97 protein-coding genes, 6 tRNA genes and 1 other RNA gene (1 of these 104 running past the window's edge) are annotated in these 115,343 nt (G+C 55.5%); 56 read left to right on the forward strand and 48 right to left on the reverse strand.

Annotated elements, in window-relative coordinates:
• Positions 1 to 101, forward strand: the final stretch of a protein-coding gene (gene sseB, locus F153LOC_RS00290; RefSeq protein WP_100779313.1) for an enhanced serine sensitivity protein SseB. The gene continues 676 nt to the left of window position 1, outside the view; 101 of the gene's 777 nt are visible here — the last part of the coding sequence; its start codon lies beyond the left edge, outside the window; the stop codon is at positions 99 to 101.
• 18 nt (positions 102 to 119) lie between these two features.
• Here the strand turns inward: sseB and F153LOC_RS00295 are convergent, their stop codons facing one another.
• From F153LOC_RS00295 to F153LOC_RS00310, 4 genes are all read right to left on the reverse strand, one after another.
• Positions 120 to 890: a MurR/RpiR family transcriptional regulator gene (locus F153LOC_RS00295; RefSeq protein ID WP_102104981.1), complete on the reverse strand. Its 771-nt coding sequence runs from the start codon at positions 888 to 890 to the stop codon at positions 120 to 122.
• The gene (gene sseA, locus F153LOC_RS00300; RefSeq protein ID WP_102104980.1) at positions 890 to 1,735 is read right to left on the reverse strand and encodes a 3-mercaptopyruvate sulfurtransferase; all 846 of its coding nucleotides are present in this window, start codon (positions 1,733 to 1,735) and stop codon (positions 890 to 892) included. The genes F153LOC_RS00295 and sseA overlap by 1 nt, the downstream gene beginning before the upstream one ends.
• Positions 1,736 to 1,824: 89 nt before the next feature.
• Positions 1,825 to 3,192 carry a 6-phospho-alpha-glucosidase gene (locus tag F153LOC_RS00305; protein ID WP_102104979.1) on the reverse strand — a complete coding sequence of 456 codons (1,368 nt, stop codon included), beginning with the start codon at positions 3,190 to 3,192 and terminating at the stop codon, positions 1,825 to 1,827.
• A gap of 11 nt (positions 3,193 to 3,203) precedes the next feature.
• Positions 3,204 to 4,748 (reverse strand): PTS transporter subunit EIIC, encoded by a 1,545-nt coding sequence (locus F153LOC_RS00310; protein ID WP_102104978.1) that lies wholly within the window; start codon positions 4,746 to 4,748, stop codon positions 3,204 to 3,206.
• A 292-nt stretch (positions 4,749 to 5,040) separates the two neighbouring features.
• On the opposite strand from F153LOC_RS00310, the gene F153LOC_RS00315 reads away from it, so the two are divergent.
• The 12 genes from F153LOC_RS00315 to F153LOC_RS00375 all read left to right on the forward strand — a co-directional run bounded on the left by F153LOC_RS00315 (position 5,041) and on the right by F153LOC_RS00375 (position 22,876).
• The gene (locus tag F153LOC_RS00315) at positions 5,041 to 9,990 is read left to right on the forward strand and encodes an alpha-2-macroglobulin (RefSeq protein WP_102104977.1); all 4,950 of its coding nucleotides are present in this window, start codon (positions 5,041 to 5,043) and stop codon (positions 9,988 to 9,990) included.
• A gap of 1 nt (position 9,991) precedes the next feature.
• The gene (pbpC, locus tag F153LOC_RS00320) at positions 9,992 to 12,316 is read left to right on the forward strand and encodes a peptidoglycan glycosyltransferase PbpC (RefSeq protein ID WP_102105010.1); all 2,325 of its coding nucleotides are present in this window, start codon (positions 9,992 to 9,994) and stop codon (positions 12,314 to 12,316) included.
• 156 nt (positions 12,317 to 12,472) lie between these two features.
• Positions 12,473 to 12,904, forward strand: coding sequence for a nucleoside-diphosphate kinase (ndk, locus tag F153LOC_RS00325; protein ID WP_095282894.1), 432 nt, complete (start codon positions 12,473 to 12,475; stop codon positions 12,902 to 12,904).
• A 165-nt stretch (positions 12,905 to 13,069) separates the two neighbouring features.
• Positions 13,070 to 14,236 carry a bifunctional tRNA (adenosine(37)-C2)-methyltransferase TrmG/ribosomal RNA large subunit methyltransferase RlmN gene (locus F153LOC_RS00330; RefSeq protein ID WP_100779320.1) on the forward strand — a complete coding sequence of 389 codons (1,167 nt, stop codon included), beginning with the start codon at positions 13,070 to 13,072 and terminating at the stop codon, positions 14,234 to 14,236.
• Between the two features lie 298 nt (positions 14,237 to 14,534).
• Positions 14,535 to 15,545, forward strand: a complete 1,011-nt coding sequence (gene rodZ / locus F153LOC_RS00340) for a cytoskeleton protein RodZ (RefSeq protein ID WP_102104976.1) — start codon at positions 14,535 to 14,537, stop codon at positions 15,543 to 15,545.
• 26 nt (positions 15,546 to 15,571) lie between these two features.
• Complete coding sequence (gene ispG, locus F153LOC_RS00345; RefSeq protein ID WP_100779322.1) at positions 15,572 to 16,690, forward strand: flavodoxin-dependent (E)-4-hydroxy-3-methylbut-2-enyl-diphosphate synthase; 1,119 nt, start codon at positions 15,572 to 15,574, stop codon at positions 16,688 to 16,690.
• Between the two features lie 80 nt (positions 16,691 to 16,770).
• The gene (gene hisS / locus F153LOC_RS00350; protein WP_102104975.1) at positions 16,771 to 18,045 is read left to right on the forward strand and encodes a histidine--tRNA ligase; all 1,275 of its coding nucleotides are present in this window, start codon (positions 16,771 to 16,773) and stop codon (positions 18,043 to 18,045) included.
• A gap of 13 nt (positions 18,046 to 18,058) precedes the next feature.
• Positions 18,059 to 18,679, forward strand: a complete 621-nt coding sequence (locus tag F153LOC_RS00355) for a YfgM family protein (protein WP_100779324.1) — start codon at positions 18,059 to 18,061, stop codon at positions 18,677 to 18,679.
• A gap of 10 nt (positions 18,680 to 18,689) precedes the next feature.
• The gene (gene bamB, locus F153LOC_RS00360; RefSeq protein WP_100779325.1) at positions 18,690 to 19,868 is read left to right on the forward strand and encodes an outer membrane protein assembly factor BamB; all 1,179 of its coding nucleotides are present in this window, start codon (positions 18,690 to 18,692) and stop codon (positions 19,866 to 19,868) included.
• A gap of 109 nt (positions 19,869 to 19,977) precedes the next feature.
• Positions 19,978 to 21,453: a ribosome biogenesis GTPase Der gene (gene der / locus F153LOC_RS00365; RefSeq protein WP_100780837.1), complete on the forward strand. Its 1,476-nt coding sequence runs from the start codon at positions 19,978 to 19,980 to the stop codon at positions 21,451 to 21,453.
• Between the two features lie 71 nt (positions 21,454 to 21,524).
• Positions 21,525 to 22,616, forward strand: coding sequence for a Gfo/Idh/MocA family oxidoreductase (locus tag F153LOC_RS00370; protein ID WP_102104974.1), 1,092 nt, complete (start codon positions 21,525 to 21,527; stop codon positions 22,614 to 22,616).
• A gap of 44 nt (positions 22,617 to 22,660) precedes the next feature.
• Entirely contained in the window at positions 22,661 to 22,876 is a 216-nt protein-coding gene (locus F153LOC_RS00375; protein ID WP_100779327.1) for a zinc ribbon domain-containing protein, read from the forward strand.
• Here the strand turns inward: F153LOC_RS00375 and xseA are convergent.
• Entirely contained in the window at positions 22,873 to 24,246 is a 1,374-nt protein-coding gene (gene xseA / locus F153LOC_RS00380; protein ID WP_102104973.1) for an exodeoxyribonuclease VII large subunit, read from the reverse strand. The two genes, F153LOC_RS00375 and xseA, sit on opposite strands and share 4 nt — an antisense overlap.
• A 159-nt stretch (positions 24,247 to 24,405) precedes the next feature.
• Between xseA and guaB the strand changes: the two genes are divergently transcribed.
• Entirely contained in the window at positions 24,406 to 25,872 is a 1,467-nt protein-coding gene (gene guaB / locus F153LOC_RS00385) for an IMP dehydrogenase (RefSeq protein WP_100779329.1), read from the forward strand.
• 62 nt (positions 25,873 to 25,934) lie between these two features.
• On the forward strand, positions 25,935 to 27,512 hold the full coding sequence (gene guaA, locus F153LOC_RS00390) for a glutamine-hydrolyzing GMP synthase (RefSeq protein ID WP_100779330.1): 1,578 nt from the start codon (positions 25,935 to 25,937) through the stop codon (positions 27,510 to 27,512).
• A 14-nt stretch (positions 27,513 to 27,526) separates the two neighbouring features.
• On the opposite strand, the gene F153LOC_RS00395 is transcribed toward guaA, so the two are convergent.
• Complete coding sequence (locus F153LOC_RS00395; protein WP_102104972.1) at positions 27,527 to 28,717, reverse strand: MFS transporter; 1,191 nt, start codon at positions 28,715 to 28,717, stop codon at positions 27,527 to 27,529.
• A 98-nt stretch (positions 28,718 to 28,815) separates the two neighbouring features.
• Between F153LOC_RS00395 and F153LOC_RS00400 the strand changes: the two genes are divergently transcribed.
• The gene (locus F153LOC_RS00400) at positions 28,816 to 29,706 is read left to right on the forward strand and encodes a LysR family transcriptional regulator (RefSeq protein WP_102104971.1); all 891 of its coding nucleotides are present in this window, start codon (positions 28,816 to 28,818) and stop codon (positions 29,704 to 29,706) included.
• On the opposite strand, the gene F153LOC_RS00405 is transcribed toward F153LOC_RS00400, so the two are convergent.
• Entirely contained in the window at positions 29,696 to 29,866 is a 171-nt protein-coding gene (locus tag F153LOC_RS00405) for a YfgG family protein (RefSeq protein WP_100780838.1), read from the reverse strand. The two genes, F153LOC_RS00400 and F153LOC_RS00405, sit on opposite strands and share 11 nt — an antisense overlap.
• 365 nt (positions 29,867 to 30,231) lie before the next feature.
• On the opposite strand from F153LOC_RS00405, the gene F153LOC_RS00410 reads away from it, so the two are divergent.
• Positions 30,232 to 32,472: an EAL domain-containing protein gene (locus F153LOC_RS00410; protein ID WP_102104970.1), complete on the forward strand. Its 2,241-nt coding sequence runs from the start codon at positions 30,232 to 30,234 to the stop codon at positions 32,470 to 32,472.
• Between the two features lie 10 nt (positions 32,473 to 32,482).
• On the opposite strand, the gene ppx is transcribed toward F153LOC_RS00410, so the two are convergent.
• From ppx to purM, 4 genes are all read right to left on the reverse strand, one after another.
• Positions 32,483 to 34,024, reverse strand: a complete 1,542-nt coding sequence (gene ppx / locus F153LOC_RS00415) for an exopolyphosphatase (RefSeq protein ID WP_102104969.1) — start codon at positions 34,022 to 34,024, stop codon at positions 32,483 to 32,485.
• A 3-nt stretch (positions 34,025 to 34,027) separates the two neighbouring features.
• A complete protein-coding gene (ppk1, locus tag F153LOC_RS00420; protein ID WP_100779335.1) occupies positions 34,028 to 36,088 on the reverse strand; it encodes a polyphosphate kinase 1 in 2,061 nt (686 codons plus the stop codon).
• A 229-nt stretch (positions 36,089 to 36,317) separates the two neighbouring features.
• Positions 36,318 to 36,959, reverse strand: coding sequence for a phosphoribosylglycinamide formyltransferase (purN, locus tag F153LOC_RS00425; protein ID WP_100779336.1), 642 nt, complete (start codon positions 36,957 to 36,959; stop codon positions 36,318 to 36,320).
• The gene (gene purM, locus F153LOC_RS00430) at positions 36,956 to 37,993 is read right to left on the reverse strand and encodes a phosphoribosylformylglycinamidine cyclo-ligase (RefSeq protein WP_102104968.1); all 1,038 of its coding nucleotides are present in this window, start codon (positions 37,991 to 37,993) and stop codon (positions 36,956 to 36,958) included. Before purM ends, purN begins: the two co-directional genes overlap by 4 nt.
• 276 nt (positions 37,994 to 38,269) lie before the next feature.
• Between purM and F153LOC_RS00435 the strand changes: the two genes are divergently transcribed.
• The 4 genes from F153LOC_RS00435 (at position 38,270) to F153LOC_RS00450 (ending at position 42,699) form a co-directional block, all read left to right on the forward strand.
• Positions 38,270 to 39,700, forward strand: coding sequence for a 6-phospho-beta-glucosidase (locus tag F153LOC_RS00435; RefSeq protein WP_102104967.1), 1,431 nt, complete (start codon positions 38,270 to 38,272; stop codon positions 39,698 to 39,700).
• A 197-nt stretch (positions 39,701 to 39,897) separates the two neighbouring features.
• Positions 39,898 to 40,524 (forward strand): uracil phosphoribosyltransferase, encoded by a 627-nt coding sequence (upp, locus tag F153LOC_RS00440; protein ID WP_023308769.1) that lies wholly within the window; start codon positions 39,898 to 39,900, stop codon positions 40,522 to 40,524.
• A gap of 87 nt (positions 40,525 to 40,611) precedes the next feature.
• Positions 40,612 to 41,901 carry a uracil permease gene (gene uraA / locus F153LOC_RS00445; RefSeq protein ID WP_100779339.1) on the forward strand — a complete coding sequence of 430 codons (1,290 nt, stop codon included), beginning with the start codon at positions 40,612 to 40,614 and terminating at the stop codon, positions 41,899 to 41,901.
• A 96-nt stretch (positions 41,902 to 41,997) separates the two neighbouring features.
• On the forward strand, positions 41,998 to 42,699 hold the full coding sequence (locus F153LOC_RS00450; protein ID WP_213015986.1) for a DnaA inactivator Hda: 702 nt from the start codon (positions 41,998 to 42,000) through the stop codon (positions 42,697 to 42,699).
• A gap of 46 nt (positions 42,700 to 42,745) precedes the next feature.
• Here the strand turns inward: F153LOC_RS00450 and F153LOC_RS00455 are convergent, their stop codons facing one another.
• The 3 genes from F153LOC_RS00455 to celB are packed head-to-tail and all read right to left on the reverse strand — an operon-like array spanning position 42,746 to position 46,452.
• Positions 42,746 to 44,173: a M17 family metallopeptidase gene (locus F153LOC_RS00455; RefSeq protein WP_102104966.1), complete on the reverse strand. Its 1,428-nt coding sequence runs from the start codon at positions 44,171 to 44,173 to the stop codon at positions 42,746 to 42,748.
• Positions 44,170 to 45,129, reverse strand: coding sequence for a N(4)-(beta-N-acetylglucosaminyl)-L-asparaginase (locus F153LOC_RS00460; protein WP_102104965.1), 960 nt, complete (start codon positions 45,127 to 45,129; stop codon positions 44,170 to 44,172). Before F153LOC_RS00460 ends, F153LOC_RS00455 begins: the two co-directional genes overlap by 4 nt.
• 3 nt (positions 45,130 to 45,132) lie before the next feature.
• A complete protein-coding gene (gene celB, locus F153LOC_RS00465; protein WP_102104964.1) occupies positions 45,133 to 46,452 on the reverse strand; it encodes a PTS cellobiose transporter subunit IIC in 1,320 nt (439 codons plus the stop codon).
• Positions 46,453 to 46,610: 158 nt separating this feature from the next.
• Here celB and F153LOC_RS00470 point away from each other — a divergent pair, with 158 nt between their 5' ends.
• Positions 46,611 to 47,435, forward strand: a complete 825-nt coding sequence (locus F153LOC_RS00470; protein ID WP_102104963.1) for a hypothetical protein — start codon at positions 46,611 to 46,613, stop codon at positions 47,433 to 47,435.
• Here F153LOC_RS00470 and arsC read toward each other — a convergent pair.
• Together arsC and bepA are read right to left on the reverse strand one after the other, a co-directional pair.
• Positions 47,432 to 47,791, reverse strand: coding sequence for an arsenate reductase (glutaredoxin) (gene arsC / locus F153LOC_RS00475; protein WP_102104962.1), 360 nt, complete (start codon positions 47,789 to 47,791; stop codon positions 47,432 to 47,434). The two genes, F153LOC_RS00470 and arsC, sit on opposite strands and share 4 nt — an antisense overlap.
• 12 nt (positions 47,792 to 47,803) lie before the next feature.
• Positions 47,804 to 49,267, reverse strand: a complete 1,464-nt coding sequence (gene bepA / locus F153LOC_RS00480) for a beta-barrel assembly-enhancing protease (RefSeq protein WP_100779345.1) — start codon at positions 49,265 to 49,267, stop codon at positions 47,804 to 47,806.
• A gap of 221 nt (positions 49,268 to 49,488) precedes the next feature.
• Here bepA and F153LOC_RS00485 point away from each other — a divergent pair, with 221 nt between their 5' ends.
• A complete protein-coding gene (locus F153LOC_RS00485; RefSeq protein ID WP_100779346.1) occupies positions 49,489 to 50,550 on the forward strand; it encodes an AI-2E family transporter in 1,062 nt (353 codons plus the stop codon).
• Positions 50,551 to 50,589: 39 nt separating this feature from the next.
• Here the strand turns inward: F153LOC_RS00485 and bcp are convergent, their stop codons facing one another.
• Both bcp and F153LOC_RS00495 read right to left on the reverse strand, forming a co-directional pair.
• Positions 50,590 to 51,060, reverse strand: coding sequence for a thioredoxin-dependent thiol peroxidase (bcp, locus tag F153LOC_RS00490; RefSeq protein WP_102104961.1), 471 nt, complete (start codon positions 51,058 to 51,060; stop codon positions 50,590 to 50,592).
• Positions 51,060 to 51,620 carry a glycine cleavage system transcriptional repressor gene (locus F153LOC_RS00495; protein ID WP_100779348.1) on the reverse strand — a complete coding sequence of 187 codons (561 nt, stop codon included), beginning with the start codon at positions 51,618 to 51,620 and terminating at the stop codon, positions 51,060 to 51,062. Before F153LOC_RS00495 ends, bcp begins: the two co-directional genes overlap by 1 nt.
• A gap of 145 nt (positions 51,621 to 51,765) precedes the next feature.
• Here F153LOC_RS00495 and dapA point away from each other — a divergent pair, with 145 nt between their 5' ends.
• The 6 genes from dapA to ypfH all read left to right on the forward strand — a co-directional run bounded on the left by dapA (position 51,766) and on the right by ypfH (position 58,304).
• Positions 51,766 to 52,644, forward strand: a complete 879-nt coding sequence (gene dapA, locus F153LOC_RS00500; protein WP_100779349.1) for a 4-hydroxy-tetrahydrodipicolinate synthase — start codon at positions 51,766 to 51,768, stop codon at positions 52,642 to 52,644.
• Between the two features lie 16 nt (positions 52,645 to 52,660).
• On the forward strand, positions 52,661 to 53,695 hold the full coding sequence (gene bamC / locus F153LOC_RS00505; RefSeq protein ID WP_100779350.1) for an outer membrane protein assembly factor BamC: 1,035 nt from the start codon (positions 52,661 to 52,663) through the stop codon (positions 53,693 to 53,695).
• Between the two features lie 109 nt (positions 53,696 to 53,804).
• Positions 53,805 to 54,518 carry a phosphoribosylaminoimidazolesuccinocarboxamide synthase gene (gene purC, locus F153LOC_RS00510; RefSeq protein ID WP_095282862.1) on the forward strand — a complete coding sequence of 238 codons (714 nt, stop codon included), beginning with the start codon at positions 53,805 to 53,807 and terminating at the stop codon, positions 54,516 to 54,518.
• Between the two features lie 120 nt (positions 54,519 to 54,638).
• Complete coding sequence (locus F153LOC_RS00515) at positions 54,639 to 55,508, forward strand: neutral zinc metallopeptidase (RefSeq protein ID WP_100779351.1); 870 nt, start codon at positions 54,639 to 54,641, stop codon at positions 55,506 to 55,508.
• Positions 55,508 to 57,535 (forward strand): tRNA(Met) cytidine acetyltransferase TmcA, encoded by a 2,028-nt coding sequence (locus F153LOC_RS00520; RefSeq protein WP_102104960.1) that lies wholly within the window; start codon positions 55,508 to 55,510, stop codon positions 57,533 to 57,535. Before F153LOC_RS00515 ends, F153LOC_RS00520 begins: the two co-directional genes overlap by 1 nt.
• Positions 57,536 to 57,608: 73 nt before the next feature.
• A complete protein-coding gene (gene ypfH, locus F153LOC_RS00525; protein ID WP_102104959.1) occupies positions 57,609 to 58,304 on the forward strand; it encodes an esterase in 696 nt (231 codons plus the stop codon).
• A gap of 38 nt (positions 58,305 to 58,342) precedes the next feature.
• Here ypfH and F153LOC_RS00530 read toward each other — a convergent pair whose 3' ends face one another.
• Genes F153LOC_RS00530 through F153LOC_RS00540 form a run of 3 tightly spaced genes read right to left on the reverse strand, consistent with a single transcriptional unit; the run spans position 58,343 to position 60,051 of the window.
• Positions 58,343 to 58,540, reverse strand: coding sequence for a YpfN family protein (locus F153LOC_RS00530; RefSeq protein ID WP_059179411.1), 198 nt, complete (start codon positions 58,538 to 58,540; stop codon positions 58,343 to 58,345).
• Between the two features lie 25 nt (positions 58,541 to 58,565).
• Positions 58,566 to 59,693 carry a succinyl-diaminopimelate desuccinylase gene (dapE, locus tag F153LOC_RS00535; protein WP_102104958.1) on the reverse strand — a complete coding sequence of 376 codons (1,128 nt, stop codon included), beginning with the start codon at positions 59,691 to 59,693 and terminating at the stop codon, positions 58,566 to 58,568.
• A gap of 10 nt (positions 59,694 to 59,703) precedes the next feature.
• The gene (locus F153LOC_RS00540) at positions 59,704 to 60,051 is read right to left on the reverse strand and encodes an ArsC family reductase (RefSeq protein ID WP_102104957.1); all 348 of its coding nucleotides are present in this window, start codon (positions 60,049 to 60,051) and stop codon (positions 59,704 to 59,706) included.
• A gap of 389 nt (positions 60,052 to 60,440) precedes the next feature.
• On the opposite strand from F153LOC_RS00540, the gene ypfM reads away from it, so the two are divergent.
• A complete protein-coding gene (ypfM, locus tag F153LOC_RS00545; RefSeq protein ID WP_100780840.1) occupies positions 60,441 to 60,500 on the forward strand; it encodes a protein YpfM in 60 nt (19 codons plus the stop codon).
• A 114-nt stretch (positions 60,501 to 60,614) separates the two neighbouring features.
• Here the strand turns inward: ypfM and acrD are convergent, their stop codons facing one another.
• Positions 60,615 to 63,728: a multidrug efflux RND transporter permease AcrD gene (acrD, locus tag F153LOC_RS00550; protein WP_100779356.1), complete on the reverse strand. Its 3,114-nt coding sequence runs from the start codon at positions 63,726 to 63,728 to the stop codon at positions 60,615 to 60,617.
• A gap of 199 nt (positions 63,729 to 63,927) precedes the next feature.
• On the reverse strand, positions 63,928 to 65,619 hold the full coding sequence (narQ, locus tag F153LOC_RS00555; RefSeq protein WP_102104956.1) for a nitrate/nitrite two-component system sensor histidine kinase NarQ: 1,692 nt from the start codon (positions 65,617 to 65,619) through the stop codon (positions 63,928 to 63,930).
• Positions 65,620 to 65,797: 178 nt separating this feature from the next.
• Between narQ and aegA the strand changes: the two genes are divergently transcribed.
• The 3 genes from aegA (at position 65,798) to F153LOC_RS00570 (ending at position 69,580) form a co-directional block, all read left to right on the forward strand.
• Positions 65,798 to 67,774 carry a formate-dependent uric acid utilization protein AegA gene (gene aegA, locus F153LOC_RS00560; protein ID WP_102104955.1) on the forward strand — a complete coding sequence of 659 codons (1,977 nt, stop codon included), beginning with the start codon at positions 65,798 to 65,800 and terminating at the stop codon, positions 67,772 to 67,774.
• A 65-nt stretch (positions 67,775 to 67,839) separates the two neighbouring features.
• Positions 67,840 to 68,412, forward strand: coding sequence for a GDP-mannose pyrophosphatase NudK (gene nudK / locus F153LOC_RS00565; protein WP_102104954.1), 573 nt, complete (start codon positions 67,840 to 67,842; stop codon positions 68,410 to 68,412).
• A 124-nt stretch (positions 68,413 to 68,536) separates the two neighbouring features.
• A complete protein-coding gene (locus tag F153LOC_RS00570; RefSeq protein ID WP_102104953.1) occupies positions 68,537 to 69,580 on the forward strand; it encodes a DUF1176 domain-containing protein in 1,044 nt (347 codons plus the stop codon).
• 33 nt (positions 69,581 to 69,613) lie between these two features.
• On the opposite strand, the gene tkt is transcribed toward F153LOC_RS00570, so the two are convergent.
• A complete protein-coding gene (gene tkt, locus F153LOC_RS00575; protein ID WP_102104952.1) occupies positions 69,614 to 71,602 on the reverse strand; it encodes a transketolase in 1,989 nt (662 codons plus the stop codon).
• A gap of 19 nt (positions 71,603 to 71,621) precedes the next feature.
• Positions 71,622 to 72,572, reverse strand: a complete 951-nt coding sequence (tal, locus tag F153LOC_RS00580) for a transaldolase (RefSeq protein ID WP_100779362.1) — start codon at positions 72,570 to 72,572, stop codon at positions 71,622 to 71,624.
• 292 nt (positions 72,573 to 72,864) lie between these two features.
• On the opposite strand from tal, the gene maeB reads away from it, so the two are divergent.
• On the forward strand, positions 72,865 to 75,144 hold the full coding sequence (maeB, locus tag F153LOC_RS00590; RefSeq protein ID WP_102104951.1) for an NADP-dependent oxaloacetate-decarboxylating malate dehydrogenase: 2,280 nt from the start codon (positions 72,865 to 72,867) through the stop codon (positions 75,142 to 75,144).
• A 27-nt stretch (positions 75,145 to 75,171) separates the two neighbouring features.
• On the opposite strand, the gene hemF is transcribed toward maeB, so the two are convergent.
• Together hemF and amiA are read right to left on the reverse strand one after the other, a co-directional pair.
• Positions 75,172 to 76,071 (reverse strand): oxygen-dependent coproporphyrinogen oxidase, encoded by a 900-nt coding sequence (hemF, locus tag F153LOC_RS00595; RefSeq protein ID WP_102104950.1) that lies wholly within the window; start codon positions 76,069 to 76,071, stop codon positions 75,172 to 75,174.
• On the reverse strand, positions 76,068 to 76,943 hold the full coding sequence (amiA, locus tag F153LOC_RS00600) for an N-acetylmuramoyl-L-alanine amidase AmiA (RefSeq protein WP_102104949.1): 876 nt from the start codon (positions 76,941 to 76,943) through the stop codon (positions 76,068 to 76,070). Before amiA ends, hemF begins: the two co-directional genes overlap by 4 nt.
• 214 nt (positions 76,944 to 77,157) lie before the next feature.
• On the opposite strand from amiA, the gene F153LOC_RS00605 reads away from it, so the two are divergent.
• The 10 genes from F153LOC_RS00605 (at position 77,158) to pdxK (ending at position 85,644) form a co-directional block, all read left to right on the forward strand.
• Positions 77,158 to 77,583 (forward strand): GNAT family acetyltransferase, encoded by a 426-nt coding sequence (locus F153LOC_RS00605; protein ID WP_047624910.1) that lies wholly within the window; start codon positions 77,158 to 77,160, stop codon positions 77,581 to 77,583.
• Complete coding sequence (locus F153LOC_RS00610; RefSeq protein ID WP_102104948.1) at positions 77,570 to 78,019, forward strand: DUF2919 domain-containing protein; 450 nt, start codon at positions 77,570 to 77,572, stop codon at positions 78,017 to 78,019. The genes F153LOC_RS00605 and F153LOC_RS00610 overlap by 14 nt, the downstream gene beginning before the upstream one ends.
• A 61-nt stretch (positions 78,020 to 78,080) precedes the next feature.
• Positions 78,081 to 78,665 (forward strand): RpoE-regulated lipoprotein, encoded by a 585-nt coding sequence (locus tag F153LOC_RS00615; RefSeq protein ID WP_102104947.1) that lies wholly within the window; start codon positions 78,081 to 78,083, stop codon positions 78,663 to 78,665.
• A 93-nt stretch (positions 78,666 to 78,758) separates the two neighbouring features.
• Positions 78,759 to 79,658, forward strand: coding sequence for a Dyp-type peroxidase (locus tag F153LOC_RS00620; RefSeq protein WP_102104946.1), 900 nt, complete (start codon positions 78,759 to 78,761; stop codon positions 79,656 to 79,658).
• A gap of 308 nt (positions 79,659 to 79,966) precedes the next feature.
• Positions 79,967 to 80,983 (forward strand): sulfate ABC transporter substrate-binding protein, encoded by a 1,017-nt coding sequence (locus F153LOC_RS00625; protein ID WP_100779370.1) that lies wholly within the window; start codon positions 79,967 to 79,969, stop codon positions 80,981 to 80,983.
• Positions 80,983 to 81,816, forward strand: coding sequence for a sulfate/thiosulfate ABC transporter permease CysT (gene cysT, locus F153LOC_RS00630; protein ID WP_100779371.1), 834 nt, complete (start codon positions 80,983 to 80,985; stop codon positions 81,814 to 81,816). Before F153LOC_RS00625 ends, cysT begins: the two co-directional genes overlap by 1 nt.
• Positions 81,816 to 82,691 carry a sulfate/thiosulfate ABC transporter permease CysW gene (cysW, locus tag F153LOC_RS00635; RefSeq protein WP_102104945.1) on the forward strand — a complete coding sequence of 292 codons (876 nt, stop codon included), beginning with the start codon at positions 81,816 to 81,818 and terminating at the stop codon, positions 82,689 to 82,691. The genes cysT and cysW overlap by 1 nt, the downstream gene beginning before the upstream one ends.
• Positions 82,681 to 83,775 carry a sulfate/thiosulfate ABC transporter ATP-binding protein CysA gene (gene cysA, locus F153LOC_RS00640; protein ID WP_100779373.1) on the forward strand — a complete coding sequence of 365 codons (1,095 nt, stop codon included), beginning with the start codon at positions 82,681 to 82,683 and terminating at the stop codon, positions 83,773 to 83,775. Before cysW ends, cysA begins: the two co-directional genes overlap by 11 nt.
• Before the next feature lie 115 nt (positions 83,776 to 83,890).
• A complete protein-coding gene (cysM, locus tag F153LOC_RS00645) occupies positions 83,891 to 84,802 on the forward strand; it encodes a cysteine synthase CysM (protein WP_102104944.1) in 912 nt (303 codons plus the stop codon).
• Between the two features lie 5 nt (positions 84,803 to 84,807).
• On the forward strand, positions 84,808 to 85,644 hold the full coding sequence (gene pdxK, locus F153LOC_RS00650; protein WP_102104943.1) for a pyridoxine/pyridoxal/pyridoxamine kinase: 837 nt from the start codon (positions 84,808 to 84,810) through the stop codon (positions 85,642 to 85,644).
• Between the two features lie 44 nt (positions 85,645 to 85,688).
• On the opposite strand, the gene crr is transcribed toward pdxK, so the two are convergent.
• The 5 genes from crr to cysZ form a co-directional block, all read right to left on the reverse strand.
• Positions 85,689 to 86,198, reverse strand: a complete 510-nt coding sequence (gene crr / locus F153LOC_RS00655) for a PTS glucose transporter subunit IIA (RefSeq protein WP_049841435.1) — start codon at positions 86,196 to 86,198, stop codon at positions 85,689 to 85,691.
• Between the two features lie 40 nt (positions 86,199 to 86,238).
• Positions 86,239 to 87,966: a phosphoenolpyruvate-protein phosphotransferase PtsI gene (gene ptsI / locus F153LOC_RS00660; protein WP_102104942.1), complete on the reverse strand. Its 1,728-nt coding sequence runs from the start codon at positions 87,964 to 87,966 to the stop codon at positions 86,239 to 86,241.
• A 43-nt stretch (positions 87,967 to 88,009) separates the two neighbouring features.
• The gene (gene ptsH, locus F153LOC_RS00665; protein WP_000487600.1) at positions 88,010 to 88,267 is read right to left on the reverse strand and encodes a phosphocarrier protein Hpr; all 258 of its coding nucleotides are present in this window, start codon (positions 88,265 to 88,267) and stop codon (positions 88,010 to 88,012) included.
• A 317-nt stretch (positions 88,268 to 88,584) separates the two neighbouring features.
• Positions 88,585 to 89,556: a cysteine synthase A gene (gene cysK, locus F153LOC_RS00670; RefSeq protein ID WP_102104941.1), complete on the reverse strand. Its 972-nt coding sequence runs from the start codon at positions 89,554 to 89,556 to the stop codon at positions 88,585 to 88,587.
• Between the two features lie 162 nt (positions 89,557 to 89,718).
• Positions 89,719 to 90,480, reverse strand: a complete 762-nt coding sequence (gene cysZ / locus F153LOC_RS00675) for a sulfate transporter CysZ (RefSeq protein WP_100779378.1) — start codon at positions 90,478 to 90,480, stop codon at positions 89,719 to 89,721.
• Positions 90,481 to 90,710: 230 nt separating this feature from the next.
• Between cysZ and zipA the strand changes: the two genes are divergently transcribed.
• From zipA to F153LOC_RS00690, 3 genes are all read left to right on the forward strand, one after another.
• The gene (zipA, locus tag F153LOC_RS00680; protein WP_102104940.1) at positions 90,711 to 91,706 is read left to right on the forward strand and encodes a cell division protein ZipA; all 996 of its coding nucleotides are present in this window, start codon (positions 90,711 to 90,713) and stop codon (positions 91,704 to 91,706) included.
• A 68-nt stretch (positions 91,707 to 91,774) separates the two neighbouring features.
• The gene (gene ligA, locus F153LOC_RS00685) at positions 91,775 to 93,790 is read left to right on the forward strand and encodes an NAD-dependent DNA ligase LigA (RefSeq protein WP_102104939.1); all 2,016 of its coding nucleotides are present in this window, start codon (positions 91,775 to 91,777) and stop codon (positions 93,788 to 93,790) included.
• A 1-nt stretch (position 93,791) separates the two neighbouring features.
• Positions 93,792 to 94,007, forward strand: coding sequence for a DUF3820 family protein (locus F153LOC_RS00690; RefSeq protein ID WP_100779381.1), 216 nt, complete (start codon positions 93,792 to 93,794; stop codon positions 94,005 to 94,007).
• Here F153LOC_RS00690 and F153LOC_RS00695 read toward each other — a convergent pair.
• Positions 94,004 to 94,999: a bile acid:sodium symporter family protein gene (locus F153LOC_RS00695; RefSeq protein ID WP_100779382.1), complete on the reverse strand. Its 996-nt coding sequence runs from the start codon at positions 94,997 to 94,999 to the stop codon at positions 94,004 to 94,006. The two genes, F153LOC_RS00690 and F153LOC_RS00695, sit on opposite strands and share 4 nt — an antisense overlap.
• Positions 95,000 to 95,088: 89 nt before the next feature.
• On the opposite strand from F153LOC_RS00695, the gene F153LOC_RS00700 reads away from it, so the two are divergent.
• Positions 95,089 to 96,024 (forward strand): LysR family transcriptional regulator, encoded by a 936-nt coding sequence (locus F153LOC_RS00700; RefSeq protein WP_102104938.1) that lies wholly within the window; start codon positions 95,089 to 95,091, stop codon positions 96,022 to 96,024.
• Here the strand turns inward: F153LOC_RS00700 and F153LOC_RS00705 are convergent.
• From F153LOC_RS00705 to F153LOC_RS00730, 6 genes are all read right to left on the reverse strand, one after another.
• Positions 96,021 to 96,368 carry a FlxA-like family protein gene (locus F153LOC_RS00705; RefSeq protein ID WP_158238464.1) on the reverse strand — a complete coding sequence of 116 codons (348 nt, stop codon included), beginning with the start codon at positions 96,366 to 96,368 and terminating at the stop codon, positions 96,021 to 96,023. The genes F153LOC_RS00700 and F153LOC_RS00705 overlap by 4 nt on opposite strands.
• Before the next feature lie 137 nt (positions 96,369 to 96,505).
• Positions 96,506 to 96,627, reverse strand: a non-coding RNA gene (locus F153LOC_RS00710) — RtT sRNA.
• A gap of 31 nt (positions 96,628 to 96,658) precedes the next feature.
• Positions 96,659 to 96,734 (reverse strand) — tRNA-Lys (locus F153LOC_RS00715).
• 3 nt (positions 96,735 to 96,737) lie between these two features.
• Positions 96,738 to 96,813 (reverse strand) — tRNA-Val (locus tag F153LOC_RS00720).
• A 31-nt stretch (positions 96,814 to 96,844) separates the two neighbouring features.
• Positions 96,845 to 96,920: transfer RNA gene (locus F153LOC_RS00725), tRNA-Val, on the reverse strand.
• Between the two features lie 44 nt (positions 96,921 to 96,964).
• Positions 96,965 to 97,040 (reverse strand) — tRNA-Val (locus F153LOC_RS00730).
• 258 nt (positions 97,041 to 97,298) lie between these two features.
• Between F153LOC_RS00730 and gltX the strand changes: the two genes are divergently transcribed.
• Positions 97,299 to 98,714 (forward strand): glutamate--tRNA ligase, encoded by a 1,416-nt coding sequence (gene gltX, locus F153LOC_RS00735; protein WP_102104936.1) that lies wholly within the window; start codon positions 97,299 to 97,301, stop codon positions 98,712 to 98,714.
• A 50-nt stretch (positions 98,715 to 98,764) separates the two neighbouring features.
• On the opposite strand, the gene F153LOC_RS00740 is transcribed toward gltX, so the two are convergent.
• Together F153LOC_RS00740 and F153LOC_RS00745 are read right to left on the reverse strand one after the other, a co-directional pair.
• Positions 98,765 to 99,160, reverse strand: coding sequence for a YfeC-like transcriptional regulator (locus F153LOC_RS00740; protein WP_100779386.1), 396 nt, complete (start codon positions 99,158 to 99,160; stop codon positions 98,765 to 98,767).
• A gap of 1 nt (position 99,161) precedes the next feature.
• Positions 99,162 to 99,524: a YfeC-like transcriptional regulator gene (locus F153LOC_RS00745; RefSeq protein ID WP_100779387.1), complete on the reverse strand. Its 363-nt coding sequence runs from the start codon at positions 99,522 to 99,524 to the stop codon at positions 99,162 to 99,164.
• A gap of 217 nt (positions 99,525 to 99,741) precedes the next feature.
• Here F153LOC_RS00745 and F153LOC_RS00750 point away from each other — a divergent pair.
• From F153LOC_RS00750 to F153LOC_RS00760, 3 genes are all read left to right on the forward strand, one after another.
• Positions 99,742 to 99,817, forward strand: a tRNA-Ala gene (locus F153LOC_RS00750).
• A 38-nt stretch (positions 99,818 to 99,855) separates the two neighbouring features.
• A tRNA-Ala gene (locus F153LOC_RS00755) sits at positions 99,856 to 99,931 on the forward strand.
• Positions 99,932 to 100,143: 212 nt separating this feature from the next.
• Positions 100,144 to 102,339, forward strand: coding sequence for an EAL domain-containing protein (locus F153LOC_RS00760; protein WP_199174672.1), 2,196 nt, complete (start codon positions 100,144 to 100,146; stop codon positions 102,337 to 102,339).
• Positions 102,340 to 102,379: 40 nt separating this feature from the next.
• Here the strand turns inward: F153LOC_RS00760 and nupC are convergent, their stop codons facing one another.
• Complete coding sequence (gene nupC / locus F153LOC_RS00765; protein ID WP_100779389.1) at positions 102,380 to 103,567, reverse strand: nucleoside permease NupC; 1,188 nt, start codon at positions 103,565 to 103,567, stop codon at positions 102,380 to 102,382.
• A gap of 351 nt (positions 103,568 to 103,918) precedes the next feature.
• On the opposite strand from nupC, the gene F153LOC_RS00770 reads away from it, so the two are divergent.
• A complete protein-coding gene (locus tag F153LOC_RS00770) occupies positions 103,919 to 105,157 on the forward strand; it encodes an Nramp family divalent metal transporter (protein ID WP_102104934.1) in 1,239 nt (412 codons plus the stop codon).
• Positions 105,158 to 105,215: 58 nt separating this feature from the next.
• Here F153LOC_RS00770 and ypeC read toward each other — a convergent pair whose 3' ends face one another.
• Together ypeC and mgrA are read right to left on the reverse strand one after the other, a co-directional pair.
• Entirely contained in the window at positions 105,216 to 105,560 is a 345-nt protein-coding gene (gene ypeC / locus F153LOC_RS00775) for a DUF2502 domain-containing protein YpeC (protein ID WP_100779391.1), read from the reverse strand.
• A gap of 125 nt (positions 105,561 to 105,685) precedes the next feature.
• On the reverse strand, positions 105,686 to 106,684 hold the full coding sequence (gene mgrA, locus F153LOC_RS00785; protein ID WP_100779393.1) for an L-glyceraldehyde 3-phosphate reductase: 999 nt from the start codon (positions 106,682 to 106,684) through the stop codon (positions 105,686 to 105,688).
• Between the two features lie 183 nt (positions 106,685 to 106,867).
• On the opposite strand from mgrA, the gene ipdC reads away from it, so the two are divergent.
• The gene (gene ipdC, locus F153LOC_RS00790) at positions 106,868 to 108,526 is read left to right on the forward strand and encodes an indolepyruvate decarboxylase (RefSeq protein ID WP_102104933.1); all 1,659 of its coding nucleotides are present in this window, start codon (positions 106,868 to 106,870) and stop codon (positions 108,524 to 108,526) included.
• Here the strand turns inward: ipdC and F153LOC_RS00795 are convergent, their stop codons facing one another.
• Positions 108,527 to 109,762 (reverse strand): ion channel protein, encoded by a 1,236-nt coding sequence (locus F153LOC_RS00795; RefSeq protein WP_100779395.1) that lies wholly within the window; start codon positions 109,760 to 109,762, stop codon positions 108,527 to 108,529.
• A 205-nt stretch (positions 109,763 to 109,967) separates the two neighbouring features.
• Here F153LOC_RS00795 and glk point away from each other — a divergent pair, with 205 nt between their 5' ends.
• Positions 109,968 to 110,933: a glucokinase gene (glk, locus tag F153LOC_RS00800; RefSeq protein WP_100779396.1), complete on the forward strand. Its 966-nt coding sequence runs from the start codon at positions 109,968 to 109,970 to the stop codon at positions 110,931 to 110,933.
• A gap of 36 nt (positions 110,934 to 110,969) precedes the next feature.
• Here glk and F153LOC_RS00805 read toward each other — a convergent pair whose 3' ends face one another.
• Both F153LOC_RS00805 and F153LOC_RS00810 read right to left on the reverse strand, forming a co-directional pair.
• Complete coding sequence (locus F153LOC_RS00805; protein ID WP_100779397.1) at positions 110,970 to 111,707, reverse strand: LytTR family DNA-binding domain-containing protein; 738 nt, start codon at positions 111,705 to 111,707, stop codon at positions 110,970 to 110,972.
• A 12-nt stretch (positions 111,708 to 111,719) separates the two neighbouring features.
• Positions 111,720 to 113,417 (reverse strand): sensor histidine kinase, encoded by a 1,698-nt coding sequence (locus F153LOC_RS00810; RefSeq protein WP_102104932.1) that lies wholly within the window; start codon positions 113,415 to 113,417, stop codon positions 111,720 to 111,722.
• 386 nt (positions 113,418 to 113,803) lie between these two features.
• Between F153LOC_RS00810 and alaC the strand changes: the two genes are divergently transcribed.
• Positions 113,804 to 115,039, forward strand: coding sequence for an alanine transaminase (gene alaC, locus F153LOC_RS00815; RefSeq protein ID WP_102104931.1), 1,236 nt, complete (start codon positions 113,804 to 113,806; stop codon positions 115,037 to 115,039).
• Positions 115,040 to 115,101: 62 nt separating this feature from the next.
• Here the strand turns inward: alaC and ypdK are convergent, their stop codons facing one another.
• Complete coding sequence (ypdK, locus tag F153LOC_RS00820; protein ID WP_099458937.1) at positions 115,102 to 115,173, reverse strand: membrane protein YpdK; 72 nt, start codon at positions 115,171 to 115,173, stop codon at positions 115,102 to 115,104.
• Positions 115,174 to 115,343 lie beyond the last annotated feature (170 nt).

Genomic DNA, 115,343 nt, shown 5'->3' on the forward strand with positions numbered 1-115,343 from the left:
AGAAGGGCATTAGCCACTTTATTACCGAGCACATCACGCCGTTCTATGAACGTCGCTGGGGCGGATTCCTGCGCGATCTGAAAACCACCCGCATTATTTAATATTCTCGGGGTGAGCACTCACCCCGTTGCTTCCAGCAGTAACAAATCCATCAGCAAAACCAGATTCGATTCAAATGACGTCACGCCTGCGGCCTCGGCGGCATAATGCACGGCTTCGTCATACAATGCGAAATGCAAATCCGCCATTCCGGCAAGCGTATTCGCTGACGCACGGGTAAAGGCAATCACCGTCATGCCGACGTTTTTGGCGATCCGCGCTTTATCCAGCACCTGCTCTGTTTCACCGCTGCGCGACACCGCGATAAACACCTGGTAACGCGTGGCGTTGCTCAGAAAAATATTCCGGCTGTCGCCCGGCCCGGAGATAAAGGCCGTTTTGCCCAGCACCTGCAGCTTTTTCGTCAGGTACTCCGCGAACAAATAGGAAAACCCGGCACCGTAGAGAAAGAAACTCTCTTTCTCGCGTAGCAGCGTGGCAAACTGACGGCGCTTCTCTTCCGTGACCCACTGAAACGTCTGCTGATAGTTGGCGATAAACTGGCTGAACAGGGCGGGCAGGTGAGGCAAATCCTGCGCCTGCACCGCAATGTGCGGTGTGTCGGTCAGCAGCTGTTTGCAGTGCCAGATAAACTCGCTAAAACCGCTAAACCCCAGCTTCTGACACAAGCGCATAATGGTGGCCGTCGAGACAAAGGTCGCCTGCGCCAGCTCGCGTACCGTGATATTGCCCACCAGCAGCGGATGCTCCGTGAGGTGGGCCAGGACGCGATATTCCGCGCGGGTCAGGGACTCCCCGCGCGTGAGCAGTGTTGCCAGTCGGTTATCCATTACTGAGCAGGTTCAATCGGCAGATCGTCCCTGGCACCCCATTCGCTCCACGCACCGTCGTACAGCGTCACATCGGTCACGCCGAGCGTTGCCAGCGCAAGAATCACCACGCAGGCGGTCACGCCGGAGCCACAGCTGGCAACCACAGGCTTATGCAAATCCACCCCCTGGCGGGCAAAAATCTCGCTCAGTTCATCGGTGGTTTTCAGCTCGCCTTCAAACACCAGATCGCCCCACGGTACGTTGAGCGCGCCGGGAATGTGTCCGCGTTTCAGGCCTGGGCGGGGTTCGTCAGCCTGGGCTGCAAAGCGTGGCGCCGGTCGGGCATCGACAATTTGCGCCGTTTTCTCGTGGCTCACCAGCAGAACGTCGGTGAGACGTTTCACGGCGTTTGGGTCCAGCGTCGCGTCAAAGTCGCCTTCCGGCAGAGCGACATCCCCTTGCTGAAGTGGCAGTTCATTGCGCTGCCAGCCTGCCAGGCCACCGGCCAGAATAGACACATTCTCTACGCCGAAGGTTTTCAGCATCCACCATGCGCGCGGAGCGGAGAACAGATTGCCCTCATCGTAAACCACCAGATGTTTATCGTGGCTCACGCCCAGCTCACGCATGGCCACGGCAAAAGCTTCCGGGCGCGGCATCATATGGGGCAGGGGAGAGGTGTGATCGGAGAGGGCTTCGATATCAAAAAAGACCGCGCCCGGAAGATGTCCGGCGCGGTATTCAGCGGGAACGTCGCGATGCTCCTGCCCTGGCGGGGCCATGCGCGCGTCGAGGATTTGCACTTCCGGGTCGTCGCTATGTTCGAGAAGCCAGTCGGCTGCGACAAAATATGAGGTGGACATGGGTGCCTCCATTTTTTTCCTTAAAAAAGGATTGTCGGTGTTTTATCTGACACCGACAAGCAAACCACGTTCAACTCGCGAGCAACCCCCTATTTTTTCACCGCTTCGCCGTCCTGCCAGGCTTTTTGCAGCGCGGGCCAGTAGTCGCGGTTAGCCTCGATCATCTCATCGAGAATGGCTTTTGCATGTTCCATCGTCGGCACGGTACGGTTCAGGGTGAATGCCTGCAGTGCCTTTTCGTAGCTGCCTTCGATGGTCGCTTCTACCAGCAGTTGCTCAGAGGCGAGCTGTTGTTGCAGCAACGTCTGGTGGAACAGTGGCACCTGGCCCACGCGGATCGGCTCAGGCCCTTCGGAGGTAATATAGGCCGGGACTTCCACTACCGCGTCGTACGGCAGGTTAGTGATCGCCCCCCGGTTTTCGACCATCACCAGATGGCGCTGACGCAGGTTGAACGCCAGCGAACGGGCCACATCGACAATAAACTCGCCGTGCACGCCGACGTGGAAGGCATCGGACAAAATCCCGGTACGCTTATACTCTTCGGCGGCTGCAAACAGCTTTTTCTCGCGCCCGTTCATCACTTCGTTGGCACGGGTATAATCCGGGTTTTGATGCTCAACAATCTGATTTGGCATCAGGTAATACTGCAGATACGGGTTCGGCAGATATTCCGGGAAGTTATCCATGATCGGCTTGATGTTGCGCCAGGTTTTCACCCATGAGGGATCTGAGTGCTGCGGGTCGGTTTTGGCTGCATCTTCCGTCAGCAGACCATATTTTGCGATGTGGCGGCGCAGCTCAGGCAATCTGTCCACGCCATCGACCAGCACGCGAGTAAACCAACCGAAGTGGTTCAGGCCGAAATAGTCCACTTCCAGCTTGTGACGATCAACGCCCAGAATCGCGCCCATATTACGCATCGCTGCCACCGGCATATCGCAGATGTTCAGCACGCGGGCGTTAGGACGCAGGCGGCGTACGCCTTCAGCCACAATTGCCGCCGGGTTGGAGTAGTTCACGATCCACGCTTTCTCGTGTGCGTATCGCTCTACCAGATCGATCAGTTCGACCATCGGCAGAATTGTGCGTAGCCCGTATGCCAGTCCGCCAGGGCCGCAGGTTTCCTGACCGACGACGCCGTGGCGCAGGGGGATCTTCTCGTCCTGCTCGCGCATTTTATACTGACCGACACGCATCTGGGCGAACACAAAATGGGCACCGCTGAAGGCCACTTCCGGGTCATGCGTCACGCTGAATTTAATGCTCTGGCTGTGGTCGCGAATCACTTTCTCGACCACGGGTGCGATGGTGTCCTGGCGCGCGGCGTCGATGTCGTAGAGGCGGATTTCTGCCAGCGGGAAATCCTGCAGCTGGACCATGAGGCTTTTCACAATGCCGGGTGTGTAAGTGCTGCCACCACCGGCAATGGAGAGAATAAAGGGAGGTTTAAACATGTTTGGCTCCTTCAGAGAAACGTCTCAACGGCTTCTCGCATTTTTTTGACGTGCAGCCCGTAGACCACCTGAACGTTGTTACCTTGTTTGATAATTCCTTTTGCACCCGTCGACTTGAGCCGCGGCTCATCGATGATGTCGACATCTTTCACGGTGACGCGCAGTCGGGTGTAGCAGTTATCCACCACTTCAATATTTTCTCGCCCGCCGAGACCGACCACGATGGACTCGCCCAGCCCGTCGTTGCTGCCTTTCGCCTGATACTCCTGCTTGCTGTACAGACGGGTTTCCTGTTCGTCGTCCTCACGGCCCGGCGTTTTCATGTTGAAACGCAGGATCAGGAAGCGGAACACGATAAAATAGAGCGCGAACATAATCAGCCCGACGACGATATACATCGGCCAGTTGGACTTCTCCGTGCCCAGCGGCAGGTTGTAGAGAATGAAATCGATAATGCCGTTGGCGCCGATGGCATGAACGCCAAACAGATAGAACAGCATCATGCCAATCCCGGTCAGCACCGCGTGCACCACAAACAGCAGCGGGGCGACAAACAGGAAGGAGAATTCGAGCGGTTCGGTTACGCCGACCAGCAGCGAGGTTAGCGCCGCTGGGATCAGGATGGCTTTCGCCAGCGCTTTGCGCTCCGGTCGGGCAGTCATATACATCGCCAGCGCCGCGGCAGGCAGGCCGAACATTTTGCTTATTCCGCGTGCATCCCACACAACCGTGCTGCTGAGCTGTTTCACTTCCGGGCAGGCCATTTCGGCGAAGTAGATGTTCCGTGCGCCTTGATAAACAGTGCCGCACACCTCCTGCGTCCCGCCCAGTTCGGTGTACAGGAACGGCGTATAGACCAGGTGATGCAGGCCGGTTGGCACCAGGATGCGCTCAAGGAAACCGTAAATCGCCACGCCAAACGGACCAGAACCTTTAATGGCTAACGCCATGGCGCTAATTCCGTGCTGGGCAAAGGGCCACAGTTCGCTCATCACCACGCCAAGCAGCATCGACACGGGCAGCATGATAATCGCCACGAAACAGTGCCCGGAGTAGATCGCCATAGCGCCGTTAAACTGTACGCCGGAGTATTTGTTGTACAGATATCCCGACAGGGCACCGGTCAGAATACCGGCGAAAACGCCCATCTCCAGAACCTGCACGCCTAATACCATGCTCTGTCCGGCGGCTTTCATCTGATCGGCGGGGGCGAGATGCCCTTGTAGCTGGAGCGTCACATTCATGGCGTTGATAAACACCACAAAAGTCACCAGACCGATAAGCGCCGCGTAACCTTTATCCCGCGTGGCGAGGCCAACAGGAATGCCCACTGCAAAGACCAGCGCCAGATTGACCAGCACCGAGACCGCCGATTTAGCAATCAGCTGGCCAATGTGTTGAATCAGAGGATGGCCGAGAAACGGCACATACTCGGCAAGATTACCGTTACCCAGCACGTTGCCGAGGGCGATAAACAGCCCGACAATCGGTAAGATAAGTACCGGTCCGTAAAGTGATTTTCCGAAATTTTGTAGGGCGTTCACGGCTCGTTTCATGGCTATCTCTCTTAGTGAACCGCGCACTCAGCGTGCGTCTAAGATGTAAATTAGCAGGTGATCTGTCTGGATATCTAGCTATCTTATTGTTTTAAAAACAAATGACGCTAAAGGTCACATGTAACCTTTAGCACTGTGATCTGAACGATGATCGGTATCGCAGCCGCAGGAGAGTCGGGAGCAATCTGCGAGCCGCTTTCCAGATTCTAAGATTGGACTTTTGTATTCGTGAAACTTGCGGATAATACTTATTCGGATGACGACTAACAGGTTCCACGAACAGGGATAAAGGATGACACCGTTTCGCTTAGCTGCGCTCTCGCTCGCGCTTCTCACCACGTTTACGCTCGTTGGTTGCGATAACAACGACGATAAACCTCAGGCGGCCGCACCCGCGGCTTCCACCACCACATCAGAAGCGCCCGCCAAACCGGATGCGGATAAGCTCGCGAAACTCGCCGCGCAGAGTGAGGGCAAAGCGCTCACGCTGCTCGATGCCTCGGAAGTTCAGCTCGATGGCGCATCCACTCTGGTTCTGACGTTTTCGGTTCCGCTCAACCCCGATCAGGATTTTGCCCGCACGGTTCACGTCGTCGATAAAAAGAGCGGCAAAGTGGACGGTGCCTGGGAGCTCGCGCCAAATCTGAAAGAGCTGCGCCTGCGCCATCTGGAGCCGAATCGCAATCTGGTGGTCACCGTGGAGCGCGATTTGCAGGCGTTGAACAAAGCGACCTTTGGCATCGACTACGAAAAAGCGATCACCACTCGGGATATTGAACCGACTGTCGGCTTTGCCAGCAGGGGCTCGCTCCTGCCGGGGAAAGTGGTCGAAGGCCTGCCGGTGATGGCGCTGAACGTCAACAACGTGGATGTAAACTTTTACCGCGTGAAGCCGGAATCGCTGGCGTCATTTGTGAGCCAGTGGGAGTACCGTAACTCCCTGAGCAACTGGGAATCGGATAATCTGCTTAAGATGGCCGAGCTGGTCTATACCGGGCGTTTCGATCTCAATCCGGCGCGCAATACCCGCGAAAAACTGCTGCTGCCGCTGCGCGATATCAAACCGTTGCAGCAGTCCGGCGTCTATATCGCGGTGATGAATCAGGCGGGGCATTACAACTACAGCAATGCTGCCACGCTCTTCACCCTCAGTGACGTGGGCTTGTCTGCGCACCGCTATCACAATCGTCTCGATATCTTCACTCAGAGCTTAGAGAACGGCGCGGCACAGTCCGGTGTTGAAGTCCTGCTGCTGAATGACAAAGGCCAGACGCTGGCGCAGGGCACCAGCGATGGCGACGGCCATGCAAAACTCGAAACGGACAAAGAGGCGGCGCTGATTCTGGCCCGTAAAGACGGCCAGACGACGCTACTGGATCTTAAACTCCCGGCGCTGGACCTGGCGGAATTTGATATCGCAGGCGGGCCTGGTTATAGCAAGCAGTTCTTTATGTTTGGCCCGCGCGATCTCTATCGTCCCGGGGAGACCGTGATCCTCAACGGTCTGCTGCGCGACAGCGACGGCAAACCGCTGGCCGATCAGCCTGTGAAGCTGGAAGTGCTGCGCCCGGATGGGCAGGTGGCGAGAACCGTCGTCAGCCAGCCTGAAAATGGTCTTTATCGCTTCAACTATCCGCTGGAGAGTGGCGCGCAGACCGGCATGTGGCATGTGCGCGCGAATACGGGCGACAATCAGCAGCGTCTGTGGGATTTCCACGTCGAAGATTTCATGCCCGAACGTATGGCACTGAATCTGACCGGGCAGAAAACGCCGGTTTCGGTACAGGATGAGGTCAATTTCGACGTTGTCGGCTACTACCTGTATGGCGCACCGGCTAACGGCAACAGTCTGCAGGGACAGCTTTTCCTGCGTCCGCTGCGTGAAGCGGTCAGCGCGTTGCCGGGATTCCAGTTCGGTGATATTGCGGAAGAGAATCTCAGCCGCAGCCTCGATGAAGTGCAATTGACGCTGAATGAGCAGGGGCGCGGTCAGGTTGCCACGGAAAGCCAGTGGAAGGAGGTGCACTCTCCGCTGCAGCTGATTCTGCAGGCCAGCCTGCTGGAGTCTGGCGGTAGGCCGATCACGCGCCGTGCAGAACAGGCCATCTGGCCTGCTGCCGCGCTGCCGGGTATCCGCCCTCAGTTCGCCAGCAAAGCGGTGTATGACTATCGCACGGACACCACGGTGAACCAGCCGATTGTCGATGAAAACGGTAACGCCAGTTTTGACATTGTTTATGCCGACGCCAGCGGCGCGAAAAAAGCCGTATCGGATCTTCAGGTGCGCCTGATCCGCGAGCGCCGCGACTACTACTGGAACTGGTCTGAAAGCGACGGCTGGTTGTCTCAGTTCGATCAGAAAGATCTGGTGGAGGGCGAGCAGGCACTGACGCTCAAGGCCGACGAAACGGGCAAAGTGACCTTCCCTGTTGAGTGGGGCTCTTACCGTCTGGAAGTCAAAGCCCCTGACGATATGGTCAGCAGCGTGCGTTTCTGGGCCGGTTACAGCTGGCAGGATAACAGTGACGGCACCGGGGCCGCGCGCCCTGACCGCGTCATGCTGAAACTCGACAAACCCGCTTATCAGCCAGGCGACACCATTAAACTGCATGTGGCAGCACCGGCAGCGGGTAAAGGCTATGCGATGATCGAATCCAGCGAAGGTCCGCTGTGGTGGAAAGAGATCGATGTCCCGGCGAACGGGCTGGATCTCTCCATTCCGGTCGATAAAGCCTGGAAGCGTCACGATCTTTACCTCAGCACGCTGGTGGTGCGTCCGGGAGATAAATCTAAATCCGCCACGCCGAAACGCGCGGTGGGCATTCTGCATCTGCCGATGGGTGATGAAAATCGTCGACTGACGCTGGCCCTGGATACACCGCAGAAAATTCGCCCGAATCAGTCGCTGTCAGTGAAGGTCAAAGCCAGCGTGAAAGACGGCAGCGTGCCACAGAAAGTGAACGTGCTGGTGTCCGCTGTCGATAGTGGCGTACTGAACATTACCGATTATGTCACGCCCGATCCGTGGGAAGCGTTCTTTGGCCAGAAGCGTTACGGCGCGGATATCTACGACATTTACGGTCAGGTGATTGAAGGGCAGGGAAGGATGGCGGCACTGCGCTTTGGTGGTGACGGCGATGAGCTGAAACGCGGCGGTAAACCGCCGGTGAATCATGTCACCATAATTGCCCAGCAGGCGCAGCCTGTGGCGCTGGATGACAATGGCGAAGGGACGATTACTCTGCCGATTGGCGACTTCAACGGCGAGCTGCGCGTCATGGCGCAGGCCTGGACGGCGGATGATTTTGGTAGCAGCGAGGGCAAAGTGATTGTTGCCGCGCCGGTGATTACCGAACTCAACACGCCACGCTTCCTGGCCAGTGGTGACGCAACAAGGCTGACGCTGGATCTGACTAACCTCACCGACAAACCGCAGACGCTGAACGTCGCGTTGAGCGCATCGGGATTGATGGAGCTTGAAGGTGCACAACCGCAGCCCGTTCAGCTTGAACCAGGCACGCGAACCACGCTGTTTGTTCCGGTGAGAGCCCTGGACGGTTACGGTGACGGTGAAATCACCGCGCAGGTGACTGGCCTTCAGTTGCCAGGAGAAACTTTCGCACCGCAGAACAAGAGCTGGAAAATTGGCGTGCGTCCGGCGTTCCCGGCACAGACGGTGAATACGGGAACCATGCTAAACCCAGGCGAAAGCTGGACGGCACCGGCTCAGCACATCACGGGATTCTCACCGGCTACCCTGCAAGGTCAACTGCTGCTCAGCGGTAAACCACCGCTGAACCTGGCGCGTTATATCCGCGAATTGCAGGCCTATCCATACGGTTGCCTGGAACAAACCGCAAGCGGCCTGTTCCCGTCGCTCTATACCAACGCGGCGCAGCTGACTGCGCTCGGCATCAAAGGCGATACGGATGACAAACGCCGTGCGGCGATTGATATCGGCATCTCCCGTTTGCTGCAAATGCAGCGTGATGACGGCGGTTTTGCCCTCTGGGATAAAAATGGCCCGGAAGAGTATTGGCTGACGGCCTACGTCACCGATTTCCTGGTCCGTGCGGGTGAGCAGGGTTACAGCGTTCCGGCCGAGGCGGTGAACAATGCCAACAACCGTCTTCTGCGCTATCTGCAGGATCCTGGCATGATGTCTATTCGCTACAGCGATGATACGCAGGCGAGTAAATTTGCAGTTCAGGCCTATGCGGCACTGGTGCTGGCTCGCCAGCAAAAAGCCCCGCTGGGTGCACTGCGTGAAATCTGGGAGCGTCGTGCGCAGACCGGTTCGGGTCTGCCGTTGATGCAGCTGGGGATGGCGTTGAAACTGATGGGGGATGCGCCACGCAGCCAGCAGGCGCTGGATCTAGCCTTGAAAACTTCGCGCAGTGACAGCAAAAACTGGATGGCGGATTACGGCAGCCAACTGCGTGACAACGCCCTGATGCTCTCCCTGCTGGAAGAGTACAAACTGCTGCCGGATGCGCAGAACACGCTGCTGAATACGTTGTCTCAGCAGGCGTTCAGCCAGCGCTGGCTCTCAACACAGGAAAGCAACGCGCTGTTCCTGGCCGGTCGTCTATTGCCGACACTTTCAGGCGCCTGGCAGGCAACCACCAGCCTCTCGGATAAAGCGCTGAGCGGCGATAAGGCTCAGACACAAAATGTGAGTGGCGATCAGTTGGGCGCATTGCAGGTCACCAACAGTGGCACCACGCCGCTGTGGGTCCGTCTCGACAGCACGGGCTATCCGGATTATGCCCCACAGCCATCGTCCAACGTTCTGCAAATCGAGCGTCATATTCTCGCAACTGATGGCAGCAGCAAATCGCTCTCTTCTCTGAAGAGCGGTGAACTGGTGCTGGTGTGGCTGGAAGTGAAGGCAAATCAGAATGTCCCGGATGCGCTGGTGGTCGATTTACTTCCGGCAGGGCTTGAGCTGGAAAACCAGAACCTGGCCAGCAGCAGCGCCAGCCTTCAGGATAGCGGCAGCGAAGTGCAGAATCTGCTCAATCAGATGCAACAGGCGGACATTCAGCATATGGAGTTCCGCGACGATCGCTTTGTTGCTGCGGTGCCCGTGAACGAAGGGCAGCCTGTGACGCTGGTGTATCTGGCTCGTGCCGTTACTCCGGGAACGTATCAGGTTCCGGTACCGATGGTTGAATCCATGTATGTACCGCAATGGCGGGCAACGGGCGCAGCAAGCGGCCCGCTGATTGTTGTTCCGTAAGGTGACGTTATCTCGACTCATTCGCTCCCGTTGGCTTTGGCTGGCGGGAGCGATTCTTATTGTATGGGCGTTGATTGTTGTCGCCGATCGCCTGTGGCCGTTGCCTTTAAAAGAGGTCAATCCTGCACGGGTGGTGGTCGATGAGAAAGGTACACCCCTCTGGCGTTTTGCCGATAGCGATGGGATCTGGCGCTATCCGGTCACCATTGAAGATGTCTCTCCGCGCTACCTCGAAGCCCTGATCCAGTATGAAGATCGCTGGTTCTGGGATCATCCCGGCGTCAATCCCTTCTCCGTTTTGCGTGCAGCCTGGCAGGATCTGAGTTCCGGTAAAGTGGTTTCGGGCGGCAGTACCCTTACCATGCAGGTGGCACGACTGCTTGATCCGCATCCACGTACTTTTGGCGGTAAAGTGCGTCAGTTATGGCGCGCGATGCAGCTCGAATGGCACCTGTCAAAACGCGAGATCCTCACGCTCTATCTCAACCGTGCGCCCTTTGGGGGGACGTTACAGGGCGTCGGTGCGGCCAGTTGGGCCTATCTCGGGAAATCACCGGCGAAGTTAAGCTACTCAGAGGCTGCGTTGCTGGCGGTTCTTCCCCAGGCACCGAGCCGTCTGCGTCCGGATCGCTGGCCAGAGCGCGCGGAGGCCGCGCGTAATAAAGTGCTCGAGCGCATGGTGACGCAGGGCGTCTGGAGTGCGCAGCAGGTTAAAGAGTCGCGTGAAGAGCCGGTCTGGCTTGCCCCCCGGCAAATGCCGCAGCTGGCTCCGCTATTTTCCCGCATGATGCTGAGTAAAAGTCGCGACAACAAAATTGTCACTACGCTGGATGCTTCGCTGCAACGTCAGATGGAAGAGCTGGCGATGAACTGGAAATCCCGGCTTCCGCCGCGTAGCTCACTGGCGATGATCGTTGTTGATCACACTACGATGAAAGTACGCGGTTGGGTTGGCTCAGTGGATATCAATGATGACAGTCGTTTTAGTCATGTCGATATGGTGAGCGCGATCCGATCGCCGGGATCGGTGCTAAAACCCTTTGTCTACGGAATGGCACTCGATGAAGGCCTGATCCATCCCGCCTCTTTGTTACAGGATGTTCCGCGGCGCACGGGAGATTATCGACCGGGTAACTTCGACAGCGGTTTTCACGGCCCGATCAGCATGAGCGAGGCGCTGGTGCGCTCGCTGAACCTTCCCGCCGTGCAAGTGCTGGAGGCTTATGGCCCAAAACGTTTCACCGGAATGCTGAGCAATGTCGGTTTACGCCTGATCCTTCCGCCTGGCGCGCAGCCTAATTTATCGCTGATCCTGGGCGGTGCGGGGGCGCGGCTCTCAGACATTACCGCCGCTTACAGCGCCTTTGCCCGTCAGGGGAAGGCGGGGCGGTTACGCCTGCAGCCGGGCGATCCGTTGATTGAGCGTCCGCTGCTCTCGCCTGGCTCGGCGTGGATCATTCGCCGAATTTTAGGCAACGAAGCGCAGCCGCTGCCGGATAGCGCACTGCCGCAGGTTGCACCGCTGGCGTGGAAAACCGGTACCAGCTATGGCTATCGTGATGCCTGGGCCATTGGCCTGAACGCGCGCTACATCATTGGGATCTGGACCGGACGCCCGGACGGGACACCCGTTGCCGGGCAGTTTGGATTCGCCAGCGCCGTGCCAGTGCTGAACCAGGTCAATAATATGCTGCAGTCGAGTTCAACGGTGGATGAAGGGCGCTTGCCGCGCGATCCGCGCCCGGCGTCGGTCAGTCGCGGTGTGATCTGCTGGCCCGGCGGGCAATCCCTGCCTGAAGGGAGTGAGAACTGCCGTCGCAGGCTCGCGACCTGGTTGCTTGACGGCAGTCAGCCGCCCACGCTGTTATTGCCGGAGCAAGAGGGGATTCGCGGGATTCGCTTCCCGGTCTGGCTGGATAAGCAGGGTAAACGCGTTGCGGCTGATTGCCCCGGCGCGCAGGAGAAAATCCTCGACGTCTGGCCGTTACCGCTTGAACCCTGGCTTCCTGCTTCTGAACGCCGGGCGGTACGCGTTCCGGCGCCGTCAACCATCTGTCCTCCGCTGGCGCAAGATTCCCCTGCGCCGTTGATGCTCTCCGGTGTGCGTGAGGGGGCATTGATTAAACGCCTGCCCGGTGAGTCACGCGTATCGCTGCCGCTACAGGCAATTGGCAGCGACAGTGAGCGCTGGTGGTTCCTGAATGGCGAACCGCTGAATGTGAAAGGGCGCGCTTACACTTTACAGCTTGATAAAGCAGGGGATTATCAGTTACTGGTAATGGATGAGACGGGGCAAGTCGCTACGGTGAATTTCACCCTGCAGTAGCGAAAAACCCATCCGGGATGTGAGCTGTTGCTAAAACTCGTCTTATTTTAAAAAAATGTTACGTTGAACCATAGGCAATGGCGTTTTTGCTCTCTATAATCCGCGCCATCTTATACAGATGTATGCAAAACAACAGAACATAACACAGAGGTTATCATGGCTATTGAACGTACTTTTTCCATCATCAAACCAAACGCGGTGGCAAAAAACGTTATTGGCAGCATCTTTGCTCGCTTTGAATCTGCAGGGTTCAAAATCGTTGGCACCAAAATGCTGCATCTGACCGTTGAACAGGCTCGCGGTTTCTACGCTGAGCACGACGGCAAACCTTTCTTCGACGGCCTGGTTGAGTTCATGACCTCCGGTCCAATCGTGGTTTCCGTACTGGAAAGCGAAAACGCAGTACAGCGTCACCGCGATCTGCTGGGTGCAACTAACCCGGCTAACGCACTGGCTGGCACCCTGCGTGCAGATTACGCGGACAGCTTCACCGAGAATGGCACCCACGGTTCCGACTCTGTAGAATCTGCTGCGCGCGAAATCGCTTACTTCTTCGCCGAAGGCGAAGTGTGCGCTCGTACCCGCTAATTCCTCAGGGAAGGGTATAAATTTGGTAAAAGTCGCGTGCAAACGTGGCATCCCTGCGCCAGACTTTGTACAATGCAACGCCCCGGAAGAGCAAAGCGCTCACCGGGGCGTTTCTTTTCAACCCTCCACGGGCCATAACGTGTAACAACGAGGCCGGAAAATATTATGTCTGAACTAGTTAACACCTCTGAAGTCGCCATTGCCGCGGTTCCTAATAAAAATGGAAAAATTAACCTGCTGGATCTGAACCGTCAGCAGATGCGCGAGTTTTTCAAAGAGATGGGCGAGAAGCCGTTTCGTGCCGATCAGGTCATGAAATGGATGTACCACTATTGCAGCGACAACTTTGATGACATGACTGACATCAACAAAGTGCTGCGTAACAAACTCAAAGAAGTCGCTGAAATCCGCGCACCGGAAGTGGTGGAAGAGCAGCGTTCTTCTGACGGCACCATCAAATGGGCGATTGCAGTTGGCGATCAGCGCGTTGAAACCGTGTACATCCCGGAAGAAGATCGCGCGACTCTGTGCGTCTCTTCTCAGGTTGGTTGTGCACTGGAGTGCAAATTCTGCTCGACGGCGCAGCAGGGCTTTAACCGTAACCTGCGCGTGTCTGAAATTATCGGCCAGGTATGGCGCGCGGCGAAAATCGTCGGCGCGGCAAAAGTGACCGGCACACGTCCTATCACCAACGTGGTGATGATGGGCATGGGTGAGCCACTGTTGAACCTGACCAACGTCGTTCCGGCGATGGAAATCATGCTGGATGACTTCGGCTTTGGTTTGTCCAAGCGTCGCGTGACCCTCTCCACCTCTGGGGTTGTGCCTGCGCTGGATAAACTGGGCGACATGATTGACGTGGCGCTGGCGATCTCCCTGCATGCACCGAACGATGAAATTCGTGACGAAATTGTGCCGATCAACAAAAAGTACAATATCGAAACCTTCCTCGCGGGCGTGCGCCGCTACCTCGAAAAGTCCAACGCCAACCAGGGCCGCGTGACCATCGAATATGTGATGCTGGACCATGTGAATGACGAAACCGATCATGCGCATCAGTTGGCTGAATTGCTGAAAGACACGCCGTGCAAGATTAACCTGATCCCATGGAACCCGTTCCCGGGGGCGCCGTATGGCCGTAGCTCTAACAGCCGTATCGATCGTTTCTCCAAGGTGCTCATGGAGTACGGCTTCACCACCATCGTGCGTAAAACCCGTGGTGATGATATCGATGCCGCCTGCGGCCAGCTGGCCGGTGATGTAATCGACCGTACTAAGCGTACGCTGCGTAAGCGCATGCAGGGTGAGGCGATTGAGGTCAAAGCTGTGTGATTAGTATGCGTCGCGGTGCAGGTTTGTACCGTGACGCATTAGCTTACTGAATATTCAGCCACGTAGATTGTGATTGCTGAATAATTACGGTGCGTTTCAGACGACTTTAAGGCAGTATGTAACGTCGCAACAACAGTTTAGCCTCATGAGTAGCGCTGCACTGTCAACTAAAGCCGGACAGTCTTATACTAACTGTCTGTCTAAGGTTAAATGACCAGAAGTTTCGCGGTGCGGGTGGCATTGTGACTCACCGGCGCCTGAACCCTAATTTACACGTACCAGTAAGTAGTTGTAGCGAATGAATACTGAAGCCACTCACGACCAAAATGAAGCACTCTCCACGGGCGTTCGTCTTCGCAATGCCCGTGAACAACTCGGACTCAGCCAGCAAGCTGTTGCAGAACGCTTGTGCCTGAAGGTTTCCACGGTTCGCGATATTGAAGAAGACAAGGCTCCGGCCGATCTTGCTTCAACGTTTCTGCGTGGTTACATCCGCTCTTATGCAAAACTGGTGCATATCCCTGAAGAAGAACTGTTGCCAATGATGGAAAAACAGGCACCGGTACGTGCGGCGAAAGTCGCGCCGATGCAGACCTTCTCTCTGGGCAAACGTCGCAAAAAACGTGATGGCTGGCTGATGAGCTTTACCTGGCTGGTACTGTTTGTGGTGATTGGTCTGACGGGCGCATGGTGGTGGCAAAACCACAAAGCGCAGCAGGAAGAGATCACCACGATGGCTGACCAGTCCTCTGCCGAGCTAAACAATTCCGGTAACGACGGCGCGCAAAGCGTGCCGTTAAACACCGACAGCAGCGCCACTTCCGGCGAACCGCAAACTGCTGCTACCGATTCTCAGGCTGTTGAACCTGCCCAAACGCCAGCGCCGGCCACCACACCGGACCAGACGACAGCGCAAAATGCTGTTGTGGCACCGTCTCAGGCGAATGTGGATAACGCTCCAGCGGCGACAACACCTGCCGCTACGGCGAACACCACACAGCCGCTGCCAACGGACCAGGCTGGCGTCGCAGGGGCAACCACTGCCGATCCTAACGCGCTGGTGATGAACTTCTCTGCCGACTGCTGGCTGGAAGTGACGGATGCAACAGGTAAAAAACTGTTCAGTGGCCTGCAGCGTAAAGATGGCACATTAAATCTAACCGGTCAGGCTCCGTATAAGCTTAAAATCGGTGCTCCGGCTGCGGTGCAGATCCAGTATCAAGGAAAACCTGTCGATCTGAGCCGTTTTATCAGAACTAACCAGGTTGCGCGTCTTACCGTTAATGCCGAACAATCAGCAGCACAGTAACAGGCGAGTAACGCGGGAGACTTTTCATGCATAATCAGGCTCCGATTCAACGTAGAAAATCTAAGCGGATTTACGTTGGGAATGTGCCGATTGGTGATGGTGCACCCATCGCCGTTCAGTCGATGACCAACACCCGTACCACGGATGTTGAGGCGACGGTCAATCAAATCAAAGCATTAGAGCGCGTAGGTGCGGATATTGTCCGCGTCTCCGTGCCGACCATGGATGCCGCCGAGGCATTTAAACTCATCAAGCAGCAGGTCAATGTTCCGCTGGTTGCCGATATCCACTTCGATTACCGAATCGCGCTGAAAGTCGCGGAATATGGTGTGGATTGTCTACGTATCAACCCAGGTAACATCGGCAGCGAAGAGCGTATTCGTTCGGTCGTTGACTGCGCCCGCGATAAAAATATTCCTATCCGCATCGGCGTTAACGCCGGATCGCTGGAAAAAGATCTGCAGGAAAAATACGGCGAACCGACGCCGCAGGCGCTGCTGGAATCAGCCATGCGCCATGTGGATCATCTCGATCGCCTCAACTTCGATCAGTTCAAAGTCAGTGTGAAAGCGTCTGACGTTTTCCTGGCCGTTGAATCCTATCGCCTGCTGGCGAAGCAAATCGATCAGCCGTTGCATCTTGGGATCACCGAAGCCGGTGGCTTACGCAGTGGTTCTGTGAAATCCGCGATCGGCCTTGGGCTGCTGCTTTCCGAAGGGATCGGCGACACGCTGCGTGTATCGCTGGCGGCCGATCCGGTGGAAGAGATCAAAGTCGGTTTCGACATTCTGAAATCTCTGCGCATTCGTGCTCGCGGGATCAACTTCATTGCGTGCCCAACCTGTTCGCGTCAGGAATTTGACGTTATCGGTACGGTCAACGCGCTGGAGCAGCGTCTGGAAGATCTGATCACGCCGATGGATGTCTCTATTATCGGCTGCGTGGTGAACGGTCCTGGTGAAGCGCTGGTGTCAACGCTTGGCGTGACCGGCGGCAACAAGAAAAGCGGCCTCTATGAAGATGGGATTCGTAAAGACCGTCTGGACAACAACGACATGATCGATCAGCTGGAAGCTCGCATTCGCGCAAAAGCGACGATGCTGGACGAAGCCCAGCGCATCAGCATTCAGCAAGTTGAAAAATAACGTGATGGGAAGCGTTAGGCTTCCCATGTATGATTGAACCCATTCTTTGGGTTTTTTTTGTATATAGAAAGAGAATAAACGTGGCAAAAAACATTCAAGCCATCCGCGGCATGAACGATTATCTGCCTGGCGAAACCGCCATCTGGCAGCGCATTGAAGGCACTCTGAAACAGGTGCTCGGCAGCTACGGTTACAGCGAAATCCGTTTGCCGATTGTAGAGCAGACCCCGTTATTTAAACGCGCGATCGGCGAAGTGACCGACGTCGTTGAAAAAGAGATGTATACCTTTGAAGACCGCAACGGCGATAGCCTGACGCTGCGTCCGGAAGGTACGGCAGGTTGTGTACGCGCCGGCATCGAACATGGTCTCCTGTACAATCAGGAGCAGCGTCTGTGGTATATCGGCCCGATGTTCCGCCACGAACGCCCGCAAAAAGGCCGTTATCGCCAGTTTAATCAGCTGGGTGTGGAAGTCTTTGGCCTGCAAGGTCCGGATATCGACGCTGAGCTGATCATGCTGACGGCGCGCTGGTGGCGTGAGCTGGGGATTTCTCAGCATGTTGCGCTGGAGCTGAACTCCATTGGCTCCCTGGAAGCGCGCGCGAACTACCGTGATGCGTTAGTTGCATTCCTGGAACAGCACAAAGATAAGCTGGATGAAGACTGCCAGCGTCGCATGTACAGCAATCCGCTGCGCGTTCTGGATTCCAAGAACCCGGAAGTGCAGGCGCTGCTGAACGATGCCCCGGCGCTGGGTGACTATCTGGACGACGATTCTCGCGAGCATTTCGCTGGCCTGTGCAAACTGCTGGAAGCGGCAGGTATTGCTTACACCGTGAACCAGCGTCTGGTGCGCGGTCTGGATTACTATAATCGCACGGTATTTGAGTGGGTCACCACCAGCCTGGGTTCTCAGGGTACCGTGTGTGCAGGCGGTCGTTATGACGGTCTGGTGGAACAGTTGGGTGGCCGTGCTGCACCTGCAGTAGGTTTCGCAATGGGTCTTGAACGACTTGTTTTGCTGGTTCAGGCAGTTAATCCGGAATTTAAAGCAGATTCCGTTGTCGATATATACCTGGTGGCCTCAGGTGCGGATACGCAGTCTGCGGCAATGCAGTTTGCCGAACGTCTGCGCGATGCGCTGCCGGGCGTTAAGCTGATGACTAACCATGGTGGTGGCAACTTCAAAAAGCAGTTTGCCCGTGCCGATAAATGGGGCGCAAGTATCGCACTGGTGCTGGGCGAGTCCGAAGTGGCTGCTGGCGAAGTGGTGGTAAAAGACCTGCGCTCTGGTGAGCAAACAACCGTAACGCAGGATAGCGTTGCCGCGCACTTGCGCACTTTACTGGGCTAAGGGGAAGAACAGCGTGGAAATGTACGAGAACGAAAACGACCAGGTTGATGCGATTAAACGCTTCTTTGCCGAAAATGGCAAAGCCCTGGCCGTTGGGGTGATTTTGGGTGTGGGCGCGCTGATGGGTTGGCGTTACTGGAATAGCCATCAGGCTGATTCCGCGCGTGATGCTTCCCTGTCCTATGAAAATACCGTGAGCGCAATTCGTGCCGATCAGCCGCAAACGTTGGCTGCTGCGGAGAAATTTGCTGCTGACAACAAAAATACTTACGGTGCACTGGCATCGCTCGAAGTGGCTCAGCAGTTCGTTGATAAAAATGAACTGGATAAAGCCGCCGCGCAGCTGACTCAGGGTCTAGCGGCAGCCAGCGATGACAATCTGAAAGCGGTGATTAATCTGCGCCTGGCGCGTATTCAGGTACAGCAGAACAAAGCCGACGACGCGCTGAAAACCCTCGACACTGTCAAAGGTGAAGGTTTTGCAGCCATCGTTGCTGACCTGCGTGGTGAAGCTCTGCTGAGCAAAGGCGACAAACAAGGCGCGCGCAGCGCGTGGGAAGCGGGCGTGAAAAGTAACGCCTCACCTGCGCTGAGCGAAATGATGCAGATGAAAATAAATAATTTGTCCGTCTGAGAGGGACCCGATGCAATTGCGTAAATTACTTCTGCCAGGACTGCTTTCTGTTACGTTATTGAGTGGCTGTTCACTGTTCAGTGGCGAAGAAGATGTTGTAAAAATGTCCCCGCTGCCGACTGTTGAAAATCAGTTTACCCCGTCAACCGCGTGGAGCTCTTCCGTGGGTGATGGAATCGGTGATTTCTATTCCAACCTGCATCCGGCGTATGCCGATAGCGTTGTCTATGCGGCTGATCGCAAAGGCACCGTGCGCGCGTTCAACGCCGATGACGGGAAAGAAGTCTGGTCGGTCAATCTGGCCGAAAAAGACGGTTGGTTCTCCCGTACGCCGGCACTGCTCTCGGGCGGCGTGACCGTTTCCGGCGGTCATGTCTATATCGGTAGCGAAAAAGCGCAGGTCTATGCGCTGAACGCCAGCGACGGTTCTATTGCATGGCAAACTCGCGTAGCGGGTGAAGCCCTGTCTCGTCCGGTTGTGAGCGACGGTCTGGTGCTGATTCATACCAGCAACGGCCAGCTGCAGGCGCTGAACGAAGCTGACGGTGCCGTGAAATGGACTGTGAACCTGGACATGCCAGCCCTGTCTCTGCGCGGCGAATCTGCCCCTGCTACCGCGTTTGGTGCGGCTATCGTGGGCGGTGATAACGGTCGCGTCAGCGCCGTGCTGATGCAGCAGGGTCAGATGATTTGGCAGCAGCGTATCTCCCAGGCAACCGGTCCGACTGAAATTGACCGTCTGAGCGACGTCGATACCACGCCAGTTATCGTTGATAACGTGGTTTATGCGCTGGCTTATAACGGTAACCTGACGGCGCTGGATCTGCGCAGCGGCCAGGTTATGTGGAAACGTGAGCTGGGTTCAGTGAACGATTTCGTGGTCGAGGGCAACCGCATCTACCTGGTGGATCAGAACGACCGTCTGCTGGCGCTGAACACCGACGGTGGTGTCACGCTGTGGACGCAGAGCGATCTGCTGCACCGTCTGCTGACCGCACCTGCGCTGTACAATGGCAGCCTGGTCGTGGGCGATAGCGAAGGTTATATGCACTGGATTGATCCGGAAACGGGTCGCTTCGTGGCGCAGGAAAAAGTCGACAGCTCTGGTTTCCTGACCGATCCGGTTGTGGCTGACGGCAAACTGCTGATCCAGGCAAAAGACGGTACGCTCTACGCGATCACGCGTTAATCGTCTCGTTTGTAGTATAATAAACGGCTCCTGTTAACTCAGGGGCCGTTTTGACTTTTATAAAAACGCCGCAACTGCGACGTTTATTTGAATTTATGAGGCTTCAAACATGGTACCTGTGGTCGCGCTTGTCGGGCGCCCGAACGTTGGAAAATCCACTCTTTTTAACCGTTTAACACGCACCCGTGATGCGCTGGTGGCGGATTTCCCGGGGCTGACTCGTGACCGTAAGTACGGTCGTGCTGAAGTGGAAGGTCGCGAGTTTATCTGTATCGATACGGGGGGTATCGACGGTACAGAAGACGGTGTGGAAACGCGCATGGCAGAGCAATCTCTGCTGGCGATTGAAGAGGCGGACATTGTTCTGTTCATGGTAGACGCACGTGCGGGCCTGATGCCTGCCGATACGGCTATCGCCAAACACCTGCGCTCTCGCGAAAAGCCAACGTTCCTGGTGGCGAACAAAACTGACGGTATTGATGCCGATCAGGCGGTAGCGGATTTCTGGGCCCTGGGCCTTGGTGAAATCTACCCGATTGCCGCGTCTCATGGCCGCGGTGTCACCAGCCTGCTCGAAACCGTTCTGCTGCCGTGGGTTGACGAAGTAAACCCGCCGGAAGAAGTGGACGAAGACGCTGAATACTGGGCGCAGTTCGAAGCCGATCAAGAGGGCGCAGAAGAAGAACCTGAAGATGATTTTAATCCGCAGGATCTGCCGATCAAACTCGCTATTGTCGGTCGTCCGAACGTAGGTAAGTCCACACTGACCAACCGTATTCTCGGCGAAGACCGCGTGGTGGTCTACGACATGCCGGGCACCACGCGTGACAGTATTTACATCCCGATGGAACGTGACGAGCGCGAATATGTGCTCATCGACACGGCGGGCGTGCGTAAGCGCGGTAAAATCACCGATGTAGTGGAAAAATTCTCCGTTATCAAAACGCTGCAGGCGATTGAAGATGCCAACGTGGTGATGCTGGTCATCGACGCGCGTGAAGGCATCTCCGATCAGGACCTGTCGCTGCTGGGCTTTATCCTCAATAGTGGGCGCTCACTTGTTATCGTCGTCAACAAATGGGATGGCCTGAGCAACGAAGTGCGTGAGCAAGTCAAAGAGATGCTGGACTTCCGTCTGGGCTTCATCGACTTTGCCCGTGTGCACTTCATCTCTGCGCTGCACGGCAGCGGCGTGGGCAACCTGTTCGAATCCGTTCGCGAAGCCTACGACAGTTCCACCCGTCGTGTAAGCACCGCCATGCTGACGCGCATCATGACCATGGCAGCAGAAGACCATCAGCCGCCGTTGGTGCGAGGCCGTCGCGTGAAGCTGAAATACGCCCACGCCGGTGGTTACAACCCGCCAATCGTGGTGATTCACGGTAATCAGGTGAAAGATCTGCCGGATTCCTACAAGCGTTATCTGATGAACTACTTCCGTAAATCGCTGGATGTGATGGGTACGCCTATCCGTATTCAGTTCAAGGAAGGGGATAACCCGTTTGCGAACAAACGCAACACGCTAACGCCGAACCAGATGCGTAAGCGTAAGCGCTTGATTAAACACATCAAGAAAGGCAAATAATTGCACACTAAAAACCCGACTGAGTCGGGTTTTTTGCCTTTTGTCCTCCACAACTCATGACGGAGTGGAACATGCAGTTAGGGTTTATTGGGCTTGGTGCCGTGGTTGAGACGGCCTATTTACCGGCGTTGCGACAGATTTTCGATACTCCTTTGCATTGCGTTGGTTTCGATCTTCGCCCCGAGCGCGAGCTTGCAGGCGTGGTGCGCTGCCCGTCCCTGCAGCAACTGCTGACCAGTCCGATAGACACCCTGTTTGTCACCACCTCTTCATTGCATCACCTCGATGCGCTTGAGCTGGCCTTATCCTCAGCGATTCCGCGTATCGTGGTGGAAAAACCGGTTGTCGCGACGCTTTCACAAATCGAAAGACTCAAAACGCTGCTCGCAAAACCTGAAGCCGCTGCTCGCGTGCTGGCGCTCGATCACTGGATGGCGCGAAGCGGTGCCATGCAACTGGCGTTGGGCATTCTGAACCCGGCCTGGCAGCCGGAACGGGAAAATCAGACGGCAGGCCGGGTGGTCAATTCACTTGATGAGATCGTCAAAATCGAAGGATTTCTTCAGGAGCCTAGCGGCTTCAACGCTGCGGGAGAACCTGTCGCGCTGAATTTTGCCACCGGTGAGCCTGATACCCGCCAGCTTCGCCACCCGGACGGTGTCATCATTGATATCGGTACCCATGTGCTGGCGATGATGCGAGAAACCGTGCGCGCGCTCGGCGGAAATCACGCACTGTCTTTGCAGGTGATAACCGCGACAGATCGTCTCGGCCGCCCGATTGCCACAGGCGATCTGCTCACCGCCGAAGGCGAAGCTCATCTTCAGGGCCATGTGAGCGGTATTCCGGTGGATATCTGGCTGAACAAATATGCCGGGCCTGCGGGTGGGCAAAAAGGGCTTCGGCTGCATCTACGTGACGGGCGCATTATCAGCCACGACCGACGCGGCACCGAGGATGTTCTCGAACTGATTGACGGCGAAAACGTGCAGCGCTGGACGCTTCCGGGGGCCATCTACGCGCACTGTCTGGCAGAGCATATTTTGGGGGAAAAGAGCCTGTACGAGAGGGCTCCAGGAGAGGTGGCATTCACCACGCAGCGGCGGCTGGAAGAGGTCGAACTCCTGCTGAAATTACAGCAACAGCTGCGTGGCTCACACTGATCGCGGCGTGGTAAAATACCTCAAAACCTTTTTAAGGAGTCACGATGTCTATCATCTGTCCGGATTGCCATGCAGAGCTGGAACCCGTAAACGGAATGGCGCACTGCGAGAGTTGCGATAAAGATATCGCGCTGGAAGCGCTATGCCCTGATTGCCATCAGCCGCTTCAGGTGTTGAAAGCCTGCGGTGCGGTCGATTATTTTTGCCAGAACGGGCACGGCCTGATTTCGAAGAAACGCGTTGAATTCAAGCCGGTTTAAACCGGCTTTTTCTTGCGTGTCTTTTTCGCGGGAGTGATACCTTTCACTTCACTTTCTACCCAGCCGTCGGCCAGGCGGGTTGTCAGCACGTCACCGGCTTTCACCTGTTTGGTCTGCTTCAGCACCGTGCCGTCTGTCGCCGTGGTCACGCTGTAGCCGCGCGCCAGCGTTGAAAGCGGACTAACGGCTTCCAGATGCGTCACCGCATTACCAAAACGCTCACGGGTACTGCTCAGGCGTGCGCGGATGTTCTCACCCAGACGATATTCAAGCTGCTGCATACGTGTCTGCGCGCGATAGATGCGCGGCTGCGGGTTTTGCTGATTCAGGCGCTGGGTTATCCGCTGCTGGCGCGAAACCGCGCGCTTGAGTTGATTATCCAGAGCAAAATTCATCCGCTGGCGCAGACGCTCAAGCACCGTTTGCTGACGTGCCAGACGCAGCTGCGGGTGCTGCTGCTGTAGCCGATGCTGCAACTGGATAAAACGACGATTACGGTTGGCGAGGAAATAGTCCATCGCCATTTCCAGACGCTGCTGGCCGTTCTGCAACTGGCGCAATAGTTCCAGCTGATTACGGCTCACGATTTCGGCGGCGGCAGATGGCGTCGGCGCGCGCATGTCCGCGACAAAATCAGCGATCGTGACGTCAGTTTCATGCCCGACCGCGCTGACAATGGGAATAACGCTGTCGAAAATCGCCCGCGCCACGCGCTCGTCGTTGAAACTCCACAGATCTTCCAGAGAACCACCGCCGCGCCCGACGATTAACACGTCACACTCCTGGCGCGCGTTTGCCAGCGCAATGGCACGCACAATCTGGCCCGGCGCATCGTCGCCCTGCACGGCAGTCGGGTAAATCACAACGGGCAGCGACGGATCGCGACGCTTCAGCACGTGTAAAATATCGTGCAGCGCCGCACCGGTTTTAGAGGTTATCACCCCCACGCAATGGGCGGGAGAGGGCAGGGATTTCTTGAACTGCTGATCGAACAGGCCTTCCGCTGACAGTTTTGCTTTTAGCTGCTCGTATTTTTGCTGCAGTAAGCCTTCACCCGCCGGCTGCATGCTCTCGACGATGATCTGATAATCACCGCGCGGTTCATACAGCGTGATATTGGCGCGAACCAAAACCTGCTGGCCGTGCTGAGGGCGGAACGTCACCCGACGATTGCTGTTGCGGAACATGGCACAGCGCACCTGAGCGGTGTCGTCTTTCAGCGTAAAGTACCAGTGGCCGGATGACGGCTGCGTGAAATTAGAGATCTCTCCGCTGATCCAGACCTGTCCCATTTCCTGCTCGAGCAGCAAACGAACCGATTGATTGAGGCGGCTAACGGTAAAAATTGAGGGGCTTTGGGAGGATAACATGTGAGCGGGATCAAATTCTAAATCAGCAAGTTATTCAGTCGATAGTAACCTGCCCGGAGGCAATCGCAAGCATTTTTTATAAAAAAGTGTGGATGCAATCGGTTACGCTCTGTATAATGCCACGGCAATATTTAACCACCCAGGTCAGAGATATTGCCCATGCTACGTATCGCTAAAGAAGCACTGACGTTTGACGACGTCCTCCTCGTTCCCGCTCATTCCACCGTTCTGCCGAATACTGCCGATCTCAGCACGCAGTTGACTAAAACCATTCGCCTGAACATTCCTATGCTCTCTGCGGCTATGGACACCGTGACTGAAGCGCGCCTGGCAATTGCCCTGGCACAGGAAGGTGGCATCGGCTTTATTCACAAAAACATGTCTATCGAGCGTCAGGCGGATGAAGTTCGCCGCGTGAAAAAACATGAATCCGGTATTGTTTCCGATCCCCAGACCGTTCTGCCAACCACTACCCTGCACGAAGTGAAAGCGCTGACCGAGCGTAATGGCTTTGCGGGCTACCCGGTCGTGACTGAAGACAACGAACTGGTGGGTATCATTACTGGCCGTGACGTGCGCTTCGTGACCGACTTGAACCAGCCTGTCAGCGTCTACATGACGCCGAAAGAGCGTCTGGTGACCGTGCGTGAAGGCGAAACCCGTGAAGTCGTGCTGGCTAAAATGCACGAAAAACGCGTTGAAAAAGCGCTGGTTGTGGATAACAGCTTCCACCTGCGTGGCATGATCACCGTAAAAGATTTCCAGAAAGCAGAACGTAAACCCAACGCCTGTAAAGACGAGCGTGGCCGTCTGCGCGTAGGCGCTGCGGTGGGTGCAGGCGCTGGCAACGAAGAGCGCGTTGATGCGCTGGTCGCTGCGGGCGTTGACATTCTGCTGATCGACTCCTCTCACGGTCATTCCGAAGGCGTTCTGCAACGTATTCGCGATACCCGTGCAAAATACCCTGATCTGCAGATCATCGGCGGTAACGTCGCAACCGGCGCAGGTGCCCGTGCTCTGGCTGATGCCGGTTGTAGCGCTGTGAAAGTGGGTATCGGCCCTGGCTCCATCTGTACGACGCGTATCGTAACCGGCGTGGGCGTTCCGCAGATCACCGCCGTTTCTGACGCGGTAGAAGCGCTGGAAGGCACCGGTATTCCGGTTATCGCCGACGGCGGTATCCGCTTCTCTGGTGATATCGCGAAAGCCATCGCGGCAGGTGCAGCGGCGGTGATGGTTGGCTCTATGCTGGCCGGTACCGAAGAGTCTCCGGGCGAAATTGAACTGTTCCAGGGCCGTTCTTATAAATCTTACCGTGGTATGGGTTCTCTGGGCGCGATGTCCAAAGGTTCTTCAGACCGTTACTTCCAGACGGATAACGCAGCCGACAAACTGGTACCGGAAGGTATCGAAGGTCGCGTGGCGTACAAAGGCCGTCTGAAAGAGATTATCCACCAGCAGATGGGCGGCCTGCGTTCCTGTATGGGTCTGACCGGCTGTGGTACTATCGACCTGCTGCGTACTAAAGCGGAATTTGTACGTATCAGCGGTGCGGGTATCCAGGAAAGCCACGTTCACGACGTGACAATCACCAAAGAGTCCCCGAACTACCGTCTGGGCTCCTGATAAGTTTCCGCGCCCGGCTCAATGCCGGGCGCTTTGTTTCACTTGCCTCGGAATTAGCGTCAATGACGGAAAACATTCATAAACATCGCATTCTTATCCTGGATTTCGGTTCTCAGTACACTCAGCTGGTGGCACGTCGCGTGCGTGAACTTGGCGTTTACTGTGAGCTGTGGGCGTGGGATGTCACGGAAGCACAAATCCGTGAATTCAATCCAAGCGGCATCATCCTTTCCGGCGGCCCGGAAAGCACCACCGAACATAACAGCCCGCGCGCCCCGCAATACGTCTTTGAAGCCGGTGTTCCTGTCTTCGGCGTCTGCTACGGCATGCAGACCATGGCAATGCAGCTGGGCGGCCACGTTGAATCCTCTAACGAACGTGAGTTTGGCTACGCGCAGGTCGAAGTGCTGACCGACAGCGCCCTGGTTCGCGGTATCGAAGATTCCCTGACCGCTGAAGGCAAACCGCTGCTCGACGTCTGGATGAGCCACGGCGATAAAGTGACCGCGATTCCTTCCGATTTCGTCACCGTTGCCAGCACCGAAAGCTGCCCGTTTGCCATTATGGCGAACGAAGAAAAACGCTTCTACGGCGTTCAGTTCCACCCAGAAGTGACCCACACCCGTCAGGGTATGCGTATGCTGGACCGCTTCGTTCGCGATATCTGCCAGTGTGAAGCGCTCTGGACCCCTGCGAAAATCATCGACGACGCCGTTGAGCGTATCCGCAAACAGGTTGGCGACGATAAAGTGATCCTCGGCCTGTCCGGTGGCGTTGACTCCTCCGTGACCGCGATGCTGCTGCACCGTGCTATTGGCAAAAACCTGACCTGCGTCTTCGTGGACAATGGTCTGCTGCGCCTGAACGAAGCCCAGCAGGTGATGGACATGTTCGGCGACCATTTCGGTCTGAACATTGTTCACGTTGAAGGCGAAGAGCGCTTCCTGTCCGCATTGGCGGGCGAAAACGATCCGGAAGCCAAACGTAAAATCATTGGCCGCGTGTTTGTTGAAGTGTTCGACGAACAGGCGCTGCGCCTGGAAGACGTGAAATGGCTGGCGCAAGGCACCATCTACCCGGACGTGATCGAATCCGCTGCTTCCGCAACGGGTAAAGCACACGTCATCAAATCTCACCACAACGTGGGCGGCCTGCCGAAAGAGATGAAGATGGGTCTGGTTGAACCGCTGCGTGAGCTGTTCAAAGATGAAGTACGTAAAATTGGTCTGGAGCTGGGCCTGCCGTACGACATGCTTTACCGTCACCCGTTCCCGGGTCCAGGTCTGGGCGTGCGCGTGCTGGGCGAAGTGAAGAAAGAGTACTGCGACCTGCTGCGTCGTGCGGATGCAATTTTCATTGAAGAGCTGCATAAAGCCGACCTGTACAACAAAGTGAGCCAGGCGTTCACTGTGTTCCTGCCAGTACGCTCCGTCGGCGTCATGGGTGATGGCCGTAAGTACGACTGGGTTGTCTCCCTGCGTGCCGTCGAAACCATCGACTTCATGACCGCTCACTGGGCACACCTGCCGTATGACTTCCTTGGCCGCGTATCAAACCGCATCATCAACGAAGTTAACGGGATTTCCCGTGTCGTTTATGACATCAGCGGTAAGCCACCGGCGACGATTGAGTGGGAATAATTTTCCCCCTCTAGTCACACAAAACCCTCTGCCTCGCCAGAGGGTTTTTTATTGTGGCGCTGCACAACCACCATCCCTACAGCCAGCCCCCCAATTATCACCGTCAATCCACATGACACCCACATTGCACCGAACACACCCAGTTCCCGGTTCAGCCATGCGTAAGCAAAGGGCGATACCGCTGCCATGACCTGCGCCGGAATGAGCAAGACGCCTGTGCGTCGCGCGTAATCCTCAGCAGGAAAAAGCTGTAACGGCAGCGTGGCTTTTACGATAGTCACCAGCCCGTTGATGGCACCATAGCCCAGCACAAATCCGGCAGCCGCCCAGATAAAGGTGCTGGCGCTGAGTCCGGTCAAAAAACAGAGGGGCATAGCGAGGGCAGTGATGAGCGTCAGTCGCAGCGGCGAGAGATGCGCCCCGGCAACCACCTCCGTAAATCGTGCTCCCGTCTGGCCAATGCCCCAGAGCATCCCCAAGGACGCCGGAAGCCCTACGCTTGCGATAAATTCCGGTAAGTGCGTGGATGTGCCGTTCGAAACAAAGGTAATGAGCGCAATGAAGGCGGCGTAGAGCAGGCCGTTGCGGCGATCCTGATGATTGGCATGCGCTGTCGCTTTCCGCATTGTGCCGACCGGCACCCTGTGGCCTGGAAGTGCGCGGATAAGCGCCGCACTCAGCAGACCGGCCAGGGCATAAACCAGCAGTGCTTCACGCCAGCTCATAAATGTAAGCAGTTTCGCGCCCAGCGGCCAGAACACGGCAGAGGCCAGCCCGCCCGCCAGCGTGACGTGTGAAATCGTCCGTCGGGCACTCTGGCCGTAGAGATTCACCAGCGAGGCGAACAGGGCATCGTACAGAGACAGGCGCATGCCGACCCCTGCCAGCAGCCACGCCGCGTACCAGCCAGGCAACGCGTGCACGCAGGCCATGACGGCACAACTCACGGCGATCATCAGCGTGCCGCTCATCACCACGAGCTGCCCGCCAAATCGGGCCAGCAGCCTGGCGACAAAAGGCGACACCGTCGCCATCACCAGCATGGCGAGGGTCAGGCCAAGGTAGATCTGTGGTGACGACCAGCGCATGTCTGCGGCGATTGCGTGGGCAAAGGTCCCTGGCATGTAAAAGGTAATTCCCCAGTTGATCAACTGATTGCCTCCGGCAGCAACAGGAAGCAGGCGGGGGAGGGCAGGTGTTTTCATTATTTTTCATTCCGTCAGGCAGTTGTGATCACCATACTGCGCACGGTAAGGTGCTGGCAGGCCTCTGTGTTTATGACTCCTATAAGAGAAACTTTGCGATGACGACGCTGAATCTGGGCAATCTGGCGACCTTCCGGCTGGTGATCCAGCGCGGCAGCTTTTCGGCTGCGGCGGATATATTGGGCCTTTCTCAACCAGCGGTGAGCCTGCAGGTGCGCCAGCTTGAGCAATTTCTGCGAACGCGTCTGGTCGAACGTACCGGGCGTGGCATCAAAGCCACCGCTGCGGGGCTGGCGCTACTTGAGCATGGCAATCGTATTGAGCAGGTAGTGGAAGAGGCGATCCGGTCGGTCAGCGAGTTTAGTCATGAGATCAGTGGCACTATTACGCTGGGTACGGGGGCCACGGCCTGTATTCACCTTTTGCCGCCGTTGCTACAGCAGCTGCGTGAGGAGCATCCGCTATTACGCGTCGGCGTAACGACGGGAAACACGCTGGATGTGGTGCGCGCCGTGGAGGAGAACCGTCTGGATATCGGACTGGTCACACTCCCGGCAAGCGGTCGGGCGCTGGAGGTGATGCCCCTACTCGATGAAGAGTTTGTCCTGATAATTTCCCAGGTGCAGGACGAGGAGATAGCGCTGTTTACCCCGCAAATATTGCACGCACTTCCCCTGATAGCCTTCGAATCGGGGAGTGGCACGCGGGATTTAATCGATGGCTGGTTTAATGCATGCGATCTGGAGGTCTGCCCTGTGATGCAGCTGGGCAGTATCGAAGCCATTAAGCGCATGGTTCGCGCAGGATTGGGATACAGCATTGTCCCGCGTATGGCGGTCGAAAACGCAGTGGATCGCGAAGGGCTGTGCGTGCGGTCGCTGAACCCCGTTCTGCATCGTCAGTTAGGTATCGTCATGCGGCAAGACAAAATTCTCAGTAAGGGAATTTCCGAAGTGATTCGTTTATTGCGCGAGAAGGTTAATGGTTAACGGAGTCCAGCGGCTGGCTGACTTGCTGAGACTGGATTTTATCTTGATGGTGATACCAGGCGCCAATGGAGGAGTACACGAAGCGGCCGAAGAAAAACAGGAAGCTGATAAGCAAGATAATGCGGGTCATTCGAGTGTTAAATCGATGTCGTTTCTGCATACGCGTTGCCTGGCTCACTGTGTTTTCCTGGGTATACCCTTTTGGGCGATGGGACTATTAAGTCACAGCGGGAAGCAAGGGTCAATTCGGAGTGTGTAAAAAATCGTCAATGTAATGATTCGTTGATGTTATCGATATTAATTCAATAATTTACCAGGCTGATAGAAAACAGAAAACGACCCGAGAAAATTGTAATAATTGGTTTTTTGAATTCATATTCTTGCGTTAGGTCAATTCTTGCGCGGCATTGATCACTAAAATCCTCCCTCCACGGTGTTTTCTCATGAAAATACTGTGCGTCAAAATGTCAGGTTGGATGCCTGTCTGAAATTACCCTATGGATGAAGGGGCTTAACCAGGCGCCTATGAACATTCTCTCTTTTTTACAGCAAAACAAAGATCGCTGGTGGGCGCTCCCCCTTCTTTTGCCTGTTATTTTTCTGCCCCTGCTGAACGTTGCGAGCACTTATACCCAGTTAAACGGCGGAAGCATCGTACTCTATTACATGCCGTTGTCGTTTCTGCTCTCCGCAATGCTGTTTTTCGGGCTCGCAGCACTGCCTGGCATCATTCTGGCGCTGTTTTTACGTTACTACGACACGGTCAGCCTCTATGAGACCGTGGCGCTCATCTGCCATTTTATCGTTCCGCTCACCCTGAGCTGGGGCGGATATCGGGTGTTTGCTCCCCGGCGAAATATGGTGGCATACGGCAATACAAAGCTGATGGCACAACGTATCTTCTGGCAGGTTTTATGCCCGTCGACGCTATTTTTAGTGCTGTTCCAGTTTGCCGTTTACCTCGGCGTCTATGAAACCCGACAGAGCGTGGCCGGGCTAAATCCGCTGACCATTCGCACCCTGATCAATTTTCAGGGGCTGCTGGTCGGCGGATTGACGGGAGTGCCGTTCAGCTATCTGGTGATTCGCGTGTTCCGCCATCCGCGTTATCTCAAAGCGCTCATATCACAGATCCGAACGCAGATTGATAAGAAAGTTACTGCGGCGGAGTTTGTTCTCTGGCTTGCCGCGCTGGCAGGCCTGCTTTCACTGCTGCTGGTGCCCACGAGCGACAGCAGCTCAATTTTTAGCACTAACTACACGCTGTCGCTGATGATGCCGGTGATGCTGTGGGGCTCAATGCGGTTTGGCTATAAGCTGATGTCGATCATCTGGACGCCGGTGCTGATGGTCTCAATTCACTATTTTTACCACTATATTCCGCTCGGCCAGGGCTACGACATTCACCTGGCGATCACGTCGTCGAGCTATCTGGTCTTCTCTTTTGTGGTGATTTACATGGCGATGCTGGCTACGCGCCAGCGGGTGATCACGCGCCATGCCAGACGCCTGGCTTTTCTCGATCCGGTTGTGCACATGCCGAATCTGCGGGCGTTATCGCGTGCGTTGTCTAAATCACCCTGGTCAACGCTCTGTATGCTGCGCGTACCGGAACTTGAAGTTCTGAGCCGCAACTACGGCGTGCTGCTTCGAATTCAGTACAAACAGAAGCTAGCGGAGTGGCTCAAGAGTTTCCTGCAGCCCAATGAGTGCGTGTATCAGCTGTCCGGATGCGATCTGGCGATACGGCTGAACACTGAGTCACACGTGGCACGCATTGAAGCGCTCGACGAACTCATTAAACAGTTCCGTTTTATCTGGGACGGGGTGCCGCTGCAACCGCAGGTGGGTATCAGCTATTGTTGTGTCCGTTCGCCGGTGACCCATCTCTATTTGCTGCTGGGCGAGCTGAGCATCATTGCGGATTTCTCGCTCTTCACCAACCATCCTGAGAACCTAAAACAGCGCGGCGCGGCTAATCTACAGCGTAGCCTGCGGGATAAAGTGGCGATGATGAACCGACTGCAGCGGGCGCTTGAGCACAATGAATTCCAGCTCATGGCGCAACGGGTGCAGGGCGTTCGCGGCGATCACTACCACGAAATCCTTTTACGCATGACCGATGAAAATGGCGTACTCATTACGCCGGATAAATTCCTGCCCGTGGCGCAGGAGTTTGGCTTGTCATCGCGCGTCGATCTCTGGGTGCTGGAAAGTACGCTGAAGTTTATGTCGGCGCATCGCGGCAGGCTGCCCGGCAAGCGATTTGCTATTAATCTCATGTCCTCAACCATCTGCCGATCGCAATTCCCCATTGAGGTTCACCGTTTGCTGGAGAAATACGGCATCGAAGCCTGGCAACTGATCTTTGAAATTACCGAGTGCAGCGGCTTTGGCAATGCGGATCTGGCGGATCAGATGGTCAAACAGCTGCAGAAGTTAGGGTGTCTGATTGCCATCGACGATTTTGGAACGGGCTACGCCAGCTATGCACGGTTGAAAAGCGTTGATGCCGATATCCTGAAAATAGACGGCAGCTTTATTCGTAACATTGCTGACAACAGCCTGGACTATCAGATTGTGGCGTCGATTTGCCATCTGGCGCGGATGAAGAAAATGCTGGTGGTGGCCGAATATGTGGAAAGTGAAGCGATTCGCAGCGCACTTAGCGCGCTAGGGATAGATTTTCTGCAGGGATATTTAATCGGTAAACCTGAGCCGCTGGAACAGCTGCTCGATTCTCAGGCGTCACCACTGGACGCCTGAGAACACAGGGTTACGCCGCCACGTCTGGCGACTGCTCTTCTTCGATTTTAAGCAACCAGCCGGTCACTCCTTCCCAGTACTGCTGCTCTTTTTCAAGATCTAAAAGCACCAGCGCATTCTGGCTAAACCAGTCGTGCGGGAAACTCAGCGTCCAGTGATGGTCGTCGGTTTTCAAGGTAAGCGTTGGCGGCGTCGTCGTCGCCTGACGCTGGTTATTAAGCAAAACGCCTAAACGCAAAAGCTGAATGAGCGGCAGGAACTGCTTTTTCTTGAACAGCGTAAAGCGCGGCAGATCGTCCAGTTTGATTGCCTTACGGTGATAGCGCACCAGTGTCGCCATCATCGTTTGTTGCTCCTGATTGAAGCCCGGCAGATCGCTGTTTTGCAGAATATAGGCCGAGTGGCGATGCATGCCGCTGTGGTTAATATTCAGGCCCACTTCGTGCAGCATCGTCGCCCACTTCAGCAGGGCAGCCAGCTGCGGATGCGCCAGCTTCGGGTTCTGCGCTTCCCACTGTTCGTAAATGTGGGTGGTGGTTTCCAGAACGCGCTTCGCCTGTTCACGGTCGATATTGTACTGATTCGCCAGGCTTTGCGCGGTACGGCTGCGAATATCCTGATGACGGAAGCGACCTTCCATTTCGTAAAGCACGCCTTCACGCAACGCCCCGTCGGACAGGCGCAGCTCGCGGATCGCCAGCGCATCGAAGACACCGCACAGAATCGCCAGCCCAGGGACGAAGACCGCCTTACGTTCGTCGGACAAGCCCGGCAGGCTCAGGGAGTCAAAACTTTTGTGTTTGAGCACTTCTTCCCGGAGTTTCTCCAGCCTTTCCGGAGTGATAATCCCGTCTTTTTCACCCATCGCCAGCAGCACTTCGTGTGCCGCTTTAATGCTACCGGACGCGCCGAGGGCTACATTCCAGCCCTGAATACGATACTGCCAGGCAAGCGATTCAAGTTTCTGAACGGCCGCCATGCGCGCGCGCTGGAAATTTTCACGGGTAATGGTGCCGCCAGGGAAGTACATCTGCGCAAAGCTGACGCAGCCCATACGGCGGCTTTCAACCAGTTTGGGTTCGAAGTCTTCGCCGATGACCAGCTCAGTCGACCCGCCGCCGATATCGATTACCAGTTTGCGGCCTTTTTCCGGCTGGGTATGTTCCACGCCCATAAAAATCAGACGCGCTTCTTCGTTACCCGAAATGATTTCAATCGGGTAGGGGATCACTTTTTCCGCGCGTTTGAGAAACTCTGGCGCATTCAATGCCTGACGCAGCGTGTGTGTTCCGACAATACACACGCTTGATGCGGAGAACCCTTGCAGGCGTTCGGCGAACAGCGACAGGCAGGCTAAACCGCGCTCCATCGCCTCTTCGCTGAGCATGTTTTTGTCGTCAAGACCATCGGCGAGATGAACGCGCTGCTTAAGGCGCCCGATGATCTGCATGGCGCCGTCGACCTCGCGGGCGATGACCATATGAAAGCTGTTAGAACCTAAATCGACCGCAGCAAATTCCTGCGGGCGTGGGGTCTTATCATTTATCGGCATAGGTTAATCAGGTTGCTCGAGTGATTTGATATAGTCGTAAATCGCCAGCTGTGAGCGCACTTTACGGCGATTGCCGCGCTGCACGTAGCGGTTACTCAGTTCTTTATCGATATAGCGAGCCTTAACGGTGTCACTCAGTTGCAGCTCAATAATATCGAGGATCCGCTGCTTCAGACGTGGGTCCAGCAGCGGCGTCGCGACTTCAATTCGGTAATCAATATTACGCGTCATCCAGTCCGCGGAAGAGAGATACACCTGTTTGTCGCCACCATTTTCAAAAATATAGATGCGATCGTGTTCCAGATAACGGTCAACGATGCTGGTCACGCGAATATTTTCGCTGATGCCTTCCAGTTCTGGAATCAGCGAGCACATGCCGCGAATCAGTAGATTCACCGGTACACCTGTGCTGGAGGCCGCATAAAGTCGATCCACCAGGCCTTTGTCGACCAGGTTATTGAGTTTGAGGGTAATGCCCGACGGCTCGCCTTTTTGCGCGGCGGCAATCTCTTTGTCGATCATCGCGTAGAGCAGGCGGCGCGAGTTCTGCGGGGAGACCAGCAGATAGTCGAAGCTCACCGGACGATACGGGTTCTCGATAAAGTTAAACACCCGGCGCACTTCGTTGGTGATGCGCGCGTCGGCGGTCAGCAGCGAGTAGTCCGTATACAGTCGCGCGGTTTTCTCGTTGAAGTTACCGGTCCCGATGTGGGCGTAGCGCACTACGTCATCACCTTCTTTACGGGAGATCAGGAACAGTTTGGCGTGAATTTTCAGCCCCGGCGCCGAGAAGATAACGTGCACACCGGCTTCCGTCAGACGACGCGCCCAGTGAATGTTTGCCTCTTCGTCGAAACGCGCCTGCAGCTCAACCACCACCGTCACTTTTTTACCGTTGTGCGCGGCGTGAATCATCGCATCGATAATGCGCGAGTCTTTTGCCACACGGTAGATGTTGATTTTAATCGCCAGCACGTTCGGATCGAACGACGCCTGTCGCAGCAGCTCCAGTACGTGTTCAAAGGTGTGGTACGGATAGTAAAGCAGCACGTCGCGCTCGCGAATGGCGTCGAATCCGTTACGGAACTTATCGAACCAGAGATGGCGCAGGCGCGGCAGCGGTTTGTTGACCAGATTGGCTTTGCCGACGTTCGGGAAGCTAATAAAGTCTTTAAAGTTGTGATAGCGTCCGCCCGGTACGATGGAGTCGTAGCGGGAGATAGTCAGCTTGTCGCGCAGCATTTCCACCATGGCGTCCGGCATATCGCGCTGATAAACAAAGCGCACCGGCTCGGCCGTCAAACGTTGCTTCAGACTGGAGGACATCAGCTCCATGAGGCTGGCTTCCATCTCGTGCACCAGATCGTACTCGGCGTCACGGGTCATTTTCATGGAATAGGCGTTCAGCGCATCGTAATCGAAGAAGCCTTTGAAAATGTCGTCGAGGCAGTAGCGCAGGATGTTATCCAGCAGGATCATCGGCTTGCGTCTGCGCGGAGTTTCCGGCGGCAGGTTCACAAAGCGTGGCACTTTATCCGAGGGGATCTCCAGCAGCGCGTAGCGAATGGAGTCGCCGCGAATAATCTCAACCGCCAGATAGGTGTAATCATCCTTCAGGAACTGCACCAGATCCGTTTCGCGATTGATAAGAATAGGGGTGATGTGCTGGCGCAGATAATGTTTGAAGTAGTGGCGCAGCCAGGTCTGTTGGTTGGCGGAGAGCTGACGTTCGTTAATCAGGAAGATTTGGTTACGCGCCATCTCCAGCAGCAGCTCGTTATACAAGCCGTCAAATTCCTGGTCGGCTTTCAGAACACGAGCCTGGATTTTACCCAGCAGATGGCGTGAATGGGAGTTCAGGCCTTGCTCTTCGCTGATGATGATCCGCCGCTTCAGTTCGGCAAAACGGACCTTATAAAATTCATCCAGGTTATTGGAATAAATACCCAGAAAACGCATCCGCTCAATCAGCGGATTACTTTTATCAGCCGCTTCCTGAAGCACGCGTTCGTTGAATGCTAACCAGCTTAGCTCTTTTTCGATGTATAACTTTTCCTGACCCATTACAACTTACACTCCGTTTCAATCACGGGACGCAGCAAATCCGTCTCGATTCTATTATGGCGAGCTTTGACACGAGATGTCCAACTGTGCCAGAAAAGTATGACAGTTAATTTTTTTTCTGGGGGATTTTAATGGGTTGGTGCGGATGAAGATGTGTTGGGCGGCGCGGCGCGTACCCGACTGGCAAAAACGTCGGCCCTGCAAGCGCAGCGCCGCCGGGAAAAACAGATTACTCGTCGGCCGCATAGCCCTGAGCGGGCAGCTTAACGCCATCCAGCCAGGCGGCGTTGTCGCGCATCTCAAGACGACCATCGACAAACCAGCTCACCACTAACGGGTAAATGGCGTGCTCCTGCGACTGAACGCGTTCGGTGATGTCGTCTTCATCGTCGCCGTCAAACACCGGGATTTTTGCCTGCAGAATGACCGGCCCGCCGTCCAGCTCGTCGGTGACGAAATGCACGGAAGTCCCATGCTCCTCATCGCCATTTTCCAGCACCTGACGGTGGGTATGCAGGCCTGGATATTTCGGCAGAAGAGAAGGGTGGATGTTCAGCAGACGGCCAGAGTAGTGGGAAACAAACCCCGGGCTGAGGATACGCATATAGCCGGCCAGCACCACGACATCCGGCGCGTAAGCGTCGATCTCCTGCACCAGCTCCCGGTCGAAGGCTTCTCGACTGGCAAACTGAGAGGCTTCCAGCGCGTGCGCCGGGATATGGGCATCCCGCGCACGCTCAAGGCCGAACGCATCGGCCTTGTTGCTGAATACTGCGCGAATGGTGCCATTGATCTGTTTCTGTTTGCAGGCGTCGATAATGGCCTGCAAATTGCTTCCGTTACCGGAAATGAGCACCACAATATTTTTCATTCAATGACCACGCGCTGTTCGGAATCAGAAGCTTTGATGATACCGATTTTCCACGCGTTTTCACCTTTCGCCTTCATCAGCTCAATGGCGTTGTCTGCTTCGCTGGCTGGCAGAGCAATCAGCATGCCGACGCCGCAGTTGAAGGTGCGATACATTTCGTGCTGGCTGACGTTACCTGCGGTTTGCAGCCAGTTGAACACCGCTGGCCACTGCCAGGAGGACGCGTCGATCACCGCCTGAGTATTGTCAGGCAGAACGCGCGGGATGTTTTCCCAGAAGCCGCCGCCGGTCAGGTGCGCAATGGCGTGCACGTCAACGTTCTCAATCAGCTCAAGAATGTTTTTCACGTAGATGCGGGTCGGTGCCAGCAGGTGATCGGCCAGCGGTTTGCCGTCGAGTTCCGTGGTTTCTGGATCGCAGCCGCTCACTTCGAGGATCTTACGCACCAGGGAATAACCGTTGGAGTGCGGGCCGCTGGAGCCGAGTGCAATCAGCACATCGCCATCGGTCACTTTGCTGCCGTCGATAATTTCTGATTTTTCTACCACGCCGACGCAGAAGCCTGCGACGTCGTAATCTTCACCGTGATACATCCCAGGCATTTCTGCCGTTTCGCCGCCGACCAGCGCACAGCCGGACTGCAGACAGCCTTCAGCGATACCGGTAATCACGCTGGATGCAGTATCCACGTCCAGTTTGCCGGTCGCGTAATAGTCGAGGAAGAAGAGGGGTTCAGCACCCTGCACCACAAGGTCGTTCACGCACATGGCCACCAGGTCGATGCCGATGGTGTCGTGGCGTTTGAGATCCATCGCCAGACGCAGTTTTGTTCCCACGCCGTCAGTGCCAGAAACCAGAACAGGCTCACGATATTTTTGCGGCAGTGCGCACAGTGCGCCAAATCCACCCAGACCACCCATCACTTCAGGGCGGCGAGTCTTTTTGACCACACCTTTGATTCGGTCAACCAGCGCATTACCTGCGTCAATATCAACACCGGCATCTTTATAGCTGAGAGAAGTTTTGTTGGTCACGGCTTAAGTCCCCACGCGATTGCATTGCATAGTAAGAAAAATCGGCGCAATTCTAACAGTCCAGGCAAACGTTTGCGAGCCTATTCTGCGGTCATAAAAAGTCGCTGAAAATTTACACATTTATACATCGGGCGGCGACAAACTTGATACCGTTCACGAAAATGAAACCGGTTTCGGTAATGTGCTTGCAACGGTCAGGAGCATTGCACATGATTTCACTGAAACCGGTTTCTGTAATTGTTTTTGCAGAAAATAACGCAGAATGAGGGAAAAGGCATGCCAGGATTCAAAGAAGGTTTTCTGTGGGGCGGCGCGGTGGCGGCGCATCAGCTGGAAGGTGGCTGGAAAGAGGGCGGTAAAGGAATCAGCGTTGCGGACGTAATGACGGTTGGCGCGCACGGCGTCCCGCGTGAAATCACCCAGGGCGTGATTCAGGGTAAAAACTATCCGAACCACGAAGCCATCGACTTCTACCATCGCTACAAAGAAGACATCAAACTTTTCGCTGAACTGGGCTTTAAATGCTTCCGCACATCGATTGCCTGGACGCGTATTTTCCCCAAAGGCGATGAGCTGGAGCCGAACGAAGCCGGTCTGAAATTCTACGACGACCTGTTCGACGAGTGCCTGAAATATGGCATTGAGCCGGTGATTACTCTTTCGCACTTCGAAATGCCTTTCCATCTGGTGACCGAATACGGTGGCTGGCGCAATCGCAAGCTGATCGACATGTTTGTGCGTTTCGCGACCGTGGTATTCAAGCGTTACCAGCACAAAGTGAAGTACTGGATGACCTTCAACGAGATCAACAACCAGGCTAACTTCCACGAAGATTTTGCGCCATTTACCAACTCCGGCCTGAAGTACGAGCCGGGCGAAGATCGCGAGCCGGTGATGTTCCAGGCTGCGCACTATGAGCTGGTGGCCAGCGCTCTGGCGGTGAAAGCCGGGCGTGAGATCAATCCGTCTCTGCAAATTGGCTGCATGATTGCCATGTGCCCAATCTATCCGCTGAGCTGCGCGCCAAACGACATCATGATGGCGATGAACGCCATGCATCGCCGCTACTGGTTCACCGACGTGCACGTGCGCGGGAAATATCCGCAGCACTTGCTTAACTACTTTGAGCGTCGCGGTTTTGGGCTGGATATTACCGAAGAAGATATTGCGGCACTGAAGCAGGGCTGTGTTGATTACATCGGTTTCAGCTACTACATGTCTTTCGCCACCAAAGCAACGCCGGACAACCCGCAGCTGGATTATGACGAAAGTAAAAGCCTGGTCTCCAACCCGTACGTTCAGAAATCCGACTGGGGCTGGCAGATTGACCCGGTGGGCCTGCGCTACTCCCTGAACTGGTTCTGGGATCACTATCAACTGCCACTGTTTATCGTCGAGAACGGCTTTGGCGCCATCGACGTGCAGGAGAGCGACGGCACGGTGAACGACCAGTACCGCATCGATTATCTCGACGCGCACATCCGAGAGATGAAAAAAGCGGTCGTTGAAGATGGCGTGGATCTGATGGGCTATACCCCGTGGGGCTGTATCGATCTGGTGTCGGCGGGCACGGGCGAAATGAAAAAACGCTACGGGTTTATCTTTGTCGATAAAGATAACGAAGGTAATGGCACCCTGAACCGCAGCAAGAAAAAATCATTCGACTGGTATCAGAAGGTTATCGCCACTAACGGCGCAGACCTGTAAGCGCAGCACAGCACGGTAACTATCCCCCGAAAAAGCCGGACTTTCCCTCCGGCTTTTTTTTCCTGTTTTATACTCTCTAACGCTCCCTAATCCACTTTGATTGATCAACGTCAAGCAAGATGGGTATGGCGAACCTGGAAAAAAGCGGTATAATCCGGCGATTTTTTTTGCGGTAGCCACCTCAGAGGAGAATGAGAATGAAGATTGTGGAAGTGAAACACCCACTCGTTAAACACAAGCTGGGCCTGATGCGTGAGCATGACATCAGCACGAAGCGTTTTCGCGAACTGGCCTCTGAAGTTGGAAGCTTACTGACTTACGAAGCAACGTCTGACCTGGAAACTGAAAAAGTGACCATCGAAGGCTGGAACGGCCCGGTCCAGGTTGAGCAGATCAAAGGCAAAAAAATTACCGTGGTGCCAATCCTGCGCGCAGGTCTGGGCATGATGGAAGGCGTGCTGGAGCACGTACCGAGCGCGCGTATTAGCGTTGTCGGTATCTACCGTAATGAAGAGACTCTCGAGCCGGTTCCGTATTTCCAGAAGCTGGTTTCCAATATCGACGAGCGTATGGCGCTGGTCGTTGACCCGATGCTCGCCACCGGCGGCTCAATGATCGCCACTATCGACCTGCTGAAAAACGCCGGCTGCAACAGCATTAAAGTGCTGGTGCTGGTTGCGGCACCGGAAGGTATCGCGGCGCTGGAAAAAGCGCATCCGGACGTAGAGCTGTATACCGCATCCATCGACCAGGGGCTGAACGAGCACGGGTACATCATCCCGGGGCTGGGCGATGCCGGCGATAAGATTTTTGGTACGAAATAATCGAATAACGAAAAAGAAGCCGACTTTGATAGTCGGCTTTTTTTTGAATAAAACACAAACAACTCACAATACTTAGAGGAAAACACTATGACGCGCCGTACTATCGGGGTGAGTGAAAGACCGCCGCTTTTGCAGACGATCCCGCTTAGTTTGCAGCATCTGTTTGCCATGTTTGGTGCGACCGTGCTGGTGCCAATCCTGTTTCACATTAACCCGGCTACCGTGCTGCTGTTCAACGGTGTCGGCACGCTGCTTTACCTTTTCATCTGTAAAGGCAAAATCCCGGCGTATCTGGGTTCCAGCTTTGCGTTTATCTCCCCGGTCCTGTTGCTGCTGCCATTAGGCTACGAAGTGGCGCTGGGCGGCTTTATCATGTGCGGTGCGCTGTTCTGCCTGGTAGCCTTCATTGTGAAGAAAGCCGGGACAGGCTGGCTGGATGTGATGTTCCCGCCTGCGGCGATGGGCGCAATCGTTGCCGTCATCGGTCTGGAGCTGGCGGGCGTGGCGGCCAATATGGCCGGGCTGCTGCCTGCGGACGGGCAATCACCTGAGTCTAAAACCATTATTATTTCGCTGGTGACCCTGGGCGTGACGGTGTTCGGCTCGGTGCTGTTCCGTGGTTTCCTGGCGATTATCCCGATTCTGATCGGGGTGCTGGCGGGCTATGCGCTCTCCTTTGCGATGGGAGTAGTGGACACCACTCCGATTGCCCAGGCGCATTGGTTTGCACTGCCAACCTTCTACACGCCGCGCTTTGAGTGGTTTGCGATCTTCACCATTTTGCCAGCGGCGCTGGTGGTGATTGCCGAGCACGTTGGGCACCTGGTGGTGACGGCGAATATCGTCAAAAAAGATCTGATCCGCGACCCCGGTCTGCACCGTTCGATGTTTGCTAACGGCCTGTCGACCATGATTTCCGGCTTCTTCGGCTCCACGCCAAACACCACTTACGGCGAGAACATCGGCGTAATGGCGATCACACGCGTCTACAGCACCTGGGTGATCGGCGGGGCGGCGATCTTTGCGATTCTGCTCTCCTGCGTCGGAAAACTGGCAGCGGCGATCCAGATTATCCCGGTCCCGGTCATCGGCGGTGTCTCACTGCTGCTCTACGGCGTGATCGGCGCATCCGGTATTCGCGTGCTGATTGAATCCAAAGTGGATTACAACAAAACGCAGAACCTGATCCTGACCTCGGTGATCCTGATTATCGGCGTGAGCGGCGCGAAAGTGCACATCGGTGCCGCTGAGCTGAAAGGCATGGCGTTGGCCACCATCGTCGGCGTAGGCCTGAGCCTGATCTTCAAACTGATCTCTGTGCTGCGCCCGGAAGAAGAAGTTCTCGACGCCGCTGACAGCGAAAAAGCATCACATTGATCGTTAAACCGGGCGGACGATCCGCCCGGTTCTCTCATTGCAGGTTCCGTGATAAACTCCCTCCCGATTTTATGTGAGACCTTGATCGAGGTATTTCTGAACGGACCGGCACAGCTCTCTCTGCCACTTTATCTTCCTGACGACGAAACTTTCGCGAGTTTCTGGCCGGGCGATAACCCCTCTTTACTGGCTGCACTGCAAAACGTGTTGCGCCAGGAGCACAGCGGATACATTTATATCTGGTCACGCGAAGGCGCGGGACGCAGCCATCTGCTGCACGCCGCCTGTGCGGAGCTTTCCCAGCGCGGTGACGCGGTAGGCTACGTGCCGCTGGATAAACGCACCTGGTTTGTCCCGGAAGTGCTCGACGGTATGGAACATCTTTCACTGGTTTGCATCGACAATATTGAATGCATTGCCGGAGATGAGCCGTGGGAAATGGCGATGTTTAATCTCTACAACCGCATTCTGGAATCGGGGAAAACCCGGTTGCTGATCACCGGCGATCGTCCTCCGCGCCAGCTGAATCTGGGGTTGCCGGATCTGGCGTCTCGTCTCGACTGGGGACAAATCTACAAGCTGCAACCCTTGTCTGATGAAGACAAACTTCAGGCGCTGCAGTTACGCTCGCGGCTACGTGGGTTTGAGCTGCCGGAAGACGTGGGTCGTTTCCTGTTAAAGCGACTGGATCGGGAAATGCGCACTCTGTTTGATACGCTGGATCAGCTCGATCACGCGTCCATTACGGCCCAGCGCAAACTGACCATTCCGTTTGTGAAAGAGACGCTGAAGCTCTAATTCGCCACCAGGCCTGCTGGCCCGGCGGCGCGGCGCGTGTACGGGCTTACAGTTCTGTATCTGCTAATAAATGCTCCACCAATAACGGAATCGGTCTTCCCGACGCCACGCTTCTTCCGCCTTCACGCCATAACGCCGTTCCGCTGATATCCAGATGCGCCCACGGAATCGTTGGCGGGCAAAAATGGTGTAATAGCCATGCGGCTGACGCACTGATCGCCGCGTTATTAGTCGGCGTATTGCACAGATCGGCAATCGTACTTTCGGTCTGTTTTTTCAGCCGCGCATCCAGCGGCAGAGACCACACCTCATCGCCACTCCTGATCCCGGCGCGGGTCAGCTGCTCCCGCAGCGTTTCGTTTTGCGTCATCAATCCGCTCAGTTCGTACCCCAGCGCTTTTACCACCGCACCCGTCAGCGTCGCCATATCGATAATGTAATGCACCTGCGAATGGCGCTGACTCGCCCAGGCGATAGCGTCGGCCAGCACCAGTCGTCCTTCGGCGTCGGTATTATTGATCTCCACCGTCAGGCCGTTACAGGCCCGCGCTACCGTCCCCGGCTGCATTGCGTCCGGGCCGATGGCGTTTTCCGCCAGCGCCAGCACGCCCATGATCCGCACGGGCAAATTCAGCTCCGCTACCGTCAGCATCAGGCCCAGCACGTTTGCCGCGCCGCACATGTCGTACTTCATGGTGTACATGCCCGCGCCTTCCTTCAGCCACAGACCGCCCGTGTCAAAGGTAATGCCTTTGCCCACATAGCAGCGAACCGGACCGTCGCTGACGCCGTCGTAATGAATCGCCAGCAGGCGCGGCGGGCAGGTGGCGCCTTTACCTACGGCATGGAGCAGCCCAAGACCTTGCCCGACGATCTGTTGTTCATCAAGCACCTCGCAGCGCAGGGCAGGGAAGGCGGCACACAGGGTCTGCGCCTCGTCGACCACGTACTGTGGCGTGGAGCGGTCGGATGGCGTGTCTGCCAGACGCCGTGCAGCAATCATCCCGTTGGCAACCGCCTGCTGTTGTTCGATGATGCTGGCTAACCGCTCTCGTTGCTCGGGCAGGCACAGGGCGGCAATGTGGCGAATCCGCACGGCGGAGCCGTCCGTTTTCTTGAGCTGCAAATCACTGAGGTTATGCGCCTGATTGAACAGGAAACGCAGCAACTGGCCCAGAACGGTGTCGTGAATATCGCAGAGATCAATCACCAGGCTTTCGCTGACGGGCGCGGCAAAAAGCGGGCGTAGCGCGGTCACTAAACCGTCGGTCAGAGAATCCTGCCACAGCGCTTCTGGCAGCAGAGTGATACGGGCAAAAGGGGCACAGCCGAAGCGTGTGTCCGCTACGCCTGTCTGTGCACGCATCTCATTGATCAGCGCCGTCTCCGGCAGCTGCGCGCAGGCGTGGCGCGCCAGAAGATGGCTGTGTGGGCGGGCTTCGGCAAGAGAGGTAATCAGCTGGCAGGTAATCATGGTTGTTCCTCAATCGGCGCGCGAATGCGGGTGGCATAAGCCTGCATCCAGTCGTCATCCACGGCCTGATAGTGGGTTTTCTCACGCAGGCGTTCGGTGCGAAAAACGGTCAGGGGCTGCCGGGCGGTGGCGACCACAAAGGAGAACGTTTTGATGTTGGTCGCCGCGCCAAATTCGCCTCGGTTATTCATGCACACCACGGAAAGATCGCCCACGCGGCCAAAGCGTGACATTAGCTTGTCTTCGAGTTCAAAGACGACGGAATCTGCCGCCTGCTGGGGCGTCATGCCCTGCGCCATGCGGCGCACGATTTCGTAGCTGGTGCAGCCTTTCATCAGATCCTCCCCCACGCCCGTGGCGGTGGCGGCCCCCGTTTCGCTGTCGCAATAAAAACCGGAACCGATAATCGGCGAATCCCCGATGCGCCCGCGTTTTTTCATAAACAGGCCGCTGGTGGAAGTCGCGACGCTCATGGAGCCTTGCTTATCCAGCCCGATAATGCCGACAGTATCGTGACCGTCGTACGGGCTGAGCCCCTTATCCAGCGTTTCACGACAGCGCTTGCGGTAGTGTTGCATTGCCCGGTCAGTGAGCATGGTTTTGTCAGTAAAGCCCTGGCTTAACGCCCACTCGCGCGCTCCCTGGCCCACCAGCAGGCTGTTATAGCGCTGACGGCTCAAGGCCTGAGCCACCCGCACCGGGTTGGCGATATCCACCAGATTGCCCACTGCGCCAAAGGCCAGGCTATCGCCGTCCATATAGGCGGCGTCGAGTTCCACTTCGCCATTCTCCGTGGGCAGCCCGCCGTAGCCGACGGACTTGTAATACGGAAAGTCTTCAACGGCGGCAACGGCATCCACGACTGCCGATGCGACAGGCTTCCCCGCAGCTAGCGCAGACGCAGACTCCGTCACACCTTCCAGCGCCATTCGCCAGGTTGCGATAATTCCCCACATGGTTTACTCCTGTTTTGCCAGCGTGGTTTCGGTTGGCGTCGCGGTAGCGATTTCCGCAGCGCGGTACTGTTTGTCCAGAATGCGCATAAACGGCAGATAGAGCATCGCGCCGATCAGCAGGTTGAGCAGCTGCATCACGCTGCCGCTAAGATGCCCGGTGACGATAAAGCCGCTGATGACCGGCGGCAGCGTCCAGGGAATAAACACCCCGGTGGTCACGGCGACCGCGCCGATTTTCATGGCCGCGTACTGCACGGTGACTAACACCAGCGGCACCAGGTTGAAGGGAATCAGCATGATCGGGTTCATGATCACCGGCAGTCCGAACAGAATCGGTTCGTTGATGTTGAACACCGATGCGCCCGCGCCGAGCCGCGCCACTTCCCGCATATTTTTACTGCGTGCAAAAATCAGCATCGCGATGACCAGCGACAGCGTGGCACCCGCGCCGCCCATCCAGATCATGTCGAAAAACTGCTCGGTAATAATGTGCGGCGGCGTCACACCCGCCTGAATGGCGGCGATATTGTCGGTCTGATTCTCCATCCACAGCGGACGGATAATGCCGTTAATCATCGAACCGGAGTTAATGCCCACTGACCACAAAATGGTGATACTGAACACCGTCATCAGTGCGCCGAAATAGGAGGTGCCGTAGTGACGCACCGGCGTTGCGACCACGTCATAGATGAACTGATGAATGGTGTGATAGTGCGTGTTTTCAAACGCAATGCGGATCACCAGCACCAGAATCATCCCCACCAGGGCGGGGATCAGCGCGGCGAACGACTCCTGCACTGCAGGCGGAACGCCCTCCGGCATTTTGATCACCAGATTTTTACGCTTCAGCCAGCAGAACAGCTCCGTCCACAGCAGCGAACCAATCATCGCCACGAACAGCCCTTTACTGCCAATCCACTCCACCGGCATCACGGTAATTCCGCCGTTTTCCGCTACTTTGATAAACGGCGTGAGGATCAGGAAGCTGACCAGCGCCAGGATCCCACACGAGATGCGGTCCTCGTCGTAGTGCTCCGCCAGACGGAAGGCGACCAGGAAGCTGATAAACAGAGACATCGTCGAGAAAACAGCGTTAAACGGGATTTCGATAATCGCGCTCCAGCTTTCGCCAAAGGCCGACGACATAAACTGCTGATAGGTTTGATTCGGGAACGAGGAGATAACCAGCAGGATCGAGCCGACGATAATAAACGGCATGAATGAAACGTATGCACCACGAATGGCACCCAGATGACGCTGCTGAGCCGTTTTGGCTGCCAGCGGCATCAATTTTGCTTCCATAAATCCCAGAACATTGTTCATTGTGAACTCCGTACAAGATCGTGTGACGTTGTTTATGTTATGTCTGAGGATTATCAGTGAAGCGTTGCGACCGAAAGGTGAATCAGGTCACAATGTAATCGCTTTGTTAATATAAATCTCACAAGATTGGTTATAAGAAATTTGCCTGAGGCCTCGCGATGGAAATCAAACTGCACGCCAATGCCACCACGACACCGCGCACCCGTCGCTATCTTCAGCAGTCGGATAAGAGCGACAGAGAGCTAGCCCTCGAGCTGGGAATTTCAGTCACCACCGTCCGGCGCTGGCGCAATCGTGAGCAGATATCCGACAACCACACGACGCCAAAGGTGATACACAAAGCAATGAGACAAGAGCAAGTTTCATTGATTAACGCCCTGCGTGACGCCACCGGTGCGCCGCTGGACGAACTGTTGCTGCTGGTGAATGAAGGGCTGGGGATTAGCGTTTCGCGGGCGACGCTGAATCGCTATCTGAAACCTGCTGCATCCTCGCGTCAGGGCGCGCCACTGCAGGGCAAAAAAGCGCTGAAAGCCGGTCTCTTACCGCAGCGGCTTGAACTGCATCATCTGCCGCTCTCATTGCATATGGATGACGGCGGAGAACAGCATCTGCTGTGGGCGCGGGAGCCGGTCAGCGGCTGGTGTTTTGCCAGGCTTTACGCGGGGATTTCACCGCAGCTGGTGGCAAACTGGGCAAGGGAGCTGCTGGAAGCCTGTACGGCTGATATTCAATCTGTTGAGACTTTTGGCTTCGCCACATCGTTGAGCCTGGAGGAGATAGTGATAAAACACAGCCCGGCACAGCACAGCGCCGTACAGGTGGCGACCCCGCTGGGTGAAATCATTCCCCGAGTGAATGTGGAACCGGCAGGGGAGTTATTGATGCGAATCTGTGAATTCTATAATCAGGGCAAAGCGCAGAAAAAACTGGGGGACAGTACGCCGCAGGCCTTTCTTGAAGCGCTGCGGCGCACCCTTTAGTTGAGGATTTCGAGCACATCTTCCGGTGGGCGGCCAATGCGCGCTTCACCGTTAGCGACCACAATCGGGCGCTCAATCAGCTTTGGATTTTCAACCATCGCCTGAATCAGCGCATCTTCCGTGAGGTGGCTGTTGTCCAGGTTTAAGGATTTATAGAGATCTTCTTTCCGGCGCATCAGCTCACGTGCGCTCGCCATGCCCAGCATGCTCAGAAGCTGGCGAAGAGTGGCGGCGTCCGGCGGCGTCTCCAGATAGAGCACCACGTCGGGATCAATGCCGTTCGCTTTCAGCAGGCTCAGGGTGTCGCGACTCTTGGAGCAGCGAGGGTTGTGATAAATTTTAACCTTGTCTGACATGACTTCTCCTTATTACATCTTTTCGTACGGCTTGAACCGTTGCTGCAGCGCGCGCAGCTGATCGATTCGGGCGTCGTAGCGCGCCTGCTGCAGGCTGCCGAGTTTCACCTGCGAACTGGCGCTGCTTAACAGGGAAATCGACTGGTCCAGGCGCCCAACCAGAGCAAAGCCCTCGGCGCGCGCGGCTAACTCCTGGTCGCGGTTGCCAAGCTGTCCTTCGGTTTGCGCCAGTAAATCCCAGCCGTTTTGATCGTCTTTATGGTCAAAGGTATAGCGATTCAGAATCGTTGCCGCCTCTTTCGGCTGACCGCCCTGTAAGTAAGCATTCGCCAGGTTGAGCTGCAACACCGGATTGGTGCGCAAATCTTTGGCGTTTTTCAGGCGATTAATCGCATCGGCGGTTTTCTTCTGGCCCAAATCGATGTCGGTTGAGAGATCCAGGTACCACGCATTGTTAGGATCGGCCGCCAGCAGCGGCTGGAGCGCTTTGCGCGCCTCATCGTATTTGCTGGCTTCCATCGCCTGCAGCGCACGACCGTACTGGGCTGCATTCTGCTCACGCACATTGCCTTTCGTCAGCGTATCGAGCAGGTCGCTCGTCAGCTGGTTGCGGCCAGAATTATACATGCCGAGGGTTCTGACCTTCGCCATGTAGAAATCCTGCGACGACTGAACGACGACCGGACGCATCTGATTGGCACGGTTACGCGCATCGGAAAGACGGCTTTCTGGCAGGGGGTGGGTCAGCAGAATTTCCGGTGGGCGAGTGGAGTAGCGCGCCTGATCGAGCAATTTTTCGAGGAAGGTCGGCATCGCCTGCGGATCAAAACCAGAGCGCTGGAGCACCTGAATGCCGATGCGGTCTGCTTCCTGTTCGTTCTGCTGGGTAAAGCTGATCATCCCCTGACGCGTCCCGGCGAGCGTCCCGGTCAGGGCGGCCATGCCGGCCTGCGGGCTGGCCATCGCCAGCAGGATCGAACCTAACGCGCCGACCCAGGTCAGCGGTGCATTTTTTTTCTGATCTTCCATGGCACGCGCCAGATGGCGCTGAGTGACGTGGGAGATTTCGTGCGCCATTACCGACGCAAGCTGGCTTTCGTTGTCGGAATAACGGAATAACGCCGAATGCAGCACCACGTTACCGCCGAAGAAGGCGAAGGCGTTGATTTCGTCGTTATTAATTAAATAGAAGTGGAAGGGGGTTTTGACGGAGTCGGCGTGGGCCACAAGGCGCATGCCGAGACCGTTGATATATTGCACCAGCAGCGGGTCATTAATCAGCGGCGCGCTGCCGCGAAGCTGACGCACGTAGTAATCACCCATCTGCATTTCTTGTCCGATGGAGAGCGTGCTTCCTGCTGAGGTACCCATATCCGGCAATGTATCGGATGTGTCAGCGAAAGCTGGCACCATTTGACCGACAGTCAGCGCGGCAATAAGCGTTGCAACCAGAGTTTTTTTCAACTGCCTGAACATAACCTCTGCCCTGTATTTTGGATGTACCCATTTGACCGAAGAACGTGCATATCGTTCACCTTCTGCTGCTCTGCGAGTGTAGCCGTGTTACGGCCTGAAGAAAATCCCAAACGCCCGCCTTTTGCGTTTCGTGACGCAGCGTCAAAAATGGAAAGTCTTTTGTGTGACAGTTAGATACAATTCGCCTCTCGCTCCAGCCATCAGATTCAGGGAAGGGTTGTATGCTCGAAATGTTAATGCAGTGGTATCGGCGCCGTTTCAGCGACCCCGAAGCTATTGCTTTGCTGGTTATTCTGGTCGCCGGGTTCGGTATTTTGTTCTTCTTCAGCGGGCTGCTGGCGCCGCTGCTCGTTGCCCTGGTACTGGCCTATCTTCTCGAATGGCCGACAGTGCGCCTTGAAAAAATCGGCTGCTCCCGCCGCTGGGCAACCAGCATTGTGCTGATCCTGTTCGTCGGCATTCTGTTGCTGATGTCGTTTGTGGTGATGCCGGTTGCCTGGCAGCAGGGGATCTACCTGATCCGCGATATGCCGGGGATGCTCAATAAACTTTCCGATTTTGCCGCCACGCTGCCACGCCGTTATCCGGCGCTGATGGATGCGGGCATTATTGATGCGATGGCGGAAAATATGCGCGCCCGCATCATGACGATGGGCGATTCGGTGGTGAAATATTCCCTCGCCTCGCTGGTGGGCCTGCTGACGCTGGCGGTCTATCTGGTGCTGGTGCCGCTCATGGTCTTCTTCCTCGTGAAGGACAAAGAGCAGATGCTCAACGCCGTGCGCCGTATTTTGCCGCGCAATCGCGGGCTGGCGGGTCAGGTGTGGAAAGAGATGAACCAGCAGATCACCAACTACATTCGCGGCAAAGTGCTGGAGATGATTGTGGTCGGCGTTGCGACCTGGATTGGGTTTGTGATCTTTGGTTTGAATTATTCGCTGCTGCTGGCGGTGCTGGTGGGCTTCTCGGTGCTGATTCCCTATATCGGCGCATTCGTGGTGACGATTCCGGTGGTCGGTGTGGCCCTGTTCCAGTTTGGTCTGGGTACAGAATTCTGGAGCTGTTTCGCAGTCTACCTGATTATTCAGGGGCTGGACGGCAACCTGCTGGTACCGGTGCTGTTCTCGGAGGCGGTGAACCTTCACCCGCTGGTGATCATCCTGTCGGTGGTGATTTTTGGGGGGCTGTGGGGCTTCTGGGGGGTGTTCTTTGCCATCCCGCTGGCGACGCTGATTAAAGCGGTCGTGCATGCGTGGCCGGATGTGCCTGCGGTGGAAGAATAAAAAAAATCCCGGTTCATTGAACCGGGATTTTTCGTTTAATCAGGCGTTCGCTTTCAGCCAGTCGAGCACCACGTCGTGGTGGTTGCTGGTTTTGAAATCATTAAACACATGTTCAACTTTGCCATCGGCATCAATCAGGAAGCTGATGCGATGAATGCCGTCGTAGGTTTTGCCCATAAAGGTCTTCTCACCCCAGACGCCAAATTGCTCGCAAACCTGATGGTCTTCATCGGAGAGCAGCGTAAAGTTCAGCAGCTCTTTTTCAGCGAAGCGTGACAGTTTTTCTGACTTATCGGTGCTGATTCCCAGCACGTCTACGCCGGCCTTTTTCAAATCATCCATGTTATCGCGTAAACCGCACGCCTGTACGGTACACCCTGGCGTCATGGCTTTCGGGTAGAAATAGACCAGAACACGCTGTCCCTGGAAGTCGGTCAAATTTACTTGCTCGCCGTCTTGATCGGGCAGGCTAAATTTCGGTGCGATGTCACCGGCTTTCAGTGGATTCATTACTCAACTCCATCCTGTTCGTGCTGCGAATAATTGACGACGTTTATACTGCCTTGTGCATTGAGTTCTGTACAGAGTGCTTTGAACGCTTGCTCAATATTTGACGCATCGTGCGAGGCAGGGCTGTGTGCCGTGATCTGAATAAATAATTTTGGCAGCGGTCCGGGCTGTGTGCGGGACACAAGCTCAGCGATGTTCATCTGGTGGCTGTCAAACAGTGCGGTGAAACGTTCGATTAAATGCGGGGAATCGGTGACTTCAACCTGCACCCAGACGGTGGCCGGCATGGCCGGGCGCGGGCGCGCAGTTGTGCGTTTCATCACGATCAGCAAATCCAGCTCCGCGCCTTTCAGCGGCAACGTGGATTCAATGAGCGTAATCGCGTTCCATGTCCCGGACAGCAGCATGATAAACGTGAACTCGTCACCCAGCATTGCAAGGCGGCTGTCTTCAATATTACAGCCGCAACTGCTGACGTGGCGGGTGATGGTGTTCACAATACCGGCTCTGTCGGCACCCAGCGCAGTGATAACCAGGTAATGTTGTGATGAGGTTGTCAAACCTGTTCTTCCTTTGCGTGGTTAAGTCATCCTAAGGAAAGCATAAAAAAAACATGCATACAACAGCCTGGACGCCTTACGTCGCTTGCTTTTATTACAGTTCCAAACGTACCATTGAGAATCTTGTTTGCACAGAGGATGGCCCATGTTCACGGGAAGTATTGTTGCGCTTGTTACGCCGATGGATGAGAAAGGTAATGTCTGCCGGTCAAGCCTGAAAAAACTGATTGATTACCATGTCGCCAACGGGACGTCGGCGATCGTTTCCGTAGGGACTACCGGTGAATCTGCCACCCTGAGCCATGAAGAACACGGCGATGTGGTGATGATGACCGTCGAACTGGCTGACGGGCGTATCCCGGTTATCGCCGGAACGGGTGCAAATGCAACCGCCGAGGCCATCAGCCTGACCCAGCGTTTTAACAACAGCGGCATTGTCGGCTGCCTGACGGTGACCCCGTACTACAACCGCCCAACGCAGGAAGGTCTGTTCCAGCATTTCAAAGCCATCGCTGAACATACTGACTTGCCACAAATTCTGTATAATGTGCCGTCGCGTACTGGCTGCGATATGCTGCCGGAAACCGTAGGCCGTCTCTCGAAAGTTAAAAATATTATCGCAATTAAAGAGGCGACCGGGAACTTAAGCCGCGTTCACCAGATCAAAGAGCTGGTTTCAGACGACTTTATCCTGCTCAGTGGTGATGACGCGACCGCGCTGGACTTCATGCAGCTCGGTGGTCATGGCGTGATTTCCGTGACGTCTAACGTAGCCGCGCGCGATATGGCCGAAATGTGCAAACTGGCTGCGGCGGGTCATTTCGACGAAGCTCGCTTGATTAACCAGCGTCTGATGCCGCTGCACACAAAATTATTTGTCGAACCCAATCCGATCCCAGTGAAATGGGCATGTAAGGAGTTGGGACTTGTAGCGACCGACACGCTGCGTCTGCCGATGACCCCCATTACCGACCACGGTCGCGAAGTGGTCACCGGGGCGCTGAAGCATGCCGGTTTGCTGTAGAGTTTAGGGAGATTTGATGGCTTACTCAGTACAGAAGTCGCGCCTGGCGAAGGTTGCGGGTGTTTCGCTTGTTATGCTCCTCGCAGCCTGTAGTTCAGACTCGCGCTACAAGCGCCAGGTGAGCGGTGATGAATCCTATCTGGATGCAACGCCGCTTGCTGAACTTCATGCGCCAGCGGGTATGATCCTGCCGATTCAAAACGGCGATTACAACATTCCTGTCACTAACAGCAGTGGCGCAGTAGGCAAAGCGCTGGACATTCGTCCACCGGCACAGCCACTGGCGCTGGTGAGCGGTGCCCGCACCCAGTTTACGGGTGACACGGCTACGCTTCTGGTCGAAAACGGTCGTGGCAACACCCTGTGGCCGCAGGTGGTCAGCGTGATTCAGTCGAAGAACTACGCGATTGATAAGCGTGACGACGCCAGTCAGAGTCTGACGACCGACTGGATCGAATGGAACCGTCTGGATGAAGATCAGCAGTACCGTGGTCGTTATCAAGTCTCTGTCAAACCGCAGGGTTATCAGCAGGCCGTCACGGTCAAACTGCTGAACCTGGAGCAGGCTGGCAAGCCAGTGGCGGATGCGGCCTCGCTGCAGCGCTACAGCACTGAAATGCTGAACGTGATTGCTTCTGGTCTCGATAAAAACGCGACCGATGCAGCGAACTCCGCGCAGAGCCGCAATGGCGTGACCTTCGATGTGCAGAGCGCAGCGGATGACACCGGTCTGCCAATGCTGGTAGTGCGTGCACCGTTCCAGCAAACCTGGCAGCGTCTGCCAGCCGTGCTTGAAAAAGCCGGTATGAAAGTGACCGACAGCACCCGTTCAACGGGCAGCATCACGGCCACCTACAAACCGCTTTCCGATAGCGCATGGCAGGAACTGGGGGCCAGCGATCCAGGCCTCGCGTCCGGCGATTACAAAATTCAGGTCGGTGACCTCGATAACCGCAGCAGCTTGCAGTTCATCGATCCGAAAGGTCACACGCTGACCCAGTCGCAGAACGATGCGCTGGTCGCGGTCTTCCAGGCTGCATTCAGCAAATAAAAAACAGGGCTGGTTAATCCAGCCCTTTTTATTTTCGTGCTACGCAAACGTGTGCGTGGCATAATATCCCGAGATTTTTGTACATATCATCACACCAGGAGTAATGAAGATGCAGAAGCAAGCTGAGTTGTATCGTGGCAAAGCGAAGACCGTATACAGCACCGAAAACCCGGATCTGTTGGTGCTCGAGTTCCGCAATGATACGTCAGCAGGGGACGGCGCACGCATTGAGCAGTTCGATCGTAAGGGCATGGTAAACAACAAGTTCAACCATTTCATTATGAGCAAACTCGCCGAAGCCGGTATCCCGACTCAGATGGAAGCGTTGCTGTCCGATACGGAGTGTCTGGTGAAAAAACTGGATATGGTCCCGGTCGAATGCGTGGTGCGTAACCGCGCGGCAGGCTCCCTGGTGAAACGTCTGGGTATTGAAGAAGGCATCGAACTGAACCCGCCATTGTTCGACCTGTTCCTGAAAAATGACGAAATGCACGATCCCATGGTCAACGAATCCTACTGCGAAACCTTCGGTTGGGTAAGCAAAGAGAACCTGGCGCGCATGCAGGAGCTGACCTACAAAGCCAACGACGTGCTGAAAAAGCTGTTTGATGACGCGGGCCTGATCCTGGTCGACTTCAAACTGGAGTTCGGTCTGTATAAAGGTGAAGTGGTGCTGGGTGATGAGTTCTCCCCGGACGGCAGCCGTCTGTGGGACAAAGAGACCCTGGATAAAATGGACAAAGACCGTTTCCGTCAGAGCCTGGGTGGCCTGATTGAAGCGTACGAAGCCGTCGCGCATCGTCTGGGCGTTAAACTCGATTAATTCCCTTGCGGGCCAAAGGGTGGAAACATCCTTTGGCTTGTTACCATTGTTTCCTATGGTAATCCGTCCGTTAACCGCCTACGATCACTCTATTCATATTGAGAAAGTTTCGAGGTGGTTATGCGCTGGCAAGGGCGTCGTGAAAGTGACAATGTAGAAGACAGGCGCAGCAGTGGCGGCATGGGGCCGTCGATGGGCGGTGGCGGGATGCGACTTCCCGGCGGTAAAGGCGGCATTGTTCTGCTGATTATCGTGCTGGTGGCGGGCTACTACGGTGTCGATCTGACCGGTTTAATGACCGGAGAACCGGTTCCACAACAACAGCAATCTCAGCGCTCCATCAGTCCGAACGAAGATGAAGCCGCAAAATTCACCTCTGTCATTCTGGCGACCACGGAAGATACCTGGAGCCAGCAGTTTGAAAAAATGGGCCGCACCTACCAGCAGCCAAAACTGGTGATGTACCGTGGCGCGACGCGCACGGGATGTGGCACAGGACAGTCTGTAATGGGGCCGTTCTATTGCCCGGCAGACAGCACCGTCTATATCGATCTCTCCTTCTATGACGACATGAAACGCAAACTTGGCGCTGACGGCGATTTTGCCCAGGGCTACGTGATTGCGCATGAAGTCGGTCACCACGTACAAAAACTGCTCGGCATCGAACCGAAAGTGCGTCAGCTGCAGCAAAACGCCTCGCAGACTGAAATCAACCGCTTGTCCGTGCGTATGGAACTGCAGGCCGACTGCTTCGCAGGCGTCTGGGGCCATAGCATGCAGCAGCAAGGCGTACTGGAGTCGGGCGATCTGGAAGAGGCGCTCAACGCCGCACAGGCTATCGGCGACGACCGTCTGCAACAGCAAAGCCAGGGGCGCGTGGTGCCAGACAGCTTCACCCACGGCACTTCCGAAGAACGCTACACCTGGTTTAAACGTGGTTTTGCGAGTGGCGATCCGGCTCAGTGCAATACCTTTGGTAAAGCCATGTGATGTCGCGCGTCAGGGAAGAGGCGGTCACCTGGTTTGAACCACTGGCCGCACAGCTACAGCAGGAAGGTCATCGCCGGTTGCTGGTGCTCAGCGGTAGCGACACGTGGTCGCAGAGGCAGGCTTTGACGCTTCGCGACGCGCTCTCCGGCGACTGGCTGTGGGTCGGAAACGACGCGCCCATTGAGCCGCACTGCGCGCCGCAGGCGCTAAAAAATCTGCTCGGGCGCGAGTATCGTCACGCGATTTTCGATGCCCGTTGCGGTTTTGATGTCGCAGCCTTTGCGGCGCTGAGCGGCACACTACGCGCGGGCAGCCTGCTGGTATTACTCACGCCTCCTTTTGCCGTCTGGCCCGGTCAAACCGACAGTGATTCGCTTCGCTGGAGCGACAGCGATACTCCCATCGCAACGCCGCATTTTGTTCACCATTTTTGTCGGGTGGTGAGCGCCGATCCCGATGCGTTGATCTGGCATGAACACCAGCCCTTACCTGATTTTCCCTTGCCTTCGGCACCCGACTGGCAGCCTGCCAGCGGCGAGCCGCAGCGCGAACAGGCTGACGTTCTGGCGGCACTAACCGGGATGGAAACCGGCGTAGCGGTGGTGACGGCACCGCGCGGGCGGGGGAAATCCGCGCTCGCAGGGATGCTGTTACGCCGCATTTCGGGGCGAGCTATCGTCACTGCGCCTGCGAAAGGGGCAACAGACGTCATCGCCCGCTTCGCGGAAAATCACTATCACTTTATGGCCCCGGATGCGTTGCTTGCCTCGGACCAGCAGGCCGACTGGCTGGTGGTTGATGAAGCCGCCGCCATTCCCGGGCCGCTGCTGGAACAGCTGGTGTCGCGTTTTCCGCGCGTATTACTCACGACGACCGTGCAGGGCTACGAAGGCACCGGGCGCGGCTTTTTACTCAAATTCTGCGCGCGTTTTAGCGGCCTGCACTCGTTCTCGCTCTCGGCCCCCATTCGCTGGGCGGCGGGTTGCCCCCTTGAGCGCGTGATAGCGGATGCGTTGTTATTTGATGACGACGTCGTGGACGCGATACCCGGCGGCACACCCGAGATCATCTCCCTTGAACAAAACGCCTGGGAGAGCCAGCCGCAGCTTGCCGCTGATATCTACCGGCTCTTGTGCTCAGCGCACTACCGCACCTCACCTCTGGATTTACGCCGGATGATGGACGCGCCGGGCCAGCATTTTGCCGTGGCTCGCGCCGGGAAAGCGCTGGCAGGGGCGCTGTGGCTGGTAGACGAGGGCGGGTTAACGCCGGCGTTGAGCCAGGCCGTGTGGGCAGGCTACCGACGTCCGCGCGGAAATCTGGTAGCGCAATCTCTTGCCGCACACGGCGGATCACCGCTTGCGGCGACGCTTGTCGGGCGGCGCGTCACCCGCGTAGCGGTGCATCCTGCGCGTCAGCGCGAGGGCATCGGCCAGGCGCTGACGGGCAGCGCAGGTGCGCACCGACAGCAGGATTATCACTCCGTCAGCTTTGGCTATACCGAGGAGCTGTGGCGCTTCTGGCAGCGCTGCGGCTTTGTGCTGGTGCGTATGGGCAGTCATCGCGAGGCCAGCAGCGGCTGCTACACGGCGATGGCGCTGCGGCCCATCAGCGAGGCGGGGCAGGCGCTGTGTGCACAGGAACATCAGCGCCTGTGCCGCGATGCGCGGATCATTGAACGCTGGAACGGCGAAAAGATCCCGGTAGACGATCGCTGGGAGACTACCCTTAATGATGATGACTGGCTGGAGTTAAGCGGTTTCGCCTTTGCCCATCGTCCTCTCTCGACGTCTGCAGCAGCGCTCACGCGCCTCCTGCTGGCGGTACCTTTACCGCTGGAGGCCCTGCGCGGCAGGCTGGAAGAGGGCAAAGAGGAAGCGCAACTGTGCACCGAGCTGACACTTCACGGACGTAAGACGTTACTCATACGACAGCGCCAGGAGGCCGCGCAGGCCCTTGAATCGCTTGATCGCTGCCGCTGCGAGCGGCTCAAAAGTGACGTTTTGCAATGGCAATTTTTTCAATGACTTCTTCAATGAAGTGGCATGGTCATTACCCCGCAGAGGCGTAAAATCCTGACTATCAATTAAGGAGACTGCCATGAAACATGACCATTTTGTTGTCCAAAGCCCTTCTGCCCCAGCGCAACAACTGCTGCTGCTGTTTCATGGCGTCGGTGATAATGCAGTGAATATGGGGCAAATCGGCAGCTGGTTTGCGCCGATTTTTCCCGACGCACTCATCGTCAGCATTGGCGGCGTAGAGCCTTGTGGCCCACAGGGGCGTCAGTGGTTTTCCGTGCAGGGCGTGACGGAAGAGAATCGTCAGGCACGCATCGACGCCATCATGCCGACCTTTATCGACAACGTACGCTACTGGCAACAGCAGAGCGGTGTAAGTGCCGGAGCAACCGCGCTGATTGGGTTCTCGCAGGGGGCGATTATGTCGCTGGAGAGCGTGAAAGCACAGCCGGGGCTGGCCTCGCGTGTGATTGCCTTTAACGGCCGCTTTGCGACGTTGCCACAGAGTGCCACGACAGCAACCACCATCCACCTGATTCACGGCGGTGAAGACCGCGTGATTGAGTTATCCCATGCGGTGGCCGCTCAGGAAGCGCTGATTCGTGAAGGGGGAGATGTGACGCTGGATATTGTTGATGAACTGGGTCACGCCATTGACGATCGCAGCATGCAGTTCGCGCTGGATCACCTGCGCTTTACCGTGCCGAAGCACTATTTCGACGAAGCGTTAAGCGGCAGCAAGCCAAACGACGACGATATTGTCGAGTTTATGTAAGTTCAAACCCCTCTCCCGTGGGAGAGGGGTTTTTGAAACTATTTCTTCTGGTCTTTCTTCGGCCAGTTGTCGTCATCGTCCCACTTATCGTTAAAATCACGATGCGGGGGAAGCTCTGGTTTGTTGGCGAGGAACTTCTTATGGTCCACGCGCTTCAGATCTTTGATCACGTTCAGCAGCACGCCTACCAGAAACACCAACACCAGAATCCACCAATATTTAGCCAGCCAGTCCATTCGCTATTCCTTCTCAGAGCAGTCGTCAGGCGACGAGTTGCTCCATAATACGTTGATACATACGAGCCAGTAGCTGCAAATCAGCCGCGTTCACGCATTCATTGATTTTATGAATGGTGGCGTTTACTGGGCCCAGTTCGACAACCTGCGCACCCATGCGGGCGATAAAGCGTCCGTCTGATGTGCCACCGGTCGTCAGGAGCTGCGGTTTGATCTCATTATAGTGCGCGATAGCGTTTACCACCGCATCCACCAGCTTGCCGCGCTGGGTCAGGAACGGTTGGCCGGAAAGCCACCAGTCCAGGGTGTAGCGCAGTTCGTATTTATCCAGCAGAGCCATCACGCGGGATTTGATCATCTCGTCGGTCAGTTCCGTACTAAAGCGGAAGTTGAACTGCACGAAAAGATCGCCCGGAATAACGTTGTTGCTGCCGGTGCCCGCCTGAACGTTGGCGATCTGCATGCTGGTCGGCGGGAAGAATTCATTGCCTTTATCCCACTCGATCCCCACCAGCTCGCTCAGCATTGGCGCCGCGCGATGTACCGGGTTATCAGCGAGATGCGGATAGGCCACGTGGCCCTGCACGCCGTGGATGGTCAGGTTACAGGTCAGTGAGCCGCGACGGCCATTTTTCACCACGTCACCGACCACTTCCGTGCTCGACGGCTCGCCCACCAGGCAATAATCCAGGCGTTCGCGGCGTTCCATCAGCGCTTCGACCACTTTCACCGTGCCATTTTTGGCGCTGGCTTCTTCGTCGGAGGTGATCAGAAAAGCGAGACGATTTTTGTGGTTAGGGTGCTGGGCGACAAAGCGTTCGGCGGCCACCACCATCGCAGCCAGCGAGCCTTTCATGTCAGCAGCGCCACGGCCAAACAGCATGCCATCGCGGATGGTGGGTTCGAAAGGAGGATTGATCCAGCGATCGGCGTCACCCGCAGGGACGATATCGGTGTGTCCGGCAAAAGCCAGCGTTTCGCCCTGGCCGCGCCATGCCCAGAAGTTCTGGGTGTCGCCAAAATCCATACGCTCAACGGTAAAACCAATGGCGCGCAGGCGCTCAATCATTAATGCCTGACAACCTGCATCGTCCGGGCTAAGGGAGGGACGGCGAATAAGCTGCTGAGTCAGCTCAATGACCGGGCATGACATAGACTACACCTCAAATATAAGTCTGATAACTGGATTCACTAAAACCCAGCAGCATAGGCTGCCCAGGCGCACAGAGCAATGGGCGTTTGATGATCGCAGGCATTTCGAGCATTAATTTCGCTGCGCTGTCGGCGTCAGTGATGGTATTGCGTACTGATTCATCGAGTTTTCGCCAGGTGGTCCCGCGGGTATTCAGCAGCACTTCCCAGCCCAGTTCTGCGATGGCGCTATGCAGAAATTCCGCATCCAGGCCATCTGCGCGATAGTCATGAAAGCGATAATCAACGTGATTTGCCTCAAGGAAGCGGCGTGCTTTTTTGATGGTGTCGCAATTTTTAATGCCGTACATCACAATCATCGTGAATCCTTTTGTCTTTATTAATAACAAACGTTCAATTTTTTCGACTTTAAATTGTTCAGAGAAATATAACACATTCAGCTTATCGTTAATTCTTCTATGCCGATTAATTCAACGTACAACTGTTCGCTGAATAGTGTTTCATTTTTTACGCATAAAAGTCCAGCCGCGTAAAATTTCTTTTAAAGTCAGGCCAGAATAAGATTATCACCCGCTCGTATGGTTGTTTCTAAATATTGCTATTGGTCACATAAAATTAAAGGTAATAGCGCCATATTTGTCTCAGGGCCAGCACAGGAGCGGGGGACACAATCGTAACCATTGATTAAATTATCTTCACAATGACGATATATTCTCATAGAATACGCATAATAATAAGAGAGGTTGTTATGATTGAACGTGAACTGGGGAACTGGAAAGATTTTATCGAAGACATGCTTCGTAAATGATCTTCAGGAAGAACTGCAAGAGCACTTAATTTAGTTATAAAAATGATGTGATAGGTATCAAACAAATCACACGTTAAAAAGGCGGCTATCAAAGCCGCCTTTTTTATTGCCTGATTACTCCGGCTTTTCTTTTAACGGGAAGCGCTGGCGCACCAGCACAAAGAACAGCGGTACGAAGTAAATGGCGAGAATGGTCGCGGAGATCATGCCCCCCATCACGCCGGTCCCGACCGCGTGCTGGCTGCTCGAACCTGCGCCAGAACTGGTGGCCATCGGCAGGACGCCAAACACGAACGCCAGCGAGGTCATCAGGATTGGGCGCAGACGCTGACGGCACGCGTGCAGCGTGGACGACAGCAGATCGTGGCCCTTCGAATTCATCTCATTGGCAAACTCAACGATCAGAATGGCGTTCTTCGCCGACAACCCGATCACCGTCAACAGCCCCACCTGGAAGTAGACATCGTTCTCAAGCCCTCGCATCCAGGTGGCGAGCAGCGCGCCAATCACACCCAGCGGTACCACCAGCATCACCGAGAACGGCACCGACCAGCTCTCATATAGAGCGGCCAGGCACAGGAAGACGACCAGCAGGGAGACGGCATACAGGGCAGGGGCCTGTGCGCCAGACAGCCGTTCCTGATAGGACATGGCCGTCCACTCCAGGCCAAAACCAGCCGGTAGCTGCTGCACCAGTTTTTCCATGGTGTCCATCGCGGTACCGGTACTGACGCCCGGCGCGGCTTCGCCGACGATTTCCAGCGCCGAATAGCCGTTGTAACGCTCCAGTCGCGGGGAGCCGCTCTCCCAGTGAGAGGTGGCAAAGGCGGAGAACGGCACCATGCCGCCGGAATTGTTACGCACGTACCAGAGATTAATGTCGTCCGGCAGCATACGATACGGCGCGGCGGCCTGAACGTAGACCTTCTTCACGCGGCCCCGGTCCATAAAGTCGTTCACATAGCTGGAGCCCCACGCGGTTTGCAGCGTGTCGTTGATATCATCAATAGACACGCCCAGCGCCTGCGCCTTGCGCTGATCGATATCAATCTGCAGCTGCGGGCTGTCATCCAGACCGTTGTGACGCACGCGGGTAAGCGATTTATCTTTCCCCGCCAGTTCGAGCAGCTGGTCGCGTGCGGCCATCAGCGCATCGTGTCCGACACCGGCATGATCCTGTAATTCCATATCAAAGCCAGCCGAACTGCCGAGGCCGCTGATCGCCGCCGGGCTGCTGGCGAAAACGCGCGCCTCTTTGATGTGGCTAAAGGCTTTGGTGGCACGCTCGATAATGGCGAAAGAGGAGCCGGTCGTGCTATCGCGCTCGTCCCAGTTTTTCAGGCGCACGAACATACGGGCGACGTTCTGCCCGTTCCCGCCAGGACCGGAACCGACCGTGGAGAACACCGACACAATATTGTCTTTCTCTTTGGTGAAGAAATAGGATTCGACGTTCTCAACCACCTTCAGCGTCTGCTGCTGGGTGGCCCCGCTCGGGAGCTGCACGGAGGTGATAAACATTCCCCGATCTTCCAGCGGCAGGAACGAGGTTGGCAGGCGCAGGAATAAGAAGACCATCCCGCCGAGCAGCAGAACGTAAATCAGCATCCAGCGCAGGCTGCGGTGCAGGATTTTCCCCACGCCCGCTTCGTATCGCGCTGCATTGCGGTTGAACATCCGGTTAAACCAGCCGAAGAACCCTTTTTGCCCGTGCTGTTCCCCCTTGTGCAACGGCTTGAGCAAGGTTGCGCAGAGGGCAGGGGTCAGGATCATCGCCACCAGCACCGACAGCACCATCGCCGAGACGATTGTTATCGAGAACTGGCGGTAAATCGCGCCAGTGGTGCCGCCAAAGAAGGCCATCGGCACAAACACAGCGGAGAGCACCATCGCGATGCCGACCAGTGCCCCCTGAATTTGTCCCATCGATTTGCGCGTCGCTTCCCGCGGCGACAGACCCTCTTCGCTCATGATGCGCTCGACGTTCTCCACCACCACGATGGCATCGTCCACCAGCAGGCCGATCGCCAGCACCATCGCAAACATGGTCAGGGTGTTGATGCTGTAGCCAAAGGCATAGAGCACGGCAAAGGTGCCGAGCAGCACGACGGGAACGGCGATGGTCGGGATGAGCGTAGCGCGGAAGTTTTGCAGGAACAGGTACATCACGAGGAAGACCAGCGCGATAGCTTCGAGCAGCGTTTTCACCACGTCCTCAATCGAGGCTTTTACGAAAGAGGTGGTTTCATAGGCAACTTTGTATTCCAGCCCATGCGGGAAATACTGGGACAGCTCATCCAGGCGGTCGATGACCAGCTTCGCGGTCGCCATTTCGTTCGCGCCGGAGGCCAGTTTCACCCCGATACCCGACGCCTGATTGCCGTTAAACCGGCTCAGGTAGTCGTATTTTTCGGCACCCATCTCGACGGTGGCGACGTCGCCGAGCCGCACTTCGGAACCGTCCTGATTCACGCGTAGGGTGATATCGCGGAACTGCTGCGGCGTCTGGAGCAGGGATTGCGAGTTGATGGTGGCGTTCAACGCCTGTTTATCCACCGACGGCGTACCGCCCAGTTGCCCGACGGCGATTTGCGCGTTCTGGGATTTGATGGCGTTAGTCACATCGGTGGCGGTCATCTGCACGCTGTTCAGCTTCGCCGGGTCCAGCCAGATGCGCATGGAATACTGTGAGCCATAGGCGTCGATATCGCCCACGCCGTTGATACGGCTTAAGGGGTCCTGAATATTACTGGCAACGTAGTCCGAGATATCCTGCTTATCCATCGAGCCGTCGGTCGACACGAAGGCGATGGTCAGGATGTTGGAATCCCCGGTTTTACGCACCGTCACGCCCTGGTTCTGCACCGCCTGCGGCAGCTTACGCATCGCCGACTGCAGCTGGTTTTGCACCTGCTGCACCGCTTCATCGGGATCGGAACCGGCGGTAAAGCTTAACGTCACCGTCGCCTGGCCAGTCGCGCTGCTCTGGGACGACATGTACATCAGGTTATCCAGCCCGGTCATATTCTGTTCAATCACCTGAGTGACCGTATTTTCCAGCGTTTGCGCCGATGCGCCCGGGTAGTTCGCGGTAATACGCACGTTCGGCGGAGCCAGGTCGGGGTATTGCTCCACAGGTAAAGACAAAATAGCGAGAGTGCCCGTCAGACATAAAATAATTGCCAGCACCCAGGCAAAAATGGGGCGATCAATGAAAAAATTCGCCATTAAAGTAGGACCTCGTAAGCTTGCATCGTTATTGTTTATTGCCCGCTTAACTCTAGCGGCAAGGCGGATGCCAAACGTGGAGAAAAAAAGGAGATAGTGTAAATTATCATGCGCATTTACAGCGCCTTGTTAACTTTCCGCCCTGTCGATTATTACCTGGTGGCGTCGCATCGGCATGACGGTTTCCGGCAATTTACCGTTATTTACCCGCTTCAGGTTCCGGCGTGCGAAAACGAATACACACCTGCGTCCCGCCATTTTGCGGCTGCGAAAAGCCGAGCGTGCCGCCCAGTCGCTCCGCACGTTCGCGCATAATGTTCAGGCCGTAGTGTCCTGGCGGTTCGCTGGCGTCGCCGATCCCAATGCCATTATCCCGAATATAGACCGTGTGCTCGCCATCCGGTGCGGTCACGCAACTGACCGTAATCACCGTCGCGTCGGCGTGTTTGATGGCGTTCAGCACCGCTTCACGCACGATCTGCAACAGATGAACCTGCTTTTGCGCATCCAGCGCCAGGGACGAGAGGCGACAGTCCAGTTCCAGTTTCGCACTGGTCTGGCTTTGTAGCCCTTCGAGTGCCTCCTGCAAAGCCGCGGGAAGATTGGAGTGGTTCAGCGTCAGGCGGAAAGTGGTCAACAGCTCGCGGAGCTGGCGCCAGGCGTTGTTCAGCTCGCGCGAGAAATCGGTGATGATGGTCTGCGCCGGGACGTTATCGTCCGGCACCGCACGCTTGAGCAGCGCCAGCTGAATGCGCAGGTAGGAGAGCACCTGCGCCAGTGAGTCGTGCAATTCGCGGGCAATGGTGGCGCGCTCTTCCATCAGCAGCAACTGCTGGAAATGCTTTTGCGCCTGATTGAAATAGAGCCCGCGCCCAAGCATCGTCGCCACGTTTTTCATCAGCGGCTCCGGCACAATGTTTTCGCTCTGCCAGCGCAGCTCACCGAAGCGCGTCTCCTGCATAACCACCGGCAGGGTGAAGGTCTGCTGTTCCGCTTTTTTCACCCCTTCACACAGCTGCCAGTTGTCGCTGGCCTGCAGTTCCAGATAGCTCATTCCCGTATATTCCTGAACCATCTGAATGATATGGCGGAAACTATGGGGGTCTATCTGGCTGGTATTCAGCGCCTGAGAGCACTTGAACAGCATTTCGAGCTGCTGGTGGGCTTCGTTCAGGTGACGGGTCTTCTCTTCGACCGTAATTTCCAGCGAGCGATAGTGTTTATGTAGCTCAGCGGACATATGGTTGAAGGTGCGCGAGAGCAGCCCCAGCTCGTTGGGCAGGTGCGTGTCCTCGGCCTGAATGTCGAAATTCCCCTGTTCCATTTTCTGGCTGGCGAACACCAGATGATTGAGCGGTGCGACCACCTCCCGGCGGATCCCGCGCAGGGTCATAACCACCAGCAGCAAAATCCCCACGCCGCCCGCCAGGGAAATGGCGACCACCAGCTGCATTTTATGTTCTGCATAGTGCTGAAGAGCCAGCACGAAGGTGTCTATACGCTCCACATATTGCTGAATATGGTCCTGATACCAGGTTTTATCTCCCGCTTCGAGATGGTCGTCCATCTCAGCCCACGCCAGCTGCAGCTGCTGATATCCCGTTTTCACCGACGCCGGTACATACCAGCGATCGAGTTCTTGCAGGACGGGCAAGTTCAGGGTGTTTTGCCAGTGGAGGCGGTGGGCGGAAAAATCAGCGCTGTTGCGCTCCAGATCGTAGCCGAGCCGGTAACTCTGCATGCGTAAAGAGCCTGCAATATTAATGGCTTCGGCATCGCGCAGACTGCTGGCAAGCGTCATCAACGCAATGCCGCTGGTCAGAACGGAGAGCAAAATAATGGAGATGAAAGCCCGGGCCAGGCTTCCTGATACAGGACGTTTAACGATCACAACTCGGCTTCCTGAATGTAACTGAAACGCAATTTCACCTGCGATGAAATAAATTGATCTGCCGCAGGGATGTCGTCATTAGTCCCATAACTTGGGCAAATGACCATTGCCTGGGACTATCGGGGTCGTCAATATTCTTATAAAAAATAGGGTTAATGCTACCAGAACAGGTGCCTTTATGAATCGTTTTATTATGGCCGATAACCTGCAATGTATTGGCTGTCACGCCTGCGAAGTCGCCTGCGTGATGGCGCACAATCATGAACAACATGTTTTAAGCCAGCGCCAGTTTATCCCGCGCATTACGGTGCTGAAAGAGGGTAAACGGCGCAGCGCGGTCACTTGTCATCACTGCGAAAACGCCCCCTGCGCGCAAAGCTGCCCCAATGGGGCGATTGCTAAAAGCCACGACAGCGTACAGGTGAATCAGCAAAAATGCATTGGTTGCAAAGCCTGTGTGGTCGCCTGTCCGTTTGGCACGATGGAGATCGTAGTGACGCCCGTGTCCGATGGACAGGTTAAAGCCACGGCGCACAAATGCGATTTGTGCCACGACAGGCCGCAGGGGCCGGCATGCGTGGAGAATTGTCCGGCAGATGCCCTGACGATGGTGACGCCAGACGTGCTGCATCGTCTGGCGAAAGCCCGCCGTTTGCGCGCTGCCTGCCAGGAAGCTCAGCCGTGGCACAGCGAGGCAACGCCGGTTGCGTCACCGCACACCAAAATCCAGCAAATGCAGGCCCTCACGGCGCGCGGCGAGCCGGATAAGCTCAGCCCGCAGGCGCGTGCAGACAATTTCGATGAAATCTATCTGCCGTTTCGTGCAGAGCAGGCGCGCCGCGAGGCGGCACGCTGCCTGAAATGCGGAGAGCACTCCATCTGCGAATGGACCTGTCCGCTGCACAACCACATTCCTCAGTGGATCGAGCGTCTAAAAGCCGGGGATATCGACGCGGCGGTGGAACTGTCCCATCAGACCAACTGTTTGCCAGAAATCACCGGGCGCGTCTGTCCGCAGGACCGGTTGTGCGAAGGGGCCTGCACGGTACGCGATGAATCCGGCGCGGTAACCATTGGCAATATCGAACGCTACATCTCTGACCAGGCGCTGGCGGCAGGCTGGCGGCCCGATTTGACCGGCGTCGCGTCCGTCGATAAGCGTATTGCGATTGTTGGCGCAGGCCCGGCGGGGCTGGCCTGTGCCGACGTGCTGGTCCGCCACGGCGTGAGCGTCACGGTTTACGACAGGCACCCAGAGATCGGCGGATTACTCACCTTTGGCATTCCGGCGTTCAAACTGGATAAATCCCTGCTGGCACGGCGACGGGAGATTTTCACCGCCATGGGAATAAAGTTCGAACTCAACTGTGAAGTGGGTAAAGACCTGCCGATGTCTCAGCTGCTCGGCGAATACGACGCGGTGTTTATCGGTGTGGGAACCTATCGCTCGATGAAAGCGGGCATTCCGCACGAAGATGCGCCGGGGGTGTACGACGCTTTACCTTTCCTGGTGGCGAATACCCGCCATTTGATGGGGCTGGCGGCCTCAGCGTCCGAACCCTTTATCGATGTCGCCGGATTAAACGTGGTGGTACTCGGCGGCGGGGATACGGCGATGGACTGCGTGCGCACCGCGCTGCGCCATCAGGCGGCAAAAGTAACCTGCGCCTATCGTCGGGATGAGGCCAACATGCCTGGCTCGAAAAAAGAGGTCAAGAACGCCAAAGAGGAGGGGGCGCACTTTGAATTCAACGTGCAGCCCGTCGAACTGGTTCTGGATGCGTCGGGCAAGGTGAACGGCATTCGCCTGCTGCGCACCCGGCTTGGTGAACCGGATGCGCAGGGGCGGCGGCGTCCGGTGCCTGTCGAGGGGAGCGAGTTTGTGATGCCTGCTGATGCGGTGATCATGGCGTTTGGCTTTAACCCGCACTCGATGCCGTGGCTACAGGCGCAGGGGGTGAACGTCGACGACTGGGGGCGTATCGTGGCGAGCGTGGACAGTCCCTATCGCTACCAGACCAGCCATCCACAGATTTTTGCCGGCGGTGACGCGGTACGCGGTGCTGATCTGGTGGTTACGGCGATGGCCGAAGGGCGTCACGCCGCACAAGGGATGATGGACTGGCTGCAAATCAAACGGCCAAATTCCCACTAATCAGCGGGGCGACAAAGCGGGCTTCTCGGCGTACTATGAATCACTCATTACGTCCTGGAGCCCGTATGAGCCTGAAAATTGAGATCATCAAAGATAAAATCCTCTCAGAAAATTATTTTGTCCTGCGCAACATTACCTACGATTTAACTCACCACGGTGAAGTGGTCCGCCACAAGCGCGAAGTCTACGATCGCGGCAACGGTGCCACCATCCTGTTATACAGTCGTGAAAAGCAAACTGTCGTGCTGATCCGCCAGTTCCGCATCGCGACCTGGGTGAACGGCAACCCGGATGGACGTCTTATCGAAACCTGCGCCGGGCTGCTGGATAACGACGAACCCGAAGTCTGTATCCGCAAGGAAGCCATCGAAGAGACGGGCTTTGAAGTGGGAGAAGTCACGAAGCTGTTTGAGCTGTACATGTCCCCCGGCGGCGTGACGGAGCTTATCCACTTCTTTATCGCCGAATACACCGACGCACAGCGCAGCAACGCGGGCGGCGGCGTTGAGGACGAAGCCATCGACGTGCTGGAAATTCCTTATACGCAGGCGCTGGAAATGGTAAAAAACGGTGAAATTCGCGATGGTAAGGCGTTGATACTGCTCCAGTATTTACAGCTGTCTGGCCTAATGTCTTGATTAATAAACTATCGCTAAATCATAATCCAGATAAATCTATCCGATAAATCCGATTGAGCAACCCCGGACAGAACACGAAGATACAGCCAGTTTTCGAGTTTCTGCTTCCGGGATTGTGCCTTCCATGCGTCACAGCATTCTTCTTTTTTTACTCCTCAGCATACTGCCTCTGCCACTGGTTTGGGCGGCGCCTGCACAGCAGTCGTTTTCTGACTGGCAGGTCACCTGCAACAACCAGAACTTTTGCGTCGCGCGCAATACCGGTGAGCATCAAGGGCTGGTGATGACGCTAAGCCGCAGCGCGGGGGCCAAAACGGATGCCAATTTGCGGATTGATCTGGGTGGGCTGGAAACGTCGCCGGTGAAAGAGGCGCCCATCGCGCCGCGCCTGCTGCTGGACGGTGCGCCGTTGTCGCTGGATGCGCAGCGCTGGAAGCTGTCGCCGTGGCATCTGGTGACCGATGATACTGCGACTATCGCCGCGTTTCTGAAAACCATTCAGGAGGGGGAGGCGCTGACGCTCAAAGGTGGAAAACAGATCGTCTCTCTGGCCGGGCTGAAGGCGGCATTACTGTTTATTGATTCCCAGCAAAAGCGTGTGGGAAGCGAAACTGCGTGGATTAAAAAGGGCGACGAACCGCCGCTGAGCGTGCCACCGGCTCCGGCGCTGAAAGAGGTCGCGGTGGTCAATCCGACGCCGACGCCCCTGACGCATGAAGAGCTGAACGATCTGCTGGATTACGGCAGCTGGCGCATGAACAACAGCCAGTGTTCGCTCGACCCTAACCGTCGCGAAGTGCGGGTGATGGCCTTAACGGATGACAAAGCGTTGCTGATGATAAGCTGCGAAGCGGGGGCCTACAACACGGTGGATCTGGCGTGGCTGGTATCGCGTAAAAAGCCGTTTGCCGCCCGAACCGTGCGGCTGCGTCTGCCGTTTGTCTCGTCAAGCGAGAGTAGCGAGATGGAGCTGATGAATGCCCGCTTTGATGAGAAAACGCGTGAACTGACGACCCTGGCGTTAGGGCGTGGCATGGGCGACTGCGGTATCCAGACCCGCTGGCGTTTTGACGGCCAGCGTTTTCGTCTGGTGCGGTATGCCGAAGAGCCGAGCTGCGATAACTGGCATGGGCCAGATGCCTGGCCCACGTTGTGGATTACGCGCTAACCTGTTCGGTACGATCACGCACTTAAGCGCGAACTACAGCACGCCGAGCGCCTTCTCGACCACGTTCTCAACCGTAAAGCCAAAGTACGGGAACAGCTTATCCGCCGGTGCCGATTCACCGTACCCCGTCATCCCGACGATAGCCCCTTTCAGGCCGACATATTTGTACCAGTAGTCGGCGATCCCCGCCTCCACGGCCACGCGCGCGGCGACGTTTGAAGGGAGCACTGCTTCCCGGTAGGCCTCATCCTGCGCATCAAAAATATCCGTCGAAGGCAGAGAGACCACGCGAACGGCGTGTCCTTCGGCGGTCAGCTTCTCCGCCGCTTTCACCGTGATTTCAATTTCCGAACCTGTCGCAATCAAAATCACATCCGGCTTACCGCCGCTGTCTTTCAGGATGTAACCCCCACGGGCGATATTTTTTACCTGCTCCGGCGTACGCTCGATCTGCGCCAGATTCTGACGTGACAGGATCAGCGCCGTCGGCCCGGTGTGGCGCTCAACCGCCAGCTTCCAGCCGACAGCCGCTTCGACCTGATCGCATGGCCGCCAGGTGCTGAAGTTTGGCGTCAGGCGCAGGCTGGCGAGCTGTTCAACCGCCTGGTGCGTCGGACCGTCTTCCCCCAGTCCGATAGAGTCGTGGGTGTAGACCATAATCTGCCGCGCTTTCATCAGCGCCGCCATACGCGCCGCGTTACGGGCATACTCAACAAACATCAGGAAGGTGGCGGTGTAAGGGACAAATCCGCCGTGATGGGCGATGCCGTTGGCGATGGCCGTCATCCCGAACTCGCGCACGCCGTAGTGGATGTAGTTTCCGGAGATATCCTCTTTCAGGGAGGTCGAGCCGGACCAGATCGTCAGGTTACTCGGGGCCAAGTCCGCCGAGCCGCCCAGCAGCTCCGGCAGGATCGGACCGATGACATTAAGGGTATTTTGCGACGCTTTACGGGTGGCGATTTTCGCCGGATTGGCCTGGAGATCGTCAATCAGCGCCTGCGTTTTCGCTTCCCATTCGTCCGGCAGGCCGCCGCTCATGCGTCGTGAGAACTCAGCCGCCAAATCAGGATGCGCCTTTTTGTAAGCGCTGAATTTTTCATTCCACGCCTGCTGGGCTTTTTCGCCGTCCTCGCGTGCGTCCCAGGCCTTGTAAATCTCTTTCGGGATCTCAAAGGCCGGGTATTTCCAGCCCAGTTTCTGCCGCGTCAGCGCCACTTCCTCTTCACCCAGCGCCGCGCCGTGCGCCTCCTCTTTGCCCGCTTTGTTAGGCGAACCGAAGCCAATCACCGTACGGCAGATAATCAGCGACGGTTTGTCCTTCACGCTCTGGGCTTCGAGAATCGCTTTCTTGATCGCTTCCGGGTCGTGGCCGTCGATTTCATGCACCACATGCCAGTGATAGGCCTCGAAGCGTTTTGCCGTATCGTCGGTGAACCAGCCTTCGGTCTCCCCGTCGATGGAAATGCCGTTGTGATCGTAAAAACCGATCAGTTTGCCAAGCCCAAGCGTCCCCGCCAGCGAGCAGACCTCGTGGGAAATCCCCTCCATCAGACAGCCGTCGCCCATAAATACGTAGGTGAAGTGATCGACAATCTCATGATCCGGCTGGTTGAACTGCGCGCCCAGCGTACGTTCGGCAATCGCCAGCCCGACGGCGTTCGCCAGCCCCTGGCCGAGCGGACCTGTGGTGGTTTCCACGCCCGGCGTATAGCCCAGCTCCGGGTGGCCCGGCGTTTTAGAGTGCAGCTGACGGAAGTTTTTCAGCTCTTCGAGCGGCAGGTCGTAGCCGGAAAGGTGCAGCAGGCTATACAACAGCATCGAGGCGTGACCGTTAGAGAGAATAAAGCGGTCGCGGTCATACCAGGTTGGGTCCGTCGGGTTGTGTTTCAGGAAGTCATTCCACAGCACTTCGGCGATATCGGCCATGCCCATCGGCGCGCCGGGGTGGCCAGAATTGGCTTTTTGTACCGCATCCATGCTGAGGGCGCGAATGGCATTGGCTAGCTCTTTACGGGACATAATTCACTCCATGGCATGATTAAAGTTTGGCGGCGAGAAGATCTTCCAGTTTGCGCTGGTCAACGGCGAAAAGGCGGATGCCTTCGGCCAGTTTATCCACGGCCATCGCGTCCTGATTATGTTCCCAGCGGAACTCGGCTTCGGTGAGCGGCTTCGGTTTTGGCAGGACGGTTGAGGTCGGGATGAGCTTACGCACCACCGGTTCTTCTTTTTCCTGCAGATCTTTCAGCAGATTAGGGGAGATGGTCAGACGGTCGCAGCCTGCCAGCGCCAGGATCTGCTCGGTGCGGCGGAAGCTGGCCCCCATCACGATGGTTTCATAGCGGTGCTGTTTGAAGTAATCGTAGATATTACGCACCGATTTCACGCCCGGATCTTCTTCCACCACGTACGGGTCCATTGGCTGTTTCGCCTGATACCAGTCGTATATACGGCCAACAAACGGCGAGACGAGGAACACGCCCGCTTCGGCGCAGGCACGTGCCTGGGCAAAAGAGAACAGCAGCGTCAGGTTGCAGTTAATCCCCTCTTTTTCCAGCACTTCGGCGGCGCGAATGCCCTCCCAGGTGGAGGCGAGTTTAATCAGAATGCGCGATTTATCGATATCCTGCTCCTGGTACAGCTCAACCAGGCGGCGCGCTTTGGCGATGCTCTTTTCTTTGTCGAATGACAGGCGTGCGTCCACTTCCGTCGAGACGCGTCCCGGGATGCTTTTCAGAATTTCCGCACCGATATTGACCGCCAGTTTGTCGCTGGCCTCCGCAACTTTCTGCTCCTGAGTTTTGCCGCGCTGTTTGCCGTAGTCGATGGCGTCATCGATCAGGTGGCTAAAGTGCGCAAGGCCGGCCGCCTTCAGCAGCAGTGACGGGTTGGTGGTCGCATCTTCCGGTTGATAGTGGCGGATGGACTCGATATCGCCGCTGTCGGCGACCACCGTGGTGAATTGTTTGATGCCGTCTAATTGATTCATGGAAATGACTCCTTAGAAATAACAGAGTTAAGCGAGTGCGTTCGTTCACACTTCTGCGAAATACATGACGTACTTAACAAAAAAGCATAGCAGACGGGGGAGGCATTGCTTTCGGGAGTGGGTAACATGGTTGTTATAAATTGATAACAAATTTTGCCCTGCGATGGTGAGAGTTTGGCTGCCTTCAAAGTTTGAACCGTCCGCAGGGGCGATACTATGCGCCACTCCAGGGTGAGCATCAGGAACGTGAGTACGCCACCCTTTTTGATCGATACGTGAAAGGAACAATAAGATGGATGATCAGTTAAGACAGAGTGCCCTCGATTTTCATCAATTCCCTGTACCGGGCAAAATCCAGGTTTCCCCCACTAAGCCACTCGCCACGCAGCGCGATCTGGCGCTGGCCTATTCACCCGGCGTTGCCGCGCCTTGCCTTGAGATCGAAAAAGATCCGTTAGCGGCCTACAAATACACCGCTCGCGGCAACCTGGTGGCGGTCATTTCCAACGGCACCGCGGTGCTCGGGCTTGGCAATATCGGGGCGCTGGCCGGTAAGCCGGTGATGGAAGGGAAGGGCGTACTGTTCAAGAAATTCGCCGGTATCGACGTGTTTGATATTGAAGTGGATGAGCTGGACCCGGACAAATTTATTAACGTTGTGGCCGCGCTGGAGCCAACCTTTGGCGGCATCAACCTTGAAGACATCAAAGCGCCGGAATGTTTCTACATTGAGCAGAAACTGCGTGAACGTATGAACATTCCCGTGTTCCACGATGACCAGCACGGCACGGCGATCATTAGCACGGCGGCCATTTTGAACGGACTGCGCGTGGTCGAGAAAAATCTCTCTGATGTGCGCATGGTTGTTTCCGGCGCGGGTGCGGCAGCGATTGCCTGTATGAACCTGCTGGTGGCGCTGGGCATGCAGAAACACAACATCGTGGTCTGCGATTCGAAAGGCGTAATCTATAAAGATCGCGAGCCGAACATGGCAGAAACCAAAGCCGCCTACGCGGTGGTGGATGACGGCAAACGCACGCTGGACGATGTGATTGAAGGAGCGGATATCTTCCTCGGCTGCTCTGGCCCGAAAGTGCTGACCCCGGAAATGGTCACGAAAATGGCGCGTGCGCCTATGATCCTGGCGCTGGCAAACCCGGAGCCGGAAATCCTGCCGCCGCTGGCGAAATCCGTGCGTGAAGACGCCATTATTTGTACTGGCCGTTCCGACTATCCAAACCAGGTCAACAACGTGCTGTGCTTCCCGTTCATCTTCCGCGGTGCGCTGGACGTGGGTGCCACGGCGATTAACGAAGAGATGAAGCTCGCGGCTGTCCATGCGATTGCGGAGCTGGCCCATGCGGAGCAGAGCGAAGTGGTGGCCTCGGCGTATGGCGATCAGGATCTGAGCTTCGGGCCGGACTACATCATTCCGAAACCGTTCGACCCGCGTTTAATCGTCAAAATCGCCCCGGCCGTTGCCAAAGCGGCGATGGATTCCGGCGTGGCGACGCGCCCGATTGAGGACTTCGACGCTTATATCGATAAGCTGACCGAGTTTGTCTACAAAACGAACCTGTTCATGAAGCCAATCTTCTCTCAGGCGCGTGCCGACGCTAAACGCGTGGTGCTGGCCGAAGGCGAAGAGGCGCGTGTGCTGCATGCGACGCAGGAGCTGATCACCTTAGGTCTGGCGAAACCGATTCTGATTGGTCGTCCGAGCGTGATCGAAATGCGCATCCAGAAACTCGGTCTGCAGATCAAACCGGGTGTCGATTTTGAAATCGTGAACAACGAATCGGATCCGCGCTTCAAAGAGTACTGGAGCGAGTACTACAGCATTATGAAACGCCGGGGGATCACCCAGGAGCAGGCGCAGCGCGCGGTCATCAGCAACACCACGGTGATCGGGGCGATCATGGTTCATCGTGGCGAAGCTGACGCCCTGATCTGCGGGACGATCGGCGATTATCACGAGCACTTCAGCGTGGTGCAGGAGATCTTCGGCTATCGCGATGGCGTGCATACGGCGGGGGCGATGAATGCGCTGCTGCTGCCAAGCGGTAACACCTTTATTGCCGATACCTACGTCAACGACGATCCGACGCCGGAAGAGCTGGCGGAAATCACCGTGATGGCGGCAGAAACCGTTCGTCGTTTTGGTATCGAACCGAAAGTGGCGCTGCTGTCGCACTCTAACTTTGGCTCATCCAAATCCGCGGCGGCCTGCAAAATGCGCCAGACGCTGGAGCTGGTGCGTGAACGCGCGCCAGAGCTGATGATTGATGGGGAGATGCACGGCGATGCCGCGCTGGTTGAGAGTATCCGTAACGAGCGAATGCCGGACAGCCCACTGAAAGGCTCGGCGAACGTGCTGATTATGCCGAACGTGGAAGCGGCGCGTATCAGCTATAACCTGCTGCGTGTTTCCAGTTCCGAAGGGGTAACCGTGGGGCCGGTACTGATGGGCGTCGCAAAACCGGTACATGTGTTGACGCAGATTGCGTCCGTGCGTCGTATCGTCAACATGGTTGCGCTGGCGGTGGTCGAAGCACAGACGCAGCCGCTGTAAGCGCGGCGTCGTCTGTGCTGTCGAGTATTAAACCCACTCGCGGACTTTCAGAAACTCACTCAAGGCAGCCTCCGGGCTGCCTTCTTTTGGCTCGAAATTATACTCCCAGCGCACCAGCGGCGGCATCGACATCAGAATCGACTCCGTGCGCCCGCCGGTTTGTAGTCCGAACAGCGTGCCGCGATCCCACACCAGGTTGAATTCCACGTAACGCCCGCGACGATAAAGCTGGAACTCACGCTCGCGCACGCCGTAATCCGTCCCTTTGCGCCGCTCGACAATCGGCAGGTACGCATCCGTATAGCCTTCGCCAACCGCCTGCATAAAGCTGAACGCCGTATCAAAATCGGGCGCATTCAAATCGTCAAAGAACAAGCCGCCAATCCCGCGCTGTTCGTTCCGGTGCTTGAGATAGAAATAGTCGTCGCACCACTTCTTGTACTTCGGATAAACCTCTTCGCCAAAGGGCTGACAAATATCGCGCGCAGTGCGGTGCCAGTGAACGGCGTCCTCTTCAAAGCCGTAGTAGGGCGTTAAATCGAAGCCGCCGCCAAACCACCACACCGGATCGGCACCCGGTTTCTCGGCGATGAAAAAGCGCACGTTGGCGTGGCTGGTGGGCACAAACGGGCTGTGCGGATGAACGACCAATGAGACGCCCATGGCTTCAAAACTGCGTCCGGCCAGCTCCGGGCGATGCGCGGTGGCTAAGGCCGGCATGGCGTCACCGTGAACGTGAGAGAAGTTAACGCCTGCCTGCTCAAACACGCCGCCGTTACGCAGCACGCGGCTGCGCCCGCCGCCGCCAGCCTCGCGCTGCCAGTTGTCTTCCTGAAATTCGCCCCCGTCGACGGCGGCCAGTTTCTGGCAAATCTGATCCTGCAGTTGCAGCAGAAACGCTTTGACCTGCTGAGAGTTCGGTTTCATTTACGTCTCGTCGAATGCGCTTTTTGATTATCAAACCAGTTGAAGTAACTGATCACTCCGGAGGCGATGGCGTTGGCGATCTTCTGGCGAAACGCAGTGGTGCCGAGCAGACGCTCTTCTTCCGGGTTCGTGATGAACGATGTCTCGACCAGCACGGACGGAATTGACGGTGATTTCAGTACCACAAACGCCGCCTGTTCCGTGCCTTTACTGTGCAGGCGATGCACCGGTTTGATCTTCTTTAGAATATGCGACCCGAGCGTCAGACTGTTTTTGATGGTGTCGGTCTGAACCAGATCGAACAATACCTGCTGCAGGAGATGGTCTTTATCGGTGGTTTTTTTGCCCGCCACTTCATCCGCGCGGTTCTCGCGATCGGATAAGTATTTCGCCATGGCGCTACTCGCACCGCGGTTGGAGAGGGCAAACACCGACGCACCCGCAGCGCTCGGGTTGGTAAATCCATCGGCGTGAATCGACATAAACAGATCTGCGCCGTGCTGGTGGGCAATCTCTACGCGGTCATACAGCGGGATAAAGGTATCGCCGCTGCGCGTCAGACGCGCGTCAATGCCGTTACTGCGCAGAATCGAGCGCACGTTTTTGGCGATCGCCAGCACTACATGTTTCTCTTTCGAGCCGTTACGACCAATTGCGCCGGTGTCGATTCCGCCGTGTCCCGGATCGAGCATCACCACCCGTTTTGCCCCGGCTTTTTTTACCTTGGGCTTACTGTGTCCATTGCTGGTTTTCAGGGTGCTATCGTCTTTAGCCTGTGCCTGTGCGATGCCTGTTAACGTCAAGGCCGCCAGCCCCGCTTTGAGAACCTGACGACGCGATGTGAGTGTTTTTAAAGGTTTGAATGTGCTCATGCGGCCTGAATTGTAAAAAATTGGGGGTCCTGGTGTTATATCGTATCGCGTTTAGCGTGACGACAGTCCTTGTTGAGAATTGTTTTACTTTTCATTTCAATACGTGACAGAGTGACATTATGCCAAATTTTCGCACATTTTTCGCCGCTTATTGGCTATTGGCGGCGTTCGCGCCATAATCACTGTTTTTAAACCCAAAAAGGCGGTTAATACCATGGAGATACGCGTTTTTCGCCAGGAAGATTTCGAAGAGGTGATTACCCTTTGGGAACGCTGCGATCTGTTGCGTCCGTGGAACGATCCGGAAATGGATATCGAGCGTAAGGTCAATCACGACGTCAGCCTGTTCCTGGTCGCCGAAGTCAACGGTGAAGTGGTGGGGACGGTGATGGGCGGCTACGACGGCCACCGCGGCTCGGCCTATTACCTCGGCGTTCACCCGGAATATCGGGGTCGCGGCATCGCCAACGCGCTGCTCAACCGCCTGGAAAAGAAACTGATTGCCCGCGGCTGCCCTAAGATTCAGATCATGGTGCGCGAAGACAATGATGTGGTGTTGGGGATGTACGAGCGTCTTGGATATGAGCACGCTGATGTCCTGAATTTAGGGAAGCGCCTGATCGAAGATGAAGAATACTGAGTTTCACCCGGCGCACTATGACAGTCAGGGCCGCGTCAAATTGCCCTTTTTATTCTGGTGTGTGCTGCTGCTTCAGGCGCGAACCTGGGTTTTGTTTGTGGTGGCGGGGGCGTCCCGCGATCAGGGAAGTACGCTGCTGAATCTTTTTTATCCCGATCGCGATAACTTCTGGCTCGGGCTGTTGCCCGGCGTCCCGGCGGTGCTGGCCTTTTTACTCAGCGGACGGCGACAGCTTTTTCCGCGCATCTGGTACAGCCTGCGCTGGCTGTTGATTCTCGCCCAGGTGGTGCTGCTGTGCTGGCAGCCTTTGCTGTGGTTTTACGGCGAGCCTCTCGGCGGAATCGGTATTGCGCTGGTCGTGGCGGATATTGTCGCGCTGCTGTGGCTGCTGACGCACCCGCGTCTGCGCGCCAGTTTCACGATAGAAAAAGATTAAAGGCACTTTTTATCGATGCCGGACTCCAACAAGCGTTGAATTAACAAGAAAGGACGTTTCAATGAAATCGCTGCGTTTAGTTTTATGCGCTTTGCCGCTGGTGTTAACCGGATGTTCAACGCTCTCGTCAATCTCCTCCATTAACTGGTCGGCGGCCTATCCGTGGAACTGGTTCGGCTCCTCATTCGAAGTGACTGAGAAGGGCGTCGGAAATATTAACGCGACAACGCCGCTGAATCAGGAAGCGATTGAATCCGCTTTAAGCAGTGATTACCGCCTGCGTAGCGGCATGAAAACGGAGAATGGTGCCATTGTGCACTACTTCGAAGCGCTGAAAGACGACAAGCTGGCGCTGATTATCAATGGCAATAAAGGCACGGTGAATCGCGTTGAAGTGCTGGACCGCGATGTGGAGACTGACAGCGGCGTGAAAGTCGGTACGCCATTTAGCGAGCTGTATCAGAAAGCATTCGGCAACTGTGAAAGCGCGGTTGCGGATGAGAAAGTCGCGGTGGAGTGTAAAGCCAAAGACAGCCAGCATATTCGCTATCTCTTCACCGGCGAGTGGAGCGGCCCGGAAGGGTTGATGCCTGCGGATGATACTCTCAAAAACTGGACCGTAAGCAAAATTATCTGGCAGCAGTAATTTGCGCCTGAACAAACCGGCTCGCTGAAATCCAGGTATAATAGCCGCCATCAATGCCACGAACGCGTGGCATCTTTTTTTTCAGGAGGAGCGATGTCTCAGGTTCAGAGTGGCATTTTGCCAGAACATTGCCGCGCGGCGATTTGGATTGAAGCCAATGTTAACGGGGATGTGGATGCCCTGCGTGCGGCCAGCAAAGTATTTGTCGATAAACTGGCCACCTTCCAGGCCAAATTCCCGGATGCGCACCTTGGCGCGGTGGTTGCCTTTGGCAACAATGTCTGGCGTCAGCTGAGCGGCGGCGAAGGCGCTGAAGAGCTGAAAGACTTTATCCCTTACGGGAAAGGTCTGGCACCTGCCACCCAGTACGACGTGCTGATCCATATTTTGTCTCTGCGTCATGACGTCAATTTCTCCGTGGCTCAGGCGGCAGTGGAAGCCTTTGGTGACAGCATCAAGGTGCAGGAAGAGATTCATGGTTTCCGCTGGGTAGAAGAGCGCGATCTGAGCGGTTTCGTTGATGGTACCGAAAACCCGGCGGGCGAAGAGACGCGTCGCGAGGTGGCGGTAATCAAAGACGGCGTGGACGCAGGCGGCAGCTACGTGTTTGTGCAGCGCTGGGAGCATAACCTCAAGCAGCTTAACCGCATGAGTGTGCACGACCAGGAGATGATGATTGGCCGTACCAAAGAGGCCAACGACGAGATCGACGGCGATGCCCGTCCGGTGACGTCTCACCTGACCCGTGTCGATCTGAAAGAAGACGGTAAAGGGCTGAAGATTGTGCGCCAGAGCCTGCCGTACGGAACGGCGAGCGGCACTCACGGCCTGTACTTCTGCGCCTACTGCGCGCGTCTGTACAACATCGAGCAGCAGCTTCTGAGCATGTTTGGGGACACCGATGGCAAGCGCGACGCGATGCTGCGCTTCACCAAACCGGTGACCGGCGGCTACTACTTCGCGCCATCCGTTGAGCGTCTGCTGGCTCTGTAATACTGTAGGCCGGGTATGCGCATGCTCCACCCGGCACTCACCCCCGCCCCTTATTCCCTTTTCTGCTGGTAAATCACCAAACGGTATATAAAACCGTTACTCCTTTCGTACTCGTTATAAATATTATGGCTATAAGAAAGAGCCATCCCATCAGGCTATTTGAGTTGTCAGTTTGGGCCTGGGCAGCGCTCAGAATCCTCACGCACACCGTGTATGCTCCGGTTCTTCCGCGCTGTCCATGCCCAACTGACTGCAACAATCACGCCTGATGGGATCGCTCAACGTCATCACATTTAGAAGGGTGCGCAATGGCCGTTACTGTACTGAAAAAAGGATATCTGGCGCTGGCAGCTTCGCTGTTGCTGGTCGCGCAGGCGCAGGCGACTGAGCTGCTTAACAGTTCCTATGATGTCTCCCGCGAACTGTTTGCCGCCCTGAACCCGCCGTTTGAACAACAGTGGGCGAAAGAAAACAACGGCGACAAGCTGACCATCAAGCAATCTCACGCTGGCTCTTCCAAGCAGGCGCTGGCGATTTTGCAGGGTCTGAAAGCCGATGTGGTGACCTACAACCAGATTACTGATGTGCAGATCCTGCATGACAAAGGCAACCTGATCCCGGCCGACTGGCAGAGCCGTCTGCCAAATAACAGCTCGCCGTTCTACTCGACCATGGCGTTCCTGGTGCGTAAGGGCAACCCGAAAAACATCCATGACTGGAACGATCTGGTGCGTTCAGACGTGAAGCTGATCTTCCCGAATCCAAAAACCTCCGGTAACGCGCGCTATACCTATCTGGCGGCCTGGGGTGCAGCCGACAAAGCGGACGGCGGCGATAAAGCCAAAACCGAGCAGTTTATGACTCAGTTCCTGAGAAACGTGGAAGTGTTCGATACCGGCGGTCGCGGTGCGACCACCACCTTCGTGGAACGCGGGCTGGGCGATGTGTTGATAAGCTTCGAATCGGAAGTGAATAACATCCGTAAACAGTACGAAGCGCAGGGCTTCGAAGTGGTGGTGCCGAAGGTCAATATCTTTGCTGAATTCCCGGTCGCGTGGGTGGACAAGAACGTCAAAGCCAACGGTACGGAGAAAGCGGCGAAGGCGTACCTGAACTATCTCTATAGCCCGCAGGCGCAAACCATCATCACCGACTATTACTATCGCGTGGCGAACCCGGATGTGATGAACAAGCTGAAAGACAAATTCCCGCAGACCGATCTGTTCCGCGTGGAAGACCAGTTTGGCTCCTGGCCTGAGGTGATGAAAACCCACTTCACCACCGGTGGTGAGCTGGACAAACTGTTGGCGGCGGGGCGTAAGTGATGTTTGCAGTCTCCTCCAGACGTGTGCTGCCCGGCTTTACCTTAAGCCTCGGGACCAGCCTGCTGTTCGTCTGTCTGATTTTGTTGTTGCCGTTAAGTGCGCTGGTGATGCAGCTCTCTGAGATGAGCTGGGCCCAGTACTGGGAAGTGATCACCAACCCGCAGGTCGTGGCGGCATATAAAGTCACGCTGCTGTCGGCGTTTGTGGCATCGATTTTCAACGGCGTATTCGGCCTGCTGATGGCGTGGATCTTAACCCGCTATCGTTTCCCCGGCCGCACGCTGCTGGACGCGCTGATGGATTTACCCTTCGCGCTGCCGACGGCGGTGGCGGGTTTGACCCTCGCGTCGCTTTTTTCGGTGAACGGTTTTTACGGCCAGTGGCTGGCGCAGTTTGACATCAAGGTGACCTATACCTGGCTTGGGATCGCGGTGGCGATGGCCTTTACCAGTATTCCGTTCGTGGTGCGTACCGTTCAGCCGGTTTTGGAAGAGCTTGGCCCGGAATATGAAGAGGCCGCGGAAACCCTCGGCGCGACGCGTATTCAGAGCTTCTGCAAAGTGGTGTTACCGGAGCTTTCTCCGGCGCTGCTGGCAGGCGTGGCGCTTTCGTTCACCCGCAGTCTCGGCGAATTTGGCGCAGTGATTTTCATCGCGGGCAACATCGCGTGGAAAACCGAAGTGACCTCGCTGATGATTTTTGTTCGTTTGCAGGAGTTTGACTATCCGGCGGCGAGCGCGATTGCCTCGGTGATCCTGGCCGCGTCGCTGCTGCTGCTGTTCTCAATTAATACTCTGCAAAGTCGCTTTGGTCGGCGTGTGGTAGGTCACTGATGGCGGAAGTTACTCAATTGAAGCGCTACGACGCTCCCCGCATTAACTGGGGAAAATGGTTTCTGATTGGCACCGGCGTGCTGGTGTCGGCTTTTATTCTCGTTGTGCCGATGGTTTACATCTTCGTGCAGGCGTTCAGCAAAGGGATTATACCCGCGCTGCAGAACCTGGCCGACCCGGACATGCTGCACGCGATCTGGCTGACGGTGATGATCGCCCTGATTACCGTGCCGGTGAATCTGGTGTTCGGGATTTTGCTGGCGTGGCTGGTGACGCGGTTTAACTTCCCTGGCCGCCAGCTCCTGCTGACGCTGCTGGATATTCCCTTTGCCGTATCGCCGGTGGTTGCCGGTCTTATCTATCTCCTGTTCTACGGTTCTAACGGTCCGCTGGGCGGTTGGCTGGACGAGCACAACCTGCAAATCATGTTCGCCTGGCCGGGCATGGTGCTGGTGACGATTTTTGTGACCTGTCCGTTCGTGGTGCGTGAGCTGGTGCCGGTGATGTTGAGCCAGGGCAGCCACGAAGATGAAGCGGCGATCCTGCTGGGCGCGTCCGGCTGGCAGATGTTCAAGCGCGTGACGCTGCCGAACATCCGCTGGGCGTTGCTGTATGGCGTGGTGCTGACCAACGCGCGTGCGATTGGTGAGTTTGGCGCGGTGTCGGTGGTTTCCGGCTCGATTCGCGGTGAAACCCTGTCGCTGCCGCTACAGATTGAATTGCTGGAGCAGGACTATAACACCGTCGGTTCCTTTACCGCCGCAGCCCTGCTGACGCTGATGGCTATTTTGACCTTGTTTTTAAAGAGTGTGGTGCAGTGGCGTTTAGAGAATCAAGAGAAACGCCTGCAGCAGGAGGGAAATCATGAGCATTGAGATTGCCAATATTAAGAAGTCTTTCGGCCGCACCCAGGTGCTGAACGATATCTCGCTGGATATCCCTTCCGGACAGATGGTGGCGCTGCTTGGGCCGTCCGGCTCCGGTAAAACCACGCTGCTGCGTATTATTGCCGGTCTTGAGCATCAGACCAGCGGCCATATTCGCTTCCACGGAACCGATGTCAGCCGCCTGCATGCTCGCGATCGTAAAGTCGGTTTTGTGTTCCAGCATTACGCCCTGTTCCGCCATATGACGGTGTTCGACAACATCGCCTTTGGCCTGACCGTGCTGCCGCGTCGCGAGCGTCCGAATGCCGCGACTATCAAAGCGAAAGTGACCAAACTGCTGGAGATGGTGCAGCTGGCCCATCTCGCTGACCGTTATCCGGCACAGCTTTCCGGTGGGCAGAAACAGCGCGTGGCGCTGGCTCGTGCTCTGGCGGTTGAGCCGCAAATCCTGCTGCTCGACGAACCTTTTGGCGCGCTGGACGCGCAGGTGCGTAAAGAGCTGCGTCGCTGGCTGCGTCAGCTTCACGAGGAGCTGAAATTTACCAGCGTCTTTGTGACGCACGACCAGGAAGAGGCGATGGAAGTGGCCGATCGCGTGGTGGTGATGAGCCAGGGGAATATCGAACAAGTTGATGAGCCGGAACAGCTGTGGCGTGAGCCTGCGACCCGTTTCGTTCTGGAGTTTATGGGCGAAGTGAACCGCATGCAGGGCACCATTCGCGGTGGGCAGTTCCACGTCGGCGCACACCGCTGGCCGCTGGGTTACACGCCTGCCCATCAGGGACCGGTCGATCTGTTCTTGCGCCCGTGGGAAGTGGACGTCAGTCGCCGCACCAGCCTTGATTCTCCATTGCCGGTGCAGGTACTGGAGGCTAGCCCTAAAGGGCATTACACCCAATTAGTGGTACAACCCCTGGGCTGGTATACCGAGCCGTTGACGGTGGTAATGCGTGATGAAGAGGCGCCATCGCGGGGCGATCGCCTGTTTGTCGGCCTGCAGCATGCGCGTATCTATCACGGCAATGAGCGTATCGAGTCGCGCGAGGATCTTGCTCTGGCGGAGTCAGCCTGATAGGTTAAAGTGACGTGGTATTTGCCGGGTGGCGCTGCGCTTACCCGGCCTACAAAACGATCCCTGTAGGCCCGGTAAGCGAAAGCGCCACCGGGCTTTTTATTGGACAGAATTCGTGAACACATTAGAACAAACCATCGGCAACACCCCTCTGGTCAAGCTGCAACGCATGAATCCCGATAATGGCAGCGAAATCTGGGTCAAACTGGAGGGGAATAATCCTGCCGGTTCCGTTAAAGATCGCGCGGCATTGTCGATGATTGTTGAGGCGGAAAAGCGCGGGGAGATTACGCCCGGCGACGTGCTGATTGAAGCGACCAGCGGTAACACCGGCATTGCGCTGGCGATGATTGCGGCGCTGAAAGGCTATCACATGAAATTGCTGATGCCGGACAACATGAGCCAGGAGCGGCGTGCCGCAATGCGTGCGTATGGTGCTGAGCTGATCCTCGTCACCAAAGAGCAGGGGATGGAAGGGGCGCGCGATCTGGCTCTCGACATGGCCCAGCGCGGCGAAGGCACATTGCTGGACCAGTTTAATAATCCCGATAACCCTTACGCGCACTACACCACTACCGGGCCGGAGATCTGGCGCCAGACCGAAGGGCGCATCAGCCACTTCGTCTCCAGTATGGGCACCACGGGCACCATTACCGGCGTCTCCCGTTTTCTGCGCGAGCAGGAAAAACCGGTCACCATTGTGGGCCTGCAGCCGGAAGAGGGGAGCAGCATTCCGGGGATCCGCCGCTGGCCAGCGGAGTACATGCCGGGGATTTTTAATGCCCAGCTTGTGGACCAGGTGCTGGATATTCATCAGCGTGAAGCGGAAAATACCATGCGTGAACTGGCGGTGCGGGAAGGCATCTTCTGTGGCGTCAGTTCGGGTGGCGCGGTAGCCGGAGCATTGCGCGTGGCGCAGGCCTGTCCGGGCGCGGTTGTGGTAGCGATTATTTGCGATCGTGGCGACCGTTATCTGTCTACTGGCGTCTTTGGTGAAGAGAGTTATTCGCAGGGGGCGGGGATTTAAGCGTCATGGAGATGATTTTATTTCGGGATAAAACCCGTGCGCAGCAGACGGATATCGTCGCGGTGCAGTCGCAGGTGGTATATGGCAGCGTGGGCAATAGTATTGCGGTGCCTAATATCAGGCAACATCAGCTGACCGTGACAGCCGTCCCGACGGTGCTGTTCAGCAATACCCCGCATTACGACACCTTTTACGGCGGTGTGATCCCCGACGACTGGTTCAGCGGCTATCTGAAAGCTCTTGAAGAGCGCGATGTGTTGCGCGAGCTGAAAGCGGTGACCACGGGCTATATGGGCAGTGCCAGCCAAATTGCCATTCTGGCTGAGTGGCTGGTGGTCATTAAAGATAAACACCCTGATTTGTTCGTGCTGGTCGATCCGGTCATTGGTGATATCGACAGTGGGATTTACGTGAAACCCGAAATTCCGCAAGCCTATCGCGAGCATTTGCTGCCGCTGGCGCAGGGTATTACGCCGAACGTTTTTGAGCTTGAAGTATTGAGCGGTCAGCCATGCCGGACGCCGGAGAGCGCAATTACTGCTGCACAAAGTCTGCTATCTGACTCACTGAAGTGGGTGGCGATTACCAGTGCGCCGGTGGAATCTGATCCTGAAAATATTCACGTGGTGCTGGTGACGAAGGACGGTGTGACGGTGACGAATCATCCGCGCGTTGCAACCGACCTGAAAGGAACCGGGGATCTGTTCTGTTCTGAGCTGGTAAGCGGCATTGTGCAGGGCAGGGACGTCGCTGAAGCGATACGCCGTGCGGGCGACCGTGTAACAGAGGTGATGAAGTACACCCAGGAAAAAGGCTTTGATGAGCTAATCCTCCCCGCATAAACAAAAATGGCGCCCGAAGGCGCCATTTTTCTGTGCGGCAAGAATTACTTCTTGATGCGGATGACCGGAGTTTCACCCACGGTAACGCTGCCAGACAGTTTGATCAGTTCTTTGATTTCGTCCATGTTGGAGATAACAACCGGAGTCAGGGTAGACTTGGCTTTCTCTTCCAGCAGCGCCAGGTCGAATTCGATGACCGGATCGCCTACTTTCACACGCTGGCCTTCTTCAGCGATACGCTTGAAGCCTTCGCCTTTCAGCTCAACGGTGTCGATACCGAAGTGTACGAACAGTTCGATACCGCTATCAGATTCGATAGAGAACGCATGGTTGGTTTCAAAAATTTTACCGATGGTGCCGTCAACTGGCGCAACCATTTTGTTACCAGTTGGTTTGATAGCAATACCATCACCAACGATTTTTTCGGCAAAAACTACATCCGGCACGTCTTCGATATTGACGATTTCGCCAGACAACGGAGCAATAATCTCAATAGTTCCGGTGTCTTTCTTATCATCAGAAACCAGAGATTTCAGTTTATCGAACAAACCCATGATCTTCTCCTAAGCAGTAATTTGGGCCGCATCTCGTGGATTAGCAGATTGTTTTTTCTTCAATGAACTTGTTAACCAGCGTCATTAACTCGTCCGTTGTCGGTTGAGCAAGAGCCTGCTCTGCTAACACCTTCGCATCTTCGAAGTTCGTGTTACGGATAATCTTCTTAATGCGCGGGATGGAAATGGCGCTCATAGAGAATTCGTCCAGACCCATACCCAGCAACAGAAGTGTAGCACGTTCGTCGCCTGCAAGCTCACCACACATGCCAGTCCATTTACCTTCAGCATGAGAAGCATCAATAACTTGCTTGATTAGCGTGAGTACGGACGGTGACATTGGCTGGTAGAGATGTGAAATCATATCATTACCACGGTCAACTGCCAGGGTGTACTGCGTTAAATCATTGGTGCCGATACTAAAGAAGTCGACTTCTTTGGCCAAATGACGAGCAATCGTTGCTGCCGCTGGTGTTTCCACCATCACGCCCACTTCGATGGTTTCGTCAAAGGCTTTACCTTCGTCGCGCAGTTCCTGTTTGTAGATTTCGATCTCTTTCTTCAGTGCACGCACTTCTTCAACAGAGATGATCATTGGGAACATGATGCGCAGTTTACCGAAAGCGGAAGCACGCAGAATCGCACGAACCTGATCGCGAAGGATCTCTTTACGGTCCATGGCGATACGCACTGCGCGCCAGCCCAGGAATGGGTTTTCTTCTTTCGGGAAGTTCATGTACGGCAGCTCTTTGTCGCCACCGATGTCCATGGTACGCACGATAACAGCCTGAGAGCCGCATGCTTCGGCAACCGCTTTGTATGCCGCAAACTGCTCTTCTTCAGTAGGCAGTGCGTCACGGTCCATGAACAGGAATTCTGTACGGTACAGACCAACACCTTCCGCGCCGTTGCGCTCAGCGCCATCAACGTCACGTACGGTACCGATGTTCGCGCACACTTCAACCTGATGTCCGTCCAGCGTGATGGCTGGCAGATCTTTCAGTTTAGCCAGTTCCGCTTTCTCAGTAGCAACTTGCTCCTGAACGGCACGCAGCTTTTCGATCTCTTCGTTGGTTGGGTTGACGTAAACCAGATTATTTACGGCATCCAGAATCAGATAGTCGTCGTTTTTCACCTGAGAGGTGACGCTACCGGTACCCACGATGGCAGGCAGTTCCAGAGAACGCGCCATGATAGAGGTATGGGAGGTACGGCCACCGGCGTCGGTGATGAAACCCAGCACCTTGTTCAGGTTCAGCTGTGCGGTTTCAGACGGCGTCAAATCAGCGGCAACCAGGATAACTTCGTCCTGAATGGCGCTAAGGTCGATGATCGCCAGACCCAGGATGTTGCGCAGCAGGCGCTTACCGATGTCACGTACGTCAGCCGCACGTTCTTTCAGGTATTCATCATCCAGTTCTTCGAGGGCAGTCGCCTGACCTTCGATAATTTCATGTGCAGCCGCGTCGGCCGTCATGCCCTTATCTTTAATCAGGGCTATGATTTCCTGCTCCAGCTCCTCATCTTCGAGCAGCATGATATGCCCTACGAAGATGGCTTCTTTTTCTTCACCGAAAGTTTCGCCAGCTTTAGTTTTGATCGCTTCCAGTTGCGCTGATGCCTTGGCACGACCGCTCAGAAAACGCTCAACTTCCTGATCAACCTTGTCGGCAGAAATTTTTTTCCGGTCGATGACGATCTCGTCTTCTTTCAGCAGAAGTGCTTTGCCGAAAGCGATACCCGGGGATGCTAAAATGCCTGAAATCATAACCCTACCTTACTTGTGACTGATATTGAAAAGAACCCGTAACTTACTCGAGCTCAGCCATCAGTTTTACCAGATGCTCAACTGCTTTCTGCTCGTCTTCGCCTTCTGCGGAGATGGTCACGACGGTACCCTGAGTCAGGCCCAGAGTCTGCAGCTTGAACAGGCTTTTCGCGCTAGCGCTTTTGCCGTTGGAGGTCACAGTGATCTCAGAAGTGAAGCCTTTAGCTTCTTTAACAAACTGAGCAGCAGGGCGGGTGTGCAGACCGTTCGGAGCGGTAATGGTAACTTCTTGCTGGAACATTGTATTTCCCCAACTTATAGGTTTAGTGTTGTGGAACTAAAGTCTAGCCTGGAGGCTTAACTTTAGCCTGTCTTGTTAGCGCTGACGTTTCGCTCGTCATTAAACATTATGCAGTGAAAGCGAGACTTGAACCAAATCATAAAATCGATTCAGCTTCTGTATTTCCCACATTGATTAATTTCGCGCTTCAAAATAATTGTCAGGTTAAATACCAGACCCGACGGGGTGAATCAATGCCAGGAGGAGTAAAAGTTTGACGCAGGCCACAAAAAAGCACCCGTTCGGGTGCTTTTTTACGCGTTATTAACATGCTGGCATTACTGTTGCAGTTCTTTTTCTGTGAACAGATCGGCAAACAATGCAGTGCTTAAATAACGCTCACCCGAGGACGGTAGAATAACCACAATAGTCTTATTGGTAAAGGTTTCATCTTCCTGGAGCTTCAGGGCAGCAGCGACTGCCGCGCCGGAGGAGATACCGGCCAGAATACCTTCTTCGTCCATCAGGCGACGCGCCGTGGAGATCGCCTCTTCGTTGGTGATCGCAACGACTTTATCAATAAGCTTCAGATCCAGGTTACCCGGGATAAAGCCCGCGCCGATACCCTGAATTTTATGTGGACCGGGTTTGATCTCTTCGCCGGCCAGCGCCTGGGCGATAACCGGGGAGTCCGTTGGCTCAACGGCAACGGTGATCAGATCCTTTTTACCTTTTGTGCCTTTAATATAGCGGCTCACGCCGGTCAGCGTACCGCCGGTACCCACGCCTGAGATAAACACATCAACCTGACCGTCCGTATCTTCCCAGATTTCCGGACCGGTGGTTTTCTCGTGGATTTCCGGGTTTGCCGGGTTGCTGAACTGCTGCAGCAGCAGATATTTCGCCGGATCGCTGGCGACAATTTCTTCCGCTTTCTGAATGGCACCTTTCATGCCTTTCGCGCCTTCGGTCAGCACCAGATTCGCGCCCAGCGCTTTCAGCAGCTTACGGCGTTCGATGCTCATGGTTTCTGGCATTGTCAGGGTCAGTTTGTAACCGCGGGCAGCAGCGACGTAGGCCAGAGCGATCCCGGTGTTGCCGCTGGTCGGTTCAACCAGTTCGACGCCAGGCTTCAGAACACCGCGTTTTTCGGCATCCCAAATCATGTTTGCACCGATACGGCATTTTACGCTGAAGCTCGGGTTACGTGATTCTACCTTCGCCAGAATGCGTCCATTACCGATACGGTTCAGTCGAACCAGGGGCGTATGACCGATAGTCAGCGAGTTGTCTTCGTAAATCTTACTCATGGCCTGTCCTTAACTGTATGAAATTGGGATACCGTCCCAGCATACCTGTTGGATAAGTATGGGGAAGTAAGGAAATCGCATATCTATATGCTGCAAGGAAATAATGGCTATCAGTATGGAATAAGGATGGCATAAGCCACCCTTTGTTTACACAGTTTTGCATTACTTCCATAACGCGTGCTTAGCACGATAGCAATCCACCCACATCGCCGTGGCGCCGCAGACCGCGACGGGCATGATGAACAGGTTCAGGACAGGGATCATGGTGAAGAGACTGGTCAGGGCACCAAACTGCATATTGGTGACTTTTTGCGTGCGCAGAGCCGTACGCATCTCTTTGAACGGCACTTTGTGGTTATCAAACGGGTAGTCGCAATACTGGATAGCCAGCATCCACGCGCTAAACAGGAACCACAGCACAGGCGCCACGGTCTGGCCAATTCCGGGGATAAAGTAAAGGATGAGCAGAACAATGGCGCGCGGCAGATACCAGGCAAACTTCTGCCATTCACGTTTCATGATACGCGGTACGTCTTTCATGATACCAAGCACGCCGGTGTCTGGCGGCGTTGCGCCCGTCAGACGTGCTTCGAGCTGTTCTGCCAGCAGCCCGTTAAACGGCGCGGCTATCCAGTTGGCGATTGTGGAGAAGAAATAGCCAAAAACCAGCAGCACGGAGAGGACCACAATCGGCCACAGCAGATAGCTCAGCCACTGTAGCCAGTCAGGGACGTGACTCATGATAGAGGGAACCCAGCTTTCGAGTTGGGTAAACAGCCACCAGAAAGCGCCGCCCATCAGCAAAATGTTGATTAGCAGAGGCAGAATCACAAAGCGGCGGATCCCAGGCAGGGTGACCAGCTTCCATCCCTGAGAAAAATAGCCGATACCGCTGCGCGGAGTCGTTGTTGATGTCGAAACCATAACCAGGCTGTACTCCTTTTTTCACAACCAGTGGAATTACACGCCTATATTATCGGGTTGTGGACCAATAACCAGTTCGGAAATGTTCGAAAAAACAGCAAAAAGCACGATTTCGTTCATCTTTATGCTTTGAATGCTCTGCACGCACTTGCACTTGACGTAATCGGCAAATACTCTTAGTGAGTAAATGTTTGCCGTGGTGGCAAGGTGTTAGAACAACAGAGAATATAATGATGCAGGATTTGCGTCTGATATTAATCATTGTTGGCGCGATCGCCATACTCGCTTTACTGGTACATGGTTTCTGGACCAGCCGTAAAGAACGCTCCTCGATGTTTCGCGATCGCCCACTGAAGCGCATGAAGTCCAGTCGTCACGACGATGATGGCGATGACGTCATTGACGATAACGACGACGAAGGCGTGGGTGAAGTGCGCGTTCATCGCGTCAATACTGCTGCGCCTGCCGCAGGCCATGGGGAGCATGAAGCGCCTCGTCAGCCTCCGCAGCATCAGTATCAGCCGCCGTACGCGTCAGCTCAGCCGCGCCAGCCCGCGCCACAGCCTGTGGAAGAGCCGGTGCGCCAGCCGCAACCGCAAGCGCCTGTACAGCAACCCGTGCAGCAGCCGGTGCAGCCTCAGCCCGTTTCGCAACCCGTGCAACCGCCGCGTCCTGCTCAGCCGCTGACGCCAGAAATGCCGCCGCAGACTGTTCATACTCCACCTGCGCCGCAGCCGGAACCGGAGCCATTTGTTGAACCGGAACCGGTGATCGAAGACGCGCCTGTGGTCGAAAAACCGCAGCGTAAGGAAACGGTCATCATTATGAACGTGGCCGCGCATCACGGTACTCAGCTCAATGGCGACGTGCTGCTCAACAGCATCCAGCAGGCGGGCTTCAAGTTTGGTGACATGAACATTTTCCATCGTCATCTTAGCCCGGATGGAAGTGGCCCTGCGCTGTTCAGTCTGGCGAATATGGTTAATCCGGGAACCTTTGATCCGGAAATGACCGGTGATTTCACCACGCCGGGTATCACAATCTTTATGCAGGTGCCGTCCTACGGCGACGAACTGCAAAACTTTAAGCTGATGCTGCAATCCGCCCAGCATATCGCCGATGAAGTCGGTGGCGTGGTACTCGACGACCAGCGTCGAATGATGACGCCGCAGAAACTGCGCGAATATCAGGATCGCATCCGCGAAGTAAAGGAAGCTAACGCGTAATCTCTGCGTTCTCTTCCACGTCTCCTCAACCCCCGCCTGTCGGGGGTTTTTCTCATTGATGGTGCGCTATGGACTCAATCGAACAAAAAATTACTCACCTAAGAACCACACTTCGCCATCATGAATACCTGTATCACGTGATGGACGCACCGGAGGTTCCGGATGCGGAGTATGACCGCCTGATGCGCGAACTGCGCGAACTGGAAACAGAACATCCCGATCTCATCACCCCTGATTCACCGACGCAGCGCGTCGGCGCCGCTCCGCTGGCCTCCTTCAGCCAGGTGCGCCATGAAGTGCCGATGCTGTCGCTGGATAACGTCTTCGACGAAGAGAGCTTTCTGGCGTTTAACAAGCGCGTTCAGGACCGCCTGAAAAGCGCTGACGTTTTGACCTGGTGTTGCGAACTGAAGCTCGACGGCCTGGCGGTCAGCATTCTTTATGAGAACGGCATACTAGTGCGTGCCGCTACGCGCGGCGATGGCACCACGGGTGAGGACATCACCACTAACGTACGTACTATCCGCGCCATTCCGTTAAAGCTGCGCGGCGATAACATCCCGGCGCGACTCGAAGTGCGCGGTGAAGTGTTCCTCCCGCAGGCGGGCTTTGAGAAGATTAACGATGAAGCGCGCCGTACCGGTGGCAAAGTCTTTGCTAACCCGCGTAATGCGGCTGCTGGCTCAATTCGCCAGCTAGATCCGCGCATCACGGCGAAGCGACCGCTTACATTCTTCTGCTACGGCGTGGGGATTCTTGAAGGCGGCGAGCTGCCTGATACCCATCTGGGCCGTCTGCTGCAGTTTAAAGAGTGGGGCCTGCCGGTCAGCAATCGCGTGCAGCTCTGCGACTCACCGGAAGCGGTGCTGGCGTTTTATCGTCAGGTCGAAGAAGACCGCCCGACGCTGGGGTTTGATATCGACGGCGTGGTCATCAAAGTGAACTCGCTGGCGCTTCAGGAACAATTAGGGTTTGTGGCGCGAGCGCCGCGCTGGGCGGTGGCGTTTAAATTCCCTGCTCAGGAGCAGATGACCTTCGTGCGCGACGTTGAGTTCCAGGTCGGGCGTACGGGGGCGATTACGCCGGTTGCTCGTCTGGAGCCGGTTCAGGTTGCAGGCGTGCTGGTGAGCAATGCCACCTTACATAACGCCGACGAGATCGCGCGTCTGGGTCTTCGGATTGGCGATAAAGTGGTGATTCGCCGCGCGGGGGATGTGATCCCGCAGGTGGTTAACGTCGTCGAGTCTGAGCGCCCTGACGACACGCGCGCCATCGAATTCCCGGCCCACTGCCCGGTATGCGGTTCCGACGTCGAACGCGTGGAAGGCGAGGCAGTAACGCGCTGTACCGGCGGGTTAATTTGTGGGGCGCAGCGTAAAGAAGCGCTCAAGCATTTCGTCTCGCGAAGAGCGATGGACGTGGACGGGATGGGCGATAAGATTATCGATCAGCTGGTCGAGAAAGAGTACGTCCACACGCCTGCGGATCTGTTCCGCCTGACGGCGGGCAAGCTGACCGGGCTGGATCGCATGGGGCCAAAATCGGCGCAAAACGTGGTCAATGCGCTGGAAAAAGCCAAAGAGACGACTTTCGCACGTTTCCTCTACGCGCTGGGTATCCGCGAAGTTGGTGAAGCGACAGCCGCCGGGCTGGCAGCCCATTTCGGCACCCTTGAGCAGCTTGAGAAAGCCTCGATTGAGGATCTGCAAAAAGTGCCGGACGTAGGCATCGTTGTCGCGACGCATGTCTTTAACTTCTTTGCGGAAGAGAGCAACCGTGAGGTGATAGGAAAGCTGCTGGAGGAGGGCATTCACTGGCCTGCCCCGGTGGTGGTTAACGTCGACGAAATCGACAGCCCCTTTGCTGGCAAAACCGTGGTACTCACCGGCAGTTTGAGTCAACTCTCCCGTGACGACGCCAAAGCGCGTCTGGTAGCGTTAGGAGCAAAAGTGGCAGGCAGCGTGTCGAAGAAAACGGATCTGGTGATTGCAGGCGAAGCGGCTGGCTCTAAGCTTGCGAAAGCACAAGAGCTGGGCATTGACGTCATTGACGAAGCGGAAATGCTGCGCCTGTTAGGAGAGTAACGTGGAGAAAGAACAGCTCATCGACATCGCCAACACAGAAATGCCGTTCGGGAAATACAAAGGCCGTCGTTTGATTGATGTGCCGGAAGAGTATTTGCTGTGGTTCGCGCGGAAAGATGAATTTCCGGCAGGGCGACTGGGTGAGCTAATGGCGATTACGCTGCTCATCAAAACCGAAGGGCTGAGCCATCTGGTTCAGCCCCTCAAACGTCCTTAAGCTTTCGCGGCGCGGGTCTCTTCCTGCGCCAGCTTTTCCGTCTGGCGCTTGTAACGGCGCGCCATCACCGCACAGACCATCAGCTGGATCTGGTGGAAAATCATCAGCGGCAGCACCATCATCCCAATCACCGACGTCGGGAAGAGAATATTCGCCATCGGAATGCCGTTGGCGAGACTCTTCTTCGAGCCGCAGAACACAATGGTAATTTCATCCGCTTTGTTGAAGCCAAACTTGCGGGCGGCAAAGGTATTCACCGCAATCACAATCGCCAGCAGAACGATGCTCACGAGCGCGATGAACAGAAGCGAGCCGATGCCAACTTTATGCCAGATGCCGTTCACCACGGCTTCGCCAAAGGCGGAGTAGACCACTAACAGGATAGAGGTCTGGTCGGTTTTGCCAATCCACTTTTTGTTTCTGGCGACGAAATCCCCCGTCCACGGGCGAGAAAGGTGTCCCAGCACGAACGGCAGCAGCAGTTGCAGACAGATTTTCCCGACCTGCTCGAGATTGCCCTCTGCGCCGTGCATATTCATCAGCAGACCCACCAGCAGCGGCGACACAAAAATTCCCAACAGACTCGACGCAGAGGCGGAACAGACCGCCGCGGCGACGTTACCGCCCGCCAGCGAAGTAAATGCGATAGCTGACTGCACGGTCGCGGGCAGAATGCACAGATACAGGAAGCCAGTATAGAGAGCCGGATCGACGTTGACCGGCGCCCACCAGGCGAAAAGCACGCCCAGTACCGGGAACAAGATGAAGGTGCTGCACATCACCCACAGGTGTAACCGCCAGTGGCTCCCCCCGGCGATAATGGCCTCACGAGACAGCTTTGCGCCGTGCATAAAAAACAGCAGGGCGATGGCCGCAGTGGTCAGGCCTTCAATGAAGGGAACAAAACTGCCGCGTGCCGGGAAGAAAGAGGCCAGCAGAACGACAGCAATCAGCGTGAGGGTAAAGGGATCGAGAACACGAAACAGTTTCATAAATGCTCCTGAAATCAGATTTCGCTATTGTGCTTTGTTCCCTTTGAGAAATAAAATCGATTTATTGCATCCATTCATGAATTAAACAGATGAATTACTCTTTGCGTCAGCTTCGCGTTTTTGTCACCGTCGCTCAGGCTCGCAGCTTTAGCCGCGCCGGAGAGATGATCGGCCTGAGTCAGTCGGCGGTTAGCCACAGTGTGAAAGAGCTGGAATCACAGACGGGTGTGCGCCTGCTTGATCGCACCACCCGCGAAGTGGTGCTCACCGAGGCGGGGCAACAGCTGGCTGCGCGTCTGGAACGGCTGCTGGATGAGCTCAACAGCACCTTGCGCGATGTGGGCAGAGTGGGGCAGCAACTTTCCGGGACGGTGCGCGTCGCCGCCAGTCAGACCATTTCTGCGCATCTGATCCCGCAATGTATCGCTGAAAGTAACCGTCGCTATCCCGATATCGATTTTGTACTTCACGACAGGCCGCAGCAGTGGGTTCTTGAGAGTATCAGGCAAGGCGACGTCGATTTTGGGATTGTGATTGATCCCGGTCCGGTGACGGATCTGGAGTGTGAAGTGGTGCTGTCGGAGCCGTTTTTACTGCTGTGTCGCGACGATGACCCGCTGGCCGCGATGGCAAAAGTGACGTGGCAGGCGTTGCAGGGGGCAAATCTGGTACTGCAGGATTATGCATCGGGAAGCCGTCCGCTGATTGACGCGGCGTTGGCACAGCAGCAGGTGAATGCGACGATCGTTCAGGAGATTGGTCATCCCGCCACGCTCTTTCCGATGGTGGAGGCCGGGATTGGGATCAGCGTGTTACCTGCGCTGGCCTTACCGCTGCCGCAGGGCAGTCGTTTAGTTGTAAAGCGTTTCACGCCCTGTATTGAACGTAAGCTGATGCTGGTGCGACGAAAAAATCGCTCGCTCTCTGGTGCGGCTCATGCGCTTTGGGAGGTGGTACGTATGCAGGCACAGCGGTTAATGGAGGCCCGCATACGCGATCCGTTATTTAACGCGCCGAACGATTAGACGTAGATATCGATCTGATGCTCTGCGGAAGGTGAGTTTACGCCTTCTGCTCTGGCCTGCTTTTGCTCTTGTTTTTTCTGGCTTTCTTCGGCCTGCTCACGCTGTAACTGCGCCAGCTGAGCCTGTAGCATTTTGATTTGCGACTGAAGAAGTTCCTGCTGCTTTTTCTTGTCTTCGGTACTGCCGCTGCCGTTCGCAACATCCTTCAGCTGCTGAGTCAGCTTAGTGATTTGCGACGTCAGACGACTGATTTGCGACGCGATATCGCTGCTGCCGGAGTTACCGCCGCCGCTGCTTGTGCTGCCTGTCTGCACTGATGGAGTTGATGCCTGGATTGTTGTCATTTTAAATCCTCTCGCCATAAAACAAGCATATCGGCATAAAAATCCATAGCTTGAGGGAACCTGCCAGATCTGGGAGGGGAGATGCGTGTAAAATAGCGCAGATAGCAAAAAGGCGCCTTTAGGGCGCCTTTCTACATTGGTGGGTCGTGCAGGACTCGCTTCGCTCGCCCTTCGGGCCGTCGCCGCAGGCGGCTTTGGTGTCTCACTTCGTTCGGCTCGAACCTGCAGCAGGTTCTCATCCTGCCGAGTTGCGCATAGCAAAAAGGCGCCTTTAGGGCGCCTTTCCACATTGGTGGGTCGTGCAGGATTCGAACCTGCGACCAATTGATTAAAAGTCAACTGCTCTACCAACTGAGCTAACGACCCGAATGGTGGGTGATGACGGGCTCGAACCGCCGACCCCCTCCGTGTAAAGGAGGTGCTCTACCAACTGAGCTAATCACCCATTTCGGTACTACTAAAACAAGATTTAAGAATGGTGGGCGATGACGGGCTCGAACCGCCGACCCCCTCCGTGTAAAGGAGATGCTCTACCAACTGAGCTAATCGCCCAATCTTAAATTCTTATCTACACTGCGGTATCTACGTAAAGTAGATGGTGGGTGATGACGGGCTCGAACCGCCGACCCCCTCCGTGTAAAGGAGGTGCTCTACCAACTGAGCTAATCACCCCCGCTGTGTGGAGTCGCATTATAGGGAGAGTTGAAAATGAGTCAACGCCTTTTCTAAAGATTTTGTTTGTTCGTCGTAAAATTAAACAAACGGATCGCAAAATGTCCCGCGCAGCATGATTTCTAAACAAATTTCGCAAACCTGCATGTCATTCAGGCAACATTATTGAGGAATCGCCCCACAGTGATAGAATATTGCCCATTGTTTTTTTCCCAGCATTTGCCGGTCGTCGGCATCTTTATAACGTAAGGCCATTTCATGAAAATCAAAACTCGCTTCGCGCCCAGCCCGACAGGCTATCTGCACGTCGGTGGTGCCCGTACTGCTCTTTATTCCTGGCTTTTTGCACGTAACCACGGCGGTGAGTTCGTGCTGCGTATTGAAGACACCGATCTCGAGCGTTCCACACCGGAAGCTATTGAAGCCATCATGGATGGCATGAACTGGCTGAACCTGGAGTGGGATGAAGGCCCGTATTTCCAGACGAAACGTTTTGATCGCTATAACGCCGTCATTGATGAAATGCTGGTCGCAGGCACCGCGTATAAATGTTACTGCTCCAAAGAGCGTCTGGAAGCGCTGCGTGAAGAGCAAATGGCGAACGGCGATAAGCCTCGCTACGATGGCCGCTGCCGCCACAGCCATGAGCATCATGCCGCTGATGAGCCATGCGTAGTGCGTTTTGCTAACCCGCAGGAAGGCTCTGTGATCTTTGACGATCAGATCCGTGGCCCGATTGAGTTCAGCAACCAGGAGCTGGACGATCTGATTATTCGTCGTACCGATGGTTCACCGACCTACAACTTCTGCGTTGTAGTGGATGACTGGGATATGGAAATCACTCACGTTATCCGTGGTGAAGACCATATCAACAACACACCACGTCAGATCAACATCCTGAAAGCGCTGAATGCGCCTGTGCCGGTTTATGCGCACGTGTCGATGATTAACGGTGACGACGGTAAAAAACTGTCCAAACGTCACGGTGCCGTGAGCGTGATGCAGTACCGTGATGACGGCTATCTGCCAGAAGCACTGCTGAACTACCTGGTGCGTCTGGGCTGGTCCAGCGGCGATCAGGAGATCTTCAGCCGTGAAGAGATGATCAAGCTGTTCTCCCTGAATGCCGTGAGCAAATCTGCCAGTGCGTTTAACACTGATAAACTGCTGTGGCTGAACCACCACTACATCAACACCATGCCAGCCGAGTACGTTGCGACCTATTTGCAGTGGCACATTGAGCAGGCAAACATTGATACCCGTACCGGTCCGGAACTGGCGGATCTGGTCAAACTGCTGGGCGAGCGCTGCAAAACCCTGAAAGAGATTGCGGAAAGCTGCCGTTATTTCTACGAAGAGTTTGACGAGTTTGATGCTGACGCCGCAAAAAAACACCTGCGTCCGGTTGCGCGTCAGCCGCTCGAAGTAGTGCGCGATAAGCTGGCGGCACTGACCGTCTGGACCGCAGAAAACGTTCATCATGCGATTCAGGCAACGGCCGATGAGCTGGAAGTGGGCATGGGTAAAGTCGGTATGCCACTGCGTGTGGCGGTGACCGGCGCGGGTCAGTCACCGGGCCTGGATGTTACTGTCCACGCAATTGGCAAAACCCGCAGCGTTGCGCGTATTAACAAAGCCCTGGACTTTATTGCTGTGCGCGAAAGCCAGCAGTAATCACCCTGCAACAAACGAGCGGCAAAACGGCAGGTTATCCTGCCGTTTTTTTATGCCTCTTCTTCAGCAATACCGAGCCGGGTAAGGAATCCCTGAATACCTTCACGTGCCAGCAATACAGCGAGCCTCTCTTGTTCGAGTGGCGTCATGTTCTCCAGGGGAGCCGTCACCTGACGCAACAGGCTGGTCGTTTTCACCTCGCCATACTCAACGGACGCTTCAGCGAGCTGATAAATAGCCTGACGGCTACGCATCGCAGGGAGACTGATAAGGTGTTCACGCACGCGGGAATCGATATGGATGAGCCTGGCCCGGCCGCCTTTCACGCCGTTAAGCGCTTCCGTTTTCCATCCTTGTTTACGTATCCAGCGGTTTACTGTTTGTTTTGCGACCCCGAGGCTATCAGCCAGCTCTTCCGTGGTCATCTTGCTCCGTAATCTTTTCATATCAACTCTGGTCGCGTATCCCTAAACGTTGTAGCAATCCGGTAATCCCATCCCGCAGTAGTAAAGTGGTTAGCTGCTTTTGCTCATCCGGTGTCATTTCATTGGCCAGGGTCAGCAGGAGAGAAGTGAGCGAACTTGTGTCGGACACGTTTTCAGCGGGCTGAGAGTCTTCAGTAATGCGAGACGCGCTGCGGATAAACTCGCGCACCTTTTCATTAACGTGGACCAGACGCGCTTTACCGCCCTGAACACCTGGCTTTGGTGATGTTTTCCAACCCTCTTTTCGTACCCATTTATTGATGGTCTGTCGGCTATAACCAGTGAGCCGGGATAACTCCTCTGGCGTCATTCGTTCCTTGATCATGCAATTACCTGAATATTAGTAGGGTTAATGAGTGCTTCATGTTATAGCACCCTTTTATGCGAAAACGTGACAGGTTTAACTACTGGCTGCGAGCAGCTTCGCAATGTGATTCATTTGCCTGATTTTTCGACGATTGAAAGGGAAGGACTGATTTTGCCGTTGACACTCTGCGGTGGAATTCATATTATGCCGCCCGTCAACACGACAGCTTTACGTTGGGGCTATAGCTCAGCTGGGAGAGCGCTTGCATGGCATGCAAGAGGTCAGCGGTTCGATCCCGCTTAGCTCCACCAAATTCTTATCCAGGAGAGTTTGGAACGTAAAGAACTGTGGGGCTATAGCTCAGCTGGGAGAGCGCTTGCATGGCATGCAAGAGGTCAGCGGTTCGATCCCGCTTAGCTCCACCAAAATTCAGACCCTCGCCGAAAGGCGGGGGTTTTTTTATGCGTTTGTTATCAACTCCTGCCTTTTTTGTTGCCACACGTGTATGTTTACCTCTCAGACCTTTATCGAAATCAATAAATCGGAGCATTTAAACCCGGAAACTTGATTCGCTCAATTAATAAACTTACCATTCATTCAGCCAATTATTCGCCTGGGAAATAGCGCCTTGCTAAGAATGAAAAGTCACCTACGTAATAATTTACAATTATTTATGCTAGCGCAAATCTTGTGCCTGGTGATTGTTCCTTTTTCTCGCTACATATCCCCTAAAACCTTTCTGGATGGTCATTACGTCTATTTAGCCTGGCTGCCGTTGAGCGTGATGCTGGCAGTGATCTTCTTGTTTGGCCGTCACGCTATTCTTCCCATTATTTTCAGTTTTGCGTTAACGAATCTCTATCAGTTTCAGTTAACGATACTTCAGCAGGTCGTTATCCTCTTTTGTCAGACTGCGTCGGTGTTTGCAGCCTGCGGCGTGGTGCGCGTCCTGCTGGGCAGGCGCTGGCGATTCGGGCTACCTAACCAGCATATCGGGATACGCATTTTCTGGCTGGGATTCGCCATTCCCCTCGGCATAAAAGTGTCGATGTACTTAGCCGGTTATTTCTTTGATTTCCCTCTTTCCATTTCAAACTTCTTTGGCGATGGGACCCCAATTTATAACATTGTGGATATACAGAGCCTGTTTTGTGCCAGCCTGATATTTACGATGATGTTCTATTACCCCTTAAGAATGATAATTAATCCCCGCTATGCCCGTACCTTCTGGTTACGAAGCATTAAGCCGTATCTTATTCAAAATAATCCCGTATTTGCATTACTCTGGCTGATGAGTTTGTCGCTGGTGATGCTGATCTTGTGCGCGCCAATTGAAGAAAACTATATCTCCGGCTATCTGGTCCCCCTCATATTTATTCTTTTTACCGTCGCGATTAGTCGGATGAGCTACGCGCTTGTTTCCCTGAGCTGGGCAATTTCCGTTTTCTTGCTGCTGACCTATAACAAAAACTTTCTTAACGGTGTGCAGAACGGCTACGCGCTGGCATTTGTCCTGTCGGTCCTGATCTCTTTCGCGATCTGTTTGATGTACATGTCGCGGATCTATCATCGCAGTGAGTGGCTGAAGCAAGGCTGGCACGAAAGGGCACTAACCGATCCGCTCACAGGTTTAGCCAATATGCGCGCCCTGGAAGACTATTTGCAGCACTATCCGGATGCCAAAATCTGCTGTCTGCGTATGGGAAATCTGGGGTTTCTTAGTCGCCATTACGGGATGTTGATGCGCATTTACTGTAAGCGAGCCATTACCTCGTCAGTTCAGCCGTTACTGCAGGCGAACGAAAAATTCTTCCAGCTGCCGGGCAGTGAATTGATTCTGGTGCTGTCAGGCCCAGATACCGGAGAGCGCCTCCAGCACATCGTCGATCGGCTGAACAGCCGCAAGATTTACTGGAACAACACTGGGCTGGACATCGAGTTTGGTGCAGCCTGGGGAGAGCTGGAAGGGCAGGATGGCGAAAACCTTCACCATACGCTTGGGCAACTGAGCTGGCTCTCAGAGCAATCCTGCGTCACTCACAGAGTGCTGGCGCTGACGAATAGCGTTGAGAGGGTTTCAGGGCAAACAACGGAGCGCGTCTTAATGCTGAGCCGGGTAAAACGGGCGCTGGAGGAGGGGGGTGTGCGTCTGTATGCTCAGCCCATCCAGAATGCTGCGGGTGAGGGTTACCACGAAATCCTCACCCGACTGGAGAGCGACGGCGAAATCATTACCCCCGATCGTTTCATCCCGCTGATTGCCCAGTTCAACCTGAGTCATCGTTTTGACCTCTGCGTGGTGGAAAAGGTGCTGATCTGGCTGAGCACCCATGCCACGCCGCCAAACAGTGCCCGTTTTTCTGTCAATCTGATGCCGATGACGCTCAATCAAAAAGACGTCGCCGCCGAAATCATTGCCCTGTTTGAGCGCTACGCCATCGCTCCTCAGGCGGTCATTCTGGAGGTCACGGAAGAGCAGGCTTTCTCGGACTCAGAATCCAGCATCCAGAATATCCAGCAGATGCGCGAGTATGGTTTTAAAATTGCGATTGATGATTTCGGGACGGGATACGCTAACTACGAACGGTTAAAACGCCTGCAGGCTGACATCATCAAAATCGACGGATGTTTCGTAAAAGATATCTGTACTGACAGCATGGATGCGACGATTGTGGCGTCGATTTGCAATCTGGCGAAGACCAAATCCCTGTATGTGGTAGCCGAATTTGTTGAAACACCGGCGCAACGACAGCTGTTGCTTGAGATCGGGGTCGATTATCTGCAGGGGTATTTGATTGGGAAACCGCAGCCGCTTGCCGAACTGGAGGCGTAAAAAAGCCGGGGGCAAAAACCCCCGGCTTTTTTAATGCTGATTACAGTACCAGTGCAGCGATAGACGCAGACAGTACGCTCACCAGCGTTGAACCGTAAACCAGTTTCAGGCCGAAGCGAGAAACCACGTTACCTTGCTCTTCGTTCAGACCTTTAATCGCACCAGCGATGATGCCGATGGATGAGAAGTTAGCGAAGGAAACCAGGAACACAGACAGAATGCCTTCCGCGCGCGGAGAGAGCGTGCTGGCAATTTTCTGCAGATCCATCATGGCAACGAATTCGTTGGAAACCAGTTTGGTGGCCATGATACTGCCCACCTGCAGCGCTTCGTGAGCCGGAACACCCATCACCCATGCAACAGGGTAGAAGATGTAGCCCAGGATGCCCTGGAAGGAGATACCCAGCACAGCGGCGAACAGGGCGTTCAGTGCAGCGATCAGGGCGATGAAGCCGATCAGCATCGCGGCCACGATAATCGCCACTTTGAAGCCTGCCAGAATGTATTCGCCCAGCATTTCGAAGAAGCTCTGGCCTTCGTGCAGGTTAGACATCTGGATATTTTCTTCACTGGCGTCAACGCGGTACGGGTTGATCAGCGACAGCACGATAAAGGTGCTGAACATGTTCAGAACCAGCGCAGCCACCACGTATTTTGGTTCCAGCATTGTCATGTATGCGCCCACGATAGACATGGATACAGTAGACATTGCGGTAGCCGCCATGGTGTACATGCGGTTGCGGGACATTTTTCCGAGGATATCTTTATATGCGATAAAGTTCTCGGACTGACCCAGAATCAGGGAGCTGACTGCGTTGAAAGATTCCAGTTTACCCATGCCGTTGACTTTGGATAACAGGAAACCGATCGCGCGAATCACAACCGGCAGAACGCGGATGTGCTGCAGGATACCGATCAGCGCAGAGATAAAGACGATTGGGCAAAGCACTTTCAGGAAGAAGAACGCCAGGCCTTGATCGTTCATGCTGCCGAAGACAAAGTTCGTCCCTTCGTTAGCAAATCCGAGCAGTTTTTCGAACATTTCGGAGAAGCCTTTCACGAAGCCCAGGCCTACGTTGGAGTTCAGGAAGAACCACGCAAGTAAAACTTCAATGACGAGCAGCTGTACAACATAACGAATACGAATGTTTTTGCGGTCTGTGCTGACCAGCAATGCAAGTGCAGTAACGACAACAAGTGCCAGGACAAAATGAAGGACGCGGTCCATATTTGCTCCAAATATGAGGCAGGTTTAATTTCCGTGCACATTCTATGTAACAAGCACAAAGAAAACGAGATCAAGACCACACTATAGTTACATCCTGTGACGAGTCTCAAAAATAGTGATCAACCATACATTTCCGTTATGTTATGTAAATGAGTGAAAAGTTACGTTTGTGTGCTACGCTTCACAAATGACTGTGCGATTTCACGCTCTGTGAGATCGTTTCATTACATCCGCCCCACCTATCGTTCAGAGCTATCAGAGAAATCACTATAAATCATCTAAATGATCTTGATAATCATTCTCATTTTGATAGCATGAAACATAGCAAAGGCTATATTTCCAGAGGCAGAAATGACAAACAGTCGCGTAGAGGGTAGCAGTGGCAGAGCAGCGCGCAAGCTGAGGTTTGCGTTAATGGGACCTGCGTTCATCGCTGCCATTGGCTATATCGATCCAGGTAATTTTGCGACCAACATTCAGGCCGGGGCGAGCTTTGGCTACAAATTGCTGTGGGTGGTGGTCTGGGCAAACCTGATGGCGATGCTCATTCAGGTGCTCTCCGCAAAACTGGGGATCGCGACGGGGAAAAACCTCGCTGAACAGATCCGCGATCACTATCCGCGTCCGGTAGTGTGGTTTTACTGGGTGCAGGCCGAAATTATCGCCATGGCCACCGATCTGGCGGAATTTATCGGCGCGGCCATCGGCTTTAAACTGATATTGGGCGTGTCGCTACTTCAGGGGGCGGTGCTCACCGGGATCGCCACTTTCCTGATTTTAATGCTTCAGCGCCGCGGACAAAAGCCGCTGGAGCTGGTGATTGGCGGCTTGCTGCTGTTTGTCGCCGCGGCCTATATTGTCGAGCTGATCTTCTCCCAGCCAAATCTGGCGCAGCTGGGTAAAGGCATGATTATTCCTACTCTGCCAACGTCAGAAGCGGTCTTCCTCGCGGCAGGCGTACTCGGTGCGACCATTATGCCGCATGTGATTTATCTGCACTCCTCGCTGACGCAGCACGCCCACGAGGGCTCACGCCGGGAGCGTTATTCTGCTACCAAATGGGATGTCGGTATCGCGATGACCATCGCCGGGTTTGTGAATCTGGCGATGATGGCGACGGCAGCGGCGGCTTTCCATTTCAGTGGCCACACTGGTATCGCCGATCTCGACCAGGCTTATTTGACGCTCGAACCGCTTCTCAGCCACGCGGCGGCGACTATTTTTGGTCTGAGCCTGGTTGCAGCGGGCCTCTCGTCAACGGTGGTCGGGACGCTGGCAGGGCAAGTGGTCATGCAGGGGTTTGTGCGTTTCCATATTCCCCTGTGGGTGCGCCGCTCCGTGACGATGATGCCGTCATTTATTGTGATCCTGATGGGGCTGGACCCGACGCGTATTCTGGTGATGAGCCAGGTGCTGCTGAGCTTCGGTATCGCGCTGGCGCTGGTGCCGCTGCTGATCTTTACCAGTAACCAGGCGTTAATGGGCGATCTGGTGAATACCCGGCTGGTCAAACGTATCGGCTGGATTATCGTGGTGCTGGTAGTGGCCCTGAACCTATGGCTGCTGATTGGGACCGCGCTGGGGCTATAAATTATCAGAGATGAAAAAAGGAGCCAGTTGGCTCCTTTTTGTATTGAGTGATGTGTACTTAGTGATGGTGACCACCGTGTCCGTGGCCGCGTCCATGACCCGGTCGGCCACGACGATCGTCCCGGTCGCTCCAGCCTTCACGGTAGCCGCGTTCATAGGCTTTGCGGTTGTCCCAGCCACGGTGACGGCCATTATCGTGCCTCCACCAGCGGTCTTTTCGCCATTCATAGTTGCGGTGCCAGTAATCACGGTCGCGCCAGCCACCGCCGTCCCAGTAGTTACCATAATTGTCACGATCGCCAATTTGTAATTTTACTGATGGCAACAGGGTGATTTCGCCCGCATTAGCGACCAGCGGTGCTGAAGCCATTAATACAGCTGCAAGAATCAGTGACCTGAACATTCTCTTCTCCTTCACGATCGGGGCCGTAGACGGCCTGTTAACGCAATATTACGGGGCCGTAAAGCCCCGTTTAATCGCCTCAACTCCTAATTCATGGAGGGGAGCACTTTTTGCTAAAAACGGGTTTATTTTGACCGGCTCAGGATCGCGTCAATTGTATTCAGCTCGTCAGCGGTAAAGTGGAGATTTTTCAGTGTGCCGACCGCATCTTCGATTTGCGCCGTTTTGCTGGCACCAATCAGTACCGTGGTAACTGCGTCATGGCGTAGCACCCAGGCGAGCGCCATCTGCGAGAGTTTTTGGCCCCGGCTTTCTGCCAGCGCGTTCAGCTCGCGAACCTGGCTGATTTTCTCTTCGGTGATCTGATCCGGGTTCAGGAATCGGCTGCCGCTGGCGGCGCGTGAATCCGCTGGAATCCCATTCAGATAACGGTCCGTCAGTTGCCCCCCGGCCAGCGGAGAGAACGGAATACAGCCGACTCCTTTTTCCTGCAGCACGGACAGCAGCCCTTGTTCAGGCGCACGCTCAAACATCGAGTATTTAGGCTGGTGGATCAGGCACGGCGTGCCGAGATCGTCCAGGATCTCAATCGCCTGTCGCGCCAGTTCTGCCGGATAATTCGACAAGCCGACGTACAGCGCTTTTCCCTGTCGCACGACGTGGTCGAGGGCTTTCATCGTCTCTCGCAGCGGTGTTTCCGGGTCCGGACGGTGGTGATAGAAGATATCCACGTATTCCAGCCCCATACGTTTCAGGCTCTGATCGAGGCTGGCAATCAGGTATTTACGCGAGCCCCAGTCACCGTAGGGACCGTCCCACATGGTGTATCCCGCTTTCGTCGAGATAATTAATTCGTCGCGGTAAGGCTGAAAATCCTCCCGAAAAATGCGACCAAAGTTCGATTCTGCGGAGCCGGGAGGTGGGCCATAGTTATTAGCCAGATCGAAGTGGGTGATGCCAAGCTCAAAGGCCCGCTGTAAAAGTTGACGACTGGTGTCAATTAAGGTGGTATCGCCAAAGTTATGCCATAAGCCGAGTGAAATGGCGGGCAGCTTCAGACCGCTCTGGCCGCAACGACGATACTGCATTGACTGATAACGCATTTTATCCGCATCAAAAACCATGCTCAGACCCTCTTACCGGAAATAATCCATCAGTGTATACGTTTACACTCACGCGCAGTAAATCAGATTACACCGCCATTTTCCGTAAAACATTCTTTCCAGTGCCTTCTTACTGCCATTCCTGGACAGTCATCACGCTTCTTTAATACTCAAAGTGAGGTCAACGTCAGAAGGACACCTGTTATGCGAACCCCCTATTGCGTCGCCGATTACCTGCTGGAACGACTAAAACACTGCGGCGCTGAACATCTGTTCGGCGTGCCAGGCGACTACAATTTGCAGTTTCTCGACCATGTTATCGACAGCCCCGACATCCGCTGGGTGGGCTGTGCCAACGAATTAAACGCCGCCTATGCCGCCGATGGCTATGCTCGCTGCAAGGGCTTTTCCGCCCTGCTCACCACCTTTGGTGTGGGGGAGTTAAGTGCCATGAATGGCGTTGCCGGCAGCTTTGCGGAGTATGTGCCGGTACTGCATATCGTGGGCGCGCCGGGGAGTGCCGCCCAGCAAAAAGGTGAATTGCTGCACCACACGCTGGGCGACGGAGAGTTCCGCCATTTCTATCGGATGAGTGAGCCGGTGACTGTGGCGCAGGCCATTCTCACGGAGCAAAATGCCTGCTATGAAATCGATCGCGTGTTGTCGATCATGCTGAGGGAGCGTCGTCCGGGGTACCTGATGTTGCCTGCTGACGTGGCAAAAAAACCGGCCACACCGCCTGTAAACGCTCTCACTGAGCGCACTTCACATGCCGACAGCGCCTGTCTTAAAGCCTTCCGCGATGCGGCGGAAGCACGCATCGCTGGCAGCAAACGTACCGCATTGTTGGCCGATTTCCTGGTACTGCGTTACGGCCTGAAAGCGCCGTTGCAGAATTGGGTGAATGACACCCCGATGGCCCACGCCACCATGCTGATGGGCAAAGGGATTTTTGACGAACGTCAGCCCGGTTTTTACGGCACCTACAGCGGCTCGGCGAGTGCGGAGGGGGTGAGAGAGGCGATTGAAGAGGCCGAGACTGTCATCTGCGTCGGCACGCGTTTCACCGATACGCTGACAGCCGGATTTACCCACAATCTTCCTGCGGCCCGCACTATCGAAGTTCAGCCGCACGCCGCCCGCGTGGGCGAGAGATGGTTTACGGGTATTCCGATGAGCAAAGCCGTCGAGATCTTATCCGCGCTGTGTAAACAGCACGTCAAAGATCACGCCGCGCCGTCTCGCCAGGCGCCGCTCGAACATCACTATCATGAGGGCAGGCTCACGCAGGATAATTTCTGGCACACGCTGCAAACCTTCATTCGCCCCGGCGACATTATTCTCGCCGACCAGGGCACCTCCGCGTTTGGTGCGGCAGCGCTGCGCCTGCCTACAGATGTGAACTTTATCGTTCAGCCGCTGTGGGGGTCGATTGGTTACACGCTGGCGGCCGCTTTCGGCGCGCAAACGGCGTGTCCGGACCGGCGCGTGATCGTCCTGACCGGCGACGGCGCGGCGCAGCTGACCATTCAGGAGATGGGTTCGATGCTGCGCGATAAACAGCATCCAGTAATTCTGGTGCTCAACAACGAAGGCTACACCGTTGAGCGGGCGATCCACGGGCCGAAACAACGCTATAACGATATCGCGCTGTGGAACTGGACGCAGCTCCCGCAAGCCCTGAGCCAGAATGGTCAGGCCGAGTGCTGGCGGGTGAGCGAAACGGTCCAGCTGGCGGAGATCCTTGAGAAGGTCGCGCACAGCGAAAAATTGTCGCTGATCGAAGTGATGCTGCCCAAAGAGGATATCCCTCCGCTGTTGAGCGCCATCACTCAGGCACTGGAGGCGCGAAATAACGCCTGACTATTTCTTCGGCCGCCAGGCCATCAGCATCGGTTTGCCCGCCAGCAAGAGCCAGGCGGGCAACATCACAATGCAAAGCAACGGCAGCAGATTGGTATCCGGCACCACGACCACCGCCATAAACAGGCTCAGCCACGCATCGCGCGTGACTACCAGTACAAACCCCAGAATCGAGCAGGAAACGGTAATTGCCGCCGGAACTGCATCGACGTGCTCATGCAGCATCAGGCCCAATGCCACGGCGATAAACACCGCCGGGAAGATCCTCCCACCGCGAAAGCCGCACGCGGCGGCCACGACCACCGCAGCCAGTTTCACCACCGCAAACAGGAAATAATCAGACACGCTAAACACCTGGCTGAACGCCATCTGCTGCATCTCGTCCAGCCCCTTAAACAGGGTAATCGGCCCGCCAATTGCCCCCAGAATGCCCAGCAAAAAACCGCCCACGCCCAGAATCAGCACCGGGTGTTTCAGCTTGTGCACCAGCAGGTGCAGACGCGGCAGGCACCAGACGGCGACCATACCCAGCGCGATGGCGATGGCGGCAACAATCGCGCCGCTGAAAATATCGGCCAGCTGCATGTGTCCGTAGTGGGGGATAGGCAGCGAAAAGTGAGGCTGGAAGAACAGGCTGGTGGTCAGTGCCCCGGCGGCGGCGGCCATCAGTGGGGCGAAAAGGCGATCCCACAGTGGCACGTCGTTATCAGAACTCAGGGTTTGAGAAAAAATAAGTGCGGCGGCAACGGGGGTGCCAAACAACGCGCCGATGGTTCCCGCTGACGCCAGAATGGTCCAGTCCAGCGCGCCGACGCGCGGCAGGATGCGTGCGCCGAGGTACACCGCAAGGGCGATATTCACCGCCATAATCGGATGTTCTGGCCCGAGGCTCACGCCGCCCGCGAGGCCAATCACCAGCGCAAGAATCAGGCCCGGCAGCGCCATCGGATTGACCGGTGCACCAATCAGCGGCTCCAGCGCCGGATCGGGACCGGCATGTCCTGGGCTAAAGCGAATTACTAGACCGACGGCCAGCCCGGTCAGGGTTAACATCAGGATGATCCACGCCGGAGAACTCACATCAACACCCAGCTGCCCCGGAAGCGTAGACCACAATAACGTCTGCAGCACCGAGGCGATTTTCATCACCACGATTAACACCAGACTCGACGCAATACCAATAATCAGCGCAGGTATTGCTAACAGCAGCATGGTTCTGGCGCGCGGATGGAGCATGATGATTTCCTTGTACAAAAATAATTAGCATGACTTTGCACAATCAGGTTGACGGCAATAGTGCAAAAGGTGCTGAAACGGTAAAGTTATTCTGTGACGAAGATCGATAATCCTGGGCCACTCGCCTTCAGGCCGTTGTTGTTATCACGCCTTGAACTTACAGTGTTCCAAAGATTTATTCTGACTTTAGCGGAGCAGTAGAAGAATGACAAAATATGCTTTAGTAGGCGATGTGGGCGGCACCAATGCCCGGCTGGCGCTATGCGATATTAATACCGGTGAAATCTCTCAGGCAAAGGCCTATTCAGGGCTGGATTATCCAAGCCTCGAAGCGGTAGTTCGCGTCTATCTGGATGAGCGTCAGGTCAGCGTCGAGGATGGCTGTATCGCCATTGCCTGCCCGATTACCGGTGACTGGGTGGCGATGACCAACCACACCTGGGCCTTTTCCATTGCCGAGATGAAAAAGAATCTCGGTTTCGCTCATCTGGAAATTATTAACGATTTTACGGCCGTTTCTATGGCGATCCCGATGCTCAAGCCTGAACATCTGATTCAGTTCGGCGGGGCCGAGCCGGTCGAAGGTAAGCCGATTGCCGTTTACGGTGCGGGTACCGGGCTGGGCGTTTCGCACCTGGTTCACGTCGATAAACGCTGGGTGAGCCTGCCGGGCGAGGGCGGTCACGTTGACTTTGCGCCAAACAGCGAAGAAGAGGGCATTATTTTGCAGGAGCTGCGCGCCGAGCTGGGGCACGTTTCCGCCGAACGCGTGCTCTCCGGACCTGGGCTGGTTTATCTTTATCGCGCGATTGTGAAATCCGATGGGCGTCTGCCTGAAAACCTGCAGCCGAAAGATGTCACCGAGCGCGCGCTGGCCGATAGCTGCACCGACTGTCGTCGTGCGCTGTCGCTGTTCTGCGTGATCATGGGGCGCTTTGGCGGCAACCTGGCGCTGAATCTCGGCACCTTTGGCGGTGTCTATATCGCCGGTGGAATAGTGCCGCGCTTCCTCGAGTTCTTTAAAGCGTCTGGTTTCCGCGGCGGGTTTGAAGACAAAGGGCGTTTCAAATCTTACGTGCAGGATATCCCCGTTTTCCTGATCGTGCATGACAACCCAGGCCTGCTGGGTTCCGGCGCGCATCTGCGTCAAACGCTGGGGCAGTATCTCTGATTACATCTCGCCGCCCTCTTCTTTCTGAAGAGGGCGTTAAAAATGCATTAACTGCCTGAACTCTTTCACCTTGCTGCGACTCACTGGCACCTGAAAATCCAGATCCTTCAGCCGTAAAATATAGGTATTGTTAAACCAGGGTTCGATTTCGCGGATCTTATTGAGATTGACGCAGAACGAACGGTGGCAGCGGAAAAAGTGCGAGGCGGGGAGTTTGGCGCAAAACTCGGTGATATTCATCGGCATGACAAATGAATCCCGGCGGGTATAAACGAACGTCATCTTTTCATGCGCTTCCGCATAATAAATATCATCCATCGGCGTGACGATAATCCGCTCATCCTTAATGAGATTCAGGGTGTCATTTTCGCGCGTGGCGGCGGGCGCAGGGCTGACCGCCGGGCTGTTTTGCTGCTGCCAGGCTAGCTCCAGTTTTTGCAGCATGCTGACAATGCGCGACTCCTGATAGGGTTTCAGAATATAGTCGAACGCTTCCAGTTCAAAGGCCTCAACGGCATGCTCTTTCCACGCGGTGACAAACACGATAAACGGCTTATGGGCGAACTGATTGATATTTTGCGCCAGCAGCACGCCGTCCAGCGACGGAATATTGATATCCAGAAAAATGGCGTCAACGCGGTTATGCTGCAAAAACTTCAGCACGTCCAGCCCATCCTCAAAGGTGCCCACGATCTCCATCTGGCTGTGTTCTTTTATCAGCCAGCTTAATTCTTGTTGGGCGAGGATCTCATCTTCCACAATGATGACTTTCATCGGTCACTCCGTTTAAGGCAACAACAGCGTCTGGGTATGAACGGGAAGCCGTTCATTAGGGACGTAAAAAGCGATTTCCGTGCCAGGCTCCAGGCGACGGATATGCAGCCCTTCGCCGTACAGTAATTTTACGCGGTGATGCACATTCAGCAGACCAATTTTATTGCCTGGCATTTCGTTCGATTCTACGCGCGCAATCACGTTGGGATCGATGCCGTGGCCGGTATCGCGCACCGCCACCCGCACGCGATTCCCGCACTCTTCCACGCTAATGGTCACCACGCCTTTGCCTTTACACGGCTGAATACCGTGAACTATCGCGTTCTCCACCAGCGGCTGGATCAGCAGGCTTGGGATCACGCAGTGCACCTCTTCATCGATATCGTAAATAACCGTGAGCTTATCGCCAAAGCGCGCCTGCTCAATCGCGATGTAATCTTTAATCTGGTACAGCTCTTTTTTGATGTCGATCTGCTCATCGTCTTTCAGCTCGATGTTGTAGCGCAGATAGCGCGACAAATTAAAAATCAGCTGACGGGCGGTGTCCGGATTCATGCGAATCGACGAAGAGATGGCGTTCAGGGCGTTAAACAGAAAATGGGGATTGATCTTACTTTGCAGCGCGCGCAGCTCTGCCTTATTTGCCATTTCCCGCAGTTGCTCAGCGCGCGACACCTCCAGTTGAGTGGAGATAATCTGCGACAGGCCAATCGCCATCTCCTGTAAGGAAGAGGTGATCTGGTGCGCGTGGCAGTAGTAAATTTTCAGCGTGCCGGTCACCACGCCTTTCTCCCACAGTGGAATGACCAGCATGGAGTGAATTTCAGGCGTCCGGTGTGCCTCATCATTGTTTTTAATGATGATTTTACCGTTATTGAGCGCCTGGCGCGTGGTTGGGCTGATGGTATCGTCATTATCGCGGTAGTTATCTTCTCCCACGCCGACATAGGCCAGAACGTGGTCGATATTGGTGATGGCGACCGCATCAGCGTGGATATCGCGGCGAATAATATCGCAGACCTGACGCAGCGACTCCGCGTTGACATGGCGGAACAGCGGCAGCGTTTTATTGGCAATATCGAGCGCCAGCTTTGCCTGACGTGCGGCGCTGGCCTCTTTTTCCCCCTCAACGCTCTGCACCAGCAGGACGATAAAGCCAATGCAGACGCTGCCGAGAATCATCGGAATGCCGATTTTGGAGACGATATCCAGTCCCAGCTCAACCGTGGGCGCCCAGGCCACCACGAGGATCATAGTGAGGGTTTCGCACAGCATCCCGGCGGCGATCCCCGCTCGCCAGTGCTGTTTTTTCGGGATTTTACGGTTGATCCAGCCGGACAACGCGCCTGCGATAATGCTGGTGATAAAGCAGGGGATCGCCGTGACGCCGCCGATATCAATCAGATAGCGGTGCGTACCGGCAATAATTCCGGTGATAATCCCCACCCACGGGCCAAACAGAATGCCGCCCGACATGACGGCGATAATGCGCACGTTGACCAGCGAACCTTCCACCCGCACGCCGGACCAGGTGCTGAACAGGGCAAACAAAGAGAAGATTGCCGTGACGGCCAGCAGCTCTTTCGGTGAGTGGGCGGATTTGTGCAGAAGCTCGCGAAAGAGCCGGATGCGGATCAGGAAGAAGAGACAAATCAGCATTAATGCCGCACGATCGAAGACCGCCAGCAGCATATTGAATATTTCGTGCACGAGTGAACCTGGGAAAACGGGAAAAATCTATGATAGGAAACCTTGCGCACAATGACCAGACATCCCTCTGATTTCTCAAATGGGGAAAAGCCCTCTATTTCAAAGGGGATTGCACTTTTTTGCCTGGATACGTCGTGGGTTAGCCATCAGCGGCAGGCTGTTTGTAACTTCATTGATATCATTGAGTTAAAAAATGGTATCGCCAACACAGTTTTGTCGAATCGACTTCCGCTTTTAGCCGAAATACCCTTCCTGTTTTAAGGGACGCATTATTTTTTCACTCCCCTCTCGACAGCCGGATTTGAATCAGGCTATTTTCTAAGCACGCCACATTCGTGGCAGCGTCGCTCGGACGGTCCGGGCGCTAACGTGAATCTGAGGAATCTATGGCTGAATTCAGTCCTGAACGCCGTTTTACGCGTATTGATCGTCTCCCCCCTTATGTTTTTAATATCACTGCTGAACTGAAAATGGCTGCGCGTCGGCGCGGCGAAGACATTATCGATTTCAGCATGGGTAACCCTGACGGGCCAACGCCGCCGCACATCGTTGAAAAACTGTGCACCGTGGCGCAGCGCCCGGATACACACGGCTATTCCACCTCTCGCGGGATTCCGCGTTTGCGTCGGGCAATCTCCCGCTGGTATCAGGATCGCTATCATGTGGATATCGATCCAGAAAGCGAAGCCATCGTTACCATTGGTTCGAAAGAGGGGCTGGCGCACCTGATGCTGGCGACGCTCGATCACGGTGATACGGTGCTGGTGCCCAACCCGAGCTATCCAATCCATATTTATGGTGCGGTGATCGCCGGAGCACAGGTTCGCTCTGTACCGCTGGTAGAGGGCGTCGACTTTTTCAACGAACTGGAACGCGCGATTCGTGAAAGCTACCCGAAACCGAAAATGATGATCCTCGGATTCCCGTCGAATCCAACGGCGCAGTGCGTCGAGCTGGAGTTCTTCGAGAAAGTGGTCGCGCTGGCGAAGCGCTATGATGTGCTGGTGGTGCACGATCTGGCATACGCCGATATCGTCTTTGACGGCTGGAAAGCGCCTTCCATAATGCAGGTGCCAGGTGCGCGCGACGTGGCCGTGGAGTTCTTCACCCTGTCAAAAAGCTACAACATGGCAGGCTGGCGTATCGGCTTTATGGTCGGCAATAAAACGCTGGTCAACGCGCTGGCACGAATCAAAAGCTATCATGACTACGGCACTTTTACGCCGTTGCAGGTCGCGGCGATTGCTGCCCTGGAAGGCGATCAGCAGTGCGTGCATGACATCGCCGCGCAGTACAAACGGCGCCGCGATGTGCTGGTGAAAGGTCTGCACGAAGCGGGCTGGATAGTCGAGGTGCCGAAAGCCTCTATGTACGTCTGGGCCAAAATCCCCGAGCACTATGCAGCAATGGGGTCGCTGGAGTTTGCGAAAAAGATGCTGCAGGATGCCAAAGTCTGCGTCTCGCCGGGCATTGGTTTCGGTGACTATGGCGATACCCACGTTCGCTTCGCACTTATCGAAAACAGCGACCGCATTCGTCAGGCGGTGAGAGGCATTAAAAGCATGTTCCGCGCCGACGGGTTATTGCCGGTGGAAAAGAAGAGTTCGACTGAATCTGACTAGGCGGATTTTGCATAAAAAACAGGAGCCAATGGCTCCTGTTTTTTTAACTGTATTTTCTTCGCTCAGATCATCAGGGCAAAGGTTCCGGCCCACACTAAAACAATCACCGAAATGCCCATAAAGAAATATTTCACGTTCATCGCTCCGCGCATCAATAGATACGCCATAAAAAAACAGAGTCCAACTGAGTATAGAGAGCTGAAATCAGACCAGGCCGGAAATAAGAATTATCCCGCTACGTCGATGACACCAGCCCAGAATTCTGTGCGTTCCTATTGCCAGACGGCGCTAATGTACGCCTAAA

The sequence above is a fragment of the Lelliottia sp. F153 genome, from assembly GCF_002870005.1.
In the GTDB taxonomy this organism is placed as follows: domain Bacteria; phylum Pseudomonadota; class Gammaproteobacteria; order Enterobacterales; family Enterobacteriaceae; genus Enterobacter; species Enterobacter nimipressuralis.

Excerpts from the sequence above, each read along its gene's own strand:
- F153LOC_RS00530 (WP_059179411.1), bottom strand. The coding sequence starts at position 58,540 with ATGGACTGGCTGGCTAAATATTGGTGGATTCTGGTGTTGGTGTTTCTG.
- F153LOC_RS00400 (WP_102104971.1), top strand. The coding sequence starts at position 28,816 with ATGACGACGCTGAATCTGGGCAATCTGGCGACCTTCCGGCTGGTGATC.
- F153LOC_RS00515 (WP_100779351.1), top strand. The coding sequence starts at position 54,639 with ATGCGCTGGCAAGGGCGTCGTGAAAGTGACAATGTAGAAGACAGGCGC.
- cysA (WP_100779373.1), top strand. The coding sequence starts at position 82,681 with ATGAGCATTGAGATTGCCAATATTAAGAAGTCTTTCGGCCGCACCCAG.
- xseA (WP_102104973.1), bottom strand. The coding sequence starts at position 24,246 with ATGTTATCCTCCCAAAGCCCCTCAATTTTTACCGTTAGCCGCCTCAAT.
- F153LOC_RS00330 (WP_100779320.1), top strand. The coding sequence starts at position 13,070 with ATGTCTGAACTAGTTAACACCTCTGAAGTCGCCATTGCCGCGGTTCCT.
- F153LOC_RS00795 (WP_100779395.1), bottom strand. The coding sequence starts at position 109,762 with ATGCTCCATCCGCGCGCCAGAACCATGCTGCTGTTAGCAATACCTGCG.
- glk (WP_100779396.1), top strand. The coding sequence starts at position 109,968 with ATGACAAAATATGCTTTAGTAGGCGATGTGGGCGGCACCAATGCCCGG.
- rodZ (WP_102104976.1), top strand. The coding sequence starts at position 14,535 with ATGAATACTGAAGCCACTCACGACCAAAATGAAGCACTCTCCACGGGC.
- cysZ (WP_100779378.1), bottom strand. The coding sequence starts at position 90,480 with ATGGTTTCGACATCAACAACGACTCCGCGCAGCGGTATCGGCTATTTT.
- amiA (WP_102104949.1), bottom strand. The coding sequence starts at position 76,943 with ATGAGCACATTCAAACCTTTAAAAACACTCACATCGCGTCGTCAGGTT.
- cysT (WP_100779371.1), top strand. The coding sequence starts at position 80,983 with ATGTTTGCAGTCTCCTCCAGACGTGTGCTGCCCGGCTTTACCTTAAGC.
- uraA (WP_100779339.1), top strand. The coding sequence starts at position 40,612 with ATGACGCGCCGTACTATCGGGGTGAGTGAAAGACCGCCGCTTTTGCAG.
- F153LOC_RS00570 (WP_102104953.1), top strand. The coding sequence starts at position 68,537 with ATGCGTCACAGCATTCTTCTTTTTTTACTCCTCAGCATACTGCCTCTG.
- F153LOC_RS00740 (WP_100779386.1), bottom strand. The coding sequence starts at position 99,160 with ATGAAAAGATTACGGAGCAAGATGACCACGGAAGAGCTGGCTGATAGC.
- F153LOC_RS00410 (WP_102104970.1), top strand. The coding sequence starts at position 30,232 with ATGAACATTCTCTCTTTTTTACAGCAAAACAAAGATCGCTGGTGGGCG.
- dapA (WP_100779349.1), top strand. The coding sequence starts at position 51,766 with ATGTTCACGGGAAGTATTGTTGCGCTTGTTACGCCGATGGATGAGAAA.
- F153LOC_RS00485 (WP_100779346.1), top strand. The coding sequence starts at position 49,489 with ATGCTCGAAATGTTAATGCAGTGGTATCGGCGCCGTTTCAGCGACCCC.
- F153LOC_RS00620 (WP_102104946.1), top strand. The coding sequence starts at position 78,759 with ATGTCTCAGGTTCAGAGTGGCATTTTGCCAGAACATTGCCGCGCGGCG.
- F153LOC_RS00610 (WP_102104948.1), top strand. The coding sequence starts at position 77,570 with ATGAAGAATACTGAGTTTCACCCGGCGCACTATGACAGTCAGGGCCGC.
- F153LOC_RS00305 (WP_102104979.1), bottom strand. The coding sequence starts at position 3,192 with ATGTTTAAACCTCCCTTTATTCTCTCCATTGCCGGTGGTGGCAGCACT.
- F153LOC_RS00375 (WP_100779327.1), top strand. The coding sequence starts at position 22,661 with ATGTCTATCATCTGTCCGGATTGCCATGCAGAGCTGGAACCCGTAAAC.
- F153LOC_RS00745 (WP_100779387.1), bottom strand. The coding sequence starts at position 99,524 with ATGATCAAGGAACGAATGACGCCAGAGGAGTTATCCCGGCTCACTGGT.
- dapE (WP_102104958.1), bottom strand. The coding sequence starts at position 59,693 with ATGTCATGCCCGGTCATTGAGCTGACTCAGCAGCTTATTCGCCGTCCC.
- F153LOC_RS00615 (WP_102104947.1), top strand. The coding sequence starts at position 78,081 with ATGAAATCGCTGCGTTTAGTTTTATGCGCTTTGCCGCTGGTGTTAACC.
- F153LOC_RS00805 (WP_100779397.1), bottom strand. The coding sequence starts at position 111,707 with ATGAAAGTCATCATTGTGGAAGATGAGATCCTCGCCCAACAAGAATTA.
- ppx (WP_102104969.1), bottom strand. The coding sequence starts at position 34,024 with ATGCCGATAAATGATAAGACCCCACGCCCGCAGGAATTTGCTGCGGTC.
- nudK (WP_102104954.1), top strand. The coding sequence starts at position 67,840 with ATGAGCCTGAAAATTGAGATCATCAAAGATAAAATCCTCTCAGAAAAT.
- arsC (WP_102104962.1), bottom strand. The coding sequence starts at position 47,791 with ATGTCAGACAAGGTTAAAATTTATCACAACCCTCGCTGCTCCAAGAGT.
- F153LOC_RS00695 (WP_100779382.1), bottom strand. The coding sequence starts at position 94,999 with ATGAAACTGTTTCGTGTTCTCGATCCCTTTACCCTCACGCTGATTGCT.
- upp (WP_023308769.1), top strand. The coding sequence starts at position 39,898 with ATGAAGATTGTGGAAGTGAAACACCCACTCGTTAAACACAAGCTGGGC.
- sseA (WP_102104980.1), bottom strand. The coding sequence starts at position 1,735 with ATGTCCACCTCATATTTTGTCGCAGCCGACTGGCTTCTCGAACATAGC.
- F153LOC_RS00435 (WP_102104967.1), top strand. The coding sequence starts at position 38,270 with ATGCCAGGATTCAAAGAAGGTTTTCTGTGGGGCGGCGCGGTGGCGGCG.
- F153LOC_RS00295 (WP_102104981.1), bottom strand. The coding sequence starts at position 890 with ATGGATAACCGACTGGCAACACTGCTCACGCGCGGGGAGTCCCTGACC.
- F153LOC_RS00540 (WP_102104957.1), bottom strand. The coding sequence starts at position 60,051 with ATGATTGTGATGTACGGCATTAAAAATTGCGACACCATCAAAAAAGCA.
- bcp (WP_102104961.1), bottom strand. The coding sequence starts at position 51,060 with ATGAATCCACTGAAAGCCGGTGACATCGCACCGAAATTTAGCCTGCCC.
- F153LOC_RS00370 (WP_102104974.1), top strand. The coding sequence starts at position 21,525 with ATGCAGTTAGGGTTTATTGGGCTTGGTGCCGTGGTTGAGACGGCCTAT.
- der (WP_100780837.1), top strand. The coding sequence starts at position 19,978 with ATGGTACCTGTGGTCGCGCTTGTCGGGCGCCCGAACGTTGGAAAATCC.
- cysK (WP_102104941.1), bottom strand. The coding sequence starts at position 89,556 with ATGAGTAAGATTTACGAAGACAACTCGCTGACTATCGGTCATACGCCC.
- F153LOC_RS00605 (WP_047624910.1), top strand. The coding sequence starts at position 77,158 with ATGGAGATACGCGTTTTTCGCCAGGAAGATTTCGAAGAGGTGATTACC.
- F153LOC_RS00405 (WP_100780838.1), bottom strand. The coding sequence starts at position 29,866 with ATGCAGAAACGACATCGATTTAACACTCGAATGACCCGCATTATCTTG.
- bepA (WP_100779345.1), bottom strand. The coding sequence starts at position 49,267 with ATGTTCAGGCAGTTGAAAAAAACTCTGGTTGCAACGCTTATTGCCGCG.
- ypeC (WP_100779391.1), bottom strand. The coding sequence starts at position 105,560 with ATGTTCAGGTCACTGATTCTTGCAGCTGTATTAATGGCTTCAGCACCG.
- pdxK (WP_102104943.1), top strand. The coding sequence starts at position 84,808 with ATGGAGATGATTTTATTTCGGGATAAAACCCGTGCGCAGCAGACGGAT.
- purC (WP_095282862.1), top strand. The coding sequence starts at position 53,805 with ATGCAGAAGCAAGCTGAGTTGTATCGTGGCAAAGCGAAGACCGTATAC.
- gltX (WP_102104936.1), top strand. The coding sequence starts at position 97,299 with ATGAAAATCAAAACTCGCTTCGCGCCCAGCCCGACAGGCTATCTGCAC.
- mgrA (WP_100779393.1), bottom strand. The coding sequence starts at position 106,684 with ATGGTTTTTGATGCGGATAAAATGCGTTATCAGTCAATGCAGTATCGT.
- tal (WP_100779362.1), bottom strand. The coding sequence starts at position 72,572 with ATGAATCAATTAGACGGCATCAAACAATTCACCACGGTGGTCGCCGAC.
- F153LOC_RS00455 (WP_102104966.1), bottom strand. The coding sequence starts at position 44,173 with ATGATTACCTGCCAGCTGATTACCTCTCTTGCCGAAGCCCGCCCACAC.
- cysW (WP_102104945.1), top strand. The coding sequence starts at position 81,816 with ATGGCGGAAGTTACTCAATTGAAGCGCTACGACGCTCCCCGCATTAAC.
- F153LOC_RS00700 (WP_102104938.1), top strand. The coding sequence starts at position 95,089 with ATGAATTACTCTTTGCGTCAGCTTCGCGTTTTTGTCACCGTCGCTCAG.
- guaB (WP_100779329.1), top strand. The coding sequence starts at position 24,406 with ATGCTACGTATCGCTAAAGAAGCACTGACGTTTGACGACGTCCTCCTC.
- crr (WP_049841435.1), bottom strand. The coding sequence starts at position 86,198 with ATGGGTTTGTTCGATAAACTGAAATCTCTGGTTTCTGATGATAAGAAA.
- ptsH (WP_000487600.1), bottom strand. The coding sequence starts at position 88,267 with ATGTTCCAGCAAGAAGTTACCATTACCGCTCCGAACGGTCTGCACACC.
- ligA (WP_102104939.1), top strand. The coding sequence starts at position 91,775 with ATGGACTCAATCGAACAAAAAATTACTCACCTAAGAACCACACTTCGC.
- purN (WP_100779336.1), bottom strand. The coding sequence starts at position 36,959 with ATGAAAAATATTGTGGTGCTCATTTCCGGTAACGGAAGCAATTTGCAG.
- hemF (WP_102104950.1), bottom strand. The coding sequence starts at position 76,071 with ATGAAACCGAACTCTCAGCAGGTCAAAGCGTTTCTGCTGCAACTGCAG.
- bamB (WP_100779325.1), top strand. The coding sequence starts at position 18,690 with ATGCAATTGCGTAAATTACTTCTGCCAGGACTGCTTTCTGTTACGTTA.
- ypfH (WP_102104959.1), top strand. The coding sequence starts at position 57,609 with ATGAAACATGACCATTTTGTTGTCCAAAGCCCTTCTGCCCCAGCGCAA.
- aegA (WP_102104955.1), top strand. The coding sequence starts at position 65,798 with ATGAATCGTTTTATTATGGCCGATAACCTGCAATGTATTGGCTGTCAC.
- alaC (WP_102104931.1), top strand. The coding sequence starts at position 113,804 with ATGGCTGAATTCAGTCCTGAACGCCGTTTTACGCGTATTGATCGTCTC.
- F153LOC_RS00470 (WP_102104963.1), top strand. The coding sequence starts at position 46,611 with ATGGAAATCAAACTGCACGCCAATGCCACCACGACACCGCGCACCCGT.
- zipA (WP_102104940.1), top strand. The coding sequence starts at position 90,711 with ATGATGCAGGATTTGCGTCTGATATTAATCATTGTTGGCGCGATCGCC.
- nupC (WP_100779389.1), bottom strand. The coding sequence starts at position 103,567 with ATGGACCGCGTCCTTCATTTTGTCCTGGCACTTGTTGTCGTTACTGCA.
- F153LOC_RS00315 (WP_102104977.1), top strand. The coding sequence starts at position 5,041 with ATGACACCGTTTCGCTTAGCTGCGCTCTCGCTCGCGCTTCTCACCACG.
- guaA (WP_100779330.1), top strand. The coding sequence starts at position 25,935 with ATGACGGAAAACATTCATAAACATCGCATTCTTATCCTGGATTTCGGT.
- F153LOC_RS00520 (WP_102104960.1), top strand. The coding sequence starts at position 55,508 with ATGTCGCGCGTCAGGGAAGAGGCGGTCACCTGGTTTGAACCACTGGCC.
- F153LOC_RS00760 (WP_199174672.1), top strand. The coding sequence starts at position 100,144 with ATGAAAAGTCACCTACGTAATAATTTACAATTATTTATGCTAGCGCAA.
- ndk (WP_095282894.1), top strand. The coding sequence starts at position 12,473 with ATGGCTATTGAACGTACTTTTTCCATCATCAAACCAAACGCGGTGGCA.
- ispG (WP_100779322.1), top strand. The coding sequence starts at position 15,572 with ATGCATAATCAGGCTCCGATTCAACGTAGAAAATCTAAGCGGATTTAC.
- maeB (WP_102104951.1), top strand. The coding sequence starts at position 72,865 with ATGGATGATCAGTTAAGACAGAGTGCCCTCGATTTTCATCAATTCCCT.
- celB (WP_102104964.1), bottom strand. The coding sequence starts at position 46,452 with ATGAACAATGTTCTGGGATTTATGGAAGCAAAATTGATGCCGCTGGCA.
- F153LOC_RS00770 (WP_102104934.1), top strand. The coding sequence starts at position 103,919 with ATGACAAACAGTCGCGTAGAGGGTAGCAGTGGCAGAGCAGCGCGCAAG.
- tkt (WP_102104952.1), bottom strand. The coding sequence starts at position 71,602 with ATGTCCCGTAAAGAGCTAGCCAATGCCATTCGCGCCCTCAGCATGGAT.
- ptsI (WP_102104942.1), bottom strand. The coding sequence starts at position 87,966 with ATGATTTCAGGCATTTTAGCATCCCCGGGTATCGCTTTCGGCAAAGCA.
- acrD (WP_100779356.1), bottom strand. The coding sequence starts at position 63,728 with ATGGCGAATTTTTTCATTGATCGCCCCATTTTTGCCTGGGTGCTGGCA.
- bamC (WP_100779350.1), top strand. The coding sequence starts at position 52,661 with ATGGCTTACTCAGTACAGAAGTCGCGCCTGGCGAAGGTTGCGGGTGTT.
- F153LOC_RS00460 (WP_102104965.1), bottom strand. The coding sequence starts at position 45,129 with ATGTGGGGAATTATCGCAACCTGGCGAATGGCGCTGGAAGGTGTGACG.
- F153LOC_RS00395 (WP_102104972.1), bottom strand. The coding sequence starts at position 28,717 with ATGAAAACACCTGCCCTCCCCCGCCTGCTTCCTGTTGCTGCCGGAGGC.
- ipdC (WP_102104933.1), top strand. The coding sequence starts at position 106,868 with ATGCGAACCCCCTATTGCGTCGCCGATTACCTGCTGGAACGACTAAAA.
- F153LOC_RS00705 (WP_158238464.1), bottom strand. The coding sequence starts at position 96,368 with ATGACAACAATCCAGGCATCAACTCCATCAGTGCAGACAGGCAGCACA.
- F153LOC_RS00625 (WP_100779370.1), top strand. The coding sequence starts at position 79,967 with ATGGCCGTTACTGTACTGAAAAAAGGATATCTGGCGCTGGCAGCTTCG.
- F153LOC_RS00310 (WP_102104978.1), bottom strand. The coding sequence starts at position 4,748 with ATGAAACGAGCCGTGAACGCCCTACAAAATTTCGGAAAATCACTTTAC.
- ppk1 (WP_100779335.1), bottom strand. The coding sequence starts at position 36,088 with ATGGGTCAGGAAAAGTTATACATCGAAAAAGAGCTAAGCTGGTTAGCA.